The organism is Microcoleus sp. Aus8_D2 (genome assembly GCF_036702665.1).
Taxonomy (GTDB): Bacteria; Cyanobacteriota; Cyanobacteriia; order Cyanobacteriales; family Microcoleaceae; genus Microcoleus.
On record NZ_JAUBUN010000007.1, the window covers coordinates 1 to 105,922 of the forward strand.

Below are 105,922 nucleotides of genomic sequence, written 5' to 3' on the forward strand. Positions count from 1 at the left end.
CCCAATGCCCAATGACCAATGCCCAATGCCCAATGCCCAATGCCCAATGCCCAATGACCAATGCCCAATGCCCAATGCCCAATGACCAATGCCCAATGCCCAATGCCCAATGCCCAATGCCCAATGACCAATGCCCAATGCCCAATGCCCAATGACCAATGCCCAATGCCCAATGCCCAATGCCCAATGCCCAATGACCAATGCCCAATGCCCAATGCCCAATGACCAATGCCCAATGCCCAATGCCCAATGCCCAATGCCCAATGACCAATGCCCAATGCCCAATGACCAATGACTGAGGAGGCAATATGCGATCGCGAACTATGAGAGAAGGTTCTGTCGGATTCTTAATTTTAGTAGGAATCGGTTTATTTGGGGGGTTAGTCCTCTGGTTGCAGGGCGTGCAGCTAGGGAACCGCAGCTACAAATTCGCTGTAGAATTTGCCAGCGCCCAGGGAATGCAAATCGGCACGCCCGTCAGATATCGCGGCGTCGCCGTAGGTAAAATTACCGCCATCAAAGCCAGCGCCAACGGCGTAGAGGTGACGATGGAGATAGCCCCCGGCACTTTAGTGATGCCCCGGGATGTGGCCATCGAAGCGAATAAATCGGGTTTAATTGGCGAATCGTCGATCGACATTACCCCCAACTCAATTTTGCCAGAATCCTTACTTACCGCCAATCCCCTTAGTGCCGACTGTCCCCCAGAAATTATCTGCAAAAATTCCCGCTTAAAAGGTCAAGCTGGAGTCAGTCTCGACGAACTAATTCGATCCACAGTCCGCCTAGCTAATTTATACACCGACCCCGCCCTCTTCAACAATATTAAATCGATTTCAGAGAATACAGCCCATACAGCCAAAGGTGCAGCTAAACTCACTCAAGATTTATCAAGTTTAACTCAAACAGCCAAAGCAGAAATAAAAACTTTAAATCAATCCGTAACTGGAGACGTTGGCAAATTAACTCAATCCGTCAAAACCGAATTAGCAACTTTAAATCAATCATTAAAAGGGGAAGCATCCAGCTTAAATAAATCCTTAAAAGTAGAAGTCAACAGTTTAACTCAATCCTTAAAAGGAGAAGCATCCAGCTTAAATCAATCCCTCAAGGGAGAAATATCAGGAGTCGCCGCAGATGTTTCTAAAGTAGCAGCCACAGCGGACACTTCCACAAAAGCCGTATCGGCCGCTGCCATCAATTCAGCCAATTCAGTAACTCAAGCAGCCAATAAAATCACATTAACAGCAAACGAAGTTAATTCCTTAGTAACAACCAACCGCGCCAGTTTAGTCTCAACCCTGAATAACATCAATCAAAGCAGTCAAGAACTGCGGGTAGCCGTCAGCAGTTTGAGTCCAACAATTAATCGCATCAACCAAGGACAATTGCTGAATAATTTAGAAGTTTTATCAGCGAATGCGGCCCAAGCTTCTGCTACTTTGCGAGATTTATCCAGTCAGGTAAACAATCCCGCCACTTTGCTATTATTGCAACAAACTCTAGATTCAGCACGAGCTACATTTCAGAACGTCCAGAAAATCACTTCCGACGTGGATGAAGTGACGGGAGACCCGGCTTTCCGCAATAACATTCGCAGGTTATTTAACGGATTGGGAGGCTTGTTAGGTTCGACAGAACAACTGCGGCAGCAAGTTAAAGTCGCTCAAACATTAGCTCCCCTTTCGCAGAAAGTAAATGCGAATACAACTGCGGGAAATCAATCAGTCAAGCCGGGATTTCCCAGCTTGCACAAACAGCAAAAATTGCCTGTTATACCTTCTCAAACTGCAAGGTCAGCAGAATTAGTTGCTCCAGAAAATACTCCTTGAAATATGGTATCATTGAATAACCGTCGGTAAGGTGCGCGTGGCGCGCCCTACAGTTAGGAAAGTGCCCATTCTAGAGGTTTCAGTTAGTAAGGTTGGCAGTGCACACCCCGAGATTCAAGTTGTGCAAATCTTATTAAAAAAAACCTCTTTCAAGCGAAACAAGGAAAAGCAATGACGCAAACATTATCGAAGCCGGTCGAAACCAAAACCAAGTATAATATCGCTTGGGAAAAATTGCCAGACGACTTTAAATTACCGGACGATCCAGTGGAAAACATCGACCAACCACTTTTAGCCGCCGCCCTGCGAGAAGCTTTAGAACTCGCAGGATTTATCCTAGCTTCAATGCTGATAGCTTCCAATTTTGGACTATGTGCGAAAGTCAACGACAAAACAGTAGTCAAAGCACCTGATTGGGTATATGTTCCATCAGTATTGCCACCAGAAGCCGGAGAAGTTCGCCGCAGTTATACGCGCACTGTTGAGGGAGAAGTTCCGGCAGTAGTGATGGAATTCTTATCGGATACTGACGGCAGTGAATATTCAAATAAACCGACCTATCCTTACGGGAAATGGCGGTTTTACGAGCGAATTTTGCAAGTGCCAGTTTATGTAATTTTTGAGCCTAAATCGGGAGTGTTGGAAGTGTACAGACTCTCAGAATCGGGAGAATACGAACTGCAAGAACCAGATGCTAATCAACGATTTTGGATAGAATCAATGAATTTATTTCTGGGGGTTTGGGAAGGGGAAAAATCTCAGAGAAGGGGTTATTGGTTGCGCTGGTGGGATGAGAATGGCAATTTGTTACTGTGGGGTGCCGAACGAGTGGAACAGGAACAACAGCGGGCCGATGAGGAACGTTTGCGGGCCGATCGCCTAATGGCATACTTGATAAGTCAGGGTATCGATCCTGATGCCATTTGAATGTGCCCAAGGGCGCTCGGGCGATCGGTTTACGGCTCTTCTGTGGTTAATCCAGTTGAGATTAAAGAATACATCCCATCGGGCGATCGCACTCATGTGTTAAGCGATCGGCTCTCTCAGCAGCAACAGGGGTAACACAGGATGGTTTGAAAGACGATGGGTGGCGGGGCGATCTCATTTTGTCGTCGCGGGCGATCGTTTTGCGATCGAACTTGGGCAATCTAGATATAGGTACGAGTGCGAGTGCCTGGAAAACAGCGACGCCAAGAGTTAGCAATGGAAAGTATACAGAAAAAATCTAGTGACAGTGGGGTTCGTAAGGGCGATTCCCTACGGGATAGCTACGCTTCACGAATTAAGCAGATTTTTGCGTTTGTATCGATGGTTGGGTTTGCTGGTTCTACGATTTTTGGTATGGTGAGTCTGTTCGGCAGCGGTTTGAGCAGCCAGCACCAACAAAAACCTGTAGCTGCTGCTGTTTCTCAGGAGTCTCTGCTGGCGGCGCAGGAACGCGGATATGAGACGGTTTTGCAGCGGGAACCTCAGAATCAGACGGCTCTGGAGGGCTTGGCAAATGTGCGGTTGCAGATGAATAATAAGCTGGGGGCGATCGAGCCTTTGGAGAAGTTGGTGAAGTTAAATCCCGATCGGGCTGATTATCAGGCGCTGTTGGGGAAGGTGAAGGGGAAGTAGGGGGAGGGCGAGTTCAGATGTATCCCCTCCATTGGCTTCTCTGCCATCTCCCCTACCATCCCAATATCTACCAATATCATCGTCAATTATAAATTTATTTGAGTTCAAGATTTTAGTATGGCAATCTTCGTTTCGAGCCTAAAGAAAAGCGGACATTTAGATAATATTCACGTAACAGTATGCCTCGTTGGCTCTCGTAAGATCGCAGACAAAGATGACTATGGGAGTCAGGGGTGGGATATTTTTGCACCTAATCTTACTATTTATGGATTCGATGCTGATGAAGCGGCTTGTCATGAGGCTAACGCCGCTCTTGAATCTCGAAAAATAAATTGGACTGAAAAACATATTCCACTAGCTCTGGGAAATTGTGTCGGAACATCCACAATTTACATTACTAAACACCCAGGTTGCAGTTCACTATATCCTCCCAGCGATTTCTATATTGAGCGGTTCGTCGGAAATTCTCAGCTAATTGAGCTAGTTTCTACTGTGGAAGTTGAGATGACAACTTTAGATTTTTTTTGCCAATCAGAAGCAGTTAACGAGATTGATTTTATACAACTAGACGTTCAGGGGGCAGAGCTTCTGGTTTTAAAAGGAGCTTCTAGTATTTTAAAAAGCAGCACTCTAGCGATTGTAACAGAAGTAGAGTTTACAGAAATATACAAGGGTCAACCTTTGTTTGGGGATGTAGATGTGTACCTGAGAGAACAAGGATTTACACTTTTTGACTTATGTAATATGCATCGTGACGGTCGCCGAATGCCTGTAGCATCAACCGACCATTATGGAGTCTTAGTCTGGTCTGATGCTTTTTATTTTCTGGATCTGATTCGGGAAGACTTGAATACAGAATTAAAGACACCTGATCAAATACTAAAATTAGCTTGTATTGCTGATGTTATGAACTTTCCTGACTATGCTCTGGAACTTCTAGCGTATTTGACCCTGCAATATGGGGACGATATAAGATATAATTTGGCTGACAATATTATAGAGAGCTTAGCGCAAATTCCAGAGCTAGTTAAGCAGGGACTCAGTTCATTACCTATTATTGCTAAAATTCGAGAATACAGCAGCGGCTACAATGCCAGATGTGTGTTTAACGCTCAAAGTAATTGGCAACAAAGAGGTAATTCATGCTTGTTTTTAGGAGACTATTCTAAAGCAGCGAGTATTTATGAGCAAGCTATAGAAGCTGAACCAAATATCAAATCCCACTATTGGCATTTGGGGTTGATGCTGCTTTTGCAAGAGCAAGAAGCCGAAGCTCTAACAGTCTGGTTCACCGGTATATTTGAGGACAATGCCGAACAAATCGAAGAATGCACATCTGAACTAATAGAAGTTATACAAACCGAAGCACAGCGCCGAGAAATACTCACCGACTATGTTGTTGCTCGGATACTCCGGCAACACATCCGGGAAATAGCTCCCACCGATATAAATAATCTGTTAAAGATTGTCGAACTTTCCATTAATATGAATACTTTTATAAATCAAGACCTAATATCATTGGGAATTGTTGAGTTGTTGCGGTCGGAGTTGTACCCCGTTAATTCCGATTTACTATTACAAGTTCTTCAAAGCATTTTAAATTGTGTTGCCTACGAAGAATCTACCCTTGAATTTGCCACAGCTTGTCAGCGTTATGCCTCTGATCCTCAAGCATTTGTCAAGGTATTGATGCTAGCTAGCCCTAAAATCGCAGATAGCAAAAATGTCAACTATCCAATTCATAAATATTCATATCTAGACGAAGAAACTATTATTGATAAATATTTAAACAGCTTAAATATAGAAAATAAATACTGTGTGGATATAGCTGCTAGTGATGGAATAACTATGTCAAACACTTATTTTTTATACAAGCAAGGATGGGCGGGATTAGCTGTAGAATATGATAGCCAACTATTTACAAAATTAGCACTTAGGTATAGTGAATTTGAAAAAGTCAACTTAAGTAAGTGCATGGTGACACCTGAAAACGTAGTTGCTCTTATGAAAACACATCAAGTCCCAGAAAACTTTAGTTTTCTCAATCTTGATATAGATGGTTATGATTATTTTGTTTTAGACCAAATACTGAGTTCATTTAGACCTTTGTTGCTCTGCGTAGAAATCAATGAGAAGATCCCACCACCTCTAAAGTTTACTGTTAACTATAGTCAAAATTATGTTTGGAATAACGATCATTTTTTTGGTCAAAGTATTTCACAATTAAATATTTTATGCCAGAAATATAATTATGCCCTGGTAGAGTTACATTATAATAATGCTTTCTTAATTCCTCAAGAAATCAGTCCAGCACCTTCACTTACACCAGAGGAAGCCTACAGAAGGGGATATCTCGAACAGCCCGACCGGAAAAATAAATTTCCGTGGAATGCTGATATAGAGCAAGTTCACAATTTATCTCCTCAAGAAGCCTTGATTTATATCACTAACTTTTTTTCTAAATATGAAGGACAATTTACCTGCTACATATAATTTTAGTAATTAGGCGTTTAATTAAAATAATTTAAAGCTTTAACTGTTCAGATGCCTAATCTCAGGAAACGCTAACCCAACAAACAAGGTAAAGACAGGCGGTCAATAATGGAAAATAACATTTCAGACTCCGATATAAATGGCTACGCAATTTTCAAAAAAGTTACTGTTCAACCAGTCAGCTATACAACCATTCAATCTGCTGTTGAAGCCATTGAAGGTTTCATGGTTCCAGGGCAAGAAGAGTACCTTTTCAATAAAGTAAAGTCCCTCCCTAATGATGCTGTAATCGTTGAAATAGGATCTTATAAAGGACGCTCCACAGTTGCTATGGCTTATGCCTGTATAGGAACTAATAGAAAGATTTATTGTATTGATACATGGGATGGTAACGATATTGACTTTCCCGACCGAAGTTTTTTTGACATTTGGCAGCAAAATTTACAAAAAAATGGATTATATGAATATGTAGTCCCTTTACAGGGATATTCTTTTCAAGTTTTAAGCCAGTGGATCGAACTCACTGGTGCTAACGAAATTAACTTTATTTTTATTAATGGTTCTCACCAATTCTTAGATGTATTAAAAGACTTTGAACTGTCATTCCCTCTCGTAAAAGAAGATGGTTGGATAGCATTTCATGATGTTGTACCCACTTGGCCGGGTTCTGAGCGTGTATGGCATAATATTGCCAAACATTGTCTAGTGAATCATCAGTATTCATCAACTCTTGCCTGCGGTCAGAAAAAATCGACTGCCTTTGCCTCTCCCTCATCACTAGAATTACCGATTAACTTTTTTACTATTGTTCTCAACGGTGAACCATTCGTAAAATATCATATAGAAGTATTCAAGCAACTACCTTATCAATGGCATTGGCATATAGTCGAGGGTGTAGCGGACTTGAAGCATGATACAGCTTGGTCTTTACAAAATGGCGGACGCATTACCGACGAAATCCACTCGAAGGGACGCAGCAATGACGGCACAGCAGAATACCTAGACGAACTGGCACAGCTATATCCAGAAAATGTCACGGTTTATCGTAAACCGGAGGGTATTTTCTGGGAAGGTAAACGTGAAATGGTTAATGCACCATTGGAAAATATTAATGAGGAATGTTTGCTCTGGCAAGTAGATGTTGATGAATTGTGGACACTCGAGCAAATCTGCACAGCGCGACAGATGTTCATCTATCATCCTGAAAAAACAGCGGCTTTCTATTGGTGCTGGTATTTTGTCGGAGAGAATCTGGTGATTAGCAGTCGCAACTGTTACGCTCAGAATCCAGCACAAGAATGGTTGCGCACCTGGAGGTTTAAACCGGGCTGTGTCTGGACTGCTCACGAACCTCCAGTATTAAGTGAACCTTTATCTAATGCTCACTGGAGGGATGTTGCAGCAATAAACCCTTTTGTGCATAAAGAGACAGAAATGCGGGGTTTGGTATTTCAACACTTTGCCTATGCGATGGCAAAACAGTTGCAATTTAAAGAACAATATTATGGCTATGCAAACGCAGTTTCAGAATGGAGCGTATTGCAAGCTCAAACTAAATTCCCAGTTCGCCTCAGCCAGTATTTTTCATGGGTTCAAGATGGCACGATGGTTGATACTGCTAATTCCTGTGGTGTAAGACCAATGGCGAAAAGAGAAAAAGATACTGATATCTGGGAGTTTAGCCCACCAGAGGAATCATCAAGGAAAACAGCAATAACTACTCCAAGAGCAACTCCAACGATTCTTATTGATGGCGTGTTTTTCCAGCTTTACAGAACAGGAATTGCTCGTGTCTGGAACTCCTTGCTAGAAGAATGGGCAAAAGATGGTTTTTCTCAACATATTATCATTCTTGACAGGGCGGGAACCGCTCCCAAAATTGCGGGGATTAGATACCTTACTATTCCAGCTTACAATTACGAGACAACCGACGCTGACCGGGAAATGCTACAGCAAGTCTGCGATCGAGAAGATGCTGACCTATTTATCTCTACTTACTACACAACGCCCCTATCAACTCCTTCTGTCTTCATGGCTTATGACATGATTCCAGAAGTTTTGCAGGCAAATTTGAATGAGCCAATGTGGAGGGAAAAGCATCATGCTATCAGCCATGCTTCTGGATATATTTCAATTTCCGAAAATACAGCGCGGGACTTAACAATATTTTTCCCAGAAATTGCCCTAGAGTCTGTAACGGTAGCTCATTGTGGAGTTGACAATCTTTTCACGCCAGCGAGTCAAGCAGAAATTAATAGTTTTAAAACAAAGTACGGCATCTCAAAACCCTATTTTATTTCAGTCGGAGGCGGGTCGGATTATAAAAATACTATCTTGTTTTTTCAGGCTTTCGGAAAACTTGCTAGTAAACAAGGATTTGACATTGTTTTTACGGGTAGTGGAATTTTACTAGAAGGGGAGTTGAGAATTTATACCGCAGGAAGTGTTGTGCATAAGCTACAACTCAGCGATCGGGAATTGAGATTAGCTTATTCCGGTGCTGTCGCTCTGGTTTATCCTTCTCTCTATGAAGGCTTTGGGTTGCCTGTGCTAGAAGCAATGGCCTGCGGTTGTCCAGTCATTACTTGCCCGAATGCTTCTATTCCTGAAGTGGCGGGTGCGGCAGCTTTATATGTGAAAGATGATGATATTGATGGGTTAGCTGATGCACTGTGCGAGGTACAAAAAAACAAGGTTCGCAACTCTTTGATTGTTGCTGGTTTAGAACAAGCGAAAAAATTTTCTTGGTCTCAAATGTCGCAAACTGTCAGTTCCGCTTTAATTAACGCTACAAAACTTACTTCAAAGGATACAAATGAACAAACTCCTCAGCAACTTGACAAACGAAAGGCAATCCAGGAACTACTGGTGGAGATGCGAAACAAGCCTGCTTACCAGTTACCTTTGCAATACGACCTACCTTGTGTTCCTCCGCAACTACTAAATGAATACATAAGATTGTTGTTTGAGCTTCCATATTTATTCCAAGACATTGGAGAAGTAAATATGTACTACCAACATATTCAACGATGGGTAGACTATATACATACCAATATTTTTCAACATTCAGAATCAAACTTTTGGCATTCTGTAGCTTTACTTTTCAAGCGTTATGCCAAATTTGCTGTTTATTTTAGCAACAACAATCTTAAGGAAATATATGTCAAGCGTGCAGAGATCGTGGAGTTTGCTTTAAAAATTCAGGGACATCAGATAGATTTTGATTTACCTGACCGTTCCGCTGATAGAGATAAAATTCGCCTGGGTATTCTTGCTGATAATTTTAGCACTCAAGCAGAAATATTTGCCACTTTGCCAGTATATAAACATTTGAATAGAGATGAGTTTGAAATCATTCTTTATTTTATCAATGCTAGCGGTCATCGTTTTGAAAAGTGTTGTTTAGGTTATACTGACGTTGCAATTAAACTTCCTCAAAGTCTTAACCTTCAAGTAGAAACTCTACGAAAATGGGAACTAGACATTCTTTTTATCGCTAATAATATTACAGCTCAAACTAATGCGATTGCCGAACTAGCTTTGCATCGACTAGCACCCATACAAGTTGTAGGAATGAATTCCCCTGTAACTACGGGGATGCGACATATAGATTATTACATTTCTAGTAAACTTACAGATATTGAAAATGACACTCAAAACCATTATAGAGAAAATTTGGTTAAATTAGATGTTCCTGCTCAATGTTTTGATTTTGCCACTGAAGAGCAACTCATCAAAACTATAAGTTTTCAAAGACAAACTATGGGCATTCCTCAGAATGCTGTTGTTTATATTTCTGGTGCTAATTTTTTCAAAATATTGCCAGAAGTAGAAGAGACGTGGATCAAAATAATTGCTGCTGTACCTGATGCTGTGCTAGTGCTATATCCCTTTAATCCTAACTGGGCTCCTATTTATCCAGTTACAGCTTTTAAGCAGCGTCTAGTAGCTACTTTAGCTAAGTATGGTTTGGATGCGGATCGGTTAATTCTTCTGGAAGCCGTACCTAACCGTGCTGATGTAAAAGAACGTTTAAAGGTAGCGGACATCTATTTAGATTCCTATCCCTATGCTGGGATGACATCGCTCATAGATCCGTTAGAAGTTGGTTTGCCAACAGTGGTGATGTCCGGAAATTATGCGCGCTCAAACATGGGAGCATCGCTGCTAAGAGAACTTCATGTGCCTGATTTAATTGCTGACAGCGAAGAGTCTTATGTTGATTTAGCGATCGCCCTTGGCATTAATCCTGAGTTGTGTCAACAAAAAAGTGCTTATATTAAGCAAAAAATGCAGGCTAATCCCGCTTTTTTAGATAGTCGATCTTACTCTGCTAAAATTGGCTCGCTGTTCAAAGAATTTTTCTACAAAAATCAAGTAGACGCTCTTAGGGAAAACTTAAATCTGAGAGAGATTAACTTGATTATTTTCCCAGACTGGAGCCAGCCCGAAGAATTACTACTAGAGGAACTGGCTGCTGTTATCAAAGCAACTGCAACTCATCAAGACAAAAGTAAGATGACTCTGCTGGTAGATCAGAGCAATATTTCTGATGAAGAGGCTAATCTTGCCTTATCCAGTGTGGCGATGAACCTTTTAATGGAAGAAGATTTAGATGTTTCCGATGGCCCGGAAATTTCCCTGATTGAACAGTTGAGTGAAATTCAGTGGAAAGCGCTAATGCGTCGCCTTCACGGTAGAGTTGTATTGGAGCATGAAAATAAAGATGCGATCGCACGATCTGGAGCCGAAGAAATCCAATTTTACTCGCTAGATAGTTTGACGAATACGCAATATGGACATTCACAATCAGCATAACTTGTATAGTTGCCACTATGATGAACAGCGATATGTCAACAGCCAAATCAACTCTCAAGTTTATGTTAGACAAACCCATATTTTTTTATTGCGCTGAAAATTCCTTTTCCCATTTGAGTATATGTTTAGCTGAAGGATTCAAGGAACTGGGAATACCATTTTATTCAAATATAAACCATTGGCAGATATCACCCGATCGGGAAGAATATCTTTTTTGTTATGACCCAAGCGTGACTTATACTGACTGCTCTGTTGTCATACTGGACTTCAGAGTGCTGCTCAACTCGAATTCAGTAGCACTGCCTGAAAATCTATTTCACTCAGCACGAAAATATGTCACTGTCTATCTGGATGATATGGATGGTTTTACCCTTTGGAATCCACAATTAAATAACTTTGATTTCAGATTTAGAACTCACTGCAATACAAAATCTCAATATCCTTCAAACTGTAGACCGTGGGTTTTTGGGCTTTCTAATCGCATCATCCAAGAGACAAGAAAAAATATAAAATATTCTACAGAAAATATACGCTTACTCGTCAATTTCCGAGTTGACCAAGAGAAGTTGATATATTCCAACAGTTGGTTGAGAGTTTCCCAAGGATATGTCATAATTGACAAGGGATCAATGATACTTGACCGTCCTCTGAGGAAGATTGTTTGGGAACAGTTCTTGCCACTAATTGAAAATATTTTACCCCGGGATGATACGGTTGATGATTTTGATAAAACTCCCTCAGACAGCTACCATTACTTGCAGTGGAAGCAAACAGGTCAACGTCACTATCCGAGTTACTACCAACGTTTGAAAGAATCGGCAGCTTGTGCTTGCTTTGGGGGTTCTGTTACTTCAAGCTATTTCACAGGAGAACCAATTGTAGAATGGTGGGACAGTTGGCGCTTTTGGGAGTCATTGGCGGCTGGGTGCGTAACGTTTCACGTAGATTTCGATAAGTATGGAGTTAAACTGCCAGTAATGCCAGAAAACTGGCGGCACTATATAGGAATCGATTTAGACAATATGCAGGATACTGTCGATCGCATTGCTGACGATCCAGGGATTTTAGAGAAAATTTCTAGAGAAGGTCGGCATTGGGCTATTGACAATTACGGCCCAGTTCCTACAGCTTTGCGTTTTCTAGAAATTCTCGGTTATCACACCCCACAAATGGAGAAATGCCAGGAAAATGAAGACGAGGTGGCGATTGTTTCACTGTTGCTTCAGTTGAGGGAAATTACCTTAATCGTTTTCCCCGATTGGTTGCAACCAGAAGAGTCTTTGGGTTTAGACTTGGAACGAGTGGTGAGGGCGATCGCAACTCACCCAGACAAAAATAAGATCAGTCTCCTGATAGACACTAGCAAAATTTCTGATGAAGAGGCTAATCTCATTTTATCCAGTGTGGCGATGAACCTTTTAATGGAAGAAGATTTAGATGTTTCCGATGGGCCGGAAATTTCCCTGATTGGACAGTTGAGTAAAATTCAGTGGGAAGCGCTCATACCTCGCCTTCATGGTAGAGTTGTATTGGAACATGAAAATAAAGATGCGATCGCTCAAGCAAAAGCAGAGAAAATTTCGGTATGTGCAATAAACAACTTTATGTGAAATAAGCAACTTTAAGGATTTGGCACTTTAATCAAATTAGGCAAAAAATCTCTACTTTTTTAAAATAAAAAATATGGACTATCAAAGATTTTTCGAGCAACTCCCTAGCTTGTATGAAAACTGGGAACAAGATTTAGTTTCCCCGAAATCTGACCGTTTTCAGCAAATCTTGAATCAAGTTACAGGTATCACAACAGCTAACGTTATGCAGTTGCTGAACTTTGCGGTGGAATGCCTGGATCTAAATGAGGTTTATTGCGAAGTTGGCTGCTTCCAAGGAGCAAGTTTAATTGCTGCACTTCTGGATCACCCAGAACAGATGGCATATGCAGTGGATAACTTCTCGGAATTTGATACTTTTGGAGATAGCTTTGAGAAATTGACAGAAAATTTATCAACCTTCAATTTATCAGAGCAAGTCTTTTTCTGTAATCAAGAGTTTGAAGAGTTTTTTTGTGACCTTCAACAAATTGAGTCAGAAGAAAAAATTGGTGTATATTTTTATGATGCAGCTCATGACTATAGATCATCTTTAATGGGATTACTATTGGTAAAACCTTTCTTGGCTGAGGAAGCACTAATTGTTGTAAGCAATAGTAACTGGGAAGGGGTTGAGCAAGCCAACTTGGATTTTATATCTACTAATTTGTCGCATTGTCATTTATTGCTAGATTTTACAAAAAATAAAGACACTTGTAAGTTGTGGAATGGTTTGCAAATATTTGTTGTTGGGAATGAGGTCGCGTTAGATCGTAAGTATGATTGGGAAAGTTTACAGACCAGACGCAAGCAATCAGTTATTAAGTCCATTTACGATCTTAACAACGAAGAGCGACAAAAAATCCTAAATACTCTCCATACTGAAGCAGTAGAGTTGCACTGTTCTGGGACGATAATACCAGATAGAAATAGTAAATCAGACAAAAACAACGATGACATTACTTATTTGAATTTATTAAATAAGAATCTTGACCAAGCAGAAAAGAAATATCAAGAAGTTTTGCGATGGGATGCAAACAATGCAGATGCTTGGCTGCATTTAGGCACTCTTTATTATATGAAAGAGCAATATCAAGATGCGCTATTGTTGATGTTCAAGTCTATAGAGCTTGATCCGTCAAAAGCTATCAGGCATTACAATTTGGGTGTGGTACTAGAAAACATGGGTGAACGCTTCCAAGCTATTAGAGCTTATCAAGAGACTATAAAACTAGATCCGCAATATATTCAAGCTTATAATAATTTGGGCAATATTTTTTGGGATATTGGTGATATTGAACAAGCAGAATCTGTTTATAGGCAGGCAATATTGACTAACCAGAATCATTTTGGTGGCTACCTTAATTTGGGTAACATTCTGATGTCAAAACACCAAATTGATGAAGCGATTGCAGCATATGAAACAGCCCTAAATCTTAAACCTCGTGACCCTGATATTCTCAATAATCTGGGAATAGCATTTGAAGCTAAAAATGACAAAGCTCAAGCTTATTCCTACTTTGGTTATAGTTTTTACCGCCAGGGTAAATATGAAGAAGCAATTAGTCAGTTTCAAAAGTCTCTAGAGATTCAAACTGGAGATGTACATTTTTATCTATCCTTGGCTGACTGTTACACCTCCCTCAATCAATATGAAGAAGCTATAAAAATTTACCAAAAGAGTGTTAGTCAATATCCAAGCGATCCTACTATTTACTTTAACTGGATATCAACATTGCAAGAAGCTGGACAAACTCAGGAAGCCATCGCCCTTGCCAGCGAAGCTTCAAAAATATTTCCAGAACACTTGTTTTTGAAACGTGAAGAGCAACTCATTTTGCCAATTTTATACGATCGCCAAGAAGAAATTAACTTTTACCGACAACGCTTTACTCAGGGACTAGAAGATTTAATTAATCAAATTTCTCTCGACACTCTTGAAGCTAGAAAGAATGCTCTTATAGGTATTAGTAAACGTCTGAATTTTTATTTGCAATATCAAGGGGAAAATGACTTAGATTTACTAAAACAGTATGGTCAGCTTGTTCAGCTAATTATGGCTGTTAACTATCCCGATTGGGTAGTGCCGAAACCTATGCCAAACCTCAACCCAAATATAAAAATTAGGGTTGGTTATATTTCTGATTCTATGCGATCGCATACAGTTGGAAAACTCGCTCTTGGTTGGCTGCGTAATTGCAATCGTCAGCAGTTTGAAGTGTATTGCTATTACATCAATGGCAAGATAGATAGATTTACTCAAAAATTCAAACTCTACAGTGATGTTTTTCACCAAATTCCTGGGGAGCTAGAAACAATCTCCGAACAAATTATTTCTGACGAATTGCACATTTTGATTTTCATAGACATTGGTATGCACCCTACAATAACGCAATTAGCTGGTCTTCGCCTAGCACCAATTCAGTGTACAAGTTGGCTGCATCCTATTACTACAGGTCTTCCTACAATCGATTACTTCTTATCTAGTGAGCTAATGGAACCAGCTCGTGCTGAAGAACATTACTCAGAGAAATTGATTCACTTGCCTAAGATTGGTGTATCTTATGCCAAACCTACTATTCCAGAACTGACAAAAACTCGTGCTGATTTTCAATTGCTAGATGAGGCAATAGTGTATTTATCTTGTCAATCTCTGTATAAATATCTGCCACAATACGACTATATTTTTGCTGAAATTGCTCTACAGGTTCCCAATGCTCAGTTTGCATTTTTAGGTCATGAGAGTATCCACATTACTGATAAATTTCGGGAACGCCTGCAACGGGCTTTTGCTAACTACAATTTGAACAGCGAGGAGTATTGCATCATTTTACCGCGTCAAGATACGCTTAGTTATTTGCAGCTTAATTTGGTTTCTGACATTTTTTTAGATACATTAAGCTGGTCTGGAGGAAATACAACTTTAGAGGCGATCGCCTGTGACTTACCGATCGTCACTTGTCCTGGTGAGTTTATGCGTGGACGCCACTCTTACGGCATTCTGACAATGCTAGGAGTAACAGAAACTATTGCCAACACTGAAGCTGAATATATCGAAATTGCCGTGAAAATAGGGCTTGAACCTCAGTGGAGAAATAGTATAGTTCAAAAAATGATACATCGCCATCCCTATCTCTATGATGATCGAGCTTGTGTAGAAGGACTGGAAAAATTTTACCAGCGCGTCGTAAGTGAATATCAATTCAGCAACAAGGAAATAAACAATAGTTAAGTCCTTAATGATTACTCTCAAGATACTTCTGCCACATTTGCTCGTAAGCTTTCTCCATCTCTCTTGTAAACTGCTGACCATTCCACAGCGGTGCTGTTTGTCGTGACTGTCTTAGCTTCCAGGCAATTTGTTGCCGTAAAGCAGCATCTTTACCCAAACGAATTCCCCACTCTACATATTCATCATCAGTCCAAGCAATTCCCTCAGTCACACCTGCATTCATCATCATTGTGTAGCTATTGCGACTAGAAAACTGCTGTCCTACACGGGTTACTATCGGAACACCCATCCACAGTGTTTCCATAGTTGTTGTAGCTCCGTTATAAGGGTAAGTATCCAAAACTACATCAGCAATACCCAGGTTAGCTCGGTGTTCGGCTTCTGAAGCAACCAATGATAAAAACCGCAGGCGATCGGCATCTACACCCTCTGATGTTGCAGTTTGGATAAAAAAGTTTTGCAGTGCTTCTTGATCTGCCAAGCCTTTAACTATAAAGTAGCTATTCGGTACCGCTTTAACAATTTGCATTTGCAGCCGTACTGTATCAGGATTGTACTTATATCCTCTCTGGGCACTAAGATATATAACTGCATCCGTAGGGATATCTAAATGCTCGCGACGCAGGGTTGGCACACCTACCTCAAAACCATCCACAGCTATGTAAGTTTGAGGCAAACGCCAGATTTTTTCTGTGTAGTATTCCTGAGCAGATTCAGGTAAAACATAAGGATCGGCAATAAAGTAATCAACTGCTGGTATTCCCGAAGCATCCCAACCCAGCCAAGTGGCCTGAATAGGTGCTGATTTCATTGCCATTATCTCGCAAGTATTATTCAGAGTCAGACTATCGAGATCGATTAAAATATCAATTTCATCTTCGTTAATCTTCTCAGCAGTTCCTACGCTATCTAGTCCTAATTTATAAGCTTTGTCAACTTTACTAATATACCATTCTTGCAAGGGGTCACGGGTATATTCTGCTGCCAGCAAATATAGATTAATTTCAAAGCGATCGCGGTCATAGTATTGAAACAACCATTTGGCTAGTGAACCGACAGAATGATTGCGAAGGCAATAGGAAAGATAGCCTATCTTTAAACGCTTAGTAGGAGACTGAAGTTTGAGAGCAGATTTTGGTCGCTGTCGAAATCGCCCCACTTGCTCCTTAGCATAATTTTCTACATTTAACTGACAAATTCGACCAATTTGAGAACGAATTTTGCTATTTTCTAGAGGCTCGTCCTGAAAATATGGGAAGAAAAAGCCCGCACTCAACAAACGAATTGTAGCAGTTGAATCCAGATCTGTGGGCTGCTCTTCTATCAAAGATAATAGCAGAGATTTATGCCTTTCAATGATCGAACAAAATTTCTCCCAATAGCCACCAGCGCTCATAAAACCGCGCATTATTAAATGATTTGCATAAACTTTATCGGCTAAATTGGTCATCATAGAATAGCACAATTTAGCAGTTTCTATTCCCTTATCATACTCATAAATATCTTGATAAAGACTAGATAAAGTCCGGAGTAACTCAGTATGATTGGGAACCAAACGCAAGCCTAGTTCAGTGAAACGTGTTCCCAGAGTAAATCGCTTTGCAGAGTAGGAAATTTTATAAACAAACTCTATCAAATAATCTATAAAAGGTAGAGTATCTTTGACATAGGGCAGGCAAGATGCTGTGAAATTCAAAGATGACGGGTGGAAAGGAGCCTGTTCTAAAACAATTTTCCATACTTGCATCAACAGCTCACAATCTACTGTGGCGCATTCTGAATCGAGCAGTTCAATCACGCCTAAATCGCTCAGTTCATCTCCTGTATATGTCTTCAACAGATTGGAGAGCCCTATCAAATGCAACAAGTTGTTAATATTGGTAGGATTAATTTCGCGTATGTGCTGCCGGATGACCCAAGCCACCCCATAATCTGCCAGTTGTAGCCGTTGTCGCTCAGCTTCAGCTTCCAGAACCTCAATCAGTTCCTCTGTCCACAGGTCAATTTCTTCAGGTTCCCCCTCAGCTATTGCTAATAGCCAAGTTGTCTGGGCCTGCTCCTCTTGTCCATCCAACAGTAATATTAATCCCAAGTGCCAGTAGTAGGATTTAATATCTGGAGATGTAGAGATCGCCTGTTCGTAGAGCTTCACTGCCGGAGAATAATTTCCACTTAGCAAATAATCATCAGCTTGATGTTGCCAATCAGAAGCAATAGCCGATAAATCTCGATCAACCATAGGGCAAACCTCTAGAAGCTGTGTTCTGTAAAAATTAATATAATAATGCAAAGCGGACAGTACACCTGGCACTACCCGCTTTTTGATTATTCTCAACAACCAAGAACTTGTGTGCCGAGCGATTACTTGGTCACTGCTGTCATGCCTGCACCGCATTCAACAGTAGTTCCATCAGCCTTACCAGTAACAGCCGCAACGCCAGCAGTGGTACTCTCACAAAGAGCGGACTGCGTACCTTTTGCCTCTCCTGATGGTACTAATCCTACAGTTCCGGCGTATGATTTAAGAGCACCACCTAATGTTGCATTTGCATTAACATTGCCTCCTGTTGTCCCAATGAGACTCAGGGTGTAGGTATAGTTTTGGGTGGAAGTTTTCAGACCAATTCCTAAGGAAGTCATTTGGTCTGTAAAACCGTTATTTTCTGCGTAGTAAGCTTGTTGGGCTTTGATAATTGAACTAGCGTACTGCTTGCCTTCTGTCTGCTTGGCTTTGTTTGCTTGGCTGAGGAACGAGGGCAAGGCGATCGCCGACAAAATACCGATGATGATGATAACAACCAGCAGTTCAATCAGGGTGAAACCTTGATCCTGTCTTCTTTTGTTGATGTGTTGCAGGAACTTGGCTTTAAATTCAGTCTTCATAATTTGTTTCTCCTTGAGGGGTGGGATGCTCGTTTCTAACTCTTATATGTAACTTACCCAGTTTCCCCCGCTTTGCTATCATCCCCTCCATTTTTTTTTTGATGTGTCGCTGCTAACGCTCCAAAAGCACGTATAGAAAGACTTCCAGCCTAGTCAACAGTTCCTTGACTTGATCGAAGGCTGTCTCCTGGGCCGCTGGTTCTAGATTAACAGCAGACTTGGCTCGGCTCTGCAACCACTTCTGGACTAGCGACACCGCAGACTGCGGCCCATCCCACAGAGGTAACAAGCAAGCTGCCATTGTACTGTCGATCGCCACCGGTGCTAGAGTTGGCACAATAATATAGCGGCTAATCTCAAAAGGCATATCGCTGGCAATGCAATTACTCAAATCTTCCCTCGCCTCGGCAGTCCTGAGTTGAGGATGCAAATGCACCAGCGCTGACTGCCACTCAGCCTCCGTCCATGAAGCAACTGGCACAAAAGCCTGAGTGCCGGGATTGCCGCACCAGAAATCAAACAGGCGGTGCTGGGGATGTAGCAGTTCAAATAAATGCAGCCGCTCTTCCACAGAAGTTTCTGGCAGACTCATCGCCAAAAACGGAGGCAAATCATTTGGATCTTTAAATAGATCCATCAACTCCCAGCGGCGCCATGCCACCATGCTGATCAACTCTAGATTGGAGGCTCTCAAAAGTGCAAACAGTTCAGGCACGCTACAGCCTTTGTCACCCAAAAATAAATAGTTTACCAGAATCCACCCCTCATCCTTCGCATATTCAGAATTCCATCCTCCTGCCTTAAGCCATATTTCATCTCGCAAAGCTTCCATCGTCTCCCGGACTATTTCAATCTCCAACTCGCCTGGGGTTCCATTCATTAATCCCATTGCTTTGAAAGCAGCTTGAGCGCGAAATACTCCCGCTCTACCAATGGAACTGTGCAAATTTGTCCGAATAATGCCATCTGGTTTAAGAACCGATTTCATCGCCTGCAATCCTGCAACAGCGTCGGGCAATAAATAAAGCACTTCGTCAGCATTAATGTAGTCGAACTGCCAACCTAAACTGGGTAATTCTTCTATTTTTATCGCATAAAATTCGGCATTTTCAAAGCCGTGATATTGCAAGCGGTGGCGGGCTAACTTAACAGATTCTTCTGATAAATCAATGCCCACAATTTTAGCTCCCGGATTAGCTGTCGCCAAAACTAAGGATTTGTATCCGCTACCGCAACCTGCATCTAAAATAAGTTTGCCTTCAGTATTGACAACTTTCCGATTCCTAAAGTAATAAGCAGTTACAAGGTTGTGCAGGTAAAGCAACTCATACTCAGACTTAGGAGATTTTTCTAGAGGAATTCTCGGATAAGGGGCATAGTCAAATTGCTGGCGAATTTGGTCTATTAAATCAGATTCTTGATTTTCCATTATGAATTACTCTTGATGCTGTTAAATTGTCCGGTGGCATCCCCTATTATAAAACACTACGGTTCCGTTAAGCCAGATCCCCCCTAGCCCCCCTTAAAAAGGGGGGGACAAGAAGTTGTTCAAAGTCCCCCTTCTTAAGGGGGATTTAGGGGGATATTCGGGCAATAAATAGTGTTAACCCAAGGGTATTGTATTATAAGATGGACAGGCATTTTATTCAACCGATCGCCCAACACCACATCCATGAACACCAACATCAGCCCCATCCTCAAAGTATTCTGCTTCTCCGCCGCCTTTTCCCTTGCCATCAAGTACGCAGGGCCCAGCTTATCCATAGCCTCAACCGACTTCAACGCCCTGATCGCCGTGTTTACCCCCAGTATCATCCTAGCTGCCATCCTCGGCTGGCGGGCATGGCAACAACAGCCGAGGTAGTAGGTTAAGTGCGCCCTAACCAGAAATTCCTCTCCTAAACTCCCTCATCGCTTCCACACTCGAAGCCATCAGCAAGCAGCGACACAGTAAGTTAATATCTAAATCTGGCAAAACAACACTTGCAGAAATTTTTGTATAACCCTCAGAACCCAAGCGATACATAGCCAATACACCATCCTCCCAGAACCAGACTTCAGAAACTCCCAATACTCGATAGCGCTCCAATTTTCTGACAGTACCGCTAGTAAAAACTACTTCGATACATAAATCTGGAGGAGAATTTGGGGTGATGCGTCTGCCAATAAAATAAGATTCATCAGCTTGTACAGACACTATCCCTTCCTGTTCTTGAGTAAAGCTTCCCGTAGGTGCAAACTCAATTTCATTTTCGGCGCAGTAGATAGCCAGCAGCGTACAAATTGTTCTACTAAAAAATTCGTGTTCCTGGGAAACTGCCAAAATTTCTACCTCTCCTCTATAATAAAACAACTTGATGCCAGGGGAGTCAGAAAACCCCTGTTCAATTAGTTTGAATTGTTCCCAGCTAATCCCAGAATGAATGAACCGTTGGTCTAATGGTCGTAAAAGTGTCTGTGTCATTATGCGAACCTCTATTAAACTACTGAATTATGTTAAACAATTATGATTTACCTCTCCGGTAAGCTATAATCTTTTTGGCAATCTCCTCATTCCTCGCCTTTTTCTTATTAAAAAATGTAAGGTTCTATCGCACTTCCAGCTTGCTAAATTTGTTCGATCGCCCTTTCGTTACCTTCCAACCTCACATCCAGCCACAGTAGAGACTTGCGATCGTAGTCTCAATGCCTAATTATACAACGCAAAATCAGTTCTAGGGACAAGGCTGCTCTCCTCACGGTCATCGCACTTCTCAGCAGTAGAGACACAATCGAGAGATAATCGAGAAGTGCGATCGAGCTACACTTGTCTAAAGGCAAATAAATTCCCAGCACCACCATCACAACCAAACTTGAGGCCATCACCATGATTCAAGCCCTACCAGAATTCGTAACATTCGATGAATTCATTGACTGGTATCCTGAAAACTCAGAACACCACTACGAATTGCACAATGGAGAGATTGTTGAGATGCCAAAAGCAACAGGAAAACATTCTAAAGTCGCCGGTTTTACCGCACTGAAGGTAGGAATTGAGATTGAGCGTCTCAATTTACCGTACTTCATCCCCAAAGAATCTGTCATCAAACCCATCAGCGAGGAATCTGGATACGAGCCAGATATCATTGTACTCAACGAACAAACCATTGTAAACGAGCCTCGTTGGCAAAAATCATCAATTATCACGATGGGTTCATCAGTTCCCCTAATCGTAGAAGTAACTAGCACTAACTGGGAGGATGATTATGCCCGCAAACTAGAAGCTTACGAGTCAATGGGCATCAAAGAATATTGGATTGTAGACTATTTAGGATTGGGCGGGAGACGGTTTATCGGCAACCCCAAGCAACCAACTTTTTCGGTTTACCAACTAATTGATGGGGAATACCAAGTCAAACTGTTCAAAGGGGCTGAGGTGATTGAGTCGCCAACTTTTCCAGAATTGAACCTGACAGCGCAGCAGGTGTTCGCCAAAGGGAATTGAGCAGGCTGCGTTGTAGGGGTATATTGTAAAGGTGCGATCGCATCTAAGCTATCTTGTAGAGACGCGATTCCCAAAGCGTCTAAAGCAACGTCGGCAATTCCCCGTTATAATATCTAAAAATCGCATGAAGCTAGGACAGTGGATGGGCTTATTAGCCCTCATCGCATCTTGTTACATCCTCTGGCAAATCAGGCAAGCACTACTGCTGCTGTTTGCTGCCATCGTCTTAGCCACGGCCTTAAACAAACTAGCACGCTACTTACAAAAAAAATTCCGGTTCAAAAGGTCGATCGCCGTACTGTGCTCAATTACCTTCTTACTCCTCGTCTTCGTAGGCTTGTTCCTGATCATTGTACCGCCCTTCGCCTTGCAATTCCAACAACTTACCCAAAGAGCCCCTCAAGGAATAGCAAGATTAAATGATTGGGTAGATCAAATCGAAACTCGCTTCTCTGGACAAATCGGCCAACGGCTGCCCAATCTCGATGTTAACGACATTATGCGACAACTGCAACCTTTATTCAACCAACTCGTTGGGGGTGCAGGAGCATTTGTCGGCAACACATTAGGTGTCATTCTGAGTTTTTTGCTGGTTTTAGTTTTGACCTTGATGACCTTAGCAGATCCCCTCTCTTACCGCAAAGCATTTATACAACTATTTCCCTCTTTTTATCGGCGACGAATCGAGGGTATTTTAGATGAATGCGAAATAGCTCTAGGTCGATGGGTCATTGGTGCGTTAATTAGCATGAGTGTGATTGCTTTTTTGAGCTTAATTGGTCTATCGGTATTGCAAGTTCCCCTACCGCTAGCTCATGCTGTAGTAGCAGGATTTCTTAACTTAATTCCCAATATAGGCCCCACTATCAGCGTCATCCCGCCAATGACGATCGCACTTTTAGACTCTCCCTTAAAATCCGGTTTAGTCCTGATACTTTACTTTCTAATTCAACAGTTTGAAAGCAACATCCTCACCCCATACGTCATGGCACAACAAGTATCATTGCTGCCAGCAGTAACATTAATAGCTCAAGTATTCTTCGCCACCTTCTTTGGATTTTTAGGCTTATTGCTAGCCCTCCCCCTCACAGTTGTGGCTCAAGTTTGGATTAGGGAAGCCCTAATTAAAGACATTCTCAACCAGTGGGACGCCAATCCTAAAACATTAGCAGCAATAGATTCTGCTATCCACGAAGAATATGAAGCTATAGGAGTCACCGAAAGTCGGGCAGAAAAGTTACCTGAACACAAACCCGACATCTCCGATGATGCAGAAAATAACGCTCCCGAGCATCAATAATTCAGGTTGGTAGTGAGGACTTCAGTCCTTCTTTAATTTCCAGATAGAGGACTAAAGTCCTCACTACAAACCTAGAAAAAAACGTTCAGGAAAATTAATAATTTAGGTTTGTAGTCAGGACTTCAGTCCTTCTTGATCCCAGATAGAGGACTAAAGTCCTCACTACAAACCTAGAAAAAAACGCTCCTGAAAATCAATAATTTAGGTTTGTAGTCAGGACTTCAGTCCTTCTTGATCCCAGATAGAGGACTAAAGTCCTCACTACAAACCTAGAAAAAAACGCTCCTGAAAATCAATAATTTAGGTTTGTAGTCAGGACTTCAGTCCTTCTTGATCCCAGATAGAGGACTAAAGTCCTCACTACAAACCTAGAAAAAAACGCTCCTGAAAATCAATAATTTAGGTTTGTAGTCAGGACTTCAGTCCTTCTTGATCCCAGATAGAGGACTAAAGTCCTCACTACAAACCTAGAAAAAAACACTCCTGAAAATCAATAATTTAGGTTTGTAGTCAGGACTTCAGTCCTTCTTGATCCCAGATAGAGGACTAAAGTCCTCACTACAAACCTAGAAAAAAACACTCCTGAAAATCAATAATTTAGGTTTGTAGTCAGGACTTCAGTCCTTCTTGATCCCAGATAGAGGACTAAAGTCCTCACTACAAACCTAGAAAAAAACGTTCAGGAAAATCAATAATTTAGGTTTGTAGTCAGGACTTTAGTCCTTCTTTCTTTCCAGATAGAGGACTAAAGTCCTCACTACAAACTTAGTAAATTTATTATTCTACAGCCCGAAATTAATACCTTAAGTGCTAGCATTCTCAACCGCATCTCGTCCCGCACTAAAAATCTGTTGCACAGTCAAATTCAACTCTGGAAATGTGGGCGAAACAATCCTATCGCTCCCCCGAAACTGACTGACTTGATACTCGCCATCTACCAAATGGTGAACGAAAAAAGTAGGTTGTTTCGGATTGCCAATATAGCGTCTGCCACCAAGTCCCAAATAGTCCGCAATCCAGTATTCAGAAATACCCAAAGCTTCGTAATCAACCAACTTGTAGCCATAATCATCTCGCCAATTGGTACTGACAACTTCGACAATTAGCCGGACAGAACTACCCATTGTAATGATAGATTGCTTTTTCCATCTCGGTTCGCTGTTCGTCCCTTGCCTGTCCAAAACGATCGCATCCGGTTCGTAACCAGATAACTCGTTATCAGCTTTAACAACGCATTCTTTGGGTACGAAGTAGGGCAATCGCAGCCTCTCGATTTCCATCCCTAGCTTCAGGCAGATGAAGCCGGCTACCTCTGAATGTTCTCCGGTGGCTTTAGGCATCTCAACAATAGCTCCATTATGCAGTTCGTAATGCTTTTGGGAATTTTCAGGATACCAGTCGATAAATTCATCGAAAGTGACTGGTTTTAATATCGCTTGAGTCATGGCGATCGCTCCTTATTTTATTTATAGTATTATGCTGATATCTGTTATAACATTTGGCTGTGTTCTCAAACCAAGCCCGATCGCCAAAACGGCATTTGCGCGATCGACATTCCACCAAACTAAAATCTAAAATCTAAAATCTAAAATAATCTTATGAGATCGATCGACGAAATCAACGATAAAATCAGCCAAGGCAAAGCCACAGTCTGGACAATCGAAGAACTCAAAACCCGAGTCAGAGAAACCAGCATTACCCAAGCAGCAAAAGAAGTCGATGTGATTACCGCCGGCACCTTCGAGCCCATGGAATCCTCCGGCGCCATCATCAACCTCGGCCATACCGACCCCCCGATCAAAATCCGGCAGTGCTGGCTGGACGGCGTTTTAGCCTACTCCGGCTTCGGCGCCGTAGATTTGTACCTAGGAGCCACCCAAGTAGCCGAAGACGGCGAAGAATCGCGGGAACGGGGCGGCGGACACGTCATCGAAGACTTGATTGCCGGCAAACCCGTGCAGTTGCGGGCTTTAGGGCAAGTAACAGACTGCTATCCCCGCGCCTCCTTTGAAACCACGATTACCCGCGATACCATCAACCAGTTTTATTTATTCAATCCCCGGAACGCCTATCAAAACTTTATTGTAGGAGTCAACGGGGGCGATCGGCCGCTATTCACCTACCTCGGCCCCCTGCAACCGAACCTCGGCAACGCCGTTTATTCGAGCCTGGGAGCCATGTCACCCCTGCTCAACGACCCCCACCTCCAACTCATCGGCATCGGCACCCGCATCTTCCTAGGAGGCGCTCAGGGCTACATCACCTGGGAAGGAACCCAGCACTTCCCGCTGCAAAAACGGCAGCCTAACGGGACTCCGATTGGGCCAGCCGCCACCCTGGCACTCATCGGCGACGCCAAACAGATGAACTCCAAATGGGTGCGCGGCTGCTACTTCAAAAACTACGGCCCATCCTTGATGCTGGGAGTCGGCATCCCCTTCCCCGTCTTAAACGAAACAGTCGTCGCCAACTGTGCAGTATCAGACAAAAAAATAGTCGCGCCGGTGGTAGATTTCTCTATCCCCCGGCGCGTTCGTCCCACATTCGGTTTAGTCAGTTACGCTCAATTAAAAACCGGTCGCATTCTCATCGAGGGAAAACCAGTGCGGGCCGCCCCCCTGGCGAGTATGTTTCTCTCGCGACAAGTAGCTTTGGAATTGAAGCAGCAAATTGAAGCTGGTCAATTTACTCTCACGGCCCCAGTTGCTCCCCTACCAGCCGACAGAGTGTTTCTCCCGCAAGATTTGTGGGGGGCCCAAGTCAGGCTCGAATAAACAATTTTAGATTGTTGATTTTAGATTATTTGCAGACGCACAAGGTCTCAGAAACCGGGTTTATTGTCGCCGGCTTTGCCTGAAAGCTTAGGTTTTTGGTCAATAAACTCGGTTTCTGCTCCTCGGGAGTGCGTCCAGGATTCTAGATTTTAGATTGAAAATTTCTGGTAAATAACTGCACGCATGGAAAACTGACGCACTCACCTAACATCCAAAATCCCAAATCCAAAATCTCAAATCCAAAATCTCAAATTGCCTTATTCCTCAACTGGCTTAGGCTTCTTAACCGGCTTAGGAAGAGGTTCCTTGGGGACAGGCGGTGCAGCAGCAGAAGGCTTGATATTAGGACGTTCTATACGAGAACCGTCACCGCTGGGCCTAGGAGTAAAGGGACGCTTGTTTCCGCCTCCTTTGTAGCCGCCACCGGGCTTGCCACTTCCGGGGGGGAATTTCCGTTTTTTAATCGGCAGGGCGCCAATATTTTTTGCCTGCTCAATCATCAGACTGTCAGCTTGCAATTTGACGTGGAAATCCCAAAAAAAGCCGATCGCCTTTGTTGCTAAATCCCCCTTAAGTTTCAGCTTAAAAAACTTCATCTTGTCGTCATTCTTGCGGGGAGCTTGCTTGATTTTGACGATGACATACTTTTCTTCATCTTGCGATTGATAAATCACCTCGCCTCGAATCGAAAAATAGCCATCTTCAACATCAGGTTCCGAGGGCGCCAAAGATGCGATCGATGCTTCGTCGCTAGTCTCAATCTCCCCTACTTCCTGGTTTTCCTCGTCAGAGGAGGGTTCAAGAGCTTTTTTCAGGGTTTCCGGCTCCCAAACACCCATAATCTGGGCGTGCAAATTGCCATCTTCTTGCCTGGTGCGGGGATAGACCACCCACAGGTGTTCTTGTTCCAGATCCAGGTGATTTTTGACTAAACTCATAACTCTACCCAGCAAAACTGCGTCGATGGCAGTTCCGTCGGCAGCTATCAACATACCTCGGGTGAATTGCTCTTCAGATTGGGTGTAGCGGCCCCGCACTAAACCAACAGCTCGGTACTGTCTGGGTTCGCTGGGAGGGGGAATCGGATGTTGGCGCATGACGGAGGGTATCTCATCATCATCGGCCTGACTTTCGTTAGTGGCAGGCTTGGGGGTTGGGGTAGGTGCGACTGTGAGTGCAGTTGTCTTACCAGCAGATTCCACAGGCGCGGATGGTGGCTCCGAGAGCGCAGGAGCATCGCTGGGCTTTGGCTTTGTTTTGTCCCCATCGGGGGCAGAACTGTAGCGCGGTCGTTGCAGCGCATCCTTTGGCGCTGGGGCGTCCGTTGTCGCTGGGGCGTCCGTTGGCGCTGGTGGTTGATTTTGATCGACAGGTGCAGCCGACGGGGAAGACACGGGACTTTCGTCTGGTGTCTCGGGCACGGAGGCTGTAACTGCGGGCAGATTCACGGCGGGATCGCTTGGCTGAGCCTTGCGAGCAGAAGTAGATTTGGACGATTTGGAAGACCGGTTCGGAGAGGGGTTCATAAAAAACTCCTTGCAGCGGAGACACATCCCTTAAGGGAAATTAGGAATAAACTGAAGAAACTGCTTTAAAAGCTACTAGCACCAGACTTGGGGCTTGCGCCGGAAAGTTTGGTTTTGACCCGTCAACGCCAACTTTCAACTTCGCTACGAGCGCTCCCGGGTTGGTTTGCTGCTCTAATCCTTGCTGGCAAGGAGTTTGAGAGTTGTCTAACCCAAGGATCGGGTCGATCGCCCGAAAGCTGGCGTTGCTGGCTAATAGCGTTTAGGATATTCAGATACTTCAAGTCCGGACAATCTAGGATATATCCCGACATAGCGTGCTGAATACCTGAGCATCCAACCCGGCAATATCTCGCAATGCTTTGAGGAAAATCCCCAAAGCGCCATTCCAATCTCTCTGGAGTAGCTTGCCTATTTTACTTAATCCAATTACCTAACGGGCTGATCCGCCATATTTTCGGTAATTTTGAGCTTGACCGCACTCTTATTGGACGAAAGCCGCATTCCTTGGGGCTGCGGGTCTTTGTGTCCAAAATTGTTTGGCTAGCGGGGAGTTGCGGGTCTGTTACCATATTAGCTGCAAGTAAAAGGCTGCTTTGTCAATTGGGACTTTGAAGTTAAGAACTTTTATGGTTGCATGGATCTGGTTAAATTGCAGACGCCCCTAGGCGATGGGTTAATTCTTAGAAAATAGTAGATTTTAAGTTGGGATAGTTGAATTATGGAAAAAGCAAACAAGGGTCGCGGGTTGATTACTGTGGTGGTGGTGCTTGCGCTCATCGCTTTTGTGGGATTTTCTCTGGTTCCAATTTTGGACAGTATTCTCAAGGGGAGCCAAGCGCAAAGTCGATCGACTCCAACGCCTACTCAGACAGCCGCATCTACCGAGAAGCAATCGCAGTTGCTGCAAGATCAGGTGAGGGGGTACGAATTGGTTTTGCAGCGGGAACCTGACAATGTAACGGCTTTGCGGGGACTTTTGCAGGTACGGCTGGAGTTGATCGGACAAGGAGTGGGGGCGATCAAGGATGTGGTGCCGACTTTGGAAAAGTTGGCTAAACTTAATCCTGACACTACGGAATACGGGATTTTGCTGGCTCAGGCGAAGGAACGCACGGGCGATCGCGAAGGGGCTGCTGGGGCTTATCGATCGATTTTAGCGTCTAAGCCTGGGGAAATTAAGGCTTTGCAGGGGTTGGTGAATTTGCTGCTGGTGCAGCAACGGCCGGAAGCTGCGATCGGGCTGCTGCAAGATACGCTCAAGGCTGCTCCGAGTGCAAATCAGGCGAAACCGGGCAGTATCGATGTAACTTCGGTGCAGTTGATTTTAGGGCAGGTTTATGCGGTGCAGAAGCGCTACCCAGAGGCGATCGCGATTTACGACGAATCGGCCAAGGCGAATCCGAAAGATTTTCGCCCGACGTTAGCTCATGCGATCGTGTTGAAGGAACAGGGCAAAACTGACGAGGCAAAAACGCTGTTTGATCAAGCTACTGAGTTAGCTCCTCCTAACTATAAAGACCAAATTAATCAGTTAGCTAGCGACAGTCCTTCGCCTTCTCCTGCGGCGGAGAAAGCCAGTCCCGAATCTGATGCTTCTCCGACTCCTGAACCGGCGGCTTCTCCTAGTCCCGAAGGTGCGCTACCGAAACCTTAAGAACATTTCTAGGGGCGGTACTAAGAGTTTCCGCCCCAGAATTTTGAGTTGAAAATTTGATACTTTTAACTCAAAACTTCTTATTTTATTCCGAATTACCGATTAGATAATATCCCCAAAAATAACGATTATCAGGTTTGATCGTTCGGACTTCAGTATACCTCTTACAAAAATAGCTAGGAACGGGCATCTTGCCCGTTCCACAGAACAAGTTACTTTGTGGAACGGGCATCTTGCCCGTTCCAAGATTCGATCGAAAATACTTTTGCAAGAGATCTAATCCTCTGATTTAAATGCGGACTGAAGTCCTCACTACTAACCTGGGAGATGATATTATGAATTAAGGAATGAAAATTCAATACGTTCGGCATTGTCATGCCTGGACAGTCTGCGGGCAAGGATTGAGATGGAAACGTTGCTTAAGTTATTAAATTTTCATTCCTAAGCAAGAACTCGGAGGGAATTATGACCCAAAGCGTTGACCGCGTTGTTATAAAGAGGAAGTTCGGAGGATACTGGAGGGTGAGATAGTTGGGAAAGAATGGGGAAAGGGCGATCGCGCTTGAATTTGCTAGGATACGATCGCAACCAATGACAGTAGCACTAACTTCCTGACTCCGCAGACTGAGAAACAAACAATGACAAGTAAAAAGGTGGTTAATTTTATTAGCGGACACATCGACCTGACTCAGGAAGAATTTGACACCTATTACCGTTATTTGCTCGCTCGCGCGATCGATCGCAATGAGTGTTTTGTAGTTGGGGATGCTAAAGGTACAGATATCCTCGCACAACAGTATCTTTTTGGGCGAACTGAGGCAGTTATTGTGTATCATATGTTCGCCAGTCCTCGCAATAATGCGGGATTTCCTACCCGTGGGGGATTTCAAAGCGATGTAGAGCGAGATACTCAAATGACGCTGGATGCCGATCGAGATATTGCTTGGGTACGTGCTGGTAGAGAGCGATCGGGAACCCAGGCTACAGGCTAATATCGATCGGCGCAGGAAATTTGATTCCATTACACTGTCAACCTGGTCTGAAAATAAGCCTGCAATTGCGGAAGCTCAATCGAAACTGCTCGAACCGCTACCGCCGAGTAACGCATCAGAAAAAGTATCGCCAACCCCAGAAAGTAGCGAATCCAAAGTGGGCAATCGGCTCAACAAACAAACTCTCAACAATGCCATTTTATTGTAGTGCAACACTGAGTAAGTACAACGTCAACATTGCTCAGGTGCTTGCATCGGCACCGGAAAGCGAACCACTCCAGAGGTCAAGGCTGTCAACCACACGTGCATCTATCGAATCCCCTACTCAAACTCAGGTAAGCAGATCGCCAGCTAAAAAAGTTACAAATCTTTACTATTCGGGGAGCAAATAGAAAGTAATTTGGGCGAAGACTCAGTATAATCATAATCACAACTCCCTGTTGCATTAAAGGTTAATAGTGGTGAATACTCCCCTTCAGAAAATTATTTTTGGCAGCCCTGGAACTGGAAAAAGCTACCGAATTGACAATAAAATAATTCCTGAAGACTTAGGTATTGATAAAAAAAGCCATCCAGGAAATGTAATTAAAACCGTTTTTCATCCCGAATATACTTATGGCGATTTTATGGGCAAACTTGTACCTATTACTAGAGCTGGGAAAGTAGAATATAATTATTATGAGGGTCACTTTCTCAAAGCCTTATCCCAAGCGTATCGAAAAATACTCGATGCTTATGACAAAGAGGGAAATAAAATATCGGAAGTTCAAAATATAGCTTTGGTAATAGATGAAATAAACAGAGGTAACTCCTCAGCAATATTTGGAACTATTTTTCAGCTTTTAGATAGAGATGAAGATGGATGGTCGAGCTATGGAATTAATATCACTGAAATTGAATTCATTAAAATTCTGCAATTGATAAAAACTAGATTTTCTTATGATGAAGAAGGCAAAATAATAGAGTATAAACTATCTCCCTATGTTTCTGAAGGCGTTAAAAATCTTGCTACTGTGCAAAAGAAGATAGAATTCCTGAAATTTGATCTCGTTGAAAGGATTATTCGTATTCCCCCCAATCTATCCATACTGGCTACTATGAATACCTCTGACAACTCGATTTATTTTATGGATAGTGCCTTTAAACGGCGTTGGGATTGGGAGTTTGTCAATTGGGATGATAGCAACCCTCCACCTGGAGAATACGGAAAAGCTAAAAATGGAACTCTAGACGAGGAAGAATGGCTAGAGTTTATTAACAAGATTAATATTTTTATCAAAAGCTATCATGCTTCCATTCGTGGAATTGAAGATAAGCAGATTGGTAAATATTTCATTAAAAAACTGCCTATCACGGCAGAGCAAATTCAAAACAAACTAATGTTTTTCTTGTGGGATAGTGTATTTACCCGCGATAAAAAACCCTTGTTAGAGCTTTTAGGTAAAGAAAGAGATGAGCTTGTGACTTTTGGTGACTTTACCAAGTTACATAATACGTTTGTTGAAAAAATTATGAATTTTAATAACTAAATCCAAGTTTAATTAACCAATGATTAACTTTTCAGAAATAAAGCTGGTCAAAGACCCTAATGATAATTTTGTAGGAATTCGTAAATCACAATCAGGAGATACTTACGAATTCTGGCTGCCGAATGGATTTAATGACTTTCCTGAAGAACAGTTCGATAAGGTGCGAGATTTATTCTTTAAAATGTATCGTACCTTTCGCAAATTTGAAAATGATAATAAAAATCGAGTTAATCTTAATAGATATGATTATCAAACCGATCAAGATCAGACAACTGTTTCTTCAGGTGGACTTTCTCTGAAAACTGAGGAAGGAGAACCTTGTCAGCTATATAGCAAACTCAAAATGATTGAGCGTGTACTCGAAACTTACGATGACTTGGCTATTAACTCAATTCAAAGAAAAGTAAAACGGACTGAAGATATTGATTATTCCCAAATTTATAAATACTTAGATAAGGCTATCTATCTAGATAATGATGTAATTTATGTGGAAACAATGGATTTACCCCGTCCTGTCTTGCTTTATGAAAGTACAGATATTGTTAATCTTTATTGTTACATTCTTGATGAAATTGTTCAGCAACTACAAGAAGATGTAGCAGATCATATTAAAGCTCGTACTCAAGATATTCGTTTTCTAGCTCAACGGTTTAAAGATGATTATCTAAGTAGCGAGCAATCAATTTTTGATAAGGATACTTTTTTAGAAACCACAAGTATTCTCAAAGAAGCACTAGATACTATAGATAAAAATACTTACTACAAAGATAATGATTATTGGGGTCTTTATGAAGCTATTGAGACATTTTTATATGGTGAACTTAATCCAGGGCTTGATGATGGCGATTACTGGGGAATCAAAGGATTTTCCTTGATTTGGGAAGATATGTGTCATACATATTTTTTCAGAAATTGTCAAGAGGAAATTTGCTATGCAGATACAGATATACCTTTGAAGGATTATGATAATGGTCTTCCTAAAAGAACGGAAAAAAATAGAGTTGGTAACTTGCAAATCCGAGTCTTAAATGGCTCTATTTTCGGGCCGCTCTGGATTTACTCTACTGAATCAGATAAATCTGGAGATGACAATCAAATACTGAGATGGCATGAGTTACTTGTGATTGAATTTGACTTAAATCCTAGACATCTAGTTTTAACAGATGGGGTCGAATTCCATCAAGATTATTGTTTAGAGAATTATGGCTATGATACAGAAAATCAAACCAGTGAACCACGGCGTAAATTTTTACGTCCTGATTTGGTTTTAACCGACGAGGCTTCTAGCCTAAAAATAATTGATTATAAAGATGTTCCACTTGAGTTCTATCTTAATCCTTCTAATCTTCCTAAAGAACAGAAGAAGAAGTATGAACACGATCTTATTAAGCAGCTTACTTATGAATTAGCACTTCAACAAACACATATAATTTCAAAAAATTTATTTTTCATCCCCTACTACTACGAATCACCACCTATTAATGACCCTTTTTTAGGCGAGGAGGTTGAGTCATCACTAGATATACAAGGAATTCGTGTCTTTCAAGCTAACTTCTTTTTAATCCAAAGTGAATATCTTCAGGAAAAATTATGAATCAAGATATAAAAAATGTTGGTATTTATAACGAAAATTTAAATTTTAAAAGTGATTACCTACCGTTGATAGCATTTAAAAGTGAAAATCATAAAAATGCTGTTGAGGAATATATTTTGACTAAAGTTAATATTTTCTTTAAACGCATAATTCAAATTGAAGTTGATGTCAAAAAATCTCAGATAAACTATTCCAATACAATTACAGAAAAAGACTTTACTGAAAAGCCTATTAGCTATTTTTATGAAAATATTTTTGTTGACTTAGGCAAACGCAATTGCGCTGGCAAATTAGATGTGTCTCCTAAATGGGCAATTACCTTCGATCAAAAATGCGCGCCTATTGAAGTAAGCTATTTATCTCCTAGTTTTAGGATTTATCCAAATTCTCAACCTAAATTCAACCCATTCGGGTATGATTACTCTAAAAATAAAAAATTTTACTATAGATATGGAACAATAGATATTAACGGCAAACCCATTTTTTATTATATTTATTTCACATTACAGGAAATAATAGATGTTATTAAAGCGTAAGGTTATTAAATTTCAGAGATTACCGACGGGAAGTAAGAGATGGACTCCCAAGAAAAACGGAAGCTCAAAATCTAGCTTTGTCCTGTTTTGGTCAACCCCTACAGCAATATCACAGTTTCAGCCGATCGCCCCCATTACGATCGCGAATCTGTCAGGTAATTCCCGTATCAAGTCCCTTGAGAAAGATCAGTAGTTTTTCCTCGCTGAATCTTTGAAACTCTCCGTTTATTAAATGAGATACTTCAGGCTGTGGAATGCCAATAATTTGACTTATTTCGCGCTGTTTCAAGTTGCGTTGTTTCAAGATACGGATTACTTGAATCCCTATTTTGCCCCGCGTAAAAAGTTGATTTGCGTCCTCCTGTTCGAGGTCAGCGAATACATGGCCACTGCTTTCTTCAAAAAATGGTTCTTGTGTCATGCTTCTTTCTTTAGCAATTACAAACAGCGGCCGAACATTTCAATTTCAACCGTCGAACTCACCTTGATGTGGTGGATATTCTCTAATTGCAATGAGTTGCTCGCGTTCGAGGATGCGTTCTGGGAGGTTAAATTGTAGAATTTTAGCAGTTACGCGCCCTTCTGGAGTCAGTGGAATGATCGTTCCTCGCTCTAGCCGAAAGTGATCTGACCATTGCTGGAGACGGGGATTAAAAAAAGGAGTTAGCTGTTGTGTCTCGGGGTCGATCGAACCGAGGTCAGTTCCTTTGAAACGGTTGCAGTAAGGACAGGATAATGCTAGGTTTTCAGCATTAGTGATGCCATCATGTTTTTCGGCAATAATGTGTTCCATTTCAAAGGTGAATAGTGAAGCCGTTTGGGGAAATCGACAATACTCGCATTGTTCTCCGGCGCGTCGAGTCACTAGCCGACGCACAGAGGCTGATACATAACTCATGCTGCTGTCTGTAAGTTTTTGTAGGCATGAGCTTTGGCTAAGCGCACCAAATGTTCTAGCAGCAAGTATCGATCGAGTTCGACTTGTTCCGATCGCAAGAGAGTGCCGGATTTATTGCGATCGAGCAGTTCGCTCATGCGGGCTTGCAATGCAGGCGCGGGGCGAATGGCAAGGATTGCTTCCGGGCTGGGTTGACTGGCAAGCAGTTCGACGATTTGGAGTTCGTCTTTGTAGGGAATGGTTTCTGCAGGGGCGAGTTCCTGAAGGGCGCGATCGAGGGCTTCCGGGAGGCGATCGCCCAATTGTTGCAGTTTTTCGCCGAGGAGCTCGGGGACTTCTAATATAATTTGCATTCTTCGGTAATGTGAAGATAGGAATAACTTTAATTATAACAAAGCAGAAATAGATATATAGCAGTTATCATAAAGATGAGGTATCGATCGATAGATCCCTCAATCCCCAATCCCCAATCCCCAATCCCCAATCCCCAATCTAAAATCTAAACCTGTACCTCACCTTTTTGAGAAAGGGTATAGAACCAGATGTTACTATATTTAAGTACCAACATCGATCGAAAATAACTACTTCACAACTTATGTTTTAAAAACCTTCGATCGCAGTCGCTAAAACTAACTTAAAAAATCCCAAGTCAGATATAGCTTTTTGTCTGACTCATCCCTATGCTGTGGGACTGGCTGCTTTAGAAACCCTTCGTCGAGAATTTAATCAAGGGAAATACCATGCTCAATCAGGATTTTCAAGAGTTTATACAATTGTTAAACAAGTCTGAATTACATTCAAGTTCCTTTACTAACTGAGGCTTAGCTCATAGGTTTAAACTTAATCCTAAATATCCCTCGTACCCCCCATATCTAACTTTTTTCCGGTAACTAAATCATTATAGGTGGGCAATGCCCACCTACAAATCAATACTTCCTCTCCTGCGGCTCAAACATCGTAATCGCCACCGGCATATAAGCCAAATCAATCCCCGCAGGCGAATAATAAGCCAGCGTATGCTTCAAAAACTTCTCATCATCCCGCTGCAAAAAATCTTCCCGCGAATGAGCTCCGCGACTTTCCTGACGGTTCAAAGCCGAAGTTAAAATCATTTTCCCCACAATGATCAAACTCCGCAATTCCAAAGCTTCGACAATTTCCGTATTCCAAGATTTACCCTTGTCGTCCAAGTAAACTTCTTGATATTGTTTTTCCAATTCCTTCAATTTCCGCAAACCTTCCTGCATCAATTCAGCGCTGCGAAATACTCCGCAATACTCAGTCATTGTATCTTGGAACTTTTGCCGCACTTGATTGATGCGGTATTGTCCGGGACGGTCTACGAGTGCTTGAATTTGTTCTTTTGCTTCGTTGATATAACGCTGTTCGTCTACTGTCGGTAACTTGCGATTTTGCACGAATTGTGCTATGGTTGCGCCAGTAACTTTTCCATAAACTACACATTCTAAAAGCGAATTGCTGCCCAAACGGTTAGCGCCGTGAACTGATACGCAAGCTGCTTCGCCTGCGGCAAAGAAACCGTCTACCAAACTGTCAGCACTGCCCCGAACTTGTCCGCCTGTATTAGTTGGAATTCCGCCCATTGAATAGTGGACTGTGGGACGCACGGGCATCGGTTGATTTACAGCATCAATTCCTAATAAGCGGTGCGCTTCTTCCCAAGCAAAAGGAATTTTGCTCATGATTTTTTCGCGTCCCATGTGCCGCAAATCGAGGTAAATAAACGGGCCGCCAGCACTACCATCGACGTTAATGCCGCGGCCTGCGCGAATTTCTAAGGAAATCGATCGCGATGTAATGTCCCTAGGCGCTAATTCCATCCGTGACGGCGCATAATTCGCCATAAATCGATCGCCCTCGGAATTAATCAAATAAGCCCCTTCGCCCCGCACAGCCTCCGAAATCAACACTCCCACCGGATACAAACCCGTCGGGTGAAACTGGACAAACTCCATATCTTCCAGCGGCAATCCAGCCATCGCCACCATCGCCAAACCGTCGCCAGTAGAGGCGTAATCGTTCGAGGTAGTGTTGTAAACTCGACCGTAACCCCCCGTAGCAAACATCACCGCCTTCGCCCGCACGACGGCAATTTCGCCGTCTATCAGGTTAAACATAACTACGCCCTTCGCTTGGCCGGCTTCCAAAATCAGGCGCGTGACATACCACTCCTGATAGATGTGAACTCCGTAACGGCGGAGATTGTTAACTAATTCGTGGAGGATGGCGTGACCGGTTTTGTCGGCGGCGTAGCAGGTGCGGCGGTGAGAATGTCCGCCAAAAGCGCGCTGGGCAATTCTGCCGTCTGGGAGGCGAGAAAACAGGACTCCCATGTGTTCTAAATCGATGATGACACCGGGCGCTTCGCGGGTGAGGATTTCTACGGCGTCTTGGTCGGCTAAATAGTCTGAACCTTTTACTGTGTCGAAGGCGTGGGCTTTCCAACTGTCTTCGGGATCGACGTTTTGGAGGCTAGAGGCCATACCGCCTTGGGCTGCGACAGAGTGCGATCGAATTGGGTGAGTTTTGGCAACAACAGCTACCTTTAAACTGGGGTCAGTTCTGGCAATTTCTACGGCTGCGCGGCAACCTGCTAAACCGCCGCCTACAATGATTACGTCGTGTTCTAGCATTTTTTTAAATTATTTTGAGTGTTCTGCTCAACTTATCGTGACGCAAAAAAAAACTTCCTACCAAAAGAGCGGGAAGTTTTTAACTTTTGATTGGAATCGAACATCAAAGTCTAAAATTTCAAATTGAACTAGCCGAGGATTTCGACAGACCTCTGATTTGACTGATTTCCCGTTGCAGAAGGTTGATCTTCGGTGGCGGGGTCTACATAAAGCACTTCAATGTTATTGAGCAGAGTTGTCACGAAAGCAAACAGCAAGAATGGCAGAGACAGCACTAAAATCAAGCCAACTGTAGCCAAGGCGTAGATTTGGCGGGCGCTGCTCCAGAGGGCGAGTGCGGACGCTAGACTCAGGAAGATGACTATCAGCCAAACAATGATTTGACCGTAAATGTCGCCAAAGGTGAGGGTACATTTAAGGCGATAGTTGTGAATGTTATCCATTGATGCCTCGGGAGATTGCTATTACGACTTGTTGAAAAATACTTTGACAGTGCGTCAATGCCCACTGTGAATTTATAATCTTAGCTGCTGCAACTTGTTTTTGGCCTTGTTTTAAACATTTTTATAGAAGTTTGCAACAAGACTTTATAAAATTTTACTTCGGACTGGGAAATTTTACCGAAACCAGACTTAGGCACTCCGACAAATAAACCGGGTTTTTTACTGTTTTGGCGCCTGTAACGCGTATTTTCGCAAAAACCTCTGACCCCCCGTGCGTGCAGGACTACGAAACCAGACTTAGGCACTCCGACAAAGAAACCGGGTTTTTTACTATTTTGGCGCCTGTAACGCGTATTTTCGCAAAAAACCCGGTTTCTGATCTCACAGTGCGTGCAGCCTACGAAAGAAAGGTACAAGGGGAAAGTCTACTTTTTGACCGATCGCCGATTTTGTAAAGTAATGTTAAGCTGCATGGGTATGGAATCAACCTTTATAGCGTTTTACCTGTGTTTTAGCCCATGTCTTCCGATCGCACATTGATGATTTCGCGCTGTTTCCTGGCTGGTGTGGGAACGCAGATGTTTGTACACCACCAGCCGCGGATTCCCCAAGAGAGTCCGGTATTGGTAGTGAGCAATCACCGCAGTTTCTTAGATCCAGTAGTGCTGACGGCGGGTTTGGGTCGATCGATCCGGTTTGCTTGTCATCACTACATGGGTCAAGTTCCGGTGATTCGGGAAGTTGTCACGAGTTTTGGGGCTTTCCCCTTGGAAGCACCGGAGCACCGACAGCAGCATTTTTTCTCTCAAGCGACGGCGCTGCTGCAAAGCGGGGAAATGGTGGGGGTGTTTCCTGAGGGTGCAGAACCGATGGTGAACTTTACTCAACCGAATACTATGGGGAAGTTTCAGCGGGGATTTGCTCATTTGGCTTTGCGGGCGCCGGTGCGGGATTTGGCGGTGTTACCGGTGGCGATTGCTTCGATGGAGGAAGAGTCGGTGCGATCGGGTTTACCGCTGAAGTTGTTGAGTTTGTTCGATCCTTCCGAACCTTTATTCGATCGCGCGGGGTGGCATCCTGTGATAGTTTATCAACGAGTTAATGTTTTAATCGGCCGCCCTTACTGGATTACAGTCGATCGACAGCAGCAGTATCGAGGCAAAAAAGCCAAAGTAGTTGTTGCTGAACTTACAGAACACTGTCAGGGGGAAATTGCGCAATTACTCGATCGAGGGTGTGTTTAAGTCAGTTGTCAGTTGTCAGTTGTCAGTTGTCAGTTGTCAGTTGTCAGTTGTCAGTGGGCAGTTGTCAGTGGGCAGTGGGCAGTTGTCAGTTATCAGTAGTAAAAAGAAGCAATAAATTACCAACTACGAATTGCCACCCTTCGGCTTTGCGAGCAAGATTACCAATTACCAATTACCAATTCCCAATTCCCAATTCCCAATTCCCAATTCCCAATTCCCAATTCCCAATTTCCAATTCCCAATTACCAATTCCCAATTCCCAATTCCCAATTTCCAATTCCCAATTTCCAATTCCCAATGCCCAATTCCCAATTCCCAATTACCAATTCCCAATTCCCAATTTCCAATTCCCAATGCCCGATGCCCCATGCCCGATGCCCAATTCCCCATTCCCAGATTAAATTTAATCATGCCAACTGCTAACAATAAGGTTCGTTTTCTCAGCCCGAAACCGCCGAAACCCGATCGCCCTTTATTTATATTTCTGCCGGGTATGGACGGGGGCGGTTTGCTGCTGCGATCGCAAATTCCTAAATTAGCTCCGCATTTCGACATTCGCTGCTTAGCTATACCAGCCGACGACATGGCTAGCTGGGAGGTACTGGTTAAGGAAACAATTGCCTTAATTGAAGCAGAAAAGAAAGCCAATCAGCGACCCGTTTATCTGTGCGGCGAGTCATTTGGGGGATGTTTAGGGATAAAAGTTGTTTTAGAAGCTCCCCAATTGTGCGATCGACTAATTTTAGTAAATCCAGCTTCTTCATTCCGACAACAGCCTTGGGTGCAGTGGGGTTCCCACCTAACTCAGTGGTTGCCGGCGAACCTTTATCCGCTGTCGGTAATCGGTCTGTTGCCGATATTAGCATCCTTAGGAAAGATTGGGCGGGACGATCGGCGAGCTTTGCTGGAAGCGATGCAAGCGGTACCGCAACACACATCTGTGTGGAGATTGGCGTTAGTGCGATCGTTTAATGTTGATGAAAATCAGTTGCGTGCGATCGAACAGCCGACGTTAGTAATTGCTAGCGGTGCCGATCGGCTGTTGCCTTCCACAGCAGAAGCGAAGCTTTTAGTCAAGGTAATTCCGAATGCTGAAATGGTGATGCTGGCTAACAGCGGTCATGCTTGTTTGTTAGAAACAGATGTTGACCTTTACGCGATTATGCAAGCTCACAATTTTTTAACAGAATCCGAAGAATATTTATCATTAGTCAGGAGTCATTAGTCAGCAGTCAGGGAGCATCTCATTTTTGTAATTTTTTTTAGTGCGAGCGTCCCCGCTCGCGAGCTAGATTAATAAGACTCGCGAGCTAGATTAATAAGACTCGCGAGCTAGATTAATAAGACTCGCGAGCTAGATCAATAAGACTCGCGAGCTAGATCAATAAGACTCGCGAGCTAGATCAATAAGACTCGCGAGCGGGACGCTCGCACTGCACGATAACTAATTAAGATTCAGCCATTTTTGAGCATTAAGCCGCTGGACGACACCAAAGACCATGAGGTCTAGAGTAATCTTGCGCTCGTCTATCAAAAAAGGCTCTAAAGTGCTGGTTTTGGTATTATTTTCAGCGCAGGAAAACGCTCTTTGACTTTGAATATCTTCTTGAGGAAAATACAAGTTAAATTGGCGCTGACCTTCTTGAAATTTACCAATTACCTGCCAGCAATCTCCGGCGGAACTCATCCCAGCAACGGGGAGTTTTTGCTTGGTCAAACTCACATCTAAATCCTTAACGCCCTGCTTGGTCAAAGCAGTTTGCAAGGCGGGCAAATAATCTTGTTGAATAAATTCCGCAAAGGGCTTGTCTTCAACAGCAGGTGCTTTTTCCTTTTTAGCTTTAGCTGGAGGCTGATCGCCGTCAGCGGCCTTGGCTGCGGGCTTTTTAGCAGCGGCAGACGGCTTGTCAGTGCTGGACACGTCGCTTGTCTGGGGTTCATCGGAACTCGGGGCGTTCTCGATCGCAGCACTGGGAGTTTCGGATTCGCCAGCGGTAGGATTTTGCGGTTCTTCTGGCATTAAGTGTTCCTTGTAAAATTGATTGGTAGGAGTTGTGAGTTGAGGTGCGATCGAGTCGATCGCACAAACATTTTATCGAAAACCAACCTTAAAGAATTGCGAGTCAAAAAAAATTGAACTCAAAAAACTGTCAGGGCGATCGCCCTGAAACGTCACAACTCCTGTGCTTATTCTAAATCTCAGCGACAGCTCGTTCAATCAAACGGTGGGCGAGAGTTTGAACGCCCGTGTGTTCGTAGTAATTGGTAGTCATGTCGAGGAAAGCGCCCACGTAGTCCACTTTGTCGGCAGAAATTTCGACAAAATTCTGCAAGTGGCCGAGGACGTTTTCGGGAGTCAAACCTCGATCGCTCACAAACGAGCCCATCCAGCCGGAAACCGAGTTAAAGCTTTCGCCGATAAAGCCGAGTTGGCCTGCGGGATTACCGCCAGGAATCATGCCGCCGATCGACTTAAACGCTGGATTTTCTTGCAGATCGCTGGGGGAGAGCTTTTCAATCCAAGACTGAGTGGCCATGATAAAGTCTGGGCCCAGGGGAATCAAACCGTCGAAACAAACCAAAGCAGCCATCCGCATCAGGGATTCACCGCCGTAGTCGCCCAAAGCCCCGGCGAAATCGCCGATGCTGTCGCCGGGAATGCCGTTAATTTGGCAAAAAGCGAGCAATTCGGTGACTAATTTCAAAGAAAGGTCGATCGTTTGAGCTTTTTCTGGTTTGGGGGTGAGATTGCCGAGCATCGACAAAAACGGGACATTTTGGGAGACTTTGTTGGCGAGGGCTGCGGCGCCGAGGGCGCTAGAGGCACTGTCGATGGTTTGGTAGAGCCAGAGAGCGCGCTGGTAGCCTTCTGATTTATCGTTGTAGAGGTAGATGGCGCGATCGCCAATTTGCTGGATCAGATCTTCGTCTGTTTCGCCAGTAACGGTGCGAATGGTATTTTCAAAGCCAACTAAATTGTTCCACTCACCGGGAACCACAAAGTCAAGCGCTCGCAGGGCTTTGACAGTCATGTTGTCTTTAGGCAGTTGATCGACTAATTCAAAGACTGTTTTGCTCACAAAAAACTCCTTATGGTTGAACGGGAATCAAAGGTATTACTTTTGGCAGATGGCAAAAACTTCACAATTTCATTTTGGCAGACGCAAGTTGTGATAGCGCCAGACTGGAGTCTGGCGCAAAGTTTGAAAAGAGACAGTGCTACTTGACGCGGGCGAGGCCGCCGAAGTTAAATTTTGACAGCCAAGCTTCGCGATCGCTAGCCGAAAAAGAAGGATCGCGGGATTGAACTTTGACCTGATAGCGATTTGCTACTAGAACAGCAGTGATACTAGCACCCTGATTAATGGCGGGATAGCCGCCAATTTGCTTGGTACTTTGCTGGAATTTATCCCCAGCCGAGGGGTTGCCGGCGATGTCGTTAATCGAGAGTACCGCGACATTTTTACCGCCTTTGTTCAGCTTAGCTTCAGCAAAACCGGATTTTTCTTGAGCAAAAACACGATCGAATCCGTCGCCAGCAGAGGGGAAGTATTTATTTAACTTACCGCCTGCAACTGCCTTGTTGGGCAGGTTGGGATTTTGAGCAGTTGATTTGTCAGCAGTTGTCTGCTTGGCTTTACCAGATTTTTGGGTGCTTTCCTGCTGAGCTTTGTCCCAGCGGGAGGGGGCTTGGGTTTGACCGCAGGCAGTCACTAACAGCAGTACCGAGATCAGGAATGGAGCTAATATTCTGCGTGCGGGGGGAAATTGCATCGCTCTCTCCTCATGAGTAGGTTTCCAATCACAATTGTGGCTCTTGACATCCTCTCCGGGCTGAAGCCACGGAGATTCCAAGAATCGCTTCTTAGACCTTTCTGCTTCATTGCAACTGCCTCCACTCAAGCGAGAGATTTGGTCTTATGTTCGCTCCACAGACTAACCCCGCAAGCCCTGCGGTTTTAACAAACAGTCTAAAAACTGAATAAGTTTACGTCTAGAGAGGATGTTTTCCATTGCCTCTTAAGCTTTTCCCGGTCTACCAATTTTTCCTCGCCGTTGCCATACTTCTGGCAAACTTTGGTGTTAGGCTTTATGTCTCCATTGTCGCGGGTGGGTCAACGACCAGTTCTATTCTAGCAAAAGCCGTCGAGCGAAGGACGGGGTTTCTACCCATTTTTCTGATGATTTGCCAATTTGTCTTCCCCGAGCGGGTGATTTGTGTTGTTTGTAAAAAAATCCTCTGCTTGCGGGCAGAGGATTTTTTGGCAATTGCGAGTTTTGAAGGAAGAAGAAAGATTGCTCCACAGATAAATTCTGGGGATGGGGGTAAAGAAACTAAGTTTTCTAATTGCCAGCCATCTCAAAACAATTTTCGCTGATTTTCCCGAGATTTATCTAGAGGTTTCAGAGGAATTGTCCGTCAATCGTCTTACTTCGGCCTTCCAACTTAGGTCTTGCTTTGTGGGTCAAGCTCAGGCGTCGCTTTCAATGTGAATAAACAACAAACCCATTACCACAACCGGCATCAGCCAGCAAACGACCGGAATCAAAATCCAAGGCAAGAAAGAAGCAGCGTAGGAACCTGTCATATCAAATTCTCCAAACTAAAGTTAGTGTGTGGCAACAGGGATATTTGGCAGAAGAGTCAATTAGTTGACTAAACCACGGAAAATGGCATCGATGCCGTTAAAGTTTTCGAGTAAAAAGTAGGCAGCAAAGACGCCGCTCATCCCGCCAATGAAGAAACCAGCGGTAAACTGGCTCCAGCCTTCAGCATTTCTGAGGGAATCGGGAGTCATCGGATTAGCGCTGGGGTAGCTGGTGTTGTCTGATTTGAAAGAGACCAAACCGTAGGCAGACATACCTGCTGTGCCGAGCAGAACTAAGACGAGGGCTGTAATTAATCCGCCGAGATTAGCTGCTTCTGGATAATCCCGCAGCGGCCCGAAGACGATTTGGGGACCGACAAGGAAATAACCGTGTGCTAACCCGATTTCTAGACCTCGAACTAGGGGTGAGAGTCCTTTGCGGTAGGCGGGCAAGTTCCCAATGAATGCTTTGGTGAAATCAGAAGCACTGATGGGAGTTGCGAGATGACCCGTGAAGGGGTCGCCGTTAAAGGGTTTAATCAGCTCTGCATCTCTGGGATCGGCCATATTCTCTTTTTCCTCGCTGTGCGTAAAATTTGAGGCGTTCAAGTCATATTTTACGCAGGGACGTGTTTCCTATTTGCATAATTGGCTGCTAGCTTTAGAAAAGTTCACTATTCTTTAGTTTTCGGAAGAATTTTTCTTTTGTCTCTTATACCAGAAAACGAGTCGATCGGGCGACACTCCCAAAAAATAAGCAATAATTACTATTTGATTGATGGCGGTGGTTTTGAGTACCCCAAGCTGCTGCCAGCGGCGGGCGGATGTCAGCACGGGCTGGGGTACGATTTGGATGCGGCCGTGTTTTTTCAATCGGCGTACAAATTCAAAGTCTTCCATGAGGGGCAAGTCGGGAAAACCGCCGATTTCGTCAAAGGTAGCTGCGGTGAGGAAAATGGCTTGGTCGCCGTAGGGCATTTGCAGAAAGTTCGATCGCCAGTTTACCCCTATTTCTACCAGCCTCAGACTGTGCTGGGGCGCATCAATCTTGAGTTCAAAAGCCCCAGCGACTGTTTGGGGTTTTGCTAGTGCGAGGCGCGCGCCAGAGTCGTAGCCTGGAGGCAAAAGAGTGTCTGCGTGGAGAAACAGCAGGATATCTCCAGTAGCCGAGGCGGCACCTGCATTCATTTGGGCAGCGCGGCCAGGGGCGGTGGAGACAACTCGCACGCCCAAAGATTTCGCGATATCTGCGGTACCGTCGCTGCTGCCGCCGTCGGCGACAATGATTTCGACATTTTTGGCTGTTTGGGCCCTGGAGATGACTGAGGCAATTGTAGGTGCTTCGTTTAAGACGGGAATGATCATGGAAATTTTGAGATTGAGATTTTCGGGCGGCATAGAGAATTGATCACCGCTGGAGAGACAGAGGGCGGGTTTTGTACAAAGCTTATCTGTTATTTCAACAGGTAGCGACAGTTTGATGGCTGACACATGGGGCGGATAGAAACCCGGTTTCTACGAGTTTTGCTCTCTGGTCACGATAAATATACGAAGAAACTGGGTTTCACTCTTGTCGTAAAGTGCGATCGCCCGCGCTTGCATTTTGAGTTCCTAGTCTGAAACCCTTGATTTCCTGCCGCTACTTCCTGTGTCTGGCAAGCGTTGCCCTCGTTCTCGATCGCCCTGAAACCCTGATTCTAAGATTGACAATCAAAAACTGTCCCAAGTTTGATTATTTACTTTGCTAATTATTGGCTTTTTCTCGCGCTTGCGACTATTGTCGCAAGCGCTGTCTAACCGCTGCATTTGGTTAGACAAATACAATTACTATATTATGACGTTGTGGTTTCACAATCAAGTGTTTTTTATGAGCTATATATGAGAAATTCTCATACATTTGCTTCCCCAAATAGAGTTTGGTTATTTTAATAAATTAATATCTAAACCGAGCAAATCCTCCGGTCGATCGATATCTGCAAGAGTGGGAAGATAAGCAATATTTAGGTCGAGGTTTTGGGCGATCGCCCGCGTAGAAGCAAATACCTCACTCGTTCCCCAGTTAATGCCGCCGAACAATTCTGGTATCGCTCTACACAGACCGATCAGATAATAACCGCCGTCTTTGGCAGGGCCCAAAACTAAATCGTGCTGGCTGAGTTTGTCAAAAGCTTGTGCGATGATTTCAGTTGTGAGATTGGGACAATCAGTGCCAATAATTGCGGTTTTATCAACCCCTGAATTAAAAGAGTTTTGAAAGGCTGCTATCATTTTTGCACCCAAATCGCCGTCTATTTGATTTTGATAAACAATATCTGTTCCCAACCACTCTTGCATCAGTTGCTGGCTGCCGCCTGCCCAGTGAATTTCAACTGATAATCTACCCGATTGTTGGATAGAGAGGGCGCGGGCGATCGCCTTTTCGGCCATCAAGCGGTGGAGGTTGGCTGCGCCTGTTTTTCCCAGCACGGGAATTAGTCGAGTTTTGGCTTTGCCCGGTTCGGGATAGCGGGTGAAAACAATTAGTTTTTCGGAAATCATACAATTTTAGATTTTAAATTTGGGAATGAGTTAAGGATTTGAAGCTGCTCTGCCAACTCCAAATCGAGGGGCGCAGTCTTACTTGAATTGCCTCAGTCTTTGATACAAGAGGAAACAGCAGATGGACGCACATTAATGCTAATAATTTCTAGATGGGAGAGCTGACGGTGGAAAATGGAGTCTGTAAGTCACAGCGTCTCCCGTCAATTCCATCCGCTCTGCTCGTCGTTAACAAGGTTTGTAGTGAGCAGGAAGAATCCAGCGTCATGGATGCGGACTGAAGTCCTCACTACGAACCTGTTTACCATTGTTTAAATTAAGCATCAAGTGTCATGGATGCGGACTAAAGTCCTCACTACGAACCAACTTGATGCGGACTAAAGTCCTCACTACAAACCAAAGTGACAATTAATTCTTGGTTTTTAGCTCATTTGTAGCATACGCTGGATGGGTTGCAAGGCTGCTCGTTGTAAATCTTGGGACATGGTAATTTCGGGAGTTTGATTTTTCATAGCTAGATACAATTTTTCCAATGTATTTAATCTCATGTGCGGGCATTCGTTGCAAGCACAACTATTGTTGTTTGGAGGAGCCGGGATAAATTGTTTGTGCGGTGTTTGCTTTTGCATTTGGTGAATGATTCCCGGTTCAGTCGCGACAATAAAAGCTTGGCTAGAACTGGATTCAGAATATTTGAGCAAAGCGGTGGTCGAGCCGATATAATTGGCGTGGCGAAGTACGGGAGGTTCGCATTCTGGATGAGCGATGATTTCGGCTTCGGGATTTTCGATTTTGAGTTGAACTATCTTTTTTTCTGAGAAGTTTTCGTGGACGATGCAGGCTCCTTGCCAGAGTTCCATGTGTCTGCCACTTTGTTCCATGACGTAGCGGCCGAGATTGCGATCGGGCCCAAAAATTATTGGCTGATTTTCTGGAATTTGATTGACAATTTTGACGGCGTTGGAGCTGGTGCAAATTATGTCGCTCATTGCCTTAATTTCAGCGGTACAGTTAATGTAGGAAATAACTAGATGTTCTGGGCGATCGGCTTTGAAGGCTGCAAAAGCTTCGGGCGGGCAACTGTCGGCGAGGGAACACCCAGCATTTAAGTCTGGTAGCAATACTAATTTGTCGGGATTGAGGATTTTTGCGGTTTCTGCCATGAAGTGAACTCCGGCAAAAACTATGACATCGGCGTTGGTGTTGGCGGCTTTGCGGGCAAGTTCGAGGGAGTCGCCAATGAAGTCTGCGATGTCTTGAATGTCGGAGTCTTGGTAGTAGTGGGCGAGAATGACGGCGTTTAACTCTTGTTTGAGGGCGTTAATTGCTGCGAACAAGTCGTCGGGCAGTCTGGTTTGGGTGAAGTTTTGAGCAGGTGCGGTGGTAAACACAGTTACAATATTCCGGGGAAGGTGCGGCTGGACTTAATATTTTGAATTATAGTTGCTTTCACCAAAAATGGCGGTAAGCGGGTGGCCCAGAGGTAGAAAATTTGCCATCGATTAACATACTGACTGACTGTGACAGCGATATTTTTCGCCCCCAGACTGGAATTAGCTAAGTTGTCACCAGACGGTAATTAGACTGAAAGCTTTTCCCAGCAAGGCATTTAAAGGTATATGACAAACCTGGAGCCACGAGTATTTTGAGCAACCTCTCTTGACATTTAAATTTACATCATTTAATGTAAATGACAAGTGATGTAAATAGGTAGGTTTTATACATATATGTACTTTGAGGACGATCGCCAGTGGCGGGGAACTGCGGAGTTTCTGACAACAGAACTAAAACGAGGGATTGAGCAGCTTGGGCTATCTGTGGAACCACCAGCTTTAAGAACCGTGCGATCGTGGAGAGCTAAGCAACTGCTGTCACAGCCGAAAAATCAAGAATTTGGGTTTCGACAGATTTTAGAAGGACTTGCAACAGCACTTTTGCTCAAAAAAGGCTGGACACTGGCGGCGATCGCGCAAGTTTTGCCCTCATTCCCCGATCTAGTCTTGGAGCAACAAATTATCGCTGAGGGCGATCGCCAAGATCCAACATGGTTGCCACCCACGCAAACACCAACATTACCATTACCGACAGGACACGCGAGCAGCCTGGATCTGGCAGAAGATACAGTTGTCTTACTAGCGCAGGGAATTCTGCGACAATACACCAGAACTCTCAATCGAGAAATCGTGCGCCAAGACGACGGTATGCCATCGGAACTGTATCGGGCCACGTGCAAATTAGGGCGTATGTATATTGAAGAAGGATTGCCCGATCGCGCCGCTTGCATACATACTGTTCTGGAACGTGGCAGATATTCCCTCCACAAGTGGGACTTAAACATTTTTCGTCACCCAGATTTTCGGTTTCGTCAAGCAATTCTCATCGATCCAGACTTACGAGTACCAACCTCAGATTGTGCAGCAATTGCTAACTCCAGAGGTACTTTTGGCGAAGATAATGCGATCGAACACCGCCTTTACGAAAAATTGTGCGAGGCAACTGAACGATTGGGGAGTCGTCACCAGCACAAAGCTTACACGGCTCTGCGAGAGTTATTTGGTAGGCGATCGCTGATCGGAGAACACCAACTCTTCGAGTATTTAGAGGAAAAAGATTTAACCCCTTTGCAGGGGATTATTGATACCTTTTTTGATAGTGTGCCGGATGTCTGGTTAATTAACGGACAGGCTCATCGCTGCGCTCATTGCGGTACGCTAATGCGGCCCTATCCCGATCAAAAACTTTTTCCAGATGGGCGATGTCCGATTCGCCAATGCCTCGGTTACGAGTCCTCAACAGCAACATTTTCCGAGAAATTAGACCCAAATAAAGACTCCTTACTGATTGCCAAGCCACAAATCTTAACCTATTGGACTGGGCCAGCTATTGACGAAGTAACCATTTTTGATACAGCTATAAATCATGGACTTAATGCCGAACTTTACCCAGAATCCGACCTGTGCGATGTAGGAATTAACAATCGCAACATCGGCATTGACGCCAAATCGTACACCAGTCCAGTCTCCCTTGCCTTGCGCCTCAACCGCAGCATCGGGGGGCTGAGTAATTATCGCCGCCGGATTATCGCTATTAGCGATCGACTTATCGAAGATAACCCATATTACCTCTCGACTCTCCAGTCAACCCTCGATAAAAAAGGCGCTCCAGCCACCCTAGAAATTTTGTCGGTTTCCGAAATAACTAAGTTGCTAAGGGAATTTAAATATGAGAATTAAACCAGATTTTTGGAAGGCAGCAGATCGAATATGTTGGCTTTGCGTCTTAATGGAAGAATTTATTCAAATTAACTCCCTTGAAAACGCTCCTTTAGTGATGTCAGGAATGGCTAGCATCCTCAATGCACCAGCATTAGAAAAAGCTAGTCAAGCCATTTTCAATATGCGCCAAATTTCAGCAGCTTATGTGACACAGCAGTCAGTTAGACACGCAGTTGCTATTTATAACGATCGCCACTACCGCAACAAAACCCAAGGAACCTATAAAATTAACTTAGAAACACTTCACTTTGAACGCACAGATCCCCTAGAAGACCCTTTAATTGCCTTATCGCGTCAAATTCTCAGCCAGCCTTTAGCACACCAATTGTACAGCGCCACCTTTGCCGATCCTCGACAGCCAATGGTCGTGGCTTTAGGTGAAGAAACAACAGCCACAAGAATACCAATTGGGCCGATCGCAGTTCCCCTCACCCAGCGTCGCACCCATGCCCTCGAACGCTCCCCGAAAGCAAAAATTCGCATTCCCCTTTCGGAACTCTACGAATTAGCTGTTGAGATGGACAATCGCGAAGCTAATTATCCCGAAAAAAGACAGGGAAATTGGGTAAAAAGGTTTCAACATTTTGCACTAATGGTACCAAAAACTGGCAAGGGTTTGCAGGAAGAAAAAGTCATTGAACTAGAAAATATTAAGCATTTAATTGGGTTGCCGGGAGCGGGCAAAACAACCTTGCTCGTCTTGATAGCTATATGGCTGGGTAGACGCAGTTATAAAGCAATGTTTTTATTTCCCTCCATTGAAGTTGCAAGACAATACATGGCAACTCTGGCGTTTCACGAAATCAAGGTGGGAATGCTAGTCGGTCAAAGCGATGGAACTCGTCGGCGACACGCTGACAATATTGCCGAAGCAATTGCAGCATCAGGAGGAAATGGTGGCTTTGCTTATACACTGGAACAAGCAGAAAATTTTGGATTAAATTGCGTATTACCTGCATTTTCAAATGCTGATACTTCGATGTGGGGATTTGGTGATGCACCCTGCCAGAAAATTTTACAAAGCGGGGGCAAAAAAGGGCAAATGAAAAATTATCTTTGTCCGCTTTGGACAATGTGCGGCCGCAACAAAGCACCTCGCGATTTGATAGATGCTGATATTTGGGTCGGTCACGTCCTGTCAATGGATACAGAAGTTCCACCCCATGCCATTCGCGATCGCATTCGTTATTTTGAATTAATTGCGCGTACATTCGATGTCGTCGTTTTCGATGAAGCTGACATGGTGCAATCGAATCTCGATACTTATGGGGCAGCTACTTTGAGACTTTCAGGTGCGGAAGATTCTATCCATTTAGTCATTCAAGAACAAATTCATAATCGTTTTGCTCGCGGCGAGAACTATCGCTTGTTTGACCGGAATATAGAACTTTATAGTCGGGATTTAGCGGAGTTTGGCAATCATAATATAAGCTTAATTTCGGCTGTTCAAAATATGCCATCATCGCGAGTCAGTAAACGCTATAAAGACCAGCTATTAACTGTCGTGAGAATTGTGAGTGATTTGTTAGATGGCTTTGAGAAAACTTCGAGACGCGATCGCCTTGACGAAGAAGAACTAAAACAGGGATTTAGCAAAAGTCGAGCCTTAACTGAATTTTGGGAAACAGCAGCTTACCATGCTTTTTACGATCGCACAGGGATTGAACAGCAGGATCGGCTCAACTTGGATCTGTGTGCCCAAAAACTGGAAATAAACCCCGATACTCTTAAACAGGAGTGGGAAATTACGATCCGTCATTTTCGCCGCTATTTAGCAGAGAATCTGATCGAACGGCGAGACAACATTATCAAAGAAATTGCCAAATTGTTTTTGGCTTTGTGTTTTAAGGATGGCACTGCATCAGCCGATGCCCAGGATACAATTACCTTACTGGTTTGCGTCACTTTTGTAATTTTAGGCTATCAGCGGATCGTACCGGGAACCAGAACAATGGTAGCAGAAGGACTGATTCGGGAACCAATAGTAGAATCAACTGCGACGCCGGAACTGCGGCGACTAATTCCTGAGAATATTTTGGGGTCTTTTTCCGGGGTTAAATACAGTTTTAAATCGGCAAAGACTACTCTAACATCAGCCCGAAATGTAGAAGTATCTTATATCATTTTTGTGGGCGCGCCCCGGATCTTAATGCATCGCTTCCACCAGTTATTTAAGGCAGATGGCGAACAGGAGGGCCCAGCAGTTTTAATGACTTCAGCTACCTCATTTCTCGAAGCAAGTCCTGCTTATCACATTAACTCTGTGCCGGATTATCTGCTCAAACCGCGCGAAACAGAACATAATCCCAAAAGTAGCATTTACCGCTTTAAATGGCTGCCCGATCGCGAACGAGGCGATGAACCTCTCCGATATAGCGGTGCCGGCGAACTGCGCGATCGCAATTTAGAAAAAATGGTAGATACTCTAGTAAGGGGAGGAACCAAAAAATCTGAAATTTACAAATCTATTCGTAATTTTGACCTTCGAGATGGTAATTACCGCAAAGCTGCGTTAATTGTCAACAGCTACGAACAAGCTCGTACAATTAAGAAATTTATCAACGATTATCATCCAGAAATTGGCAAACGAACCAAAGCAGTTGTTAAGTTCGTCAAAAACGGAGAGCAACCAACGGATTTCGTGACAACTGCTCAGTGCGAAGCTTTAGGAGATGATGAAACCTGCGATCTTATAATTTTTCCGATGTCAGCAATTGGTCGAGGCGTGAATATTGTTTTCACCAAAGGAGATAGGAAACTTGATGCAGCCATTGGCACAATTTATTTTCTCACTCGCCCCCACCCCACAATGGATGATATGCAGCTTTTGTATAGCCTAGCAGGAAAAGCTACCCAAGAATTTGACAGTCAAGTTTTTACCAAAACCGACGATTTGGCAGCAATTTCTAATGCTTGGAAACAGTCCAAAAAACAACTCTGGAAAACCGCCTATCGTCTTTTACGCGAACCTGTGATGGCGAGCCGTTTGGGTGAGGATTTATTCAAATCATTTACAGCAAATCAGATGGTGGGAATTTTACAAACAATTGGGCGCGGGATGCGAAATGGATGTCCGGTACAAGTTTACTTTGTCGATGCAGCTTGGGCGATTAAATCCACCGAAGATAAACCGGAATCTGGACGACACAGTATGCTTGTTCAGATGCGAATTATTTTAGAAGAATGTGTCAAGCATCCCGATCCAGTGATTCGAGAAATATATCAAGAACTTTACGGGGCATTTCTCGATCCTTTGCAACGTATTGAGGGCGTAATTTACCCAGAAAGTTTACGGTACTCTGAAGATTTGACAGACGAAGCAGACGATTTTGATGATTCACCTTTTTTGGAGATGTAACCATGAACGACGAAATTTTTGACGAAATTGAATCTGATGATGACGATGAAAAAAATGAAGCAACTGTGGTTTCTGAAACCTTTTACATTCCCCTGGGAAAACCCAAAAGTCTTCAAGAGATACCCTTAGCCTTTACAGTGCCAGATAATATCGCTCCAGTAACAGTCAAAGGCTTGACGCTAGCTTGGACTAAGCCAGCTTTGCGGGAGCTTTCAGCCATCCAAAAAGCTACGTGCAAGGGTGATTCTACCAGCAAAAATCTACCTTATGCCTCGCTGCGAGGTTTGTTAGAAGTAGGACTAAATGATGTAGCGCGGATTCATTATAATTTGGGCTTGAGTGAGTTTGATTTGAACCCAAAAAATGTAACTGAGCCGCATCCATTTTTTTATATAAATGGGGATAATAAAGAAGATATTAGTAAAGCTTTGCGTCCAATTATCAATGAGTGGCTCGCAGGTTTTATTAGACCTTTTGCTGAACAAGAAGATGTCCCTTCAGAAGTTACCGAGCGCTTGGAAGATTTGTACGATCGAGGAGAGTTGTTAACAATTAATACGTTAGAGTCTCAAGTTTTACCTTGGAAGTGGGACAAAGATACAGGAACAACTCTGGGAAAAACCTATGATTTTCAAGTGTTAGTAGATTATGTAGCTCGTGCGATCGCTGGAAAAGAGATTTTTCAGGGGCTAGGGACAATGAAGCGGGTTATTTCCAGTGGGGGTAGTTTCACGACTGGTATGGCAGAATTGATTACCAATCCGATCGCTCTACCGGATTGTACAGGAAAATTCAGTTTGGTGGTACGCTTAGAAGTGGTAACTTATCCTGCTTTACACCAGCCTTTACTGAAGATTGATGTTTCCAAACGCCGTTGGTTCAGTCAGTTAAAGCCCGCAGGTTATAAATTGGGAAATATTAGCGGCTTTGTCTTTTCTGATGATTATGGCGATCGGGCTTTTAGCTACAAAGTGTTTTGTCAGTCCGAAAAACAGGACAAAAATCAACAGGAGAAAAATAAAAATTGGCTTTGGGTAATTGATAAAGATTTTGAAGCCTTGCGTCGCAAGCTAAAACTCCCGATCAAAACGGTTGACGGTCAAAATATTGATGGTTCTAAAATTGCATTGGGTAAGGCTTCAACTGATAGGTGCCAAGTTATGCTAACTTACCGCAATGGGCTGCAAGAAGGCCAACACGGAATTGATGCAGGTGTACCAGAAATTGATAAGTTAGAAGCTTTTGAAAAAATTGCCGAAATTATTAAGCCTATTGGCTTCAAACCTTTTGATAATTACTCTGTAGTTCCATTTAAAAGAGGTGAAGGTTACAATCAAGACGATACAGCTTCACGCATGATTAATCTGCCTACATTGTTAGGTGCTGCTTTAGAAATGCTTACAAAACGTGAAGTTTCTGATTTGACTCCGAAATACCTCGAAAGCTTTAAGGATGACGAGTTAAACAGTTTGCTAAATCAACACCTCTCTATCGGATTCGAGAAGATTTGGGGTGGTATAAAAGCTTTTAAATGTAGCTCGGAATTACCGTGTCAGGTAAAAGAACTCAAAGCAATGATTCAGGCCAACCAGGAAGCTATGCTTCGGCTATATCCTAATGAAAAACTGTTGCTTGTTATCTTTTACGAAGAACATTTACAAACCGAATTGAAACTGCTGCAAGCAATGATTGGAGTTCTCTGGGGTGGTGCGATCGAATTGATAGTTAATCGTTTACCAAAAGAGACTCATGGGCCGAAAGAGTTATTACCCGGTGCAAATTTGAAGGCTAAGGAGCGATCGCTCAAAAGAATTGAAGCCTGGGAAACAATCGTCAAACAACTGCCTTTACGGAAGCAGCGAACTTTTTGCCTGGTAATGGCACGGGAATGGTACTCAGAAAAACATGACGATCGCGTAAATAAACCCTCATCTCGTCAAGCACTGGCTAATATCGCTGGTTCTTGCGTGCAGTTTCTGCTACCGATTGAAAAAACTAAAGAACAACAACTGCTCAAACTAGATAATTTTTGCCATCGAGTGCAGGCTGCTCTCAAAGACTTACTTTCGGCTCATTCTGGGCGCATTGATGATGTCAAAGAAAAGGTTGACAAATGGCTCAAAGATAGTCCTGTAGAAGCCAGACCAAAAGAAATTATCGGGATTACCATCGTCCGCAAACAGAAAGGTCGCACTCGCGGTTCTATTGAGCAAACATTTTTGCCAGTTGCGATGCGCCTGAAGGTGGAGACAGGCGAGTGCGAACTATGCTGTGCTTATGAACGAGGGAATATTTTACAAATCAGTTCTTGGAGTAAGTTTTCGGATGCGATCGCCTTTATTTCGCAAATTTCTCCCGTGAAACTGGCTGATACAAAAAAAGTGCGTCAGACTCGTTTCATGGAATTTATCAAACAGATTATTGGCACTTCTGTAGAGGAGGGAAATCAACCATTAGTAATGATTGATTCTTCCAATTGCGTACAACTTTGGCCTTGGCTTGCGGATGCCAGGATGAATGCAAATCAAATTAACCTCGGTCAGCAATCCGAGCGGATGCAAGATGCGTGGCAAGGTGCACGGCTGATTCGGATTCGCCAAGACCTCGCCCCTGGCATTATTGAGAAAAAAGTGCGAGAGTTAGCAGAAACTTTTTGGGAAGATACGCGGACAAAAGAAGAACTGACTTCAACCCTGGAAATTCCTTCAGCGTCTAGTACAATGAAATTATTTCGACTGAACGAAACTAATCAAACGGATTGTGTTGCTTACCTGTCGGTAGGACGTAAAACTCTCCATCAAAAATTACGCGGTCAAAGTTGCTATCGGCAAAGAAAGATTAACGTAGCTGCCAAGAAACCTGATGGTTCTAAGGGCGAAGTTTTAAATAAAGCTGGATTAAAAGTTAATCAAATCGCCAGCAAACCACCGTTTGTGGGTCAGTGGCCAACTCCCAATCCTCTTGAAATAGTCGTCACGTTACGACAACCAAAGGACGATCCAGATCGCCTTGCTGCACTTGTAGAATCCCTACGGTATAGTTTCGGTCACTACAGCGATTGGTCGAGCTTACCGGCTCCTCTGTTTTTTGAGCGAGTTGTGCGAGATTACATCAGCGAATTTGCCATGGAAGCTGAGGAAAGCTTGCCGGAAGCAGATTTGGAGGAATAATTCAGTCTAGGGGTGCTGTCGCGACTCGCTTGAGTGCTAGGGGAGGGGGTTGCAGTCGGTGATCCACGAGCTTAACTTCAGGCCAATCGCTTGCAATGTCAATGGGGAGAGGCTTTTTGCACCCAGGAGTAAAAGATGAAGAAAGTTGAGCAAATCTAATATCTAAAATCTCAAATCTAAAATTGCCTGGGGGAGAGTGCAAAAATTGGTCGCTGTTTCTTATGCTGATAAGAAGGGGCTAGGGATCGATCGCACATAACAAATCAAATGAATAAAGCTAAATCTATCAAAATTGCGGTGGTGGGGGACGTTCACGATCAGTGGGAAGCTGAAGACGGCGAGGCTCTGAAGCATCTGGGCGTTGACTTGGTGCTGTTTGTCGGGGATTTTGGGAATGAGTCGGTGGAGGTAGTGCGGGCGATCGCCCAGTTGGACATTCCGAAAGCTGCGGTGTTTGGAAATCACGATGCTTGGTATACAGCGACGGAGTGGGGCCGCACTCAGTGTCCTTACGATCGGGCTGTTGAGAATCGAGTGAAACAACAGTTAGATTTAATGGGAGAAGCCCACGTCGGTTACGGGAAACGGGATTTTCCAGAATTGGGTGTAACCGTGGTGGGAAGCCGCCCGTTTACTTGGGGAGGATCGGAGTGGAAGTACAACGATTTTTATTCGGAGTGGTTTGGGGTAGAGAGTTTTGAGGAGTCGGCGAGGCGCATTGCAGAAGCTGCGGCGGATGCGGACTGCGAAAATGTGATTTTTTTGGGTCACACGGGCCCGACGGGGCTGGGAGAGGCTCCTGAAGCTCCCTGCGGGCGTGATTGGAAGCCACTGGGAGGCGATTGGGGCGACCCGGATTTTGCGGAGGCGATCGATCGAACTCAGAGTTCTGGAAAACAGGTACCTTTGGTAACTTTTGGTCATATGCACCACAAACTGCGACACACGAAACAGGAGTTGCGCAAGTCGCTAGAGGTGAGTGCGGGCGGTACGGTGTATTTGAATGCGGCCAGCGTACCGCGAATTGTGGAAAGAGAGTGCTTGAAACTGCGGAATTTCTCGATCGTCCTGCTGGAAAAAGGCACTGTGACGGAAGTGTCTCTAGTGTGGGTAGGGGAAGATTTCGGGGTGGAAAGAGAACAAATTCTTTACCGGCACACAGAATCTGCAACGGCTTGTAGTTAGTGGCAATTGCTGGTATGATAAGATTTGTCCGCCCGGAGAGGTGGCAGAGTGGTCGAATGCGCTCGACTTGAAATCGAGTGAACCGAAAGGTTCCGTGGGTTCAAATCCCACCCTCTCCGTTGTTTCTAGCTGTTTTCCGTTAACACTTTCAGGTTAATTGTATTGCTGGCATTCCTGTTTTCCGCTCAAATTTCGCTCCCGTCTGTTCCAAGTATCTCCAAAACCACCTCCATATCTGCCAAGTTTGCCCCGGACTTTTTACGCCGTGCCTTCAACTGGTTAAGCAAGCCGGCCGCTTCTGGAAATTCCGCGACGGTCGGAGCGGAGTTTTTACTTTCCTCCTGATCGCGCCGCGCTTCCTTGAGTTATTGCTCCAGCATCTGCACCTTCAGTACCAAATCGCCGTTGCGCTCATGCAACTGATTTAGTTCTGCGTCCCATTCCGCAAGTTGCCTGTTGGCCGCTTTCAATTCCTGCCTGAGCGATTCATCGTTGCCCTCGCTCAGGAACTCAATTTTCCCAGCCGTTCCTCAATGGCGGCCATTCTTTCGATCACGGGGTCAAGACTTGAACTTACAGCCTTGTCTACAATGTCTACAATACCTGTAGACACGACGCTATCTTCACTTCGTGTAGACAATTTTGTAGACAATTTTGTAGACGCGACACTAGGAATGTTCGGTGTAGACAGCTCTGTAGACGTGTCTACCACTCCCCCTGTAGACATCACTTTGAGGATGCGCTGACAGCACTGACTTAACGATTCTGCCTCCATTTTGGATTTGTCTATGGCGTGTGGGCCTTCATTGGTAGCAGCCAAGTTTGCAGCAGTTTTTGTGCCGCCAAACAGTCGCAGTTGTAAGCTCATCATTTTTGTCCTAGTTGAATGGTGATGCGGGCTGGGGGAAATAGATTAAGCGGATTGATTTGTCGCCACAGGGACATCGCCAGCACAAAGACGGACGCCGATGCGAGTGCGAGTGCGATGAGTTGGGAGAAATCAACCCACTCCAAAAAGGTGGAATTTTGACGGGTAAAGTTGCACACAGGAAATGGACAGTCGCTAGTCCAGTCCAGCGTGTCTACAGTGTCTACACCTGACTGATTAAGGGTTTCAGGTGTGGTGTCTACAGGGTCTAGCACTGTGTCTAGCACTGTGTCTAGGGATTCACCGTCAACGAGGTACAGCTCTAGCAGCGCTTCCCATGTAGCAGTTTTAGAAAGTTTTCCGAACTGTTTTGCGTCTTCGTTTGTGAATCCACGGTCAAGGGCGATCGCCCGCAATTTGTCAATGCGACGGTAGCTGGCAGTGGGTTTAGTCATGCCAAGCCCCTCGCCAACTCAAACGTAAAGAGTTGCGATCGCCCGCAGGGACAATCGTTTGTAAGTGTCATAATTATTAAGCTCCAAACCGTTGCTGATAAACGCTTGGGGAAGTCGTGGTTAGTGTGGTTCGCTAAAACCGCAGTACCGCGCATCAATCTTCCTTAGTTACATACGATCGCAGGTTCGCAGCCACTTGTCAATAGGTATCTGTAAAGTTTTATGTTGCCTCATAATCTACGTCCCCAATAATGCGATCGCAAAAACATTCTCACAGTGTCTGGGTATTGTTAAGCGCTGGGACAACCCCTCAAAATAATGCAGATTTAATACCGTCCCGATACTAGAGTCAGAAAACGCTTTGTATCACAATGGTTTCAAGTTTGGACGCAGAGGTCTGCAAAACCGCAGTACCGCGCATCAATCTTCCTTAGTTACATACGATCGCAGTTTTACAGCCATCTGTCAACTGAGGCAATGTAAAGTTTTGCAAATAATTATTCGGCGAGCAGTTCCATCACTCGATCGGGCGTAATCCCGTAAATAGCTGCTAGTAATTTGATGTTTTTCGCGTCACTCCCCAGTTGTTTAAGCACCTCAATAGCACTACCCAAAGGGATAGCTTCCTTTGTGGATTGAGTTAACAGGTCAATCGTTGTCTCGGTATTGGCTCGTTTTTTATAAGTCCCTTCATTCATCTGCGTTGAGTGACCTAAATTTTTAGCCCTTGTCTCCTGAGACATCCCCGCCATTTGACCGTTGAGATTAGCTAAGTGGCGCAAAGCATGAGACTGAGTAAAACCTTTGTTCCATCTTTTCAGGGTAGCCCACGCACGGTCATTGTATGCACCAGAAATTGTCTTTGCATTGTTCGATGTCAGCCGAACATCAGGCAATTGCCCTGATTTAATTCCCAAGTAGTCGATTAAATCAGGATGAGTAGGGGGGAGCATTGGCACACACAATCGGTAGCCAGTCTTAGTCGTAGTTTCTAATTTTGTTCTTTCCCCTACTACGGCAACCATTTTGGTGTTACTTGGTTCAGTCAACGCCGGGATAGTAATGCCATCTTTTGTTTTAAACGGTTCGTTGATGTTCTGAACGGCAAATACTTCATGTACCCGAAAGCCATATACCATCTGCATTGAGAATACCCACAACCATCGCTTGCGTGACTCTAAGTTGTATCGCTTATCATCGGAGATAGCCAAAACTTCTTTGTGGAATTTCAAAAACTCATCCACCGATACAGACTGAAGGTCTTCTCTGAACAGTGTCTGCGTGCTGTTAATTTCTTTAAGGCGACTAAGCAAATCTGTATTACCAATAGTCTCAACAAGTTTACGCATGGCGCACAAGCAGTTTTTAAAACACTTAGTTCCCGCTTGTTTGCTGTGAACTACTAGCAGAATGTCTGCTAGGTTCAGGACTGTATTTTGTGGCAACAGCTTGAAATAGTGTCCGTAGACACACCGCCAACTGTATTGATGGCTAGCATTACCCTTGTCGCGCTGTTGGCGGCGTTTGGTGTACCCCTTCCAATACTCTTCTTCTACTTTGGCAATTGCTTGACCAAAAGTCATTAAATCATTTTTGATGATGTTTTTTTCGAGAATCACGTCATCATACCAGGCTAAGAACTGAGACTCAGTTTTAAGCGCTTCAAGAGCGGTAGCAACTAAGTGAGCCTTTCTTAGGGAATCAGTAATCCCTTGCATTGTCAGGTAGCACCCACAGGTTTTGTTGACCCGCTTGTCACCTAATCTGAACTGAAGGGTGATGTAAGATCCTTTAGCCTTGCTGTCCCTCTTAAGCCCTACCCCTTTGGGGCATTCTTTTTGTGCTTGCTTGAAGTAGTCCAGAATCCGTTCATAGCCAATCAGATAGTCAGCCGTGGTGCTTGCCGTGACTGGATTATTTTTTTCGCTCATCTTTCGCTCAATATCCCAAAAGTGCTGAGTTTACTTGCTGTATTCAACTTACAGCAAGTCGCTCAGTTATCGATCTGACGTAAAACAAGACTTTCATGGTGAGCGACAAAAATGGCTATAACGACGTAAAAGCGTCGATTGAGAACTAAGTGCTTCAAATCCCACCCTCTCCGTTTTTGAGAACTCGGAAAAGAACTGGCAAAAAAACACCCCCGCAGGGGTGCTTTTGCTTACCAGGTAATTTTTCTAACCAACTGACTCAACTCAAGCGGTTTCCTCATCTGCGGGGTCGCCGTAGGGGTCTTCGCTGGCGGGGGTCAGGTTGCCGAACATTCCAGCATCCGCCACGTAGGAGTCGGCGGGGTCGCCGTAGGGGTCTTCGCTGGCAGGGGTCAGGTTGCCGAACTGTCCGGCATCCGCGTAGGAGTCGGCCGGGTCGCCGTAGGGGTCTTCGCTGGCGGGGCGGGCGTTAGCAAAGTCTCCGTAGCCTGCGGGGTCGCCGTAGGGGTCTTCGCTGGCCGGGCGCACATTGCCGAACTGTCCGGGACTTGAGGTATCTTCATAATTGGCATCAGGATCGACTTGCTCGCTATCGGGCCCGACGATCGCATCTTTTAACTTCCGCAAAAATCCGTCTACCATGATAAAGTTCCTCTATTTTATTTGTTGAAAAACTGTTGTTTTAGATTGGGGCTACCAGATTTAAGGGAAAATCTCCAACTGGCAATCTAAAATTATTTGATTACTGTGCCGGAACAGGACTTGTAGCTTCCGGCAAGCCTTTGAGGTCTCGGCCGGTAGTTTGGTTGTTGTACCCTTGGAATTCGCGGTACCGCTCGGCCTCGGCCTCGGGAACTTTAATTCCTTCAGGCGGGGGTGTTACCCAATGAGCGCGATTCTGGGCATCGCGGTAGTAGACGCGACCATTTTTAGAAAGGTAATATTTTCCCTGCGGCCCCTGTTCTTGCTTGTTTTGGTGCTGGCGGTAGAGGTAATAAAGGGCAGCAGCTCCTGCTAAAATCGCTACTTTTTGAGTATTGCTCAAGCCTTTCTTTGCTTCCGGGGTAGGAGTAGCGCGATTAGTTTGGACTGCTCCAGCGCGAGTGTCGTCAACAGGAGGCGGGGGAGCCGAACTCTCTTTGCTAGAACCGCAAGCACTCACAAACGGAAATGTCAGCAGCGTTGTCAGCAGCAGAGCCATGAAGCGCGATCTTTTGGGTGGGAGTTTGATTGTGTTCATTACCGCTCCGAATTGTCTGGACTACAGGTAGGGTGTGTTCTGGCTAGGTTGGGGAACCTGGGCTGCTGCCAACGGTTTTGTAAGTAAATGAATTTATCAAAGCAATTTTGATAAATTACTTGCTGAGAACTTACAACAGCGCAGGTATGGTATTGCCTTTGTATTTAATCATCCTCAAATTTTTCTCAACTTTGCTCATGCCAGAGATATAAATAAAGTTTCTTTTATTTCAGCCCGCAGGTATATGCAAAGGCGCGGTCTGAGGTAAAAGTTTGGTTTGTTTGTGGGTGGACGGCAAGGAAGCGAGGTGAAGCAGGCGGATGGGGTGATTCAGAAACTCAAAGCATTACTGGTCAGGGAAACGAGGCGGTGTTTAGCTGCGCCTCCCGGCTTGTCTGAGATACAGGCAATTTTTTTGTGGAAATTCAGGAGAAGCCGATCGCGCTGCTGTATTAATAATTAACCGAGACAGAAAGCCGCCGAAGCTTTTGATAATTTTTATGAAAATCCCAAATATAATTACTGCTGGATTGTCGATCGCCCTTTTATTGGCTGCAACCAAATACATACCTGATTTCAACAAGCAAAACCAAGTCAAGCAATTGCTGGAAACCAAACAGTGTCCCGAATGCAATCTCAGCAATGTCAATTTGAAGGGCATGGACTTACAAGGATTTAACTTGCAGGGGGCCAACCTCGAAGGTGCCAACTTATCAGGAGCAAAATTGGCAACTGCCAACTTCAAAAATGCTAACTTGAATAAAGCCAACCTGACGGGTTCTGATTTGGGCTGTAGCGGCATAAGCTTCAATCTTGATAGCAACGGTCAAGCAGCAAATATGGATTTTAAGGTAAGTGCCGTTCCGGAAAAGAATAACCCAGAAAATGCAGTTGTTGGTTTCAATATGAAATCGACCGATACAGGAGCTACCATACGTTTAAATCTCCCCGGCTGCGCTGACTTTGAGAATGCTAAATTGCAGGAGACTAAAATGCCCGATGGCAGCATTCACCCTTAGTTCCGGATATAGCGGTCTGTTTGTAGTGAGGACTTTAGTCCTCTGTATAGGGTTGAAGAAGGACTAAAGTCCTCACTACGAACCAAGATTTTTAATTGTTAACTAGAGAGGGTTGAAGAAGGACTAAAGTCCTCACTACGAACCTAAATTTAATTGTTAACTAGAGCTGGTTGAAGAAGGACTAAAGTCCTTACTACGAACCAAGATTTAATTGTTAACCTTTGTTTAGTTCAAACAAAAAACCGCCGCCTGAATAACAGGTGGCGGTTTTTTTAGGCAAGTAATTGCCAGCTAAAATTAGTGAGCCGAACCGTTACCGTGATACTTGTCGGTGTCGTAGAAGCCGTTTTTTGTGCCGAAGAACAAACAGCAAACGGTGAAAACTCCTGTCAAGACTGCTAAAACTAACTTAACGTCCATAATTGACTGTCTCCTGTTAAATGAGTGCAAATACTCAGATTGTAGAATCTTTTTGGCTGGCGCGGCCATCTACCAGCGTAGCGCCTGATTTGTTGGGGTGTACTCTGGTGCGCCAGTTTCCTGATGGCGAGACGATTCGGGGAATGATTGTGGAAACCGAAGCTTACGGCCCGGGAGATCCCGCTTGTCACGCTTACCGACAGCGCACTCCTCGCAACCAGGCGATGTTCGGGCCAGCAGGTACCGGCTACGTTTACTTGATTTACGGGATGTATCACTGTTTTAACGTGGTGACGGATGCGGAGGGAGTTGGTAGCGCTGTGCTGGTGCGAGCTTTGCAGCTAGAGGCGCCTCCCGTCAAGTTTGCTGCAATTCCCCCAAAAAAGCAGTTGCGCCTCGCTGCGGGGCCTGGGAAGCTGTGTAAGGTGCTGGAGATCGATCGAACTTTCAGCGGTTTACCTTTGGATGCAGGCCAAGCGCTGCGCTTGGAACACCGGAGCGAAGACTTTCAGCAAGCTGTCGGGGAAGGTACAATAAATTTTGTACAAACTACGCGGATCGGGATTACTAAAGGGATAGATTTGCCTTGGCGGTGGTATTTGGGGAACTGTGCGGCCGTGTCGCAACTCTAGTAATGTCAAAGGTGTCAGTGTAAATTTGGTAGCTTAAACTTAGTGAAATTATGGCTTACTCTTCTGAAAACCCGATCGTACAACTCAAAAAATGCCTGACACTCGCTCAGGATGTTGGGAGTCACGCCGAAGCTAACCGAGCTTTCGAGCAATTGTGCGCGATTATAGATGCTGAAAATCCGATGGCAGCGCAACTTTTAGAGATGTTGTGGGAAGATGCAATTATGGCCAGACGTTCTGCTGTATTTTGGCAGCAAATGAGCGAAGTTGAGAAAGATATGGCTAATAGAATGATGGAAAATATGACGCAGATGAGACAAAATTATTTGCGATTGATGCAGGAAATGTAGGCACTAATTTGTAAATCCAGGTTCGTAGTGAGGACTTTAGTCCTTTCTCAATAGGTTCGTAGTGAGGACTTTAGTCCTTTCTCAATAGGTTCGTAGTGAGGACTTTAGTCCTTTCTCGATAGGTTCGTAGTGAGGACTTTAGTCCTTTCTGGATAGGTTCGTAGTGAGGACTTCAGTCCTTTCTGGATAGGTTCGTAGTGAGGACTAAAGTCCTTTCTTCATTAATAAAGGTGTAAGGTGCGTCAGAGCTAAATATTTGTCACTGCTCAAACAGTTAGTTTCTGACGCACCCTACGATAAAGCAATACGGTTGCGTTAAGGTCATCCAGAGGCAAAAAAATGTGAAAAATAGACCCTGCGATTGCTTCGTTCCTCGCAATGACAACCACTAGCCCAAACGTATTGTACCATAAAGTAGGCTGGGTGTAGGGTGCGTCAGAGCTAATATTTGACACTGCTCAAATAGTTGGTTTCTGACGCACCCTACGATTAATCCTGCTATTTCATTAAAGCAGCGCCGCGGTTGTAAAGTTCGCGGGCGTAATCAGTCCAAGTTCCCTGTCCCCAATAGCGGAAACAGCTTGTTTGTACCAGCAAGTTGTAAAGCAAAGCTTGCTGGTATGCAAACTGCTTGGTAACAGCAGCATCTTGCTGCACCAGCGGATCGTATTTTTTGTGAAATGCTGCGCTGAGTTGATTCATGGGTTCCAGGACATTTTCGTAGCCCTTCACCCAACTTAAATCGTTAGTCCAAGAAGCACCATCCATGTGAAAATTGTGGTCTGTTTGCTTGAGTTGGGCGATCGCACTTTCCACCTTTTCGGGCGTTGCACTATCCGGATCGACTTGCTGCCAAATCTTGTGCTGGTTGATTCCCTGACAAACAGGATAATCATCAGGATTGACACCCGCCGCCTCAATCATCTCCAAATATTCAGTTCCATTTAAACCGACTGCGCCGGATTTTCCGCCGCCATTCTCGCGGTTTTCGTGCCAAGCTTTGACAAAAGCGCTGGGAAATTCATTCATCATCACGCCGCCATTTTCGCCATCAGCAATTTGAGTCACCAAAGAAGGAACTGTGACATTGCCAATTTGCTGTTTGTTGCGGACTTTCGCTTCGTAATAGGGCTGCATTTGTCCAACCAACTTTGTATCAGAACCTTGGGTTTTAATCAAAGCAGTGATGCTGATGGTTTCGCCGCGAGAATTGCGCGCTTGCAAACGGTTGGGAATGTATTTTTGGTCTTGCGACAATCCCGAACCATCCAGATTTTCCACAGAATGTTCCTGCACCATCAGCCAGCGGTAGCCACATTCTTTCAAAGCTTTGATGTATTCGTAAAGTGTATCTGGGTGATTGGGAAAGTGCATTTCTGGAGGCGAAAAACCTTTAACGCGCTTGAGGGCATCCAAGCCAAAAATTGCGGCAAAATGATGTTGCCATGCTTGAATTTGAAGTTTAATGTCGGGAATGGGAGTTGAGGGAATGACGGCGTGACTCCACATTGTCCCCAGCCATTCTACGTGGGGTTGATATTGAGGTTCGCAGGTAATGCGCTTGAGATTGTTGAAGATATCATCGCGTCCCATTTGGCGCAATCCCCACAATAAATTGCCCGAATAATCGAGCATGATTCGCGGGTTGCAACCTTCGGCAATTAGTTGGGGAATGAATTCGCCCATGCGGGAATAGCACCAAGCAAAGACTCCGGCATTGTGGTTGTCTCCTTGGTTGGGATTTTCAAACATATGCTGCAAATTGCAGATTAGTTCGCCGTTTGCGCCCGCTGGAATTGTCGGTTGGTGCATATGCAGGGCGCAGGCAAATCCGGCTTGAATGTTTTCGAGGCGCAGATTTATCTTAGGTAAAAAGACTGGTTCGTTGCTGTTGGCTGCGGCGCTGATTTCCGCTTCAGAACCGCAAATGTTGGGCAATCCGGATCTGATTTCTTCTAAAACGGGTGGGTTGAGGGATGGTGCGATCGCAGACATAAGTTTTTCTCAAGAATTGTGGAGGAGCACAGTCTGCTATTTGGTAAGATAGCTATATGCTTTTAGGGTAGCAGAAAAAATAACAGATTTAAATAAGTATCGAAAAGTTAGGAATAATCTTTGAATTAGTTATCCGAGCGATATTCGGAACTAGACGAGACAACTGGCGATTTGCCTCAAAATCTTGAGTTGACAAAATTCATAAAATAAGTTAGCTTTTGCGGGATTTGCTATTTAGTTGCAGCAATTTCGACTTTGACCCACAATGATTGATTAGAGAAACCGCAGATTAAGGCAGATAAACACAGATCGACGCAGATAAAAGTCTGCCCTGATTATTTTCAGGGTGCAGTTGGATCGCACTGGGACTTTGTACCTCTACTTCGCAGATATATGAATGGAACAAAACTGCTCCTACAGCAGGCGGCGATTAATTTGCTGGTTGCTGTGACAATGGTTCAACCTGGATTGGCCGCTATGCTCGCGGATTCATCGGGGGAACCGCATTTGCAGCCGCAGGTACTCGCATACGAGCCGCCTGCGCGGGGTGCACCGGGCGATCGCGGAGATGCAGGGAGTCGCGATGAGCTGCACGACTTTTTAGTGGTGATTCCGGCTTTAAATTTAGGATTGACGGCGATCGCACATCCGACTTTTTGGCTGTACTTGCCGGCTCCATTTCCTGATGACATTCCTTTTGAGTTTGTGCTGCGGGACGAAGAAAATCAAGAAGTAGTTTTCCGAACATTTTTTCAGGTTGAAAAAACAGCGGGACTTGCGAGTTTTTGCTGGCCGCCCAATGCACCTCCTCTGGAAATTGGCAAAAAGTATCGCTGGTACTTTTTCTGCGGGAATATATCCCGCAACGGGTGTGTTGAGCGAGTGAAAATGGCACCACAAATTTTAGTTCAGCTAGAAACTGCATCGCCGAGGCAGCGGGTGTTACTGTTGGCTAAATGCGGTTTGTGGTACGAAACTATTACTGAATTAGTTGCACTGCGGGACAAACTATTGAGTCAATTACAGGGGGGGACTTTAGAGGAGCGGTTGCTGATTTATGCGGAAAATGATTTGCGGTATGAAGCGCTAGCGGAGCTAACTGGATTTGAGAATATATCCTCTCTGCCAACTTTGGAGGCGGATTGGAATGCTTTATTGCAGCATCCGTTTGTGCTTTTGGACGGGATTGTTTTGGAACCGTTTGTTTGATTGCGGTACATTTGGATTGTTGGTGGGTGGGGGCGGGTTTACTATATTGTTGGTTTTTACCATAAATGGTTGGTGAACCCGCCCCTACAAATTGTGCTTGTATACGTCCTGAAAATTTAAGCGGGGGCGGGTTTACTATATTGTTGGTTTTCACAATAGATTTCTTCCAAAAATAGATAGGAACGGGCTATAATGCCCATTCCACAAAAATAATTTTTTCTTCTGTGGAACGGGCATTATAGCCCGTTCCAAAATTTGATTAAAAGGACTTTTGCAAGAGATATAATAAATGGTTGTTGAGAGGAAACCCTACAAATTGTGCTTGTATACGTCCTGAAAAATTAAGTAAACCGATCGATGAAATACCCGATATTAAGCGCCTACAATACTTTCAATACAGCGCCGATCGCCCTTTGGTCATTTGACGCAGCGGGGAACTTGGCGAGCGATCGCCCGGATCTCCCTCCAGCACGCTTAATTGACAGCGTTTGCCGTGCTGTTGAGCCATCGCCAAACGGGCCGCCGGAAAGTTTGTTGCTGACTGGAGGTTACGTTACTTTCCCAGTGACTCCTTTGCTGGATGTAGGCACGGAAGACTTTTCTGTTTGTGCGTGGATTCGCACGAGTGATTTGGGTATTGCCAAGATTATCGATAAACGGATTCAAAATTCTGGCCCTTTACGGGGCTGGGCTTTCTTTGTTTATCAGGGCAAAATTAACCTGCAAATGGCGGATGAAAAAAGTTGGCTAAACTGTGCCATCGATCGTTACGAAAAAATTGCTAATTTCCCAGTTGTTAGCGACGATCGATGGCATCACGTTGCGGTAACAGTCGATCGCGATCGCATGAATGGAGGGTGCTGGTATGTCGATGGCAAGGAAGTAGGTTGGCGGTTCAGACCAATATACCAACAAGGTTCACTCAACAATAGTATGCCTCTGACTGTTGGCAGGCGATCGGACGATTTTGGTGGCATTTTTCGGGGCAATATTGGGGATATGAGACTCTACAAACAGGCGCTATCGGCAGCAGATATATTGTCGATTTACCGATCGATTCAGTCTCCGATTTATAAGAAATTTTTTGTTAACATTCCGAAGGGATTGGAAATACCGCACTCCGCGCAAGATTCTTTCTCGGACAATGATAATATTCCTGTGGAAAGATACTCGCAGGCGATCGCATACTATCAGCAGTCGCTCAATATTCATAGAAACAACGGCAACGGCTACGGAGAAGCGAATTCTCTGAACAATCTAGGCAATATCTACAGTTCGCTGGGGGAATACTCGCAAGCAATTTACTGTCACCAGCAAGCGCTAAATATTCAGCGAGATATCGGCGACTGCCCTGGAGAAGCTGAGTCTCTAAATGCTTTGGGTAGTATTTACGATGCCCAGGGGGAATATTTGCAAGCAATTGAGTGCCACCAGCAGTGTTTAAATATTCATCGAGAAATCGGAAACTATGGGGGAATAGCTATTTCCTGGCGCGATTTGGGGAGTGCATATCATTCCCTTGGCGAATACCAGCAGGCGATCGAATGCCAACTTCAGTCTTTAGATATGGCGCGAAAAATCTACTCTCAGCATAGAGAATTGAACTCCTTAAATGCTTTGGGACGTACCTACGTTTCTCTGGGACAAAATCAATTGGCGATCGAATACTGTCAGAAGTCCCTGAATCTTGCACCGAAAATTGAGAGCCGCTTTGGAGAAGCTAATGCTTTGGTGATTCTGGGTAATGCTTACAGTAATTTGGGGCATTACTTGCGGGCGATCGCATTCTACAAACAATCCTTAGATATTCAACAGGAAATGGGCGATCGCTCTGGGGAAGCGACTTCCTTGCGAAATTTGGGCAATGCTTACCGCTGTTTGGGGCAGTATCAGCGGGCGATCGAATACAGCCGGAAGAGTTTGGAGATCGCGCGGGCGATCGGCGAAACGGCATCAGAAGGGGCAACTCTCAACAATTTAGGACTTGCTTTATTTGACTTTGGCAAGTTTGCAGAAGCTGAAACAGTCTTGGGCGATGCAATTCAAATTTGGGAATCGCTGCGGGGAAAATTGAGCGATCGCGATAACTTTAAAGTATCTATTTTTGAAACCCAAGCCGCAACTTACCGCCATTTAGAAAAAGCCCTGATCGTCCAGAAAAAAACCAAACAGGCGCTGGAAATTGCGGAGCGGGGGCGGGCGCGGGCGTTTGTAGAATTACTGGGTGCTCGGTTATCTGCCAATTCAGATGCGATACCCGATATTGAGCCGCCTAACATCGCTCGCATTCAAGAAATTGCCAAAGCACAAAATGCCACTTTTGTGGAATATTCGATTTCTTTTTTAGAAGAACTGTTTATTTGGGTAATTCCGCCCGCGGGTGAAATTGCCTTCCGCCAAGTTGACCTCAACTACGAACATACTCCGCTCAAAGAGCTGGTTGCGGACTCTCGCGAGGCGATCGGCATCAGGAATCGCGATTTCAATCCCACCCTAAAAATTCACCCAGGCGATTTAGTCAAACTCCACGATGATGCCCCGAATTGGGAACCTTGGCACGTAATATCTGTGGATGCAAATCACAACATTCTATCGCTCTGGCAATCCTCTTTTCCCAAAGGGTTAACTATTCCCAGACCTGCAATTGATGTCACAGCCAAAGTGCAATCTAGCCTCACCAATCACCCTCGCTTGCAAAAACTTCATCAACTACTAATTGAACCGATTGCTGACTTGTTGCCGACCGAGCCAGAAGCTCGAATTATCTTTATTCCTCAAGGCGAACTGTTTTTAGTTCCGTTTCCGGCGCTGCAAGATGCTGCTGGGAAATACTTAATTGAAAAACATACTATTTTGACGGCTCCTGCAATTCAAATTCTGGAATTAACCAGTCAAAAACGGCAAGATTTCTCGGCGGTTGAAACCGCGTCTATACAAACAATCCTGGACGCCGACGCGGACTTAAGAGTAACAGAGTTAAGAACAACAAAGGCATTAAACCCGGATTTGGTATTAGTAGTAGGAAATCCGACGATGCCTGAAGTTGTTCTGGTACCGGGCCAACCTCCGCAGCAGTTATCTGCTTTGCCGCATTCAGAAACCGAAGCTAAGACGATCGCCCAATTGTTCCATACCCAAGCCCTCACGGGCAATTCTGCTACCAAAGCTGCCGTACTCCAGCGGTTGTCAAAAGCCCGCATTGTCCATTTTGCCACCCACGGATTGCTCGATCGCACTCGCGGGCTCGGCAGCGCGATCGCCTTTGCACCGGATGAAACTGATAGCGGTTTGCTGACGGCTGAGGAAATTTTGCACCTGCACCTCCAGGCGGATTTGGTAGTTTTGAGTGCTTGCAATACGGGCCTGGGGCGGATTACCGGTGACGGGGCGATCGGCTTGTCTCGCGCTTTAATTTCGGCTGGTACCTCCAGTGTGATTGTGTCTTTGTGGGCGGTACCGGATGCTCCTACAGCCGATTTGATGGTGAAATTTTATCAAAATCTCGATCGAACGGGCAACAAAGCTCAAGCCCTGCGCCGCGCCATGCTCCAAACAATGCAGCAGCACCCAAATCCCAGAGATTGGGCAGCTTTCACGCTAATCGGCGAAACCTGATGGGGAGTTTCGGTTAAATATTGTAAAGAATTGCCAATTCCCGCGAAAAAATTAGTTTTTTCGCTGAAATCTCCACAGAAAGGCGATTTCCCCAGGATAAGTCCTATCATGTGCGATCGATTAACCGCAATCAGCAAGGTTCGTAGTGCGGACTTCAGTCCGCAGCTTGAGAGCGGACTGAAGTCCGCACTACAAACTGATTGGCATGAAGACTTCAGTCCTCCGATCGTGAGAACTGAAGTCCTCACTAACAACCAATCGTATGATAGTCGATCGACCGAACGCGATATTACTACTTAGCGAAAGCAGCATTAACAAGTGAGTCAAAAATTATGAGAATATCTGCCGCTCAAAACACCAAAATTCTAGTTGTAGAAGACGACGCCCCAGTCCGCAATCTCCTCTACCGCTTTCTGAACCGGCAATATCAAGTAAAATTTGCCGCCGACGGCCAAAGTGCTCTAGAAATCTTTGATGAATTCAACCCAGTTCTGGTAATTTTAGATTGGAATTTGCCCGACACTACAGGCTATAAACTTTGTCAAGAAATGCAAAAGCGGACGAATGTGTTAGTCGCGATTCTCAGCAGCCGCACCGCCGAAGAAGATCGAATTAAAATCCTGAAAGCAGGTGCTGACGATTTCATGTGCAAACCGTTCAGTATTGAAGAATTAGCAGTTAGAGTAGAAGTCTTGTTGCGGCGGGGGAGAACCGTCAACCCGCGCAGCGTTGTCTGCGGTCAACTCGAAATCGATTTAATGAGTAGGGAGGTAAGATTGCAGGATAAAACTTTGACTCTAACCAAATTAGAATATGAGATATTGTGTTTTTTGGCAACTCATGCGGATGAAGCTTGGACTCGCCAACAGCTAATCGAAAAAATTTGGGGCTGGAAATCCAATGACGCATCAGAAGAGCGAGTGGTGGACGTGCATATAGGCCAGATTCGCAAAAAAATGGCGAAAGTCGATCGGGCTGTGCCAAATTTCATTCAAACAATTCGCGGATACGGTTACACCTTTGCTCCGAACGCTCGCAATCATAGGATATTTTCTAATTGAGCGATTGTATGAAAGTCCTCTTTCTTCCTCATTTGGGGCGGAAGAGGCATCCTGTATTATTTATCGTTATTTGTAGGGGTTCCCTCGCCAACCATTTATGCTAAAAATGAACGAGATAGTCAATCCACATCCACAAAAATGTACAAGAGACCTCTGGCATTTATTCACTCTCTTATCTTAAAACAATCTGCGTTGCATCTGTGTTCATCTGCTTGAAATCTGCGGTAACTGTATTAATCAAAGATTTATGCAATGCAAGTCTAATATTTGTAGGGGCGGGTTCGCCAAAAATTTACGGTAAAAACGAATAATATCATAAACCCGCCCCCACCCACCAATAATAAAAATGTACGGTAAATTTATTGTAAAAATTTTATTGTAAAATCATATTGATGTAAATAAGGGCGGAGATGGGGCGGGTTTATGAGATTGTTTGTGGGTTTCAGAGATGGTTGGCGAACCCGCCCCTACAAAAATTTCGATTTTTTATTAATTACGATCGCCTAATAGATTCATACATTTTAGACTCGCTTACAGACGATCGCAATACCAGACGCCCCTACCATTGCCACAACTGACGGTACCAAAGGCACCCACCAGCCCCGCACCAGCAAAAACCAGCAAACCCCGCCCAAAATCCCCGCAAAAGCGATCGCCCCCAACACCGCAAACAGCCTGCGCCGGCTGACAATCGCGATCGCGCTACCAACTGCTGCACCGCCCAAAATCCACAGCATTTCCTGCCACACAGGAGCAATTTGCAGCAGCGCGCGGCCATCCACAGCAGCGCTGATTATTTGACTCGACATTTGCGCTTGAAGTAACACTCCCGGCATTTTCTGGTAAGGTATTTCTCGCGCGCTGTACGGCGTGAAAAAATAATCGGGATGGGAAATCGGCGCCGTCACGCCTATAAAAATAATTCGGTCTTTTATCAAATTGGGACTGACTTTTCCTGCTAACAATTCTGCCAGCGTAACTCGGTGAATAAAATTTGGGGGCGATCGGTAATTGAGCATCATTTGAAAACCGCGATTATCTAAATTTTGATAAGCGCCTGTACTGCCATGAATCGGTGTAAAAATAGCCTTTCCCAGCCCTATTTTGTCCCCTGCCAGAGTTTGCGGTTTGATGCCTTTTGCTGCTAGGTAATGCAGGGCAGCCCTCACGCTCAAAGAGTGGTCTGTAGTACAAGGATCGGTGTTGTGCGGCTGCATAAACAGCAAGTGGCGGCGGAGAATGTCGTCCGCATCTACTACCACATCGCTGAAGCCGAGGCGCTCTTTTGGGAGTGCAGGCGGTGGTTTAATGCCGCATTTGTTGGGTTTGCCTGTTTCTTTGACGCTGCACAAACCAATTAAACTTTTATCTCTCTGAAAGCTAGCAGCTAGTGCTGCATAACCGACTCCTACAGGGCGAGGGCGAAAGATATCCAGGGCGATGGTTTGCGGGCGATACTGTGCCAATTTTTCCACTGCTTGGGCGATCGTCCCATCCGGCAGGGGAAAGCCGTATTTTTCGATATCCGCTTCCGTTGCTTCCACCGCCAACAAACGCGAATCCAAGCTTTCGGCGGGACGCAGGCGCATCAATTGGTCAAAAGCTTGCAATTCCCATACTTGCAGCCAGCCCAACGATCGCATTCCCGTGACAGAAACAGCACTAATGGCGATCGCCAACACCCCCATACTCAAGCGACACTCCCAAGACAAATACCGCGAATTTTTGTCGTCGATTTTTACCTCTGGTTTGTGCAGCAACTCTTGCCAAGTCGGCGGAGTTGCAGCAGGATTTTGACAAATAACCGGCAGCCAATCCGCGCCGGGAATTTCTGACTCGAATTCTGCCAATCGTTGCCTCGCGAGGCGCACTGACACATACAAAGATTCCCCGCCACAAAAAGAGGCGAGAAAATACTTCAAAAAATCTTGGGCAACGCGATCGCACACCGGTTCTCGCATCACGATCGTTTGCGGGATGCCCAAATCTTCAAGCTGCCGCGCTATGCCCAATCCGTCGCAAGAATTCACAACAGCCAACTGCAAGCCGCTGCTAACCGCTAGCTTGAGACCGTTTTTTAGCTCTTTTACTGTTAAACTCTCGGTTTTATTGATATAAAAATTACCCGATCGACCGTCGCTGTCGGTAGAACTGTGTCCCGCAAAAAATAAGATATCCCAGTGTTTTTCCCAAAGCTCTTTGCTGATTAAAGAGCGGCTTGGTTCTACTAAAAAAGTAATTTCTGCTGATGGCAATTCTGCCAAAATCTTGCAGTCTTGTTCAATATCAATATTTTCACTATTTCCCAATATTGCTAAAATTTTTACGCAATTTATAGAGCGTTCTTCCAAACCCGGAGATCCCCCCCAGCCCCCCTTAAAAAGGGGGGAGAATTTACTTAAAGTGGGTCTTTTTAAGGGGGATTTAGGGGGATCGGAAATCGGTAGTTTTTTATAAGCTGTGGCGCTCAAAGCAATTTCGGCTTGCGGGTAGCGATCGAAAATATCCCAACAGTACCAAGGCAGACGCCGCAAAACGATGTCGTCAGTTTTGATTAAAAATCGAACTGTGTCCGACGGGCTTAATTGTTCGAGCAATGTTTCTTTGACTTTGCGAAACTTTTCGCAGTTGAGCCAGCTATTGATTTGCAGGCTTAATTGTTCCGCCAACTCGCGACACTTGGACAACTGTGCTGCACGAGATTCGGTAATGGTAATTGCGATCGGCTTAATGCGGAAATCTCCCAAACTGCGGTAGACTGACTGCCAGCGATCGTAATTTTCCGCTATTTCTGGTTTCGGAGGCAGGACAGCTTGGATTTCTACCGTGGCCCGTTCTCCTTCCGGGCCGATTTCCAGAGCAGCTCGCACGCCTTTTGTCAAGTGATCGTCTAGCTTTAAGACAACTAATTGTTCCATGGATAACAACTGATAAGCAGCGGGAAGATTTAAGCAACAAAATTCTCTGCTATACAGATTTCCTTCAGTTTTACCACAACGCTGAAACATTCTCCGCGATCGGCAGCAAATTCCAGCGTCATGCAGCCGTTGTCTTTTTTGACGGCACAAGCTTCCATGACAGTGGTTCCTTCGCCGTCGATGAGTTTCAGAGTCAGATTGAGCGGCAAGCTGTCTGCCCCGGCGATCGGATGCACTTGTACTTTAATATTGATTTCAGTATCAGTTGTTGGTGCGATCGCCACTAGCAAAGCTACAGATTCGACTGGTTCTGTTACACCCCTATCTAAATTAGGTTGTCGGTGAAAATAGTTCAAGGTTGTTGATGGTGGTTCCGAGGTATCTGGTGTGAGATAGATTGTCTTAGCCCGCACCACTGCGCTACCGTAGCGAAAAGCTAAACTAGGTTCTGCCCGTACTAAAATTTCTGCTACAGACTGCCAACCAACCTCGAAAATATTGTGCAGCCACTGGCTGAGTTGTACAGCTTTTTTGCCGCGTTCCAGACAATCCAAATGTAGCAGTAGCTTTTCAACACTTTGTAATTTTTCAATCGCTAACTCACCAGCGCTTGCACTTTCCATAAATCCCAGCAAAGTAGCTTCTTGCCGCGTTATATCAATCTCAACTGCTACTAAACCAATGCGATCGTCCGGTATTTCTAGCGGAATGTCACAAAACTTCCCAGACTTCACAGGGCGACATTCCAAATAGCCAAATTGAGTTAATTTCAAGTCTGCTGCATCGGTGTAAAGGCGCATGGCAGGGTTCCAACTGTCGCTGGCATTCAAGTCTGTAGGAATATCCATCATTTCCATATAATCTTTTACTGCACATACAGCTAAAGTGTTGAAATAAACTTGCTCTTGTTTTTCTGGTGTTATCAATCCTACAATATTTGAAAAATTCTCTGCAAGCCGCAGTGCTGCGGTGGTAATGGGCAGTGGAATAGATGATTGCCTGATATCTTCAACGTTATTATTCATGGTGATATTCCTGTGGTTAATATGTTTTGACGATGCTAGGTATCCTGCCTGCCCTTGAGTGGCTCGGGACTTACGCATTTGTACCAAAGAAACCGGGTTTTTTATCTAATCTGAAGACTACGGCGAAAGCTTTTCGTAAAAAACCCGGTTTCTGATCTACCGTGCGTAAGTCTTACTACTTATCGCGGTTCTCAAGCGTGGTGAGGATAGCCCTATACCCTATACCCTATACCCATAGCCCGATGCCCGATGCCCGATGCCCGATGCCCGATGCCCGATGCCCGATGCCCGATGCCCGATGCCCGATGCCCGATGCCCTATGCCCTATGCCCTATGCCCGAATATGAGAGCTAGAAAGGCTATACCTCTATTCTATATATCCTTGCTTTTTGGCAAAATTTCGCAAGCGTGGCAAACATTCTCTTTTATAAAAGTTGGGCGCGGTTGACGCTGGCAAGTTAAATTCAAGAGCAATATTTTCCCAAGAAGTCTCGGGAGGAAGACGCTTCAAAATTAAAATTTGGCAAGTGACATCGGGACGTTTTTTGATGTGAACGCTTCTTAACTCTCCCTCGGGATCTGCCAGCACCCATTTTTTAGTCTCTTCTAGGATAACTAGCGGACTGTCAGAATGAGTCGGCGGATTTTCGACATTATTGATGAGAGCGAGTGCTTCTGAGTCTGCTGAAATTGGCTGTAAATCGCGTATAACTTTCTCCTGTTTTCGTTCGTTGCTGAAGTCTTGCAGCCGCTTCTTCAGGTATGTATCCAGCCAAGTAATGACGCTACCCAAATGCGGATCGTAAGGTTTTTTGGCGGTGTTGGCTTCGCAAACATTGCGACAAAAATAGACCCAAGTTTGCTGCAAGGCATCGTGATAATGAGGCGTACCTTCTTGCCAAAGTTTGCCGGATTTGACAATCAGCCTCACTATCTCGCTGAGTTTTTGGCGCCGCATCAAGCTTTTGGGCGGATGCGAACAGGCCTCAGCAACTAGCTTTTGGAGTTGTTGGCTTAAACTGTTTTTCTCATCCTTGGCATCCGGCATCGGCGAGGGCCTCCTGAAGAGTCTCTGGATGAATGCTGGGTACGGCATTTGTGGGTTGAATTTCCAAGATAGAATCCCTGAATTGATGTTTGCAGGACTTACGCATCAAAACTAAAGAAGCCAGGGGTAAATGAGCGCAGTCGAGGTTCAACCAGCCGGTTTTTACCTAATTTTGTGGCTGGCGCGAAGGATTTTCGTCCATCCAACCCGGTTTCTAGCTATTCGTGCGTAAGTTCTAAATCAGTTATCAGCATCGCGGGATAAATTTTCGCGCAATTTCGGAAAAAAAAATTAAACTATTTATTTGACAAATGCGATCGCATGAGGTATGTGTGGATTTTTGAGGCTGGCCGCGGATGTGTCCTTTGTCTCCTCTGCGGTTATGGGCTACAGCCCCGAATTCTGCTAGCCGGAAATTCGATCGCCCTTTTATGTCCAACGAGCGACTTGCTTATTTGCCGAGAAATCATATACTTTGTCAAGTTAAGAAAATATTTTTTGATTCATCCAGGAGTAAGCAAAAAAAATGTACATCGTACAAATTGCCTCAGAGTGCGCCCCCGTCATCAAAGCAGGGGGTTTGGGCGACGTAGTTTATGGTTTGAGTCGGGAGTTGCAGAATTCCGGCCACGCCGTCGAGATTATTCTGCCCAAGTACGACTGCATGAGGTATGACCATATTTGGGGGCTGCACGATGCCTATCGGGATCTGGCGGTACCCTGGTACGATGGCGAAATCCTATGCGATGTGTACTGTGGCTGGGTGCATGGGGTGTTGTGCTTTTTCATCGAACCTCGATCGCAAGATAACTTTTTTAACCGAGGCTGTTATTACGGTTGCAATGATGACAATATGCGGTTTGCATTTTTCAGCAAAGCTGCTTTAGAATTTTTGCTCAGAAGCAACAAGCGCCCGGATGTGATTCACTGTCACGATTGGCAAACTGGTTTGATTCCAGTTATGCTGTTTGAAATTTATAAATACAATTGGATGGAAAATCAGCGAGTCTGCTATACCATTCACAATTTCAAACATCAAGGTATGGGCGGCAGCGAGGTTTTGCAAGCAACGGGTTTGAATCGAGATGATTATTATTTTCAGTACGATCGCCTCCGAGATAATTTTAACCCTTTTGCCATCAACTTTATGAAAGGTGGCATTGTCTACTCGAACTTTGTGACGACAGTTTCGCCGCACCACGCTTGGGAAGCTCACGTCGGCGAGTTCGGCTACGGCTTGGGACATACTTTGCACATATATCAAGACAAGTTTCGCGGGGTGCTCAACGGCATCGATTACGACGTGTGGAATCCCGAGAGCGATCGCTACATTCCGCAGCACTACACTGCGGATGATTTGGCAGGAAAAGCTAAAACTAAAACAGCTTTGCGCGATCGGCTGTTACTGCGCGATGCTGACAAGCCTCTGATTACCTTTATCGGTCGTTTGGACGACCAAAAAGGCGTTCACCTCCTCCACCACGCAATTTATTACTGTCTGAGCAAAGGCGCGCAATTCGTGCTTTTGGGTTCGGCGACAGAAGCGGGAATTAACTCGCATTTCCAGCACGAAAAATGGGTTTTAAATGACAATCCCGACTGCCATTTGGAACTGGGTTTTAATGAGGAACTGTCGCACTTAATTTACGCGGGTGCGGATATTATTGTGGTGCCGAGCAATTACGAACCCTGTGGGCTGACTCAGATGATCGGGTTGCGCTACGGTACGGTGCCTGTGGTGCGGGGTGTGGGCGGTTTGGTGAATACAGTGTTCGATCGCGATTACGACACCAGCCACCTACCGTCCGAGCGCAACGGCTACGTATTTTACCAAACGGACTACTACGCTTTAGAGTCGGCGATCGATCGGGCGATCGGATTGTGGTATGACTACCATGATGAATTTGAAAAACTGATGATTCAAGGCATGAATTGCGATAATTCGTGGAAATATCCAGCTAAAGACTATGTGGAAATTTATGAGCTAATTCGACACAAATAAGTTAGTGATTGGGCATTGGGCATAGGGCATAGGGCATAGGGCATGGGGCATGGGGCATTGGGCATGGGGCATGGGGCATTGGGCATGGGGCATTGGGCATGGGGCATGGGGCATTGGGCATGGGGCATTGGTAACTGTCAACTGTCAACTGTCCACTGTCAACTGTCAACTGCCAACTGTCCACTGTCAACAGAGGTAATCTTTTGAGTTAAAAGGCGAGGGGGGAAAGTACGAATGTAGCTTGTAGGGTTTTCTTGGCTGTCGTTGCAAAGTGCGATCGCACAAGATAGAAGTATAGAAATTAAACGGCTGGTGTTCGCCCGCCCTACACAAAATGAACTCACAACTAGAACAACAAGTAACAATCCTGCAAGACGAAACAGCAGCGGCCGGAAATTCAGCCAACCCAACAGTTGAAACTCCTTTATTCACCTCAGAGTTCGTAACAGAGGAAAAAGTTAGAGTCGAAGAATTTAAGATTAGCGCTGACAGTTTAATTGGTAAAGTCAAAGAACTAATTCAGCAAGGAAAACTCCGCCGCCTCGTCATCAAAAACTCAGAAGGGCGGATTTTAGCAGACATTCCCCTAATGGCGGGATTGGTAGGTGGCGTTGCAGGGAGTGTAATCTTTCCAATTGCTGCTGTGCTGGCGACAGTTGGGGCAGTTGTGGCTCATTTAACTGTGGTTATCGAGCGGAAAGAGTAGTCATTAGTCCGCAGTCATTAGTCATTAGTCCGCAGTCATTAGTCATTCAATCATCTAATTTGTCATTGCGAGTGAAGCGAAGCAATCTCAGAGTTGGGGATTGCTTCGCTTTCGCTAGCAATAATATTAATCTCGTTTACTCTCGTTTAATCTCGTTTCCAGGCTCTGCCTGGTAACGCATATCTAGAGGCTCTGCCTCGCTCTTTCTAGTTTTCTAGTTCTAGTCTCATTTTACCGGAGGCAGAGCCTCCTGGTATTCATTTCCAGGCAGAGCCTGAAAACGAGAAATTCGCCACAGCTTAATTCGATACTTGCGCCGCAGGTTGGTCTAAATAATTGTAGACAATCCGCGAAATCCGCCGCACAAAATCTCTGACAATCGGGTCATTGTAAGGACGTTTGACAAAAATTGCAGCTAAATAACGCTTGCCATTGGGCATATCAATAATCCCGGCATCGCCAACTACAAAACCGATATCTCCAGTCTTGTCAGCAATCACGGCTCCTCGTCCTAAACCAGAAGGTAACAAAGTTCTAGTTGTAGTATGCCGCAATAATTCTAAAACCTGTTCCCGACTTGATTCGGAAACTAATTTATCGCGAGATAGCATGGATAGCAATTTTACCATATCCAGAGAAGTTGTGGTATTTGTGCCTTGAAAATCGCCGAGCCAATTGCGAATTCTCGTATCAGTTAATCCCCAACTGCGAAAACGCTCGTTGAGTTTAGCAATTCCCCCCAAACGTTCGATAATCATGTTGGTGGCTGTATTGTCGCTGATCGTAATCATTTTATCTACGGTTTCTCTGATGCTAAACCGAGTGTTATCTGGTTCGTCTTGCATTGTTCCAGAACCGCTGGCTACTAAGTCTGACTTCATGACTAATGTTTCGTTGAGGCTAATTTTGCCAGCATCTACATCTTCATAAAATGCAATTAGAATTGGCAATTTGATTGTACTCGCCGCCGGAAATACTCGATCGCCCTTGATATCCAAATAGTCTCCTGTATCCAAATCCAGAAAGAACATTCCGGCGCTGAGGGACTTGTACTGTGCGATCGCACTTTCGACTTGTGGCTTAATCGCGCTCATCTCCGAACCGGCGCGCATCGCCAAATCAGCAGCATAGTTTCTGGGAGTTGCTTCAGCAACAGTTAGGGGCACTTGACCGGATTTTTGTTCTACTTGGGTAATAGCTGCTGGTTGAAAAGACTCGTTGCTGGCTATTTGCTCGGGATTGGGTAACTGAAATGACCAGCGAGTGGCAGATTCTCTAATTACTCGGACTTTTTGCGGGTCTAATTTATAACCGGGAGTTAATTGTATCACTAATCTGGTGGTTTCGCTATCAAATTGCCCAACTCTAATTTCTTGAATAGCTGAGTTGTAATTTTGAGGACTTTCGGGATATTCTAAGACTATTCCCGGCAAGTCAATTATTAGGCGGGTGGGATTGGCAATTAGTTTAACTTCTGGTTGAACTCCTGAATCTGTGGTTAAATTCAGTTGATTTTGGCGGGTGTCGAAGTGCCAGGATGTTAGTGTATCAGCTTTTGCAGGTAGGGCGATCGACAAAACGCTAATTAAAGCCGGCAACAGCCATCGCAGTTTTAAAGTCATGTGTGAGGAGTAAGAGTTTAACGGCTACAACGAGAAAGCGGCGGTCACATTGTTCTCAACCGCTTTCGAGGCGAACCACCTAGCATCATACAGTTAACTCTTGCACGCACCCGTAATTTTTATTATTTTGTTTGAGAATATTCGGTTTCCGGAAATTAGATCGCATCCGGTTCTATGACACCTGTTTATTCTCGTTTCGCCCAGGGACGAAAGTTTATGCAGTCGCGAATTGTCTCCGCAGAATCATTGTTTCTTCGGCGCGAATTGTATGTGCTCTAAAGCACAAATTCTAGTTGTACGATCGCGCGATTTCTGGCATCTTCGATGGAGTCGATCGCACTTTCGGCAAAAATTTTGCTTTTGGCGACAAATCGGCGATCGCTCAAATGGTCGTAAGCTTCCCAATTACCGCTAACTTCGCGATCGTGCCAGAGAAACCAACCGCGGTAGATTTCCCCGCTATCAATATCATCGCACAGAACCAGCCAATCATCACCCGTGAGAGCGCTGTTATCTAACGCTACCAATTCAACCCACGCAAGTGCAGTGCAGGCATCAATTGCATCAGCATCAACTAAATCAGATTTGGTAGCGGTATCTGTTGGCGAGTAAAGTGTAGACTTCATAATTTCTCCTTAACCAAATGAATGAGTTTGCCTATTTATGAAAGTGACTGGGTACGGGAATTGAAAAAACTGTATTTTGATGAATCTCTGGTTGTTGGTCAAATTTATCAGCCGCTGATGCTTCGGTTAAATTGTTAAGTGTATTAATTGTGAAAATTGCTGCGGTTCCTAAAGCGGCCATTGCCAGTCTGTGTAAAATTTTACTCATTTTGATGCTCCTTTTTGGCTTGATGTATCAACTCTAAAAAAAACAGTGGTTAGTCGCAGGGGAGATTGGGGAGTTAAGAAAAGTTTTTTATTTTCAAATATATTCAGAGGTTGAAGCCGTTATCAGGAAGGAGTTTGAGGAGATCGATCGCCCAAAAACCCGGGGCGTAGTAAAATTCCTTAAATTCTGGCGGGCTGACTATCTGCCTTAAAATCGCCTAAAATAGGGACTTAAGGCGTTAAACTTCCTAGATTCGTTCCCCTTTCAGTGCAACCGAAGTGCTCAAATCAAAACGATCTCGCGGTCGAATTCTCACAGCCCAGGGCTTAAAGAAACTTAACGAGGCGCTCCAAGAATGGTCAGACCGATATAACATTAGAGGTACTCTGACGGAAATCGAGGCCGAGTCTGGCGTCGGTATCGATACAGTCAGCAAAATTAAGCAGGGTAGAGAAGGTGCGGATCTCAGCAAACTGCGGCAATTATTCGCGGCTTTTGAGCTGACTCTGACCGCTGGCGACCACCGATCGGCTAAACTAGACGATGCCGAAGATGTCGGCGAGTCGGACAATTTGCCCGCAGCGTTCGATACAGCCAGCAACAGCATCCGTGCTAAAGTATTTGTGAGTTATCGCAGCGCCGAACCCGATCGCGAGTTAGGAAAACAGCTAGAAACGGCCTTAAGTGCGATCGGACATACAGTATTCACAGCAGAAAATAACATTAGATTGGGAGACAACTGGTTCGATCGCATTAACTACTTCCTCAAAGAATGCGATTATTTGCTGTTGCTATTACCGCCAACCGTCAGCCAAAGCGAACTGCTGACATATCAAGTCCAGCAAGCCAAAGAACTGCAAGATTCGCGTCCTGACAAAAAACCAATAATTTTACCCATTCGCGTCGGTTTTCCCTTGAACGCGCCCCTAAACCACGATTTGCGGGGCTATCTGTACCGAATCGAACAGAGGGAATGGCAAAAGGGCGCCGACACTCCAATTCTGATCGAAGAAGTGCTGAATCTGCTAGCAGAAACTCCCGCACCAGTCAAAGAACAACCGGAAGATTTAACGCAAAAGCAAGTATTAGAAATTAGCAGCGACGAAATACCCCAACCGGCCGCCGAACCGGAATTACCGGGAGGACAAGTCGATGTCGCCTCTCAATTTTATGTAGAACGCCCGCCCATCGAAGAACGCTGCTATCAAACAATTGTACAGCCCAGCGCCTTAATTAGAATCAAAGCACCGAGACAAATGGGCAAAACCTCCTTGATGGCAAAAATTTTGCATCACGGAGCCCGTCAAGGTTACTGCACAGTGCCGCTAACTTTTCAGTTAGTAGATAAAAGTGTATTCGCCAACTTAGATAAATTCTTAAAATGGTTTTGCGCTTACGTCGGGCGCGAGTTGCACTTACCCAATCAACTAGAAGATTATTGGGACGATATTTTTGGCAGCAAAGTCAACTGCAAAGATTACTTTGAAAAATACATTTTACCGCAAATCGACAGCCCTTTAATTTTAGGATTAGACGAAATCGATCGCGTTTTCCAATATCCCGACATAGCAGAAGACTTTTTAGGACTGCTGCGGGCGTGGCACGAAGAATCGAAGCGGCGGGACATCTGGAAAAAACTGCGATTAATTGTCGTTCACTCCACCGAAGTTTACATCCCGATGAACATCAATCAATCGCCCTTCAACGTCGGCTTACCCGTAGACTTGCCCGAATTCAACCACCAGCAAATCCAAGATTTAGCAGCCCGCCACAATTTGCATTGGTCAGATGACGAAGTTGAGCAACTGACGGCAATAGTCGGCGGTCATCCGTATTTAGTGCGAGTTGCATTATATCACATTTCGCGATCGGATTTGACGCTCGATCAATTAAAGGAAACTGCTACCAGCGATGGCGGAATTTATAACGACCACCTGCGCCGTCAATTGTGGAATTTAGAAGAATATCCAGAATTAGCCCAAGGAATGAGAGAAATTGCGGCCGCAGATTCTCCCGTTCAATTAAAGGCAATGCAGGCGTTTAAATTAGATAGCTTGGGGTTAGTGAAATTGCAGGGTAACGAATGCGTTCCGAGATGTGAACTGTATCGACAATATTTTCGATCGCACTTGAGTCAAATTCCCTGACAAACTTCTGGGAGAAACAGCAAATTCTCTTAAATTACATCTGCGTTAATCTCCGTTCATCTGCCTAAAATGTGCGGTTTTTGGCTCGCTCAAAGATTTGTGCAAGAGGTTTAAAGTATTCAAAACCGATTTAGTGTAAAATGCAGTCAAATACTAAAACAATCATCAAGCAAACGCAGCCCATGAACGATATATTTTTGATAACCTCCGATAATTGGCTAGATTGGATAACCGTGTTTGGCTATCTCGGCTTGACTGTTTTCATTATGTGGCGCATTATGGCTGCCAATTAGATTTTATATCATGTCCGGTCGCTTACCATAACAATGATAGTTCGTAGTGCGTCCTGGCGTCCGCAGCCGTATGGCGTCCTGGCGTCCGCACTACAAACCTTACTTATTGCAGTCACATGAATAATGCTGCTGTGAAATTACCTGCTTTTTCCTTTCTTACTTCGCGTTCTTAGCGCCTTCGCGGTTCGTTTTCAGAGCTATAAATTGCGCTTGCAACTTTCGTAAAATAGGAATATTTGCCAACTGTTCCGCCCGCAATTCTTCCCAATTTAATCCCGTTGGACGCGGATAATTTGTATTGGTTGCAATTACCTCATCGGGAGTCACAACCCAATCCAGCGCCCAATCGTGAGGCTGCATTGGCAAGCGCGAATCTGCGACAATTTGCAAAGAATGCACAGTTGTGACAATCGGAGTATCAGTTTTTACTAATCCAAATTCCTGCAACATCGCCAGTTCCAAATCAGCAAATCCTGCACCTTTTCCGGTGCGTCCACCGTGGCGCGTTACCGCTACGCAACCAACTATTACTAAGTCAATTGGCTGCATTTGGGCAAAACTCACCAACCGCCCGCACTTGACTGCTGTTTTGGCGATCGCAGCTTCGGCTAGGGGGATATTGTGCTTGTACAAATCTTCAGCGGTTAACTCGACAAAACAGCGATCGTCTGTCAGGCGCGGTACAGCCATATACAAGCGTTTTCCGTCTTGCAAAGCGCGCAGTCGCACGGGAATTTGCGGCGAATCTGGGTTGCATTTAATTGATGCGGCTTGTTGCCAAATTTGTGATTCTGCTAGCATTTCAGCCGCTGTTTTGGCGCCGACGAAATTGGGGATGTGGCCGAATGGATCGCTAATTGATGCGTTGTTTTGTTTCAAGGATGACCAAATTTCTGCTCTTAATTGGTCTTTGTCGTGATGGTGGCCGCTCCACTCAGTATTCATAGATGCCGAATCTAATAAAAAGATAGCGCGTGGGGTAAGAAACCCGGTTTCTACGAGTTTTTGGTTGGGTTCCGAAAAATCTACAAAGAAACCGGGTTTCTGGGGCGATAGTGCGATCGACTAAACATTTATTTTCGCCAAGTAAGGGGCTGATTGGTTCAGTTTATTATATGATAGGATTGGCGATCGCACTCCCAATTAAATTTATGTAAAAAATTATGTAATGAGCACAAATCCCAAACCATCATACTATCAAGTCGGTGGCAGTCTCACCAATAATGCTCCGAATTATGTGCAGCGTCAAGCAGATGACGATTTCTATAACGGATTGAAGGCGGGGGAATTTTGCTATGTTTTGAATTCTCGCCAAATGGGCAAATCTAGCTTGCAGGTGCGGACTATTCAGCGGCTGAGATATGATGGAATTGCTTGTGCTGCGATCGACATTTCGGAAATTGGCAACCGCGGCGTGACTCCCGAACAGTGGTATGCTGGGTTGCTACGCATTCTCGAAAATAACTTTAATCTGTCGGATATTGTCAATGTGCGGACTTGGTGGCGCGAGCGCAATTTTTTAACTCCGGTTCAAAGATTGAGCGAATTTATCGAAACTGTACTGTTAGCCAATATTTCCACCAATATTGTCATTTTTATCGACGAAATCGACAGCATTCTCGCCCTGGATTTTCCCGCTGACGATTTTTTGGCCTTAATTCGATCGTGCTACAACAAGCGCGCCCATAACTCAGAGTTCGATCGCCTGACGTGGGCTCTCTTGGGCGTAGCATCGCCGGCGGATTTGTGCCGCGACAAGAATGTCAGCAGCAACACGCCTTTTAATATCGGTAGGGCGATCGAATTAACTGGTTTTGACGAAACAGAAGCTCAACCGCTAGCAGCCGGGTTAGCAGAGCTGACAGACCACTCTGCTGAAGTTTTGAGAGAGGTTTTGTATTGGACTGGCGGCCAACCGTTTTTGACTCAAAAGCTGTGCAAACTTTTATTTGAAAATGCACCCCCCCCAGCCCCCCCTTGTCAAAGGGGGGAGCAAGATCGCATTCAGACTGGGTTATTTGAAAATTCACCCCCCCCAGCCCCCCCTTGTCAAGGGGGGGAGGAAGATCGCATTCAGACTGGGTTATTTGAAAATTCACCCCCGCCAGCCCCCCCTTGTCAAGGGGGGGAGGAAGATTGGATTCAAAATCCGCGAGAATGGGTTGAGGAAGTGGTGCGTTTGAAAATTGTGGATAATTGGGAATCTCAGGATGTTCCCGAACATTTGTCCACAATTCGCGATCGGCTTTTTAGAGAAAACCAGCGGATTATCAGAAGACTCGGATTATATCAACAAATTTTACAGCAAGTTGAAATTGTCCCCGATGGTAGTGCGGAACAAATGGAATTGCGATTAAGCGGATTAATCGTCAAGCGCCGGGAAAAACTCACAATTTCTAATCCTATTTATCAAGCTGTATTTAACCAAGACTTAATCGCCCAAAAATTAGAAAAACTCTCGCCTTATTCGGAAGCGATAAAAGTTTGGCTGAATTCTAACTCTCAAGATGATTCCCAATTGTTGCGAGGCGAAGATTTGCAATCAGCATTAGTTTGGGCGGCAGATAAAAGTTTGAGAAACGAAGATTTTCAGTTTTTGACAGCCAGCCAAAAACTGATTTTGAGCGACCAAAATCAACTGCTGCTTGCAGCTAAACTAGAAACCCAACAAGCGGCGCGCGATGCCGAAACAGCTTGGAGTGAAGCTGGCGCAGCCAAGCGAAAAGCCCAACAGTGGATAGGGATCGGTTCGGCGGTACTCGCAGGATCGTTAATTGGGGCGATCGGCTTTTCAACTCTCGCTTACCAGCGGTTTAAACTCGCACAAGCAAGTATTGAAATCGAACAAAATGGCAGCGATGCTTTACTGTTGGCGGTATCTCAAAAGACCGAAAACAGCGAAGCTTTATCTGAAGCTTTGTTGAGGGCGATAGCCTCGGGAAAAAGATTAAAAAGCTTGCTTGAAAACAAACCGCACCTCGAACAATATCCGGCAACTAGACCGCTGTTAGCCTTACAAGTAATTCTCGATAAAATTAGCAATAAACAGCAGATCGAAGCATCATCATTTCCGCAAATAAAGCTGAAGTGGCAAGCTCATGCAGGTGCAGTTACCAGCGTCAGTTTTAGCCCTGACAGACAAATTTTGGCAACCGCAGGCATAGACGGTAGAGTTCGGCTTTGGAACTTTTCCGGGCAAAAGATTGCTGAATGGAAAGCTGGGCAGCAGTCAGTTAATATGGTAAACTTTAGCCCGGATGGGAAATTTTTAGCTAGCGCAGGAAGGGACAGCACAGTTAAATTATGGAATTTATCAGGTAAGAATATTTCTCAACTTAAAGGAATTCAAGGCTCAGTTACCGGTCTCAGTTTTAGTCCAGAAGGAAAGTTGTTAGCGGCGGCAGGAATAGACAGCAGTGCTGCCATTTGGGAGTTGTCAAAACTGCCAAAATTATTAAGCTCGTCGAGGGTGAAGCTTCCCGGTCATAACGGCTTAGTGAGAAGCGTCAATTTTAGCTCTAGTGGTGATTTTTTGACGACTTTAGATAGCCAATCTACTGTGCGAATTTGGAAGTTGTCGGGACAACTGGAAAAAACACTGCCGGTGCAGGCAATTGGTATCAGTTTCAGTCCCGCTCAACAGCAGTATCGCTTTGCTACAGTAACATTAAACGGCAAAGTCGGGCTGTGGAACTTGTCAGATCAAGTATTAGTTAATGAATTTGAAACGTTGCATTTAGATGCGAAGTCAATTAGTTTTAGTCCCGACGGAGAACGGCTGGCTACAGTGGGAATTGACAAGACTGTGCGGCTGTGGAATTTAGCGGGGCGACAGGTTGCTCAATTTGAGTTTGAGGAGAATGTTGTTAGTGTCGGTTGGAGTCGAGATGGTAAGCAAATAGCTGTAGCTGGAAGCAACGGCACTGTCTGGCTGAGACAGGTTGAAGGGTTGGAAGAATTGCTGAAGCAAAGCTGCAATTTTCTCAGCAGTCAACCTGAGTATTTGAGAAGGGTTTCAACTATCTGCAAGTAGGGTGCGCAATGCGCCAATTAGTTTGTAGTGATGAATGCGAGTCCTTCCCCTTAAAAATCAGAGGACTCGCATTCCGAACGATCAAACCTGCCAATTAGTTTGAGCGTTCGGATTTGAGTTTTTCCCCTTAAAAATCAGAGGACTCGCATTCCGAACGATCAAACCTGGAATGCGAGTCCTTCCCCTTAAAAATCAGAGGACTCGCATTCCGAACGATCAAACCTGCCAATTAGTTTGAGCGTTCGGATTTGAGTTTTTCCCCTTAAAAATCAGAGGACTCGCATTCCGAACGATCAAACCTGGATTACGGGTTGGCTAACTCATAGCTATTAATTTACCTTAACAGGCGAAACACTTACATTAGGATTTTTGACTCTTCTTAATAGTTCTTGCCGGGCTTGTTCGGGATTTTGCCCTTTGGGTACTTGATATAATAATCTACAGGAACCGTCTTGAGGATTAGCTGCACAAATAATTAGTTGACCGCTGGGGGATGCACCTGCTGTGACAATATTATCCCAGCTTCCTTGGGGTTGCGAGTTGTTGAGAATTCCCGAGACTCGGGTGCACCGAGTAATTGCGTCTTCTCCCGATTCATTGAAATAGTTATCGGCTACCCACAGAATAACGGGAATATTTTTGCCTTGTTGGACAGCAATTGTCGCTGGGTGGTCGCCATTCGCGCCGCAGAAGAATGACGGGGTTTGGGCAAAGGCGGGACTGTTTGCTAAAATCGGAGCTGCCAGGGCAATAATTGACGCGCTAAAAACTGACTTTAAGATCCGAAATTTCATGGGCAGTGATAAGCTTTTTAATTTAAGGTTACTAATACTCTAAAAAGTTGCGCTGCTGGTTGCCGGGAAGATTAGGCATTTAGGGAAAAAAATAAAATTTATTGTGTAAAGTTTTGCCGATCGCCCATACTGACCTTATATTCGCCTAAACTCAGGGAAAAATACTCGCGCTACAAACGCTGCGGCAGAAAATACGTGCAGCCGCAGGGGATCGGGCGCGAAGGTATAGGCTAAAGGTACGGTTGTTCGCGGTTTTTTGCGATCGCCTTGCCCGATCGCCCGCCCGCCCCCCTAAATTGGAACCTGTGTTAGCATCAATAAAAATCTTCTCTTTAATAATCAACAATGGGCAATGTTCTGGTGCTGAATGCCTCCTACGAACCGCTCAACATCACCAATTGGCGAAGAGCGGTAGTTTTGTTGCTGAAAGGAAAAGCAGAACAGGTAGAACATAACGGGAAATTTATTGCGCCAAACTTCCCGCTACCAACTGTGATTCGACTGCGGCATTACGTCCGAGTTCCCTATAAGGATATTCCGCTTACCCGCCGGAACATCTTGCACCGGGACGCCCACTCTTGTCAATACTGTGGCTATACCGGGGACGATTTGACCCTGGATCACGTGATTCCCCGATCGCGCGGGGGAGGCGACAGTTGGGAAAACCTCGCTACGGCGTGCGTGCGCTGCAATGTCAATAAAGGCAGCCGCACCCCAAAAGAAGCGGGAATGCTGCTGCGCTATCCACCGAGGAAACCTCACAGCGGTCTTTATTTTGAAGTGACTAGACACGTTAAGAGCGGTATGCACCAAGAATGGCAAAAATATGTAATCGGCCTTTAAAACCCCTGTCGCAAGAAAGCGCGGGGGTTTTTTGCGCAAGTGCTGAGTTGTAGGGGGGCGCCTGCGAGTGCCCGCCGGATAGTTTTGAGTTAAAAAGTTAAATAGTTAAAGAGACAATTTACGCTCTTAACTCCGGTTGCTGGTGAGAAATATTGGGTTTGATATCGTGTGCGGTCGATTGACCGCAATCAGTAAGGTTCGTAGTGTGGACTTTAGTCCGCAGTATGTTGCGTCCTGGCGTCCACACTACGAACGGTTTTTGTTATGGTAATCGACCGGACGCGATCTGACAAGGAAGCATCTACAAAGAAACCGGGTTTAAGGGCTTTTGGGGCGCAAGTCCTGAAAGAATTACAGTCCTGGACGCACCAAAATCAAAGAAACCGGGTTTTTGCCTAATCTATGGACTACAGCGCATAATTTTCGTCCATCAACCCGGTTTTTTGCCACTCGCGTGTAAGTCCTAAATTACATAAATGGTTAATGTTTAACAATGAAAGAACACCCCCCGATCAATTCCGATGAAACCTCTGGGAATCGCGAAGCTGAGGTTGACTCCAGCCGCGAGGTTGTACAATCCGCCAGCGCGCCCGGGAAACGGCGCAGCAAAGCCGAAGTTGCTTCCGAAGAGCATCGCCCCAGTCTGCGCGAGGAATTGCACGATCGCAAAATCGAGCAATTGCACCAAATGTTCGATCGGCACAGAGGCGATCGCCAGTTAATATTATTGCAAGATTTTCCCGACCCCGACGCACTTTCGAGCGCTTGGGCTTACAAATTAATTGCCGAACAGTACGATATCCTCTGCGAGATGATCTACGCCGGCGCCCTCAGCCACCAAGAAAATATTGCCTTAGTTAAATTGACAGGATTACCGTTGCAGCGCTGGACGCTGGAAGCGACAAAAACTAAGGATTTGTCTGTATTTCAGGGCTGCGTTTTTATTGACAACCAAGGTACGACTTGTAACTTAACTGAGTTTATTTTAGGGGCTGGAGTGCCGATCGCTGCCGTCATCGACCACCACAATTTGCAGGGGGAAATGAACGCAGAATTTACGGATTTGCGCCCGGATATCCGCGCTACAGCCACGATTTTGACCGAGTATTTCCAGGCTGGAATGCTAACTCTCGACGGCAGTATCAGCCAGCACGTCAAGTGCGCTACAGCTTTGATGCACGGTTTGCGATCGGATACGAATGCTCTCAGACAAGCACAGGAGGAGGACTTCTTAGCTGCGGCTTATTTGAGCCGATTTTATGACCCGCAGTTGCTGAATGCGGTGTTGCAGTCCTCTCGTTCTAAATGGGTGATGGATGCGATCGAGCGATCGCTCAAACACCGCATCGTGCAGAACAATTTCTCGATCGCCGGTATTGGCTACCTGCGTTATGACGATCGCGATTCCATTCCCCAAGCAGCGGACTTTCTAGTAACAGAAGAGAACGTACATACAGCCGTTGTCTACGCAATTGTACACGACAAAGACGAAGAAATTGAAGTAGTAATCGGCTCGCTGCGAACTAACAAACTAACTCTCGACCCCGACGAATTCATTAAAGAAGCCTTCGGTCAAGATGCTCAAGGACGCTTTTTTGGCGGTGGGAGAAGTCAAGCGGGCGGTTTTGAAATTCCGGTAGGATTTCTTTCGGGTGGCAATGAGAACAGCGATTATGCAAGGCACAAATGGGAAGTGTTCGATGCTCAGATCAAGCAAAAATTGATGAGTTTAATTAGTCCTAAAGATAATCCAGTTTACGACAATTAAACTCGGGAGTTTGTCGGTAATGTCTTGATTTTAGCAACACCCCGGGAATGCCGAGCAATCTGTTGCTGCGAGGTTAGACCGCATTCTTTACCGCTCTCGCAAAAGTCTCAACTGGACAATCATCTTTGGTTCGTAGTGAGGACTTTAGTCCTTGTACGAGGACTAAAGTCCTCACTGCTAACCTTTCTTACAAGGTATTGACCGATGATATAATATCAGTTGTAGAGCGATTTATTGAATACTTTATCTGCTAATTTATAAAAATAAATATTCTTTTTTGATATTTTTAAGAAGACAGGGTGGGTATTTTATGGTCAAAAGCAACCTATAAGTCAGCTCTTTCGAGACCAAACAACATACAGCCGTGGGAAGATAAAATAAAAAATATTTTTTCTTTTAAAGTTACCTAGTTAACCAAATAAATTGTTACTTTTAGTGTTAAGTCAAAAAAACGTCGCTCCAAAAGACAACAAATTGTTGTATTTATTTGGCGCAGGTTAGAATAGTAAAAAATGGCTGAATAAAAAAATCAACATGGAGATGTCTACAAAACAGGCTTTCTCTGGGTCGTTAGAGAATATTCTAGAAAAACTTTCAGTAATTTCACTGAGAATTAACGAGTTTGCGGAACCAGAGAGAATTTGGCAGGGTGCGGTAGAACAAACCAGGATGCTGCTGCAAGCAGATCGCGTAATTATTTATCGCTTCCTAGCGCGTGGGGATAGTGTAGTATTGGCTGAATCCGTTGGTGGCGAGTGGCCGCACATCCAGGGACAACTAATTTATGACCCTTGCTTTGAAACAACCTGGGTAGAGCGTTACAGCCAGGGACAAACCACCAGCATGGCTGATATTCACAACTCTCATCTTCAAGCTTGTTATGTCGAATTGCTCTCACGCCTGCAAGTGCAGGCCAACTTAGTTGTACCAATTTTGCTAGATGGCAAACAGCACCAATCTCCGAAGCTTTGGGGACTGTTGATTGCTCATCAATGTAGCAGTCCGCGTCAGTGGGAACCTCTCGACGTTCAGATCCTGCAACACGTTGCAGTGCAGCTCGGCTTGAGGATGTGGCAACTAGAATCTCACCGCCCGATACTAGCGCCAAATCCACCGCCCCAACTGGAAACAGCACCGGATCAAACAGCCACTAATACAGAAAAAGTCAATTATCAAAATTGCCTGCAACCAGAATTTGCCTGTTCCCCGATCGGGGATATTGTCCATCTCAAGGCTTTTGACTTGTTGCAAAACCCGATCTGGATATTTGATATCGAGCATTTGCAAATGTGGTGGGCCAACCAAGCATCCTTGTATTTGTGGAATGCTTCGACGCGGGAAGAACTCGCGGGCCGCAACTTTAGCGATGTGTCGGAGTCTACTCGGATTCGCTTGCAGAGCTATCTGCAACAGTTTGAGCAAGGCAAAACCTTGTCCGAACAGTGGACGTTTTATCCCGGCGGTTTGCCTGTTTCTGTCGGCTGTCGGTGTTCTGGTATCAGGATTGACAGCGGGCGTTTGGGGATGTTGGTGGAGGGTACGATCGCCACCGATCGAATCGAGCCGGAAACCCTGCGATCGATCGAGGCACTCCGCCACACCACGCTGATGGTTTCGCTGTACGCCCTCGATGGGGTACCGCTGCTGCAAAACCCCGCGGCCTTGCGCTGTTATGGAGATGCGCTGCACCCTGGCTCTGCGACAGATAATGCTTTCCTGAGGCACTTTGTTGACCCTCAGGTAGGAGAGCGAGCCATGGCAGTTGTCAAGTCGGGTGAGGTGTTTAGCACGGAGGCTCAAGTGATGACTGTGGCGGGGATACGGTGGCACGGGATGGACGTGCGGTGTACCAACGACCCCGTAACAGGTAACTTGATGTTGCTGGTAAACGAAAAGGACATTACCGCGCGCCAGGAGACAAAAATCGCTCTGCAACAAAGTGAAACTCGGTTGTCAGAAGCCCAGCGGGTTGCCCACATCGGTAACTGGGAATTGGACGTGATGACGGGTAAAATTACTTGGTCTCCCGAACTGTTCGAGATTTTGGGACGCGACAGAGCCCTGGGCGAACCTACCTATGAAGAAAATCTGGAGATTTACCATCCCGAAAGCGCTCAACAGCTACATCAGGTAGTTGAACGAGCGCTGACTTGCGGAGAACCCTATCGATTGCGGCTCAAAATCTTGCCGCCGAATGGTTCTATTCGCTATATCGAAAGCCGGGGACAGGCCGAACAGAATGCCGAGGGACAAGTCATTCGCTTGTTCGGCACATCCCAAGATATTACGCATCTGGTATTGGCTGAAACAGAACTCAGAGACATGAGCACAGCTCTTGCTAATGCAGTGGATGGGATCTCGCGGGTGGATATTTGGGGCAGGTATATCAGCATCAATCAAGCCTATGCGAATATAGCGGGTTATGTGCCTGAAGAAATGGTTGGTATGAATTGGGAGAAGACGGTTCATCCAGAAGATTTGGAAATGCTGGTGGCGGCCTATGAAGAAATGCTAGCTGATGGCAGAGTGGAGGTTGAGGCTAGGGGTATCCGCAAAGATGGCTCGATCTTTTACAAGCAGTTGGTGATGGTGACAGCCTGTGACGATCGCGATCGAGCGATCGGGCATCACTGCTTTATGAAGGATATCACCGATCGCAAACAAGCAGAAGCAGCATTAAAACAAGAGTTCCAGCGTCTGGCTGTGGTGATTGCTACCCAACAGGAAATCGCGCTGCACCATCCTAACCTGGATGCGGTGATGGCGGTGATTGCCGATCGAACTCAAAAATCGATCGGTGCCGGTGGAGTCGTGATTGAAATGGTCGAAGGCGAGGAATTAGTGTATCGGGCCGCCCGGGGTATCGCCGAGGCTTGTGTGGGATTCCGGCTGAAAGTCGCCACAAGTCTCTCGGGACAATGTATTCTCAGCGGCGCAATCCTGCACTGCAAGGATACAGAACTCGATGGGCGCATCGATATGGTTCGCTGGCGGCGGATTGGCGTTCGGTCAATAGTAGCTGTTCCGTTGTTCTATCAGGACGAGCGGGTGGGGGTCTTAAAAGTCCTGTCAGCTACACCCTGTGCCTTTAGCGAGTCAGATATTCAAACTTTACAACTAATGGCCGGATTTCTGGCCGGCAGCCTGCATCTGGCTTCTGAGTTTGATGCTAAAAACCTGCTCCTGAGTCAATTGCAGGAGAGCGAGGAACGCTACCGTTCTGTGATTACCAGCATGACAGAAGGTGTTGTACTTCAGCTCGCAGACGGACAAATTACTGCCTGTAATGCAAGTGCCGAAAGGATTCTCGGGCTGACCCCCGAGCAAATGATGGGGCGCACATCCGTAGATTTAGACTGGCGAACCGTTCGGGAGGATGGCAAACCGTTCCCGGGCCAACAGCATCCGGCAATGCTCACGCTGCGTACCGGACAAGGGCGATCGAATGTGGTGATGGGCGTTCACAAACCGGATGGAACGCTGACTTGGATTTCGATTAATTCTCAGCCGCTGTTCCATCTCAATGAGTCTCAACCCTATGCAGTCGTGACGACTTTTGCTGATATTACAGAACGCAAGCTGGCCGAGGAAATGCTCAGAAACCTGGCGGAACAAGAAAGATTAATTGCTACGACAGATGGGTTAACACAAGTAGCAAACCGTCGCTGTTTTGATGAGCGGTTGCAGTTGGAATGGCACCGACTGATGCAGGGCAAACAACAGCTTTCGTTGATTATGTTGGATGTAGATTATTTCAAGCGATATAACGATCGCTACGGACATCAAGCTGGGGATACTTGTTTGGTGCAAGTGGCTTCATCCGCAGCAGCCGCCGTTAAACGTTCCACAGATTTGTTTGTGCGCTACGGGGGCGAAGAATTTGCTGCTATCTTGCCAAATACAGATGCTGCTGGGGCGATCGCAGTTGCTGAGTCGATCCGAGACGCAATCCGAGATTTGGCAATCCCTCACGAGCAATCTGATGTGAGCGCGATCGTGACTGTAAGCATGGGAATTGCTAGCATGGTTCCCAGCAGGGGAAAATCGCCGGCTCAATTGATCGCCGCCGCCGATCGAGCATTGTACGATGCGAAACGACAAGGGCGCGATCGCTTTTGCGCCGAGGCCCAAACCAGATAACGGCGCGAGATTTCAATGCAGTTGTAGAATAATCAAAATATGTCGATCGCACCAAATCTCAAAGGAAGTACGATCGCACAACTATTAAAAAGGACAGCCACAGTGCATCTCTACCTAGTCCGTCACGGCATCGCAGCGGAACCCGAAGAATATGATACAGACGAGGAACGACCCCTAACTAAAGAGGGCGATCGTAAAACCCGAAAAATCGCCCAGCGGCTGTACGAGCTCGAAATTCAGTTCGATCTGATTCTTACCAGTCCCCTACTGCGCGCCATACAAACCGCCCAAATCCTGCTGTCAGGGGGTCTGAGTTCCAAAATAGAAGAATCCGTCCCCCTCGCACCTTCAGGAGACATCGGGGACTGGCTGAGGTGGTACAAGCAGTGGCAGGAAACAGGGAACCGCAGCTTGGCCCTAGTGGGCCACCAACCAGATTTGGGCAATTGGGCTGAAACTTTGCTTTGGGGTCGATCGCACGACACGCTGATTGTCAAAAAAGCAGGTATCATCGGCTTAATTCTCCCCGAAACTGGCTCCCCAGTCGGCCGCAGCCAAATGTTCTGGCTGACTGGGCCCAAGTTTTTGCTCTCCTAGAAACGGCGAATCGCCCTCTTAAACCCAGATTTTCGGGCGCAGAAACCGGGTTAGAGGGGCGAAAATATCTAGGGGTGCGATCGCCAAATCCGTTGAAAAAACCCGTTTCTGAGCGCCGGAGTGCCTGAGTCGCGATTAAATGATTATTTGTCAAGACGGTGACACTCTCTTGGTTTCTGGTAATGTACTTTGAATAGATTCAACTCACACAAAACGGTATCGCAATGGTCGTCGGCGAATTCAAACCAGGTTTAGAAGGTGTTCCCGCTACATTGTCCAGCATTAGCTACGTCGATGGACAAAAAGGGTTGCTGGAATATCGCGGGATTAGCATTGAGGAACTAGCACTCAAAAGTTCCTTTGTGGAAACTTCATATTTATTAATCTGGGGCGTACTTCCAACAAAGGAAGAACTAGAAGCTTTCGAGCATGAAATTCGCTATCACCGCCGGATCAAATATCGCATCCGGGACATGATGAAATGCTTTCCCGAAAGAGGACATCCAATGGATGCCCTGCAAGCTTCAGCAGCGGCTTTAGGTTTATTTTACTCGCGCCGAGCTCTGGCTAACCCAGCATACATTCGAGAAGCTGTAGTGCGGCTGCTAGCCAAAATTCCGACAATGGTGGCGGCGTTCCAGCAAATGCGGCGGGGAAATGACCCGGTGCGGCCTAGGGATGACTTGAACTACTCGGCTAACTTTCTTTATATGCTCAACGAGCAAGAACCCGATCCGCTGTTAGCTAGCATTTTTGACACTTGTCTGACTCTGCACGCCGAACATACAATCAATGCCTCTACATTTTCGGCAATGGTAACTGCTTCGACGCTGACAGATCCTTACGGGGTGATTGCTTCAGCAGTTGGCACTTTGGCGGGGCCGCTGCACGGGGGAGCTAATGAAGAAGTGATTGATATGTTGGAGCAAATTGGTTCGGTAGAAAACGTGCGGGCTTTTGTCGAGAAGAGCGTTGCCAACAAGGACAAAATTATGGGGTTCGGACACCGAGTTTACAAGGTGAAAGATCCGAGAGCAACTATTCTCCAAGGTTTAGCGGAACAGTTATTTGACAACTTCGGCCGCGACGATTATTACGACATTGCTGTCAAGTTGGAGGAAGTGGTTGAGGAGAAATTGGCTCACAAAGGAATTTATGCAAATGTAGATTTCTATTCTGGTCTGGTTTACCGAAAAATGGGAATTCCGCTCGACTTGTTTACACCAGTTTTTGCGATCGCCCGAGTTGCCGGTTGGCTGGCCCACTGGAAGGAACAGCTAGAGACAAACCGCATTTACCGCCCGACTCAAATCTATACAGGGACTCACGGTGCTCCTTATATTGCGATCGGGGAAAGACCGCCATCTTAAAGCATAATGAGCAAGCCAGACAGGTAAATGGCGCTCCCAATTGTGAATGTATGCGCGATCTTATGTCCGGTCAATTGCGATCGCAAAAACCGTTCGTAGTGCGGACTTCAGTCCGCAGCATTATGCGGACTGAAGTCCGCACTACGAACCTTACTTATTGCGATCGACCGATCGGACATGATATGAAGTGTTGAATCAAAAATTGCTTTCGCGTTGCAAGGAACGAAGTAATCTCAGTCTGCCAAAATCTGCCGTGCTGGGTTTCACCCCTCTTGTATTTTGTGCTGTTAGTTGGCGACAATAGTAAGAAGTGACGATTTTCAGGAACTCCGGTCCTCAGGCTTGCGGGTCTGAGGTTTTTTATTGGAATATTACGAATAGCTTTTGGTAGGGTGCCGCGTTTTTGGATTTACACGAAAAACTAGGGTTCGATCTGATATCGCGCGATCGATTAACCGCACTAAGATTAGTTCGTAGTGCGGACTTCAGTCCGCTCTCCGAAGAGCGGACTGAAGTCCGCACTACAAACCATTTTTGTTGTTGTATAGTATTAGGTAGAAAGCGAACATAACATCTATGGCTTACAGCAACAGCGAACTTGATGGCAAGTCTTTCTACCAATCCGAACCCTTAATCGCGCGATTGAGAGGGATTATCCGAGATTATCCCGAAGGCGTTGGCATTATCAAAGAGTTGATCCAAAATGCTGATGACGCTAAAGCAACGCGGGTAGAAATTACTCTGGATTGGCGCCACCATCAGGTGAAACAATTGCCAGACGATCGCATGATACAGCTCATGGGGCCGGCGATGCTAGTCTACAACGATCGCGTATTTACAGATAAAGACTTTGACAGCATTCGCAGCCTGGGACAAAGCGAAAAAGCGCGAGATTTGCAGAAAACTGGTAGATTTGGCGTCGGGTTTAATGCAATATATCACGTTACAGATTATCCCAGCTTCGTTTCGCGCGATCGCATCATCTTTTTTGACCCCCACGGCGCAGCAATTCCCGGCACTTCCCGACAAGAACCCGGACGCGAGTGGAATTTAGCCGACGCTAAATGGTACGAAAAATATCCCGATTTTATGCAAGTCTACGCAGCGGGAGGATTGCCATTAGGAGATACAAATTTTCAAGGAACCCTCTTTCGCTTGCCTTTAAGAACCGCAGAACACGCTAAAAATAGCGAAATTCGCAAACAAGCTTTCACCGAATCCAACGTCAATGAACTGCTAGATGAACTGATTAATTCAGGTGAAGAACTTCTGCTGTTTTTGAAATCCGTTCAGGAAATTCGAGTTTACGAAATCCCCGCCAACAGTCAAGCAACCAGGCAAGAAATTCTGGCAATTGTTACCCAGAACCCGCAAGAAGTAAGAGAAGCGCGCCAACAACTCCTCGATGCAATTCCCGATACACCAGACAAATTGCTGGAATTGTGCCGCAATAATCCAGCAGGTTTAGTCTCTGTTTCTTACCGCCACGATATAGAAACAATTAGCTGCAATCGCAATACCAAATCAACTTGGAGAACAGTCAGTTTAATTCGCACAGACGCAGGCGGAGAGTTGGCAAAAGTCATACAAGCCATGTACGAAAGCCAAGAAAAAGTCTTGCCTTGGGCGGGCGCTGCTGCGAGAATTAATGCTGTCAGTACCGAGGGAAATCCTCAACCTGTTAACGGCAAAGTTTACTGTTTTTTGCCGCTTCCCCTCGAAATCGGGCTACCCGTTCACATTAACGGTTTTTTCAACTTAAATAGTTCGCGCGACAACCTCAGCAGCGACAGCGGACAAACTGGAAAAGACAGACCGAGAGCTATTTGGAACCAACTACTCGCGCAGCACGTTTTGTCCCACGCTTATGCTAATTTAATTGTTGATTTAGTTCAAGATATCGGCAGGTATCAGCCTGATGAATTTTACAAACTTTGGCCTGTTGGCAAAATTACTTTCAGCAAAGCTCTCGAAGAACTGCACCGCTTTGTCATACAGTTATTGTATCAGAGGGCTGTTGTGCGATCGGCTGTAGAACACGCTGTAACTGAGCGCCAATTCAGCGGGCCAGCAATGTCACAAACAAGATGGGTGACACCTCCGACAGTCAAAAATCTACCCTCGAAAAAGTGGTGGGACGAATTATTAGCACCGCTGCGCGCCGACAATATCGACATTCCAGAACCGCCATTACCAGAGTCAATTTTGGCAGCTTTTAAAGATGCAGGTTTTCCCTTACCAACATTCACTGCTGCTAATTTACGACAGCACTTAATCGAAAACAAACCGCTAGGCGTGCCGTTACAAGATGCACCAAAACTAAGCTTGCAAAATAGACAGTGGATTGCGAATATGCTGCGCTATTGCATCAGCGACAATCACCGAGATTTGCGCGGTTTACCCTTGGCTATTCTCGCTAACAACACTCTCCAAGTATTTGGTTACAACCCGATAGGCACTATTTACTTTTCAGAGGATACCGCAAGGCAGATATTTGCCAATCGTCTAGAATGGTTTTTGCACAGAGATTTAACCAATGTGGTGCCTCTATATAACATGATTGGTGTGTCAGAAATGAATGCTACAGAAGTAGCGAAAAAATTGGTTTATGTGATTAGTTCAACGCAGTCACAATGCGATTGGCAATCTGATGCACTAAATCCACCAAATACCGACTGGTTGACTCTCGTATACAATTATTTTTTTAATATCTCGCCTAGATATCTGTCGCAAGAAACAATCGATGAATTAAAGAAAGTTCCGCTGGTTCCGGGAAATGATGGTAAGCTTCACAAAGCAGGAACTGCGCGAACTCCTTTGTTGGGCGGCGATAATATTGCAGCAGAGACGATCGAGGCCGTACAGTATTTTGGGGTGACGCTTGTCCGAGCACCGGCAAAACTAGAAAGTGCGATCGCCCAATTTGCCCAACGACATCAAAATCTGTTAGTCTCTTTTCTGACAGGCCCAGATGTCCTAGACACAATATCTTCGCGGTGCGATCGAGGTTTGCCGCCCTACCACCAACAGCATTATACATCTCTCCTCAACTTCCTGGCAGATTCTGAGCCAACAAATTACAAGGGAGATAGTCTCAGCAAGCTGCGTCAACTTCCAATATACCCCACAACTTCCCACGAAATAGTTGCCCTCACCGATGAAAATGTCTACCTTCCTGGTGGCGGATACGAACCACCGGAAATTGCAGGTACGTTGAGGCTTTTACGCACAGACAAAAATAGGCAATGGCTGCGACTGTTTCAACTTTTGCAAGTTCCGGTACTGAATCGTGCTAGACTAATTCGCGAGTGCTTGTTGCCTGAATATGCCTCGTTTGCCCCGGAAGAACAGTTAATCGCGCTGGCGTGGATTCGAGAGCATCTCAGCGAGGCTTGCAAAGAACTAGAAGAGGCGGGAGAGAATGCTTTTTCATTCAAAGAAGAGCTGAAAAAGGCGCGTTTGGTACGCTGTAGCGATCGCAGATTGCGCTCTGGCGAACTAATTTACAATCCCGAAAGTCAAGTAATCCGAAATATTCTCGGAAATTTAGCAGCTATTCCAGATATGGAATTTTACTCGCAGGATTATCCACTCTGGCTCGACTTTTTCGAGAATTTGGGTATGCGAAAAACCTTGAGTGCAGATGATATTGTAGCTTGTGTTGACAATCTAATGCAAACCGCCAACCGTTCAGGTGCAGGCGCAGTAACCGATGCTTGCATTGCTGTTTTTAACTACATAGTCGAGCATTGGGATGCACTAAAATATACCAAAATTGGCAACACCAACAAAACACTGTCTGAAACCCTCGCAGATAAACCTTGGCTTCCTGTCGAGCAAAATCTTCAGAAGTTAAGCGAATATCCCGCCGCTGCGATACCAGAACCGAGGCTGTATCGGGCTAAAGATGTCTGTTTCATTCAAGATGTTCGCTTAGCAGCCAGCCAAAAATTCTTATTTGTACGCCCTCAGCGGGATTTGGTGAAGTCAGAAATCAAAACAGCACTTGGTTTTCAGTCTCTAGATACCAGTACGGTTATCGACCATTTTGATACATTAATAAAAACTTGGGAAAATGACATTTGAAATCGCAATACCCGACGAGCTAAATGCACAAATACAATCAGTCAAGGCAATTTATAAGTATCTCGATGAGACTTTCATCAAAGGTAATATTTCCCGGGAACAACGCCAGCAAATTCAACAGCGTTTTGCTGGGCGCCAATGTTTGTGGGATGAGTCTAGCAGCAAGTTTTGGCGCCCCAAACACGCTTTTTTAGATGACGTGCCTTTTTTTGGAAACCGCCGCACAACTATAGCTGTTTCTCATCCATTTTCCGAAGTTTATCAGCTTTTAGGACAAGGAAACTCGCCCGTTGTGCAAGATTACCTAGATTTTCTGGAAGAATTAGCAGCCGAGTACAAAAACACACAGTTAAACGCAGCAGACAAAAACTATGCAATCGAGGTAATCAGCCGCCTAGAATCTCAACAGTCATTAGAAGGGCGCGCAGTTAAAAACCCGCCGGTGCTTACTGCAAACAGCACGCTTGCTCCCGCCTGTCAAGTTCTCATTCCCGACGCACCTTGGCGCAAAGATTACATCGACCCCAACCGGATACTGCACCAGCAAATCTCCCCAAAATTTGCCAAATCCGCCGGAAGTCTTTCTTTATTAAAAGATGTCGTTGAACGTCCGGCGGCAGTCAAAAATGCCTTAAATGCTCAAAGTAATGATTGGTGTCTGGAATGGCAAAAAACGCTAAATTCCCGGGAATTTAGCTCTGGTTTAAAGCGGCTGATTTTTCACGAACACGACTGTGAACCAATCCATGATACGATTTGGATTGCTAAAGCTCAAGTTGCGCCAGCCGCTCAAATTTATGTAGATTTATTCTGGAACGGTGAAACCCAAATTGCCTCATCTATACCGGGAACTCATTACTTTGACGAGTTTAAGAAAATATTTCATATTATCAGCAGCGGTAGCAGATACATTATGCTATGCTATTTAGCAGAAAGCATTAACGCTCAACTCGGCGCATATGCAGTGCAAAATCTGCTGCCGCTAGCTAGTATTCTGGATGCTGAGCCGCACAATATTAATGGTTTGCTAAACGAGTTGCGGATTCGGTCTTTACCGGGCGATTTGTCTCCCGTGGCTGTAGCTAATTCAGAAATCAAATCCCCTGCAAATGATAGCGGCGATCGAAAGGGCGATCGCTCAATTTACTGGGGCGCATTTTGAGCGAGAATAACAATCTTTAAGTTGTTCGATATTTAAATTGCATATTTGGGCGGGCTAGAAGCCCACCCCACTCATTGTTTGATTATTTCTTGAGCTGCAATTGCAATATTTACACCGATTGAGTTACGTGATGGCGGCTGGTCAATTTATCCAATTGATTCACCAACAAACTCAGGAACAATCCCACATCGGTGACAACTCCAGTAGATTCGATCGACCCCCGATCGCTCAATTTAGTCACCACAGCCGGATTAATGTCCACACAGACCATCTTTACACCCGCCGGAGTCATATTTCCCACCCCGATCGAATGCAGCATAGACGACAGCATTAACACCATATCCGCGCCCCGTAACAGCTCAGTATACTCTTCTTGAGCCTTAATCAAATCCATTTGCGTGTCGGGAAGCGGCCCGTCATCCCGGATCGAACCGGCCAGCGAAAACGGTACATTGTGCTTCACGCACTCGTACATCACACCGCTGGTAATCACGCCTGCTTCCACGGTTTTAGCAATACTGCCATAACGGCGCACAGTGTTAATCATTTTCAAGTGGTGGCGGTGTCCGCCGCGCACGGCTACGCCGCGTTTCATGTCAACTCCCAAAGAAGTTCCCATGCTCGATTGTTCCATGTCGTGAACCGCGATCGCATTTCCACCTAACAATGCTTGGACGTAACCTTCGCGGATCAAATGCGCTAAATGTTCGCCACCGCCAGTGTGGATGACCACAGGCCCAGCCGTCACTACAACTTTACCGCCGCGATCGCGAATTTGGCGCAATTCCCACGCTACTTGTTCCACTACCAATTCTACCCGGCGCTCGCTAGAAACGCTGCCGGACATAAAGCTAAATTCTTGAGAATTGCGCTGTTCCCGCGATTCTGTTTTGCGGATGGTGCGGATACCGACGACATCGACGACGACTTTTTCACCTACTTTTAAATCGCGCAATAATTTGCATTTAGCGACTGGCCCGTCGGCACCTTCAGTAATCGCAACTGCGCCGTCCATGCGCTGATTTTGCGCCTTAATCCACTGTCCGTTTACCCGCACTTCCGTGGGATAAATTGTACTGACGTAAAAGTCGTCGGGGCCCACTCCATCTTGCACTACAGGTGCTAAAATAGCATCGCAAATCTCTTGCGGCGGTGGCACTGCACCTAAATCAATCAGCAATCCCATGATTTCTTCCATCACATCGTGGGAAGGTGCCGAAACTTTCACGTCGGCAGATGATGTGCTTTGCCGCTGCTCTCCTAAATTGAAATTGAGCACTTGGAAACTGCCGCCGTTTTCGATAACTAAGTCTAAAGCGCGGCTGATTAAACCTGCATCGAGCAGGTGGCCTTCCATGCGAATGGTACGGCTTTCTACCATCACGTTTGCCGATCGATCTTCTTGCACCGGTTCCGTTACCCGCAGCGTCAGACACTTAGCTGCGCCTCCGGCTTTCAGAAATTCGCTCAGCGGCGTTTCAATTACTTCAAAACCGGCTTGAGTGATGCGCGTTTTCAAGGCTTCGCTAACCTTGTTCATTACCACAATTTTGTCAATATTGACGGCGTTGCAAGCAAAGTTGGCGGCATCTGCTTCTTCAATGGCAATCCGTTTTTCCGGCGCGACTCGCATTTCAATGAGGCGGTTCGAGTAGGAGTCAAAGGCTGCTGGATAGTAGAGCAAATAGCCACCTGTGAGGGGACAAAAACAGGTGTCTAGGTGATAGAAACGTTCGTCAACTAAACGCAGGGATAGCACTTCAATGTTCAGCCATTTTGCTAGCAACGGGTGCGAGTCGAGTTCGGAACGGAAGCCGTATCCTGCCCACAACCAGCGTCCTTCGCGATCGAGCAAAGCGTCACCAGCACCCTCAAACGGCAAGTCTTTCGGCAGTTCGTGCACCGTAAAACCTTTGCTTTCAAACCATGCTTTAAAATAGGGTTCTTCGCCTTGACGTTCCTTGTGATAGAAGCGGCTGAGGACGAAGGTATTGCCTAAAAGCAAGCCTGCGTTGGCGGTGAACACCATATCCGGCCAGCCTTTTGCGGGCGGTACCAGGTCTACGACGGCGTTCTCTTTCAGGACGTGGTAGAGTTTTTCCCACTGTTCGACGGCGCGATCGCGCGATGATTTGTGTACGTTACCCTCCATCCAAGGGTTAATCACGTAATCCACATCGTAGTGGTCGGGGGCGCACATCAGGAAGCGAATTGAGTCAGTCATAATTCAGTTAAAATGTGGTAGATGCTACAGACGCAAGTTGAGATAGTATGTATGAAATCAACTATCAAATTCACTCCCAAGAGAATGAGTGCAACGTCTAGCAGCGAAAAAAGTAGCTTTCAATTATATCACGGTTAGGTTAAAATGAAACTAAACCACAGATGCTTTCCCTGAAATATCAGATCAAATGTCAGGTTTTGATATTATTTGCGGTCAATTAACCTTAATAAAAGGTTCGTAGTGAGGACTTGAGTCCGCATCCCTCCGAGGACTAAAGTCCTCACTACAAACCTATTTTAGTT

80 protein-coding genes and 1 tRNA gene are annotated in these 105,922 nt (G+C 45.2%); 43 read left to right on the forward strand and 38 right to left on the reverse strand.

The genetic code is table 11. The features are described 5' to 3' along the window. A partial coding sequence (locus QUB64_RS07385; RefSeq protein WP_333394013.1) for a hypothetical protein occupies positions 1-307 on the reverse strand: 307 nt, incomplete at its 3' end. A gap of 1 nt (position 308) precedes the next feature. Between QUB64_RS07385 and QUB64_RS07390 the strand changes: the two genes are divergently transcribed. The 8 genes from QUB64_RS07390 to QUB64_RS07425 all read left to right on the forward strand — a co-directional run bounded on the left by QUB64_RS07390 (position 309) and on the right by QUB64_RS07425 (position 15,584). Continuing rightward, positions 309-1,832, forward strand: a complete 1,524-nt coding sequence (locus QUB64_RS07390; RefSeq protein WP_333269092.1) for an MlaD family protein — start codon at positions 309-311, stop codon at positions 1,830-1,832. Positions 1,833-2,003: 171 nt separating this feature from the next. Continuing rightward, entirely contained in the window at positions 2,004-2,759 is a 756-nt protein-coding gene (locus QUB64_RS07395) for a Uma2 family endonuclease (protein WP_333269093.1), read from the forward strand. Continuing rightward, the gene (locus tag QUB64_RS07400; RefSeq protein ID WP_333269094.1) at positions 2,760-2,894 is read left to right on the forward strand and encodes a hypothetical protein; all 135 of its coding nucleotides are present in this window, start codon (positions 2,760-2,762) and stop codon (positions 2,892-2,894) included. It begins immediately after the preceding gene. Between the two features lie 141 nt (positions 2,895-3,035). Next, complete coding sequence (locus tag QUB64_RS07405; protein WP_333269095.1) at positions 3,036-3,452, forward strand: tetratricopeptide repeat protein; 417 nt, start codon at positions 3,036-3,038, stop codon at positions 3,450-3,452. 117 nt (positions 3,453-3,569) lie between these two features. Next, entirely contained in the window at positions 3,570-5,945 is a 2,376-nt protein-coding gene (locus QUB64_RS07410) for an FkbM family methyltransferase (protein WP_333269096.1), read from the forward strand. 108 nt (positions 5,946-6,053) lie between these two features. Then, entirely contained in the window at positions 6,054-10,763 is a 4,710-nt protein-coding gene (locus QUB64_RS07415) for an O-linked N-acetylglucosamine transferase family protein (protein ID WP_333269097.1), read from the forward strand. A gap of 629 nt (positions 10,764-11,392) precedes the next feature. Then, on the forward strand, positions 11,393-12,373 hold the full coding sequence (locus QUB64_RS07420) for a hypothetical protein (RefSeq protein ID WP_333269098.1): 981 nt from the start codon (positions 11,393-11,395) through the stop codon (positions 12,371-12,373). A 73-nt stretch (positions 12,374-12,446) separates the two neighbouring features. Continuing rightward, positions 12,447-15,584 carry a tetratricopeptide repeat protein gene (locus QUB64_RS07425; RefSeq protein WP_333269099.1) on the forward strand — a complete coding sequence of 1,046 codons (3,138 nt, stop codon included), beginning with the start codon at positions 12,447-12,449 and terminating at the stop codon, positions 15,582-15,584. Positions 15,585-15,588: 4 nt separating this feature from the next. On the opposite strand, the gene QUB64_RS07430 is transcribed toward QUB64_RS07425, so the two are convergent. From QUB64_RS07430 to QUB64_RS07440, 3 genes are all read right to left on the reverse strand, one after another. Beyond that, a complete protein-coding gene (locus QUB64_RS07430) occupies positions 15,589-17,922 on the reverse strand; it encodes an O-linked N-acetylglucosamine transferase, SPINDLY family protein (RefSeq protein WP_442921636.1) in 2,334 nt (777 codons plus the stop codon). 23 nt (positions 17,923-17,945) lie between these two features. After that, complete coding sequence (locus tag QUB64_RS07435; RefSeq protein WP_333269100.1) at positions 17,946-18,467, reverse strand: type IV pilin-like G/H family protein; 522 nt, start codon at positions 18,465-18,467, stop codon at positions 17,946-17,948. A gap of 112 nt (positions 18,468-18,579) precedes the next feature. Beyond that, positions 18,580-19,896 carry a class I SAM-dependent methyltransferase gene (locus QUB64_RS07440; RefSeq protein ID WP_333269101.1) on the reverse strand — a complete coding sequence of 439 codons (1,317 nt, stop codon included), beginning with the start codon at positions 19,894-19,896 and terminating at the stop codon, positions 18,580-18,582. Between the two features lie 171 nt (positions 19,897-20,067). On the opposite strand from QUB64_RS07440, the gene QUB64_RS07445 reads away from it, so the two are divergent. Further along, complete coding sequence (locus QUB64_RS07445; protein ID WP_333269102.1) at positions 20,068-20,331, forward strand: hypothetical protein; 264 nt, start codon at positions 20,068-20,070, stop codon at positions 20,329-20,331. 15 nt (positions 20,332-20,346) lie between these two features. Here QUB64_RS07445 and QUB64_RS07450 read toward each other — a convergent pair whose 3' ends face one another. Together QUB64_RS07450 and QUB64_RS07455 are read right to left on the reverse strand one after the other, a co-directional pair. Further along, positions 20,347-20,931 (reverse strand): Uma2 family endonuclease, encoded by a 585-nt coding sequence (locus QUB64_RS07450; RefSeq protein ID WP_333269103.1) that lies wholly within the window; start codon positions 20,929-20,931, stop codon positions 20,347-20,349. Positions 20,932-21,149: 218 nt separating this feature from the next. Then, positions 21,150-21,335 (reverse strand): hypothetical protein, encoded by a 186-nt coding sequence (locus QUB64_RS07455; protein WP_333343137.1) that lies wholly within the window; start codon positions 21,333-21,335, stop codon positions 21,150-21,152. Between QUB64_RS07455 and QUB64_RS07460 the strand changes: the two genes are divergently transcribed. Together QUB64_RS07460 and QUB64_RS07465 are read left to right on the forward strand one after the other, a co-directional pair. Then, on the forward strand, positions 21,334-21,951 hold the full coding sequence (locus QUB64_RS07460; RefSeq protein ID WP_333269105.1) for a Uma2 family endonuclease: 618 nt from the start codon (positions 21,334-21,336) through the stop codon (positions 21,949-21,951). The two genes, QUB64_RS07455 and QUB64_RS07460, sit on opposite strands and share 2 nt — an antisense overlap. A gap of 124 nt (positions 21,952-22,075) precedes the next feature. Continuing rightward, the gene (locus QUB64_RS07465) at positions 22,076-23,251 is read left to right on the forward strand and encodes an AI-2E family transporter (RefSeq protein ID WP_333269106.1); all 1,176 of its coding nucleotides are present in this window, start codon (positions 22,076-22,078) and stop codon (positions 23,249-23,251) included. 803 nt (positions 23,252-24,054) lie between these two features. On the opposite strand, the gene QUB64_RS07470 is transcribed toward QUB64_RS07465, so the two are convergent. Beyond that, on the reverse strand, positions 24,055-24,696 hold the full coding sequence (locus tag QUB64_RS07470; protein WP_333269107.1) for a Uma2 family endonuclease: 642 nt from the start codon (positions 24,694-24,696) through the stop codon (positions 24,055-24,057). A gap of 153 nt (positions 24,697-24,849) precedes the next feature. Between QUB64_RS07470 and QUB64_RS07475 the strand changes: the two genes are divergently transcribed. Then, positions 24,850-26,025 (forward strand): homocysteine biosynthesis protein, encoded by a 1,176-nt coding sequence (locus QUB64_RS07475; protein ID WP_333269108.1) that lies wholly within the window; start codon positions 24,850-24,852, stop codon positions 26,023-26,025. Positions 26,026-26,282: 257 nt separating this feature from the next. Here the strand turns inward: QUB64_RS07475 and QUB64_RS07480 are convergent, their stop codons facing one another. Beyond that, positions 26,283-27,551 (reverse strand): hypothetical protein, encoded by a 1,269-nt coding sequence (locus tag QUB64_RS07480; protein WP_333269109.1) that lies wholly within the window; start codon positions 27,549-27,551, stop codon positions 26,283-26,285. A 721-nt stretch (positions 27,552-28,272) separates the two neighbouring features. On the opposite strand from QUB64_RS07480, the gene QUB64_RS07485 reads away from it, so the two are divergent. From QUB64_RS07485 to QUB64_RS07505, 5 genes are all read left to right on the forward strand, one after another. Further along, a complete protein-coding gene (locus QUB64_RS07485; RefSeq protein ID WP_333269110.1) occupies positions 28,273-29,208 on the forward strand; it encodes a tetratricopeptide repeat protein in 936 nt (311 codons plus the stop codon). 638 nt (positions 29,209-29,846) lie between these two features. Then, a complete protein-coding gene (locus tag QUB64_RS07490; protein ID WP_333269111.1) occupies positions 29,847-30,200 on the forward strand; it encodes a hypothetical protein in 354 nt (117 codons plus the stop codon). A 461-nt stretch (positions 30,201-30,661) separates the two neighbouring features. Beyond that, positions 30,662-31,729, forward strand: a complete 1,068-nt coding sequence (locus QUB64_RS07495) for a restriction endonuclease (RefSeq protein WP_333269112.1) — start codon at positions 30,662-30,664, stop codon at positions 31,727-31,729. A gap of 19 nt (positions 31,730-31,748) precedes the next feature. Next, positions 31,749-33,323 carry a hypothetical protein gene (locus QUB64_RS07500; RefSeq protein WP_333269113.1) on the forward strand — a complete coding sequence of 525 codons (1,575 nt, stop codon included), beginning with the start codon at positions 31,749-31,751 and terminating at the stop codon, positions 33,321-33,323. Then, positions 33,320-33,859, forward strand: a complete 540-nt coding sequence (locus QUB64_RS07505; protein ID WP_333269114.1) for a hypothetical protein — start codon at positions 33,320-33,322, stop codon at positions 33,857-33,859. Before QUB64_RS07500 ends, QUB64_RS07505 begins: the two co-directional genes overlap by 4 nt. 151 nt (positions 33,860-34,010) lie before the next feature. Here the strand turns inward: QUB64_RS07505 and QUB64_RS07510 are convergent, their stop codons facing one another. From QUB64_RS07510 to QUB64_RS07530, 5 genes are all read right to left on the reverse strand, one after another. After that, positions 34,011-34,280: a helix-turn-helix domain-containing protein gene (locus QUB64_RS07510; protein WP_333269115.1), complete on the reverse strand. Its 270-nt coding sequence runs from the start codon at positions 34,278-34,280 to the stop codon at positions 34,011-34,013. Between the two features lie 45 nt (positions 34,281-34,325). Continuing rightward, positions 34,326-34,757, reverse strand: coding sequence for an HNH endonuclease (locus tag QUB64_RS07515; RefSeq protein WP_333269116.1), 432 nt, complete (start codon positions 34,755-34,757; stop codon positions 34,326-34,328). Continuing rightward, positions 34,754-35,110, reverse strand: a complete 357-nt coding sequence (locus QUB64_RS07520; RefSeq protein ID WP_333269117.1) for a hypothetical protein — start codon at positions 35,108-35,110, stop codon at positions 34,754-34,756. Before QUB64_RS07520 ends, QUB64_RS07515 begins: the two co-directional genes overlap by 4 nt. 573 nt (positions 35,111-35,683) lie before the next feature. After that, positions 35,684-37,411: a succinate dehydrogenase/fumarate reductase flavoprotein subunit gene (locus QUB64_RS07525; protein ID WP_333269118.1), complete on the reverse strand. Its 1,728-nt coding sequence runs from the start codon at positions 37,409-37,411 to the stop codon at positions 35,684-35,686. A 128-nt stretch (positions 37,412-37,539) separates the two neighbouring features. After that, positions 37,540-37,854, reverse strand: coding sequence for a hypothetical protein (locus tag QUB64_RS07530; protein WP_333269119.1), 315 nt, complete (start codon positions 37,852-37,854; stop codon positions 37,540-37,542). A gap of 518 nt (positions 37,855-38,372) precedes the next feature. Here QUB64_RS07530 and QUB64_RS07535 point away from each other — a divergent pair. Then, positions 38,373-39,098, forward strand: coding sequence for a lysophospholipid acyltransferase family protein (locus tag QUB64_RS07535; protein ID WP_333269120.1), 726 nt, complete (start codon positions 38,373-38,375; stop codon positions 39,096-39,098). Between the two features lie 165 nt (positions 39,099-39,263). On the opposite strand, the gene QUB64_RS07540 is transcribed toward QUB64_RS07535, so the two are convergent. After that, the gene (locus tag QUB64_RS07540; protein ID WP_333269121.1) at positions 39,264-39,509 is read right to left on the reverse strand and encodes a hypothetical protein; all 246 of its coding nucleotides are present in this window, start codon (positions 39,507-39,509) and stop codon (positions 39,264-39,266) included. Here QUB64_RS07540 and QUB64_RS07545 point away from each other — a divergent pair. Next, positions 39,508-40,323 (forward strand): alpha/beta fold hydrolase, encoded by an 816-nt coding sequence (locus QUB64_RS07545; RefSeq protein WP_333269122.1) that lies wholly within the window; start codon positions 39,508-39,510, stop codon positions 40,321-40,323. The genes QUB64_RS07540 and QUB64_RS07545 overlap by 2 nt on opposite strands. A gap of 219 nt (positions 40,324-40,542) precedes the next feature. Here the strand turns inward: QUB64_RS07545 and QUB64_RS07550 are convergent, their stop codons facing one another. The 8 genes from QUB64_RS07550 to nadA all read right to left on the reverse strand — a co-directional run bounded on the left by QUB64_RS07550 (position 40,543) and on the right by nadA (position 47,616). Then, on the reverse strand, positions 40,543-41,118 hold the full coding sequence (locus QUB64_RS07550) for a DUF2996 domain-containing protein (protein WP_333269123.1): 576 nt from the start codon (positions 41,116-41,118) through the stop codon (positions 40,543-40,545). A 172-nt stretch (positions 41,119-41,290) separates the two neighbouring features. Further along, positions 41,291-42,178, reverse strand: coding sequence for a hypothetical protein (locus tag QUB64_RS07555; RefSeq protein ID WP_333269124.1), 888 nt, complete (start codon positions 42,176-42,178; stop codon positions 41,291-41,293). A gap of 139 nt (positions 42,179-42,317) precedes the next feature. Continuing rightward, positions 42,318-42,872 carry a hypothetical protein gene (locus QUB64_RS07560; protein WP_333269125.1) on the reverse strand — a complete coding sequence of 185 codons (555 nt, stop codon included), beginning with the start codon at positions 42,870-42,872 and terminating at the stop codon, positions 42,318-42,320. A gap of 698 nt (positions 42,873-43,570) precedes the next feature. Further along, positions 43,571-43,687, reverse strand: coding sequence for a photosystem I reaction center subunit VIII (locus QUB64_RS07565; protein ID WP_293148481.1), 117 nt, complete (start codon positions 43,685-43,687; stop codon positions 43,571-43,573). A 60-nt stretch (positions 43,688-43,747) separates the two neighbouring features. Then, complete coding sequence (locus QUB64_RS07570; protein WP_333269126.1) at positions 43,748-44,254, reverse strand: photosystem I reaction center protein subunit XI; 507 nt, start codon at positions 44,252-44,254, stop codon at positions 43,748-43,750. A gap of 114 nt (positions 44,255-44,368) precedes the next feature. Then, positions 44,369-45,085 (reverse strand): TIGR04283 family arsenosugar biosynthesis glycosyltransferase, encoded by a 717-nt coding sequence (locus QUB64_RS07575; protein WP_333269127.1) that lies wholly within the window; start codon positions 45,083-45,085, stop codon positions 44,369-44,371. 522 nt (positions 45,086-45,607) lie between these two features. Further along, positions 45,608-46,225, reverse strand: coding sequence for a TIGR04282 family arsenosugar biosynthesis glycosyltransferase (locus QUB64_RS07580; protein ID WP_333269128.1), 618 nt, complete (start codon positions 46,223-46,225; stop codon positions 45,608-45,610). A 422-nt stretch (positions 46,226-46,647) separates the two neighbouring features. Further along, positions 46,648-47,616: a quinolinate synthase NadA gene (nadA, locus tag QUB64_RS07585; protein WP_333269129.1), complete on the reverse strand. Its 969-nt coding sequence runs from the start codon at positions 47,614-47,616 to the stop codon at positions 46,648-46,650. 336 nt (positions 47,617-47,952) lie between these two features. Here nadA and QUB64_RS07590 point away from each other — a divergent pair, with 336 nt between their 5' ends. The 5 genes from QUB64_RS07590 to QUB64_RS07610 all read left to right on the forward strand — a co-directional run bounded on the left by QUB64_RS07590 (position 47,953) and on the right by QUB64_RS07610 (position 57,332). Continuing rightward, the gene (locus tag QUB64_RS07590; RefSeq protein WP_333269130.1) at positions 47,953-49,458 is read left to right on the forward strand and encodes a restriction endonuclease-related protein; all 1,506 of its coding nucleotides are present in this window, start codon (positions 47,953-47,955) and stop codon (positions 49,456-49,458) included. Beyond that, a complete protein-coding gene (locus QUB64_RS07595) occupies positions 49,448-52,858 on the forward strand; it encodes a hypothetical protein (protein WP_333269131.1) in 3,411 nt (1,136 codons plus the stop codon). The genes QUB64_RS07590 and QUB64_RS07595 overlap by 11 nt, the downstream gene beginning before the upstream one ends. Before the next feature lie 2 nt (positions 52,859-52,860). Beyond that, positions 52,861-56,028, forward strand: a complete 3,168-nt coding sequence (locus QUB64_RS07600) for an RNaseH domain-containing protein (protein WP_333269132.1) — start codon at positions 52,861-52,863, stop codon at positions 56,026-56,028. A gap of 267 nt (positions 56,029-56,295) precedes the next feature. Beyond that, complete coding sequence (locus tag QUB64_RS07605; RefSeq protein ID WP_333269133.1) at positions 56,296-57,213, forward strand: TIGR04168 family protein; 918 nt, start codon at positions 56,296-56,298, stop codon at positions 57,211-57,213. 34 nt (positions 57,214-57,247) lie between these two features. Next, positions 57,248-57,332, forward strand: a tRNA-Ser gene (locus QUB64_RS07610). Between the two features lie 383 nt (positions 57,333-57,715). Here QUB64_RS07610 and QUB64_RS07615 read toward each other — a convergent pair. From QUB64_RS07615 to QUB64_RS07635, 5 genes are all read right to left on the reverse strand, one after another. After that, positions 57,716-58,084, reverse strand: a complete 369-nt coding sequence (locus QUB64_RS07615) for a hypothetical protein (protein ID WP_333269134.1) — start codon at positions 58,082-58,084, stop codon at positions 57,716-57,718. Then, positions 58,081-58,536 carry a hypothetical protein gene (locus QUB64_RS07620; RefSeq protein ID WP_333269135.1) on the reverse strand — a complete coding sequence of 152 codons (456 nt, stop codon included), beginning with the start codon at positions 58,534-58,536 and terminating at the stop codon, positions 58,081-58,083. The genes QUB64_RS07615 and QUB64_RS07620 overlap by 4 nt, the downstream gene beginning before the upstream one ends. 497 nt (positions 58,537-59,033) lie before the next feature. Further along, positions 59,034-60,467 carry a hypothetical protein gene (locus tag QUB64_RS07625; protein ID WP_333269136.1) on the reverse strand — a complete coding sequence of 478 codons (1,434 nt, stop codon included), beginning with the start codon at positions 60,465-60,467 and terminating at the stop codon, positions 59,034-59,036. 264 nt (positions 60,468-60,731) lie between these two features. Next, on the reverse strand, positions 60,732-61,109 hold the full coding sequence (locus QUB64_RS07630) for a translation initiation factor (protein ID WP_333269137.1): 378 nt from the start codon (positions 61,107-61,109) through the stop codon (positions 60,732-60,734). 100 nt (positions 61,110-61,209) lie between these two features. Further along, complete coding sequence (locus tag QUB64_RS07635) at positions 61,210-61,707, reverse strand: hypothetical protein (RefSeq protein ID WP_333269138.1); 498 nt, start codon at positions 61,705-61,707, stop codon at positions 61,210-61,212. 500 nt (positions 61,708-62,207) lie between these two features. On the opposite strand from QUB64_RS07635, the gene QUB64_RS07640 reads away from it, so the two are divergent. Continuing rightward, complete coding sequence (locus QUB64_RS07640) at positions 62,208-62,726, forward strand: pentapeptide repeat-containing protein (RefSeq protein WP_333269139.1); 519 nt, start codon at positions 62,208-62,210, stop codon at positions 62,724-62,726. Between the two features lie 297 nt (positions 62,727-63,023). Here the strand turns inward: QUB64_RS07640 and QUB64_RS07645 are convergent, their stop codons facing one another. Continuing rightward, on the reverse strand, positions 63,024-63,146 hold the full coding sequence (locus QUB64_RS07645; protein WP_333269140.1) for a hypothetical protein: 123 nt from the start codon (positions 63,144-63,146) through the stop codon (positions 63,024-63,026). 20 nt (positions 63,147-63,166) lie between these two features. Between QUB64_RS07645 and QUB64_RS07650 the strand changes: the two genes are divergently transcribed. Together QUB64_RS07650 and QUB64_RS07655 are read left to right on the forward strand one after the other, a co-directional pair. After that, on the forward strand, positions 63,167-63,778 hold the full coding sequence (locus QUB64_RS07650) for a DNA-3-methyladenine glycosylase (RefSeq protein ID WP_333269141.1): 612 nt from the start codon (positions 63,167-63,169) through the stop codon (positions 63,776-63,778). A 50-nt stretch (positions 63,779-63,828) separates the two neighbouring features. Next, a complete protein-coding gene (locus QUB64_RS07655; protein WP_333269142.1) occupies positions 63,829-64,128 on the forward strand; it encodes a hypothetical protein in 300 nt (99 codons plus the stop codon). Positions 64,129-64,626: 498 nt separating this feature from the next. Here QUB64_RS07655 and QUB64_RS07660 read toward each other — a convergent pair whose 3' ends face one another. Next, a complete protein-coding gene (locus QUB64_RS07660) occupies positions 64,627-66,123 on the reverse strand; it encodes a glycosyl hydrolase family 57 (protein ID WP_333269143.1) in 1,497 nt (498 codons plus the stop codon). A gap of 393 nt (positions 66,124-66,516) precedes the next feature. On the opposite strand from QUB64_RS07660, the gene QUB64_RS07665 reads away from it, so the two are divergent. The 3 genes from QUB64_RS07665 to QUB64_RS07675 all read left to right on the forward strand — a co-directional run bounded on the left by QUB64_RS07665 (position 66,517) and on the right by QUB64_RS07675 (position 72,008). Next, positions 66,517-67,332 (forward strand): DUF928 domain-containing protein, encoded by an 816-nt coding sequence (locus QUB64_RS07665; protein ID WP_333269144.1) that lies wholly within the window; start codon positions 66,517-66,519, stop codon positions 67,330-67,332. A 357-nt stretch (positions 67,333-67,689) separates the two neighbouring features. Beyond that, entirely contained in the window at positions 67,690-70,947 is a 3,258-nt protein-coding gene (locus QUB64_RS07670) for a tetratricopeptide repeat protein (RefSeq protein WP_333269145.1), read from the forward strand. A gap of 332 nt (positions 70,948-71,279) precedes the next feature. Beyond that, a complete protein-coding gene (locus tag QUB64_RS07675; RefSeq protein WP_333269146.1) occupies positions 71,280-72,008 on the forward strand; it encodes a response regulator transcription factor in 729 nt (242 codons plus the stop codon). A gap of 521 nt (positions 72,009-72,529) precedes the next feature. On the opposite strand, the gene QUB64_RS07680 is transcribed toward QUB64_RS07675, so the two are convergent. The 3 genes from QUB64_RS07680 to QUB64_RS07690 form a co-directional block, all read right to left on the reverse strand. Continuing rightward, positions 72,530-74,926 (reverse strand): CHASE2 domain-containing protein, encoded by a 2,397-nt coding sequence (locus QUB64_RS07680; RefSeq protein ID WP_333269147.1) that lies wholly within the window; start codon positions 74,924-74,926, stop codon positions 72,530-72,532. Between the two features lie 29 nt (positions 74,927-74,955). Then, on the reverse strand, positions 74,956-75,951 hold the full coding sequence (locus tag QUB64_RS07685; RefSeq protein ID WP_333269148.1) for a DUF1822 family protein: 996 nt from the start codon (positions 75,949-75,951) through the stop codon (positions 74,956-74,958). A 367-nt stretch (positions 75,952-76,318) separates the two neighbouring features. Next, positions 76,319-77,047 (reverse strand): sigma-70 family RNA polymerase sigma factor, encoded by a 729-nt coding sequence (locus QUB64_RS07690; protein WP_333269149.1) that lies wholly within the window; start codon positions 77,045-77,047, stop codon positions 76,319-76,321. 478 nt (positions 77,048-77,525) lie between these two features. Between QUB64_RS07690 and glgA the strand changes: the two genes are divergently transcribed. The 3 genes from glgA to QUB64_RS07705 all read left to right on the forward strand — a co-directional run bounded on the left by glgA (position 77,526) and on the right by QUB64_RS07705 (position 79,707). After that, positions 77,526-79,001 carry a glycogen synthase GlgA gene (gene glgA / locus QUB64_RS07695; protein WP_333269150.1) on the forward strand — a complete coding sequence of 492 codons (1,476 nt, stop codon included), beginning with the start codon at positions 77,526-77,528 and terminating at the stop codon, positions 78,999-79,001. A gap of 42 nt (positions 79,002-79,043) precedes the next feature. Beyond that, positions 79,044-79,208, forward strand: coding sequence for a hypothetical protein (locus QUB64_RS07700; protein WP_333269151.1), 165 nt, complete (start codon positions 79,044-79,046; stop codon positions 79,206-79,208). 127 nt (positions 79,209-79,335) lie between these two features. After that, the gene (locus tag QUB64_RS07705; RefSeq protein WP_333269152.1) at positions 79,336-79,707 is read left to right on the forward strand and encodes a DUF4342 domain-containing protein; all 372 of its coding nucleotides are present in this window, start codon (positions 79,336-79,338) and stop codon (positions 79,705-79,707) included. A 299-nt stretch (positions 79,708-80,006) separates the two neighbouring features. Here the strand turns inward: QUB64_RS07705 and QUB64_RS07710 are convergent, their stop codons facing one another. The 3 genes from QUB64_RS07710 to QUB64_RS07720 form a co-directional block, all read right to left on the reverse strand. Beyond that, positions 80,007-81,329, reverse strand: a complete 1,323-nt coding sequence (locus QUB64_RS07710) for a serine hydrolase (protein WP_333269153.1) — start codon at positions 81,327-81,329, stop codon at positions 80,007-80,009. 275 nt (positions 81,330-81,604) lie between these two features. After that, positions 81,605-81,955 (reverse strand): hypothetical protein, encoded by a 351-nt coding sequence (locus QUB64_RS07715; protein ID WP_333269154.1) that lies wholly within the window; start codon positions 81,953-81,955, stop codon positions 81,605-81,607. A 31-nt stretch (positions 81,956-81,986) separates the two neighbouring features. Continuing rightward, a complete protein-coding gene (locus tag QUB64_RS07720; protein WP_333269155.1) occupies positions 81,987-82,163 on the reverse strand; it encodes a hypothetical protein in 177 nt (58 codons plus the stop codon). 278 nt (positions 82,164-82,441) lie between these two features. Here QUB64_RS07720 and QUB64_RS07725 point away from each other — a divergent pair, with 278 nt between their 5' ends. Further along, positions 82,442-84,310 (forward strand): AAA-like domain-containing protein, encoded by a 1,869-nt coding sequence (locus tag QUB64_RS07725; protein ID WP_333269156.1) that lies wholly within the window; start codon positions 82,442-82,444, stop codon positions 84,308-84,310. 449 nt (positions 84,311-84,759) lie between these two features. Here QUB64_RS07725 and QUB64_RS07730 read toward each other — a convergent pair whose 3' ends face one another. Continuing rightward, positions 84,760-85,548, reverse strand: a complete 789-nt coding sequence (locus QUB64_RS07730; protein WP_333269157.1) for a 5-formyltetrahydrofolate cyclo-ligase — start codon at positions 85,546-85,548, stop codon at positions 84,760-84,762. A 223-nt stretch (positions 85,549-85,771) separates the two neighbouring features. Here QUB64_RS07730 and QUB64_RS07735 point away from each other — a divergent pair, with 223 nt between their 5' ends. After that, the gene (locus tag QUB64_RS07735; RefSeq protein ID WP_333269158.1) at positions 85,772-88,636 is read left to right on the forward strand and encodes an AAA-like domain-containing protein; all 2,865 of its coding nucleotides are present in this window, start codon (positions 85,772-85,774) and stop codon (positions 88,634-88,636) included. A gap of 329 nt (positions 88,637-88,965) precedes the next feature. On the opposite strand, the gene QUB64_RS07740 is transcribed toward QUB64_RS07735, so the two are convergent. After that, positions 88,966-89,430 (reverse strand): COP23 domain-containing protein, encoded by a 465-nt coding sequence (locus tag QUB64_RS07740; protein WP_333269159.1) that lies wholly within the window; start codon positions 89,428-89,430, stop codon positions 88,966-88,968. Between the two features lie 345 nt (positions 89,431-89,775). Here QUB64_RS07740 and QUB64_RS07745 point away from each other — a divergent pair, with 345 nt between their 5' ends. The 8 genes from QUB64_RS07745 to QUB64_RS07780 all read left to right on the forward strand — a co-directional run bounded on the left by QUB64_RS07745 (position 89,776) and on the right by QUB64_RS07780 (position 103,396). After that, positions 89,776-90,273 (forward strand): HNH endonuclease, encoded by a 498-nt coding sequence (locus QUB64_RS07745; RefSeq protein ID WP_332946494.1) that lies wholly within the window; start codon positions 89,776-89,778, stop codon positions 90,271-90,273. 493 nt (positions 90,274-90,766) lie between these two features. Beyond that, the gene (locus QUB64_RS07750; RefSeq protein WP_333269160.1) at positions 90,767-92,041 is read left to right on the forward strand and encodes a DHH family phosphoesterase; all 1,275 of its coding nucleotides are present in this window, start codon (positions 90,767-90,769) and stop codon (positions 92,039-92,041) included. A gap of 540 nt (positions 92,042-92,581) precedes the next feature. Beyond that, positions 92,582-96,181, forward strand: a complete 3,600-nt coding sequence (locus QUB64_RS07755) for a diguanylate cyclase domain-containing protein (RefSeq protein WP_333269161.1) — start codon at positions 92,582-92,584, stop codon at positions 96,179-96,181. Positions 96,182-96,283: 102 nt separating this feature from the next. Next, positions 96,284-96,778: a phosphohistidine phosphatase SixA gene (gene sixA, locus QUB64_RS07760; RefSeq protein ID WP_333269239.1), complete on the forward strand. Its 495-nt coding sequence runs from the start codon at positions 96,284-96,286 to the stop codon at positions 96,776-96,778. 224 nt (positions 96,779-97,002) lie between these two features. Beyond that, positions 97,003-98,148, forward strand: a complete 1,146-nt coding sequence (locus QUB64_RS07765) for a citrate synthase (RefSeq protein ID WP_333269162.1) — start codon at positions 97,003-97,005, stop codon at positions 98,146-98,148. A 50-nt stretch (positions 98,149-98,198) separates the two neighbouring features. Continuing rightward, the gene (locus QUB64_RS07770; protein ID WP_333269163.1) at positions 98,199-98,342 is read left to right on the forward strand and encodes a hypothetical protein; all 144 of its coding nucleotides are present in this window, start codon (positions 98,199-98,201) and stop codon (positions 98,340-98,342) included. 382 nt (positions 98,343-98,724) lie between these two features. Then, positions 98,725-102,234: a sacsin N-terminal ATP-binding-like domain-containing protein gene (locus QUB64_RS07775; protein ID WP_333269164.1), complete on the forward strand. Its 3,510-nt coding sequence runs from the start codon at positions 98,725-98,727 to the stop codon at positions 102,232-102,234. Next, positions 102,224-103,396, forward strand: coding sequence for a hypothetical protein (locus QUB64_RS07780; protein ID WP_333269165.1), 1,173 nt, complete (start codon positions 102,224-102,226; stop codon positions 103,394-103,396). Before QUB64_RS07775 ends, QUB64_RS07780 begins: the two co-directional genes overlap by 11 nt. A 109-nt stretch (positions 103,397-103,505) precedes the next feature. Here QUB64_RS07780 and argZ read toward each other — a convergent pair whose 3' ends face one another. Beyond that, on the reverse strand, positions 103,506-105,620 hold the full coding sequence (gene argZ / locus QUB64_RS07785; protein WP_333269166.1) for a bifunctional arginine dihydrolase/ornithine cyclodeaminase: 2,115 nt from the start codon (positions 105,618-105,620) through the stop codon (positions 103,506-103,508). Positions 105,621-105,922 lie beyond the last annotated feature (302 nt).

Excerpts from the sequence above, each read along its gene's own strand:
- QUB64_RS07390 (WP_333269092.1), top strand. The coding sequence starts at position 309 with ATGCGATCGCGAACTATGAGAGAAGGTTCTGTCGGATTCTTAATTTTA.
- QUB64_RS07395 (WP_333269093.1), top strand. The coding sequence starts at position 2,004 with ATGACGCAAACATTATCGAAGCCGGTCGAAACCAAAACCAAGTATAAT.
- QUB64_RS07400 (WP_333269094.1), top strand. The coding sequence starts at position 2,760 with ATGTGCCCAAGGGCGCTCGGGCGATCGGTTTACGGCTCTTCTGTGGTT.
- QUB64_RS07405 (WP_333269095.1), top strand. The coding sequence starts at position 3,036 with ATGGAAAGTATACAGAAAAAATCTAGTGACAGTGGGGTTCGTAAGGGC.
- QUB64_RS07410 (WP_333269096.1), top strand. The coding sequence starts at position 3,570 with ATGGCAATCTTCGTTTCGAGCCTAAAGAAAAGCGGACATTTAGATAAT.
- QUB64_RS07415 (WP_333269097.1), top strand. The coding sequence starts at position 6,054 with ATGGAAAATAACATTTCAGACTCCGATATAAATGGCTACGCAATTTTC.
- QUB64_RS07420 (WP_333269098.1), top strand. The coding sequence starts at position 11,393 with ATGATACTTGACCGTCCTCTGAGGAAGATTGTTTGGGAACAGTTCTTG.
- QUB64_RS07425 (WP_333269099.1), top strand. The coding sequence starts at position 12,447 with ATGGACTATCAAAGATTTTTCGAGCAACTCCCTAGCTTGTATGAAAAC.
- QUB64_RS07435 (WP_333269100.1), bottom strand. The coding sequence starts at position 18,467 with ATGAAGACTGAATTTAAAGCCAAGTTCCTGCAACACATCAACAAAAGA.
- QUB64_RS07440 (WP_333269101.1), bottom strand. The coding sequence starts at position 19,896 with ATGGAAAATCAAGAATCTGATTTAATAGACCAAATTCGCCAGCAATTT.
- QUB64_RS07450 (WP_333269103.1), bottom strand. The coding sequence starts at position 20,931 with ATGACACAGACACTTTTACGACCATTAGACCAACGGTTCATTCATTCT.
- QUB64_RS07460 (WP_333269105.1), top strand. The coding sequence starts at position 21,334 with ATGATTCAAGCCCTACCAGAATTCGTAACATTCGATGAATTCATTGAC.
- QUB64_RS07455 (WP_333343137.1), bottom strand. The coding sequence starts at position 21,335 with ATGGTGATGGCCTCAAGTTTGGTTGTGATGGTGGTGCTGGGAATTTAT.
- QUB64_RS07465 (WP_333269106.1), top strand. The coding sequence starts at position 22,076 with ATGAAGCTAGGACAGTGGATGGGCTTATTAGCCCTCATCGCATCTTGT.
- QUB64_RS07470 (WP_333269107.1), bottom strand. The coding sequence starts at position 24,696 with ATGACTCAAGCGATATTAAAACCAGTCACTTTCGATGAATTTATCGAC.
- QUB64_RS07475 (WP_333269108.1), top strand. The coding sequence starts at position 24,850 with ATGAGATCGATCGACGAAATCAACGATAAAATCAGCCAAGGCAAAGCC.
- QUB64_RS07480 (WP_333269109.1), bottom strand. The coding sequence starts at position 27,551 with ATGAACCCCTCTCCGAACCGGTCTTCCAAATCGTCCAAATCTACTTCT.
- QUB64_RS07485 (WP_333269110.1), top strand. The coding sequence starts at position 28,273 with ATGGAAAAAGCAAACAAGGGTCGCGGGTTGATTACTGTGGTGGTGGTG.
- QUB64_RS07490 (WP_333269111.1), top strand. The coding sequence starts at position 29,847 with ATGACAAGTAAAAAGGTGGTTAATTTTATTAGCGGACACATCGACCTG.
- QUB64_RS07500 (WP_333269113.1), top strand. The coding sequence starts at position 31,749 with ATGATTAACTTTTCAGAAATAAAGCTGGTCAAAGACCCTAATGATAAT.
- QUB64_RS07505 (WP_333269114.1), top strand. The coding sequence starts at position 33,320 with ATGAATCAAGATATAAAAAATGTTGGTATTTATAACGAAAATTTAAAT.
- QUB64_RS07510 (WP_333269115.1), bottom strand. The coding sequence starts at position 34,280 with ATGACACAAGAACCATTTTTTGAAGAAAGCAGTGGCCATGTATTCGCT.
- QUB64_RS07515 (WP_333269116.1), bottom strand. The coding sequence starts at position 34,757 with ATGAGTTATGTATCAGCCTCTGTGCGTCGGCTAGTGACTCGACGCGCC.
- QUB64_RS07520 (WP_333269117.1), bottom strand. The coding sequence starts at position 35,110 with ATGCAAATTATATTAGAAGTCCCCGAGCTCCTCGGCGAAAAACTGCAA.
- QUB64_RS07525 (WP_333269118.1), bottom strand. The coding sequence starts at position 37,411 with ATGCTAGAACACGACGTAATCATTGTAGGCGGCGGTTTAGCAGGTTGC.
- QUB64_RS07530 (WP_333269119.1), bottom strand. The coding sequence starts at position 37,854 with ATGGATAACATTCACAACTATCGCCTTAAATGTACCCTCACCTTTGGC.
- QUB64_RS07535 (WP_333269120.1), top strand. The coding sequence starts at position 38,373 with ATGTCTTCCGATCGCACATTGATGATTTCGCGCTGTTTCCTGGCTGGT.
- QUB64_RS07545 (WP_333269122.1), top strand. The coding sequence starts at position 39,508 with ATGCCAACTGCTAACAATAAGGTTCGTTTTCTCAGCCCGAAACCGCCG.
- QUB64_RS07540 (WP_333269121.1), bottom strand. The coding sequence starts at position 39,509 with ATGATTAAATTTAATCTGGGAATGGGGAATTGGGCATCGGGCATGGGG.
- QUB64_RS07550 (WP_333269123.1), bottom strand. The coding sequence starts at position 41,118 with ATGCCAGAAGAACCGCAAAATCCTACCGCTGGCGAATCCGAAACTCCC.
- QUB64_RS07560 (WP_333269125.1), bottom strand. The coding sequence starts at position 42,872 with ATGCAATTTCCCCCCGCACGCAGAATATTAGCTCCATTCCTGATCTCG.
- QUB64_RS07565 (WP_293148481.1), bottom strand. The coding sequence starts at position 43,687 with ATGACAGGTTCCTACGCTGCTTCTTTCTTGCCTTGGATTTTGATTCCG.
- QUB64_RS07570 (WP_333269126.1), bottom strand. The coding sequence starts at position 44,254 with ATGGCCGATCCCAGAGATGCAGAGCTGATTAAACCCTTTAACGGCGAC.
- QUB64_RS07575 (WP_333269127.1), bottom strand. The coding sequence starts at position 45,085 with ATGCCGCCCGAAAATCTCAATCTCAAAATTTCCATGATCATTCCCGTC.
- QUB64_RS07580 (WP_333269128.1), bottom strand. The coding sequence starts at position 46,225 with ATGATTTCCGAAAAACTAATTGTTTTCACCCGCTATCCCGAACCGGGC.
- QUB64_RS07590 (WP_333269130.1), top strand. The coding sequence starts at position 47,953 with ATGTACTTTGAGGACGATCGCCAGTGGCGGGGAACTGCGGAGTTTCTG.
- QUB64_RS07595 (WP_333269131.1), top strand. The coding sequence starts at position 49,448 with ATGAGAATTAAACCAGATTTTTGGAAGGCAGCAGATCGAATATGTTGG.
- QUB64_RS07600 (WP_333269132.1), top strand. The coding sequence starts at position 52,861 with ATGAACGACGAAATTTTTGACGAAATTGAATCTGATGATGACGATGAA.
- QUB64_RS07605 (WP_333269133.1), top strand. The coding sequence starts at position 56,296 with ATGAATAAAGCTAAATCTATCAAAATTGCGGTGGTGGGGGACGTTCAC.
- QUB64_RS07615 (WP_333269134.1), bottom strand. The coding sequence starts at position 58,084 with ATGATGAGCTTACAACTGCGACTGTTTGGCGGCACAAAAACTGCTGCA.
- QUB64_RS07620 (WP_333269135.1), bottom strand. The coding sequence starts at position 58,536 with ATGACTAAACCCACTGCCAGCTACCGTCGCATTGACAAATTGCGGGCG.
- QUB64_RS07625 (WP_333269136.1), bottom strand. The coding sequence starts at position 60,467 with ATGAGCGAAAAAAATAATCCAGTCACGGCAAGCACCACGGCTGACTAT.
- QUB64_RS07630 (WP_333269137.1), bottom strand. The coding sequence starts at position 61,109 with ATGGTAGACGGATTTTTGCGGAAGTTAAAAGATGCGATCGTCGGGCCC.
- QUB64_RS07635 (WP_333269138.1), bottom strand. The coding sequence starts at position 61,707 with ATGAACACAATCAAACTCCCACCCAAAAGATCGCGCTTCATGGCTCTG.
- QUB64_RS07640 (WP_333269139.1), top strand. The coding sequence starts at position 62,208 with ATGAAAATCCCAAATATAATTACTGCTGGATTGTCGATCGCCCTTTTA.
- QUB64_RS07645 (WP_333269140.1), bottom strand. The coding sequence starts at position 63,146 with ATGGACGTTAAGTTAGTTTTAGCAGTCTTGACAGGAGTTTTCACCGTT.
- QUB64_RS07650 (WP_333269141.1), top strand. The coding sequence starts at position 63,167 with ATGAGTGCAAATACTCAGATTGTAGAATCTTTTTGGCTGGCGCGGCCA.
- QUB64_RS07655 (WP_333269142.1), top strand. The coding sequence starts at position 63,829 with ATGGCTTACTCTTCTGAAAACCCGATCGTACAACTCAAAAAATGCCTG.
- QUB64_RS07660 (WP_333269143.1), bottom strand. The coding sequence starts at position 66,123 with ATGTCTGCGATCGCACCATCCCTCAACCCACCCGTTTTAGAAGAAATC.
- QUB64_RS07665 (WP_333269144.1), top strand. The coding sequence starts at position 66,517 with ATGAATGGAACAAAACTGCTCCTACAGCAGGCGGCGATTAATTTGCTG.
- QUB64_RS07670 (WP_333269145.1), top strand. The coding sequence starts at position 67,690 with ATGAAATACCCGATATTAAGCGCCTACAATACTTTCAATACAGCGCCG.
- QUB64_RS07675 (WP_333269146.1), top strand. The coding sequence starts at position 71,280 with ATGAGAATATCTGCCGCTCAAAACACCAAAATTCTAGTTGTAGAAGAC.
- QUB64_RS07680 (WP_333269147.1), bottom strand. The coding sequence starts at position 74,926 with ATGGAACAATTAGTTGTCTTAAAGCTAGACGATCACTTGACAAAAGGC.
- QUB64_RS07685 (WP_333269148.1), bottom strand. The coding sequence starts at position 75,951 with ATGAATAATAACGTTGAAGATATCAGGCAATCATCTATTCCACTGCCC.
- QUB64_RS07690 (WP_333269149.1), bottom strand. The coding sequence starts at position 77,047 with ATGCCGTACCCAGCATTCATCCAGAGACTCTTCAGGAGGCCCTCGCCG.
- glgA (WP_333269150.1), top strand. The coding sequence starts at position 77,526 with ATGTACATCGTACAAATTGCCTCAGAGTGCGCCCCCGTCATCAAAGCA.
- QUB64_RS07700 (WP_333269151.1), top strand. The coding sequence starts at position 79,044 with ATGGGGCATGGGGCATTGGGCATGGGGCATGGGGCATTGGGCATGGGG.
- QUB64_RS07705 (WP_333269152.1), top strand. The coding sequence starts at position 79,336 with ATGAACTCACAACTAGAACAACAAGTAACAATCCTGCAAGACGAAACA.
- QUB64_RS07710 (WP_333269153.1), bottom strand. The coding sequence starts at position 81,329 with ATGACTTTAAAACTGCGATGGCTGTTGCCGGCTTTAATTAGCGTTTTG.
- QUB64_RS07715 (WP_333269154.1), bottom strand. The coding sequence starts at position 81,955 with ATGAAGTCTACACTTTACTCGCCAACAGATACCGCTACCAAATCTGAT.
- QUB64_RS07720 (WP_333269155.1), bottom strand. The coding sequence starts at position 82,163 with ATGAGTAAAATTTTACACAGACTGGCAATGGCCGCTTTAGGAACCGCA.
- QUB64_RS07730 (WP_333269157.1), bottom strand. The coding sequence starts at position 85,548 with ATGAATACTGAGTGGAGCGGCCACCATCACGACAAAGACCAATTAAGA.
- QUB64_RS07735 (WP_333269158.1), top strand. The coding sequence starts at position 85,772 with ATGAGCACAAATCCCAAACCATCATACTATCAAGTCGGTGGCAGTCTC.
- QUB64_RS07740 (WP_333269159.1), bottom strand. The coding sequence starts at position 89,430 with ATGAAATTTCGGATCTTAAAGTCAGTTTTTAGCGCGTCAATTATTGCC.
- QUB64_RS07745 (WP_332946494.1), top strand. The coding sequence starts at position 89,776 with ATGGGCAATGTTCTGGTGCTGAATGCCTCCTACGAACCGCTCAACATC.
- QUB64_RS07750 (WP_333269160.1), top strand. The coding sequence starts at position 90,767 with ATGAAAGAACACCCCCCGATCAATTCCGATGAAACCTCTGGGAATCGC.
- QUB64_RS07755 (WP_333269161.1), top strand. The coding sequence starts at position 92,582 with ATGTCTACAAAACAGGCTTTCTCTGGGTCGTTAGAGAATATTCTAGAA.
- QUB64_RS07765 (WP_333269162.1), top strand. The coding sequence starts at position 97,003 with ATGGTCGTCGGCGAATTCAAACCAGGTTTAGAAGGTGTTCCCGCTACA.
- QUB64_RS07770 (WP_333269163.1), top strand. The coding sequence starts at position 98,199 with ATGCGCGATCTTATGTCCGGTCAATTGCGATCGCAAAAACCGTTCGTA.
- QUB64_RS07775 (WP_333269164.1), top strand. The coding sequence starts at position 98,725 with ATGGCTTACAGCAACAGCGAACTTGATGGCAAGTCTTTCTACCAATCC.
- QUB64_RS07780 (WP_333269165.1), top strand. The coding sequence starts at position 102,224 with ATGACATTTGAAATCGCAATACCCGACGAGCTAAATGCACAAATACAA.
- argZ (WP_333269166.1), bottom strand. The coding sequence starts at position 105,620 with ATGACTGACTCAATTCGCTTCCTGATGTGCGCCCCCGACCACTACGAT.